The sequence below is a fragment of the Atopobiaceae bacterium genome (assembly GCA_022483015.1).
Taxonomy (GTDB): Bacteria; Actinomycetota; Coriobacteriia; order Coriobacteriales; family Atopobiaceae; genus JALCUE01.
On sequence record JAKVOB010000001.1, the window covers coordinates 1955687 to 2071029 of the forward strand.

A 115343-nucleotide genomic window follows, 5' to 3' on the forward strand; every position below is an offset into this window, starting at 1 on the left:
TGACGGGACAGGCGACCCGCCGTCCCGCATTCCCTTCTCGTCGCACGACAAGGCCCTGTCAGCCGCATGCGCCACCGCCGAGCGGGCCATGGTCGGACGGCGTGCCTACCCCCTCCTGCGGCGCAGGACGAGGGCACCCCCGAGAAGGGCTGCAGCGGAGAGGGCAATCGGGGCCGCAGGCAGCGTCTCGTCGGCCGTCTTGGGCACGACCTGCGAATCCGTCCCCTGGACGTCGTCCGCCTCGGTGGTCGACGCCTCGGGGGTCGTGGCATCAGGCGTGTCGGGGCTCGTGGGCGTCGTGGGCGTCGTGGGCGTGGTGGGCTCCGCATCGATCTGCGTCGCCCGAAGGATGAGGACGTCGTCGTCATAGGCGGAGCTCCCCATGACGTAGAGCCATCCACCCGACGAGGCGGCACACGAGTAGAAGATCGGCTCGTAGGCCGCCCGCTTGCCGAAGTCGACGAAGCTTGTGGCGCCATCGGACAGGACGTAGGTGTCCGCGTCCGCGAACGTCGTGTCCGTGGAGTCCGCATAGGCAAGGACACCGCTGATGATGACGCCGGCCGATGTGGAGGCAATCCCATACGTGCCATGGATTATCTTGGTCGCGGACAAGGCATCCGCCATCACGCTCGGTAACGACGACGCCAGGTCGGTCGTGGTCCAAGAGCCGCCATCGTTCGTCACGCGCGCCATGCCGCTGGTGGTCCCGATGCCCACGCTCGAGAACGACTTCCCCTGACACACGTAGATGCTCGACCCATCAACCGCGATCTTGGGCATCAGGTCCTCTGTCGCCAGGCTGGCGACGGGCTCGACCTGCCCGGACGCGAGGTCGAGCGTGGCGACATCATCCTTCTGGAGCGGCACCACGGAGGTCCCGAAGGCCGCCATACCGGAATCTTCGAACCCAGAGGCCCCTCCCACAAGGACCAACTGCCCCGAGACGTCCGCGATCGATGCCATAGGGGGAACGTTGGTGGCATCGAGCGCCTGCCAGGTGTCAGAGGCGAGGTCATACGAATAGAGGTGCGAGACGAGCGTCTTGGCCGTCCAGTCCAGCACGGCGCCGCATGCGATGACCTGTCCGTCGTGCATGGTGACCGAGAGCGAGTTGAGGGTGTCGGGCAGGTCCGCACACTGCTTCCAGGTGCCAGCCGAGGCGTCATAGCGCCAGACGTGCCGATAGCTGCCTATCTCGTTCGACGTCCCCTGGTCAGACTGGTAGTACGCCTTGAACTGGTCCTGGGTGAAGACGAGGAGCCCCCCGTCGACACCGAGCATCTGGTTGTCCATGCTCGAGTCCGAGAGTTCCGAGGGCATCGCTATGTCGCGCTCGAAGAGCGGCTTGTCGCTCGCGGACGAGAGGTCCATGAGGAACGCCTTGGTGCAGGTACCGGCAGACGTCGTCACGCTGACAGGCAGTACCCCGGACGTGAGGCCGTCGGGGGCCTTCACCACGATCTCGCCGTCGGACCACGAGACCACCTCCGCAGCCTTCGAGGCGATCGTCACGGAGCCGGAGGATGTGAAGTCCGAGCCCTCGATCTTGACCTCGGTGGGATCAGACCCGTCCACGACCGCGGCCGTCGATATGACCGGCAAGGTCTTCTGTGCCGTCACCGAGAGGTCGATCTGACCGCCCGACGTGCACATCCCCAGGAACCTACCGTCGTATTGGTTCACATGGGACTCGACCCAGGCCACACGGTCACGCGCGAGCTGGGCGCGCAGCTCGACGGGAGCTGCGTTATCGAGTCCCTGGTCCTTCGCCGCCACGGCGGCCGCACCGCACACCATCGGGGCGGCCATCGATGTTCCGGACAGATAGAGGTATGGCGTCATGCTCGTACCGAGCGAGCATCGGTCGAGATAGATCGAAGGCTCCGCGGCCGTCCCATCATCCATCACCAGGACCTCTACCGTCATCGCCCCATCGGCGTCGCGGGCGATCGTCTGACCATCCGTCAGCAAGGTGCTGGTGTCAGCGTACAGGTTCAACCACTCCGATCCGCCAGCGAAGGAGGCCGCACCTTTGTACGTGCTCCAGTCAACGGTCCCATCAGCCGCCTTCACGGCGACTCGGACCAGGATCAAGCGCGCGGTCGTATCTCCCGCTGCGCGCTGAAGGACGTCGCATCCAAACACCACGGAGTCCTCATATCCGCCCATGGGGACCTTGAGATAGGTCGCTCGGCACGAAAGGCTCCCGTAGCCGGAACTGACGTCATCGGTGGTCTGGTCGTCGTAGGCAACGCACAGGGACTGCGCTCCCTCGGCATAGAGGTCCGTGCTCCTCTGGCCCACCTGATCTGTGGCCGCAAGGGTGGTGAGATCGAAGCTCTTATAGGCCTTGATCTGGTCAGTCGTGCCCTGCTCATAGGTGTCGCTCACGAGCGGGTTCCCATCGAGCGCGGAGACGTACGTGGCCGCGCCCCTCCCCGTGGCATCCTGGGAGGCAGTCGAGAGGATACCGACACCAGGTGCCATCACGTTGGTCGTCGACTGGCCGAAGTTGTACGCGTTCAGGCCGTTCTTGTTGGTGGCATCCACCACGATTGCGTAGGGATTGTCCTTCAGAGCGGAGCTCGGCCTGGGGTTATAGCTCGAGTCGGAGCCTTCGTTGCCCGAGGAGAACACGCTCACGACGCCCTTCTCGCCCAGCTGGGTGACGAGGAGGTCGAGCGTCTTGGTGATCTCCCGGTCTCCCCAGGAGTTGTTGACGGCGACCAGGTTGAGCCCGTTGTCGACGCACTCGGAGAGATACGCATACCCACGTGCCAGCGCGGCGAGGGTCAGCGCACCGTCAGAGTTATAGACCTTCACGCCGCAGAGCTTGACGCCGTTCGCGACACCGCTCGTCCCATAGCCGTTCCACGCGGCAGCAATGGTGCCCGCGCAATGGGTGCCATGCCCGCCTTCGTCGGTGATGTCCTTGGGGTCACCAAAGCCGGACACGTCGATGCCGTGGGGACCGCCGTCGGAGTTGTAGGTCTCCATGTCATCGAGGACCACGTCCTCGAGGTCCGGGTTCGCGCAGTCGATCCCCGAGTCCATGACCGCCACCACGCCTGCGGCATTCTCCTCGCCGGTGGCGCCCCAACCAGGCGAGTTGATGTCGAAGCCCACGTAGGACCTGCCGTCATACATGGTCGACCCGTCGTTGTCCATGGCCCACTGGCACGACGTGCCGTCCGCCAACGAGGAGGCACTCGAGAACGGGAGCCCCGTGGAGGAGCTCGTCGCCAGCTCGCCCTGGAGGGAGAGCGTCGTGGAGCTAGCGGAGCTCGTGGCCGTCGTCGCGTCACCCGTAGCGGACGTGGAAGCCTGGACCACATAGTTGGGCTCGACCATGAGGATGCGCGGGTCATCCCAGAGGGCATCGAGCATCTGCTCGCAGGTCATGTCGGGGTTCGAGATGAGGATGACCGTCACGGTCTCGTCCTCCGCGGAGGCCGCCACCGACTCGTCGGTCGCGACGGCGTAGGTCGAGGCAGTGGTGTCGAGCAGGGACTCGGAGGAAGCATCGGAGGAGGATGCGAACCAGTCGTCGACCGAGGCATACCTGCCGTACACGGTCGCCACGACCTCGCCCTGCGTGTAGTCGCCCTCGGCCAGGAGGTCGGCGATCTGCGTGTCCTTGTCGGATGTGGTCGATGTGCTAGCCGTGGTCGAGTCGGACTGCGTCTGCGCGACCGAGGTCGAGGCATCCGTCTGCGAGGAGGTCGCGTCGGCGTGGGCGCTGACCGGGACCCCGGACAGCACCAGCACCACGGAGAGCGACGAGACGAGCGACGCGCGGAGCGAGGCGGGACGCACGAGATGACGAGTAGGCATGATGTCCCCGTTCGTTCAGGTTAAAAGCATCCTTAGCAGCATATCAGTCGATCAGGGAAATACCCCCCGTTATCAGCGCCGCCAAAGACAGACGGCGCGAGAGCCCTCGCGAAAGGGCCCCAAAAGAGGATGGTGCCCGTGCCGCTAGTTGGAAGTCGAAGCCACCAGTCGCCCAGACTTGGTGCGGAATCGAGGCAGACATGCTCTACTCCAGCTTTTGCATACGTGGGACCAAGCCTCCCTTCCGGGGCATCCTCAAGTACAAGGACGAGGACGGTGTCTGGAAGCAGACCTCCGTGACCCTCGAGGCGAGGGGCAAGGCCGCGGCGAGGCGCGAGCTGCTCGAGGCCCGCGACGAGCTCGAGGAGCGGACAACGAGGGAGCTCGGCCGCGCCAGGAGGCGTAACCAGAGCGTGGGCTCGTTCATGGACGAGTACGTGGACTCGCTGGAGGGGTCGCAAGCCATCGAGCGCTCCACCGTGACGGCCTACCGCTCCATCACCGAGCACATCCGGGAGGGCATGGGCGACATCATGCTCCTCGACCTCAGGCACGACGACATCCAGCGGTGGGAGAACGGCCTCAACGCGCGCGGGCTCAAGCCGGCCACCGTAAGGAAGGCGCACGTGCTCCTCAAGAGCGCGCTCAAGCAGGCGGTGATGCTCGAGCGGCTGGACAGGAACCCGGCCGAGGCCGTGCGGCCGCCCAAGCTCCCCGCCTACTCCCCCAACGCGCTCGACGACGCACAGCGGCGCAGACTCATGGCGTTCCTCGACCAGGGCGCACCCACCACCACGAACCTGGCCGTGAGGATGGCCCTCATGACCGGCCTGCGGGAGGGCGAGATCTGCGGCCTCAGGTGGTGCGACGTCGACCTCGAGGCACGCACACTCTGGGCGCGGCAGGCGATAGCCCGGGACCACGGACGCTTCTACGTGAAACCGCCCAAGACCGCGGGGAGCATGCGCGACATCCCTATGCCCGCGGACCTTGTCGGCCTCCTCGACATCAGGCGCAGGACGATGCTGGAGGGCTGCGTCGAGGCGGGTGTGCAGCTCGACGGCGGCCTGGGCCAGCTCTACGTCCTCGGGGGCGTGGACGGGTCGTTCCTGCACCCGCACGAGGTCTGGCGCCAGTGGAAGGCGATAGCGTCGTGCCTCGAGCTCATGGGCACACAGGGGCGCGTCCCCACCTTCCACGACCTCAGGCACACCTTCGCCACCGCCGCCATCGCGGAGGGCGTCGACGTGAAGACCGTGAGCTCGATCCTGGGCCACACCAACGCCGCCATGACGCTCAACGTCTACGCGAGCGCGGACCCCACCGCCAAGCGTGCCGCCGCCGAGACCATCGGCGAGGTCATGGGCAGGAGGCCCGAGCCGACCGGCGAGGTCGTGCGGTTCAGGGTGGCAAGGTGACGGATAAGACTCCTAACAATCGCATGACAGCAGGACGTGCCAATCGCACCGAGCGAGTCATGAGTTGCTATGTCAAAGCTAACATGTTTCCGTTATACTATTGGCATGACGAAACTCGATGACATATACGAGGCGACAGCGGACACCAGGGGCATGATTACCTCCCAGGAGGCACGCGAACTGGGCATCTCCAACAATGAGCTCGTGCAGTTCGCCCACCGAGGCAAGCTGACACGACTCGGGCAGGGCCTCTACCGCGTCGAGTGGTACTCCCCCACCGAGGAGGACCCTTATGCCGAAGCTGTCGCGCTCGCCGGGCCGGACGCGTTCCTCTGGGGCGAGTCCGTCCTGGGGCTCCTCAAGCTGGCCCCCACCAACCCCGCCTACATCCAGGTCGCCACCACGAGGCGCGTGCGGCGCACCCTCCCGCCCCACATCCGCCTCACGCACGTGGAGGAGGGTGCCCCCGTGACGAGCTACGTCGGGATCCCCTCCCAACCCGCGGCGGATGCCATCCGCTCCTGCATGGGCCACATGATGCCCGAACGCCTCGCCGAAGCGGTCGACGAGGCCAAGCGGCTTGGACACATCACACCGGCAGAGGCCGACGACCTCCTGAGCGACCTAGGTGCTGCATGCCAAGACATTGTTTTCATATGACATAGGCCACCTCGGGGCGCCTGCCAAGGGTAACGGGCTTGACCGAGGGGCATCGCAGAGGCGGCTCAACACTACTTTTGTCTGCGGACGCGTTGAGGCTTAGTCCTTGAGCAACTCCGTGAGTTCTCTCACAAGAATGTCAACTGTGGTACATGGGTCACAGGTTGATGGCTTGGACAATCTCCCTACTGTCCGGTACGCTTCGCGTTCCCTACAGGCATTTGCTATAGCGAACTCGAGGTTCCCGTACTCGCCGACCAGCGAGTAGAGCCCTTCCTGGGCCTTCTTATATCCTTCGGCGCAGATGCCACGACCCTTGAATATGGCATCCAACTTGTCGCACCAGCCATTCCTCGAAAGGGCTGAATCGCAGTAATCAAAATATAGATAGAGCCAGTGCTCGAAGGATTGGTTGCTCCAAGCCACTTGATACCCATCGGCTTCGGCTAGGCTGATTGCCTCGTCAAAATTGTCAAAGTCATCTTTGTCGAAAACCACCCAAATATGCTGGTAGTCCTTACCGGGTTCACTGGCGATTCTCTCGGCTTCATGGACGAGGGCAATCGTACCCCGACCCTTTCCTTCAACTTGGACATCGAGGGTTCCTCCAAGACCTTCCTTTACCGTATTGGCTAGCTCCTCGAAGTATATGGGCTCTGTCTTTGTCCCCTCGGTAACGATGAGGTAGGACTCGGGGCTAACAGACTGAGTCCCCGCTTTGCGCCGGGGAACTTTTTTAGACCGCCGCTTCTTGAAGAGGTCATCGCTTCCCATATCATTCCTCCACTCCAGCGGCTCTGGTCAATAGAGGAATCCCAGAGAACACACCACTCAGGTACGAGGAGCCGAATGAGGCATCGTTTCTTACCTTGTATTCTGAGAGCGAGTGCATGCTTGAGACGCCGCTCCCATCTTTGTCGACGAGCCAGATCTGGTCGCGACGCAGATATTTCCGATCGAGGAGAGTCACATCATGGGCAGTGAAGATGAGCTGACCCACCGCATTATCCCCTTGAAACATCTTGAGGATATAGTGGAGCAGCAGCGGATGCAGCTCCGCATCAAGCTCATCGATGAGGAGTGCGACATCATGCTCAAGGACAATCTTGAGATACCTGTAAAGGGCGATAAGTTTGAGTGTGCCGTCCGATTCGATACTAAGCCGCGCCGTATAATCAATCCCGTCAGGACCTTTATGGTGTGTGAGCACCTGGACATGGTCCTTGTGCCTGTCAACCGTGAACCCCGTGATGGCGACATCCACACCGTTAAGGAATTTCACAAGGCCCGCGCCTTGATCACTCTCGAAGGAACGTGTGAAGTAGTCCATCGACAACTCATGCACCCATTCCTCGCACATGACTCCACCCACCGGAAGAACGCTGAGAACGCAGTCCGAGGCATGGGAGAATAGTTTGTTCGTGAGCGTGAGGCTGTCGAAGAAGGACAGAGCGAGAACATCGTCTGGAATCTCGCCAATGTACTTCCTACATTCTGACCGTACAGAATAGCCGAGGTTGATGGTGTTCATGTCCTTGGTGGAACGCTCGAGTACCGTCGACTGCCTTCCGGTTTCCTCGTTGGTAAAGTAAAGCCACTCGGAGGTGATTCTCTCGGCCGTGTAGGTGAAACCATAGCGATATTCACCATCAGGGCCAGAATAGGTGCCCTCGAACTCAGTCTCCTCATCCTGACCGTCGGAGGAGAACAGAAAGGGATGGTAGTTCTTCCTGAGGACATTGCCTCGTTCAGACAGGGGAAGATCCGGCTTGCCATCCCCCTCGGAGTTCTCCTGGTTTCTGAAGGACTCATCAACGATTCGGAAGAAACAACCGTAGGCCTTCACGAGTTGTGACTTGCCGGATGCGTTCGCGCCGAAGATGGCAGCCGTCTTGAGGACTTGCTCGTTCCCTACAGTCCTGAGGTTTTGCTCATGCTCCTTATAGGAACGGACAGCACGCATGTCAAAAATGGTCTCGTCACGATAGGGGCCAAAGTTCTTGAACGAGAACGTTAACAGCATAATATACCTCCACCCGCGCTCTCATGCTACTTTTTGTGAGCTTATCACAGATTACAAGGTGTAGTCGATACCTTCTGAATCAAAGGACTGATTGTATGGAGAAAAACTGGCTTAAGTGTCATTCACTATTCTGTTCCGGCACAAGCAGCAGTACGTAAGGGCATCATCGATGTCCACGGTGCTACGTGCTGGGACGTTGTTCACGCGTGACATTAGGGAAAGGTTCCAGCAAGTGCTGTACAACCTATCATGATTGAAGTAATCCACGAATGCCGGGAGACCCACGGGCCTCTCGGCATTCGTCACATATGGGCGACGTAGCCCTGCTCGCGGGAGAGCACCTGGCCCTTCCTCTTGACCTTGTCGCTTTGCGGGAGTTGTAGGACCTGGTGAACACGCTCCGCTCGTGCCAAGTGCATCGATGAAGGTCGAGGCCTCAAAGCTTGCTTCGATGTCGATCATAACTTCATGAGTGACAATGCCCCAGGTGATGCGAATGCTGTACAGATTGCCACAAGTGCCTCGTGCTCGCGGCACACCATGTGCCAGGCCGCGAGATTTCATGCCTCCACCCAGCAGAAGGCACAACAGCCCATCGGAGTGAGCCGTGCGTTGGGATGTTGGGACATGGAAGGGCTCCCTCCGACTGCAAATCTAGACAATCCACAGCTTCGGGAAGCCCTCCAGTTTGTCACTCTCCATTCTGTAAACAATGTCCTGGCGTACGACAGCTAGCCGACTGAAGAAGCAACTCTACGATGACAGTTTGGGCATCCGGACCCAGCGCTGCGCGAATCCACTCGAGCCGCCCACTCATGGCCGCAGATTGGGCATGTCCACCATACTTTCCGGTTTGAATGACCAGAAACATCGGACGGAGTCAGCGATCCATTCCTTTTGCTATTCCACTCCATTGCAAGAATGGGAAAAACATCGGAAAGTGATGTGACCCGCCGATCTTGGACATGTTCCTAGGCCAGCCGCTGGTCGGCCAACCTGTATTCTACAGGGGCGAGACCTCCGAGTGGCCCCCTGATCCTGTCGGTGTTGTACCAGACTATCCAGGCATCGAGGTCCCTGGCGAACCTTTTGGGCTGTGTGTAGTCGGAGCCGTCGGAGAACTCCGTCTTGAGCCTGCCGAAGAAGCTCTCGGCCGGCGCGTTGTCGAGGCAGGTCGCCTTCCTCGACATCGACTGCGTGCGGCCCAGCGACGCCAGCCTGTCGCGCCATCGGGGTGTCTGGTACTGGAACCCCTGGTCGGTGTGTATCACGGCCCCGCTTTCCTGGAGCCTACCGGCGGCATCGGCGAGCATGCCGAGCGCGGACTCGACGTCGGGGCCGGGACCGATCCTCCAGGAGACGACCTCCCCGTTGTAGAGGTCGATGAGAGGCGAGAGGTAGACCCGCCTGTCACCGACGTTGAACTGGGTGATGTCGCTCACCAGCCTGCACATGGGCACCTCCTCCGTGAAGTGCCTCTCGAGGAGGTTCGGGGCCACCCTACCCACGGTGCCCCTGTACGAGTTGTACCTGCTCTTCCGCCTGCCCCTCGCCCGGAGTCCCTCTGCACGCATGATCTTCGCCACGGTCTTGCGGTCGATCCGCAAGCCGTAGTCCCTCTCCTGCGCCAGCGTCACCCTCCGATAGCCATAGGCCCCGCGCGATTCCCCGAACACCGAGCGGACCAGCGGTCGGACGGCGGCATGGCGGTCGACCGCCGAGTGCGAGGCACGATAGTAGAAGGTCGACCTGGGAAGCCCTACGTAGGCAAGGAGCGCCCCGAGCGGGAAGTCACGCCTCAAGGCCCGGACAACCGCTACCTTCTCCGCGGTTGGTGCCGCTCCGACCTCAAGGCCTCTAGTTTTTTTAGTATGGCATTCTCCATGCGGAGGTACTCGAGCTCCTCCTCGGGGAACATGCCCTCCTGCTCGTCCCGGGCACTGACCTTGCGGTTGGTCCTGGGTGCCTTGCGCTCGTCCTCCATCGCGACACTGCCCCTGTACCTGTCGTCGTGCGACCACGCGTAGATGCTCTGCATTCTCAGGATACCGAACCTCTCGGCGACGGAGTTGGCGTCCTCGCCCGAGAGACAGGCCCTGACGGCGGAGGACTTGGTTGCCTCCGGGTAGCGCGAATAGGTCCTCTTCCTGGACTTGAGCATCGCCTTGCCACGGATGAGGTACTGCCTGTTCCAGTCCTTCACCGTGGACTCGGACACCCCACAGCGCAACGCCGTCTCCCGGATCGTGCAGCCCTCCTCCTCGTAGGTGAAGGCCTGCATGATCTCCTCGGGCGTATGGTGATGGTAGTGGTAGTGGTAGTGGTAGTGGTAGTGGATGACCCTCTCGTTGGTGGACATCGCGACTCCTTCCAAGTCGTCTTGGTGTCCAAGGTTCGTGGGTCACATCATCCACCAGTGATTCTTCGCCGATTCTTCGCAGGGCTCGATGTGAGTACCATCGGCTTGGCCTCTCCGATCTCGCCCCACGCTTCGCATGCCGCCTGCAGGCATCGCTCGGCATTGCTCTATGCATGTCCGACTACCATACTGCTGACACCAGACAGAGCGGTACCGAAAGGGCCGCTCGTCGACTGGAAAAGTGTACCGAATTGCCTGAAGGTTATGCTGCTATTGCCAAGCAAGCTATTTGCAGCCTTCTTCAGGGTGAGACGATCTTTCTTGCAACGATAAGAAATCACCCATTTAGCCCGTGGACATCGTTTATCTATTTGTTCGAAATACTCTCCGTCAACCGACCCAAGCGAATGCCCAAGGACATAAATTGTGCTCACATCACCAGGTATTACATTTATGAAGTCCACGAGTTTATTGACATCGATTGTCTTAACCATTGCATTGCCAATAGCCGATAGCGTTGATACCGCCACATCACTCGCATCCGATACTGTTGTACTTCCTTGAGCAATACTGTCTTGCTGCGCGGCATATCCAGAATAAGATGCGAATCCATCATTAGAGCCATAGGGCACTCTGCCATCAATTATGCTGTCATAGTTAGGTGCTACATCGATAACATTGCCTTCGATGACATGTTTGTCGTTGCCCCAAATGAGAGGCTCATTTAACTTGCCGTGTATATGAAGGATCTTCGATTCATCAATCTGATACACGTCTTCGAGCGTATTGGTGTAATTGAAAGTTATGAAGTAGCTCTCAGGGTTAATCGTTCCAATCGGTTTCGTCGATGAAAGCTTATCGTTGGCTGCTTCTACCATTTCCTCCATACACACATTGAGCATGGCATGGATGTCGGATGGGCTATCCTCAAAGGGAATAAACTGAAACATGCTTTCTCGTGAAGGCACCGCACAATCTATCTCATCGTCCTTGTCGAATAGCTGCATGTCGATGTCTCTATCTTGAGTTGTATCTATACCATCATCACTTGCAACTTCTCTGAGCTCATCAAGCTTCCCATCTGCCGTATCACGAAGTCTCTTCTCTTCCTCATCTGATATGAAGCCAACTCTTGACTCAAATTCCGACCAAAGTTTAGGCTGTGGCTTCCCACCGCAGCTAAAATACAGCTCGTTCAACTTGTCCCACAGTTCACTGCTACAAGTGTTTTTGACAATGATATTATAATCATTTTCGTAACTTGTTGGTAGATGGTGGGCTAAGTCGAATCCATTGCCAAGAATGTATAAATTCATTCTCTTTCAGATCCAAAGAAGAGTATGGACATTTTTATATATTATATCTGTAACAAGAAGAGATACGTGAAGCTCTTTGTTCCAGCCATTCAGCTCGATGCGGTTCTCATTGTTCCTACCCAGCAATGGTACCGAGCCTTACCGTTCGATAGGACACGATTCATGAAGGGGTCCGACACAGGTCGCGATGAGAGGGCGATGACCCACGTGGGAGTCATCACTCCTGCGACGGCGCTTTCCTCGGCGAGAAGCCGACACTGTCGCACTCGTGGGTGAAGTCCGTCACGGGGACCTCGTCTCCCCTGCTCCCCCAGCACGCACCATGGGATGCGTCATCAGGATCGCTGGTCCACATCCGGCAGTTCCGGCAGGTGTGTCACGTTGGGAACACAGTAGTATTATGCCTGGTAAACGGCTTGTTGTAAGGCGTTCTAAGGACCGATAATCTTCGATATAACCATTGCGGCATGGACTCAACCACCAAAAGGCCATGATTGTTGGTAGAGATTCAAGATCCACCTAATCATTTCCTTCAAACACATCTGTTGGTCATTCCGTGATTGTCAATTACATTGGTAATGGACTTGCAGGTTGAAAGGCATTACATTTATCTAGCGACACAAGGATTTTCTTCTTGCCCACTATTCCTAATGTACGGATAGTCTAAACATGATGAGTGAATGACTTGGCTACTCTTTTGATTTCATCATATGAGTGCTTTTATCTGCTTTTTCTGCTTTGTCCCAGGGTCTCGAGAGGATAAAGGAGAGGGCGCTCATAACAGTCATGAGAATTGTAAGGGAAAGTGTTCTGTCATTGCACAAAAGCGCATAGATAATTTCAGAAACGAGTACACCAAAAGAGACGGCCAATAGAACCGATAGCATAGCATCGCTCAACTTTTTGTTTGAACGAAGACTGTTGAGTGAACTGCCCAGACTAAAGAACGTAAGTCCTGAAGTAATCATAAACATAATATCAGGCAGCGTTGGCGGTTCTAATCGGAATGAGGGACCGCCAGGAAGAACGGCGAGAGCAATTGTTCCAATCAGTACTAGCAAGAACAGATACACGTCTTTCTTACTCATCTTCGCAGAAGCTTCGTCGTTTCGTATTGTTGGGTTATTCACATGGACTCCCTAAACTGCTTTAGGCTATAAAGGCTATTCATTAATGCTAATAGTCCTGTTTTGTAATGGATTATCGGCAACTCTGTCGGAATTCCCGCTATGCTAGCTGGCAAGACAAGCAATTCTTCGCCGATTCTACGCAGGTGATGTGACCCGCCGATCTTGGACATGTTCCTAGGCCAGCCGCTGGTCGGCCAACCTGTATTCTACAGGGGCGAGACCTCCGAGTGGCCCCCTGATCCTGTCGGTGTTGTACCAGACTATCCAGGCATCGAGGTCCCTGGCGAACCTTTTGGGCTGTGTGTAGTCGGAGCCGTCGGAGAACTCCGTCTTGAGCCTGCCGAAGAAGCTCTCGGCCGGCGCGTTGTCGAGGCAGGTCGCCTTCCTCGACATCGACTGCGTGCGGCCCAGCGACGCCAGCCTGTCGCGCCATCGGGGTGTCTGGTACTGGAACCCCTGGTCGGTGTGTATCACGGTCCCGCTGCCCTGGAGCCTGTCCGCGGCATCGGCGAGCATGCCGAGCGCGGACTCGACGTCGGGGCTGGGACCGACCCTCCAGGAGATGACCTCCCCATTGTAGAGGTCGATGAGAGGCGAGAGGTAGACCCGCCTGTCACCGACGTTGAACTGGGTGATGTCGCTCACCAGCCTGCGCATGGGCACCTCCTCCGTGAAGTGCCTCTCGAGGAGGTTCGGGGCCACCCTACCCACGGTGCCCCTGTACGAGTTGTACCTGCTCTTCCGCCTGCCCCTCGCCCGGAGTCCCTCTGCACGCATGATCTTCGCCACGGTCTTGCGGTCGATCCGCAAGCCGTAGTCCCTCTCCTGCGCCAGCGTCACCCTCCGATAGCCATAGGCCCCGCGCGATTCCCCGAACACCGAGCGGACCAGCGGTCGGACGGCGGCATGGCGGTCGGATGTCGGGTGCGAGACGCGATAGTAGAAGGTCGACCTGGGAAGCCCTACGTAGGCAAGGAGCGCCCCGAGCGGGAAGTCACGCCTCAAGGCCCGGACAACCGCTACCTTCTCCGCGGTTGGCGCCGCTCCGACCTCAAGGCCTCTAGTTTTTATAGTATGGCATTCTCCATGCGGAGGTACTCGAGCTCCTCCTCGGGGAACATGCCCTCCTGCTCGTCCCGGGCACTGACCTTGCGGTTGGTCCTGGGTGCCTTGCGCTCGTCCTCCATCGCGACACTGCCCCTGTACCTGTCGTCGTGCGACCACGCGTAGATGCTCTGCATTCTCAGGATACCGAACCTCTCGGCGACGGAGTTGGCGTCCTCGCCCGAGAGACAGGCCCTGACGGCGGAGGACTTGGTTGCCTCCGGGTAGCGCGAATAGGTCCTCTTCCTGGACTTGAGCATCGCCTTGCCACGGATGAGGTACTGCCTGTTCCAGTCCTTCACCGTGGACTCGGACACCCCACAGCGCAACGCCGTCTCCCGGATCGTGCAGCCCTCCTCCTCGTAGGTGAAGGCCTGCATGATCTCCTCGGGCGTATGGCGATGGTGATGGTAGTGGTAGTGGTAGTGGATGACCCTCTCGTTGGTGGACATCGCGACTCCTTCCAAGTCGTCTTGGTGTCCAAGGTTCGTGGGTCACATCACTTGGGAACCGATAGTTGGCGAGATACGAAAAGAGGCCAGCGGGCAAGCCGCTGACCTCGTCATTTTGGTGGGCGTTGCAAGATTTGAACTTGCGACCTCTTCCGTGTCAGCGGGAACCAGACCATGACAAGCTTGCCATGCCCGCCACTCGCGCCAACAACGCCAGCGTATACGGCCAGCGGTGTTAATGTCCGCCATGTCAGGACAGGTCGGACGGCCAGGTTTGGTGCACGTGCACCACGGGGCCTTGGTGCATAAAAGTCTGGAGCGAGCATGAAATACACGAACGCGTTCGTCAGGGGCACCACTCCCCCGTTCCGAGGGATCTTCAAGTACAAGGACGACAAGGGCAGCTGGAAGCAGGTGACCCGGCAGCTGGATGCCAAGTGCCTCCGGGAGGCCAAGAGGGAGCTCGCGACGGTGCGTGCCGAGCTCGAGGAGCGAGCGAGGGTCCTCGAGGAGGAGAAGGGGCTCGAGCTCGCAGGGCTCACCGTGGCCGAGTACATGGACCGCTACTTCGAGTCCCTGAGCGAGTCGCAGTCCGTGGAGAGGTCGACCCTCACGACGTACCGCGCCATCGTCGACCACATCAAGCGAGACCTCGGGAGGATCAAGCTGGCCGAGCTCAGGGCCGACCAGATACAGAAGCTCGAGAACAAGCTCCTCAAGGGCGGGCTCGCACCGGCGTCGGTGCGCAAGATCCACGTGCTCCTCAAGTCCGCGCTGGGCAACGCCTACCGCATGGGCCTCATCGACCGCAACCCCGCGGACGTCGTGAGGCCGCCCAAGCTCCCCGCCGCCTCGCCCAACGCCCTGACCTCCACGCAGAGGGCACGCCTCATGCAGTTCCTCGACGAGGGTGCGGACACCGCCTTCAACCTCGCCGTCGTCGTGGCAATCTACACCGGGATGCGCGAGGGCGAGATCTGCGGCCTCAGATGGGGCGACGTCGACCTCGAGGACAGGGTGCTGTGGGTCAGGAGGTCCATCGCCAGGGACGGCACCAGGTCCTACGTGAAGGAGCCCAAGACGCACGGGAGCAGGCGGGACGTCCCCATAGCCAGCTTCCTGGCAGGCAGGCTCGCCTGCCGTCACGAGGCCATGGCACGGGAGAGGGAGGTCGCAGGGGTCCCCGCGGACGAGGACGCGATGGCCCAGCTCTACGTCCTCGGCGGGATCGACGGGTCGTTCCTGCCGCCGCACGAGGTCTGGAGGCAGTGGAGGGCACTCGCACGCTCGATGGGCCTCGTGGGCACGCAGGGCCGCGTCCCCACCTTCCACGACCTCAGGCACACGTTCGCGACCTATGCCATAGCAGAGGGGGTGGACGTGAAGACCGTGAGCTCGATCCTCGGGCACTCCAACGCCGCGATGACGCTCAACATCTACGCTAGCGCCGACCCGGAGTCCAAGCGCGCGGCGGCCGAGACCATCGACGAGGTGATGGGCAAGCGGCCGGAGCCCAGGCCGCGCACGCCGCTGGACCCGGACGACGACAAGGTCATAGCGTTTTCGGGAAAAGGGCTCATACGTAATACCGGAAGAGCATAGTCACCAACTAGGTCAGCAGATAGCCGCGACCGGGCTCACGAGGATCCTCCCTCGCCATCCGACGAGTCGACCATCCTCCATTCGCGCGAACAATCGTCCCAGTTATATGTTCTGCCGTCATTCTCGCCACGTCCCCCACGCACACACTCAATGTCGGAAACGGACGTCTCGCCGGTCTCATCAGAGGCCTCGATGGTGAAGCTCAGCCAGGCATCCTCTGCGGAGGTGGGTATGTCGACCTCGATCCTCCAAGCGCTCCCGCCAATCATTGCCACTTGCTGGATACGGTAGCTCTCACCATGCCAGTCACCTGAATCGGGAATGGCTCTTCGCACGAACCAGTCGACCGTCTCGACAACGACATCTTGGTAGACCCACTCCATGGCAGTCGCCTCCACTGTTATCGGGCTATCGCCTCACATCGTACCTAAGGAATAACCATAAAACGAGGCGTTATGCCAGGGGATACGTGTGGACCGCCCGGCGTAAGCGAGACGATGGGCCCCAAGGGCGAGCTCGCTTCGCTCGCGACGTCTCGCCCCCTCGATTAAGACGCTAGCACGGGGAGCAAGCACCTCTTCCCGCTCCCCGACGGCATGACCTCCCCATGTGCGCCGCGCCACGCCCGCAAGGACGCGCTCATGGGGAGGCCATGCCTTGCTTGCTCTCTTAACCGAGGGGGCAAAGGGCCCCCACGTCCTAGGGAGTCAACATGACCAGCAACGAGAGCACAAAGCAGCAGACAGCAGTTAACCAGGAAGAGCAGGAAGCCACGCCCGTGGACGAAATGACGCCAGCCGAGGTCGAGTCCGAGGGAGAGAAGCTCACCAGGCTCTACCTCAAGAGGCGCGGCTACATTGTCGACGACAACGGCTTCACGTGTGAGGAGGGCAGCGTGCCCGTCGTGGCGTCTGACGACAGCGAGGGGGAGGTCGTCCTCGTTGACGTCAGGACGCACGTGCGCCTGGGCGAGGAGTCCTACATGCCGGAGCTCGCCGTCGACGCCGAGGGGCAGGAGTCATACCGCAGGCTCGCCATGCGGTACCTGTTCGCGCACCCAGAGTGCAAGAGGGCGCGCGTCGACGTCATATCCATCGCCATCGTAGGCGAGCGCTGCGCCCGCCTACGTCACCTCATCGGTGCCTACTCGTGGGAGGAATAAACCCTAGGACAAAGAACCAACCGCCCACGGTGGCAAAGGTGCCGTCCACGGAGAACGTGGGCGGCACCCCCTTTTCCGCCGCCACGGCCGCAGCCAAGCCCTCCCGCGGCCGCTCCCCTCGCGCGCAGGAACACCTGACGCGCGCGAGGGGAGCAGACCCCCTGGCACCAATTAGTCTTCCTGTGCATGCTCTGCCACCGCCAAGATAAAACCTGCCAGAGTCTCCGCAGAGTTGACCACGAGGAGTGCATGATAGTCCTTGATGAGAATCCGTCGACTTCCTAAACCATGGGAATCGCTGCATATGTTTCTCATTGACCCAACAGCCGACACGATCTTCTCGAGCCCCGAGATGAGCTCATTGGTTCTCTTATCCATTTTCTTGTCCGCGTGCATGTCGTACAGGTCTTTGACCTGCTTATAGAGCGTTCCGATATCGCCCTTGTCTGAGGGGGTCCTCCCTTTGAGCTCTATCACGTGGCAGAATGTCTCTTCCAGAAGGGTGCGTGACTTTGTAACGGCGCTATCAAACCGGCCAGCTGCAACATCGGCCTGTGCTCGAGAAGAGAGTTCACGGATATAGTCGCTATTTACCTTGCTTAGCATCGGGGTAGCGACCGGTGAGGGGTTGTTCCGGTCCACCACGCAAAAACCGTTGCCAACGTTGCGAAGCTCATGACCGCCATAGATGAGACGGCGATTTATCTCATCCACAGCTCTCTTGACAATGCACGCATGGGCAGGCTCGAGGTCCTCGGAAGGGACATGCGATAACTGATCTGCAAAGCCCTGTCCGTTGAAGAAGCAGCGCAGGAGGTTGGAGAATCTTCCAACCTTGATGGCATACCTCATGAGCTCGTCCACGTATTCCCAACGGCTTGAGCCCCCGTATTCCATGGGAAGTCCGAACTTATTGGATAGGCTCACGATATCCAGACCAGATAGATACGGCATCTTCAGGTCGTGGCCTCCTTCCTCGCCAAGAGATGTGTCTCCGTCAAGAATCGCGTAGACGTCCTTGCTAAGTAGGAGACGGTTAGGATCAGAGGGACCTCCTCTTGTATCCGATTTACCTCCAGCCATCGACGACTCCTCCGTGGTAACGGCCTTCCTATCCCTCGAGCTTGTTCCCGAACGTCTCATCGACGAACTCCGCCAGCTTGCCCTCCGTAGCCAGCTTCGTCGAATCGGCCATGACGAAGTTCGTCTTGCAGCCCTTACCGATTTCGTTGTCGAAGCCGAGGATGAAGTGTGTGGCTATCTGATAGATGATCTCTGTCGGGGCGATACCATATACCTGCTTCTCAAGGATGTGCCTCAGTCGCTCGGCGTCATCGGGATACAGTTCCTGCATCTTCTGACTGTTGTAGAGCCGCGTTATCACCTCGGTGATGTAAAGGCCCGACTTCATATACAAATCTGCAAAGGTATGGGATGGGTCGTCGAAGCAGCCGGGATTCTCCTCCTCGAACAAATCGACCATCTGCTTCACCACGTGCTTGGGCGTGTAAATCTGATTCGTCTTCTGTGGTGGAACGTAATCGAAGATGTCTTCCTTCTTCGAGTCATCGAAGTAGTTCGCGAGCTCGGTACGCAGGCGGATGAACTCCTTTACCGAGTCGTCAAACACCACGGGATCGAACAGATGACCGTCAAAGTGCTCGACCTCCCCGGTCTCCTCGCTCGTGAAGTCGCCGCCATCGCGGAGGAAACGGAACTGGTCAACCGAAATGCTAGTTACCTCCTGGAACACGTCCGCCGGAATGACAGTGTCGAACGATGCGAGCGAGGTGTCCTGATTCCCATAGGCCATGAGGAACGAGGGGATGGTACGAGAGAAGCCGCGTAGGTGGTCTCGCACGCCCGTTTCAATGTCCTGCTTCTTCCTCTCCTTCTTTCCCGTCTCGACCTCGCGCACGATGTCCTCGCCAGCGCTCCTGACAAGCTCGTCGCGCGAGCTCTGGAGGGTGGTGACCAAATCCTGGTATGCCTTGACCTTGCGCTCGTCATGATCCTTGTTGATCGATTCCGATTCTTCGTCGGTTGCGGCCTGTGCAAGCGCCTCGCTACGCGACTGCTCGATCAGCCTCTTCTGAATCTTGTAGTCACCGACCTGCCTGTTCAGGGTCATCCCTGCGTCAGCCTTAACCTTTCGCTCAATCCTGTTCTTCTGGGCAGGCCTGAGTTCCTCGCCGTAATCCGACTTCGCGGCTTCGACGAGCGGTACGGAGACGTTGCTGACAAAGGCCTCCTCGAGCCTGTCGAGAAGTTCGGCGTCGTCGTCCGTGTCGACGTGGTCCTTGATGATTTCCTCGATATCCTGCTCCAGGTCCTCGGACACGTCGCCATAGACCTTATCGCCAAAGAGGTCCGCTGCCTTCCCGATGACCTGCTCCTCCGGTATCTCCACCTCACCGTCGTCATTGATGCTCAGATCAGTGGCAGTGCCCCCGTTGATCCCCAGGTCCTTATCTGGCTCCTTGATGGGATGGAGCTGCCCGATGATGGCCAGCACCTCGGAGGGTGCGTGGAATACGTTGCTTATGTTCTGGAAGAGGAAGTCGCTCATGAAGCCACGCCTCACCACCTCACGCGAGCGGATCCTACGTGGTATGGAGAGCACCTTCTCCGCATCGAGCTCGACCATCTCACCTTGATCGTCCTCCCCTATGACCGGGAAGAAGTTCAGCAGGGTGCGGATGTGCTCCTTGCGGGAGTCCATGTCGCCCTTGCCCGCACCGGTGTCCGAGCAAAGGTCATTGGCAAACTCCTCGAATATCGTGAGCGTACGCGCCGGATCGAAGTCGAAGACGTAGGCGTTCTCCTTGCGGAGGTACTTGCCATCCCTGCGGAACAGGCATGGGTTTTGTGCACGGAATGCCGCCTGCATGTACAGGGAGGGGCTCTTCATGTTGGACAGCATGAGCACGGCAGTCCACTCGGGAACGGTCACGCCCGTGGTCAGTTGTCCGACTGAGAGGGTAATCGTCTTGTCGTTGTCGGCGATGGCCTTGCGCACCTTGTCGAACGACTGCTCCATGGCATCCTGGTCATCAATGCGGCCATCGCCAGCCGCAAGGACGATCTCGTACTCGCCGAAGACCGGATGATTCTTGAGCTTCCTCGCCAGCGCCTTGGCGGAGTCCACGCGATTGAGCATCCAGAGCGTGTGCTTGAGCTCGCCCCTGAGCTCGGGCGTGGAGAAGGGGTACTTCCTCTGCGTCGTGAGCGCGTCAAGGAACCTGTCGACGTCCTCGTTGTGCTCGAAGTGGCCATTGGCGCTCGTGGCGAAGAACTCGTTGAGGTCGAAGGCGTACTCCACCGTCTCCCCGTCGATCTCCTTGCCCCGTGCCACCTCGTCCGTGACGATGTCGGACATCTGGTAGGTGAAGAGGTTGAGCTGTGGCAGGTCGGCATAGGGGTTCGGCAGCTCGGGGTCGTCCCAGTCGCGCTTGGCCTTCTGCTCGTCGGCATACGACCAGTTGAAGATGGCGTCCTCGTCGAACTTCTCGTTCGCGATCGCCTTGAAGGGCGTACCTGAGAGGTGCAGGGTGAACTTCCTCTTGATGTGATCGAACGCGACGTCGGTCTTGTAGGTGTCCACGCCCTCGTGCGCCTCGTCGACGACCAGCACGTCCCATTCGAGCTCGGCCACCTCGTCGAGCTTGTCGTAGGTGCCTCCAAAGCGGATGGAGCCCTTGAGGTCCTGGAGGCTCACGAACTCGATGATCCTCTTAGAGGCGCCAGGTCTGTTGATATGTTCCAGGTACTCCTCGCGGGTCATGACAAAGGGTTTGTCCACAAGGGCACTGACGCTGCTGACGAAGGAGTACCCCGACTCGGTCCCGATGAACTCGACATAGTCGTCGTACCAGGAGTTCGCGATGGCGGGCCTGTTGGTGACTATGAGCACCTTGACGGCGTCGAGCCTCTTGCAGAGGTCATACGCCGCGAGGGTCTTCCCAAAGCGGGGCTTGGCATTCCAGAGATACTCTCCCTCCTCATGGAGGCGGGCGTAGTCGGCGGTCTCCTCGACGGCCCTCCCCTGCTCGGAGCGAAGCGTGTACTCGCTCGCCTCCGGGGTCTCGAGCACGCCTCGGTTCCCCCGATACTCGTAGAAGCGCGAATGGGAGTCGTCCGGCGTGATCTCGAACCACTCCGTGCCGGGCTTGTCCTCGTAATCGAGCTTGCGCAAGTAGCTGTGGAAGTCGGTGTCACGGAACGTGTCCCCGCTGCCGTCGTCGTAGACGGCGTTGCCACGCCACTCGAGCTCGTACACGACATCCGCCGTATGGGTCTGTTGAGCGATGCGGGTACCCACGTCCTGCTCGGTGTACCCGATCTTCGTCCAACCGTCATGACGTGCGATCTCCGGAGTCGTATAGGCATATATCTCGGGAACGACACGACTCGAACTCTTGACCAGACCGGTGATGTCCTGTGCGCCCATCAGGCCATCTCCTTCACGTGGGACTCGATGAAGGCGATTTCGTCATCATCCAGCCCATACTTCCTGTAGAGCTGCTGATCGATGTCAGAGATGGACTTTGACCAATCGATGTCGGATGAGGAGGTGAAGTCCTGGAGAGGTATCGTTCTCCACACTTGAGCAGGACTATGCTGGGTCACTTTCCTGACGCCAAGCAAACACCGAAAGAACCTAGTCTTGTAGTATTTCCTAAGACTGTCAGCCTCTATTTCCGCTTTAAAAGGTCCAGCATTTAGAAAGGTGTCCGCCGAGCCCTCGCCGGGATTGCCGACTATCGGCTCTGCTAGAGATTCACCATACACTCCAGAGTTGTTTGCCTCGGGAATGAACAGCTTATAGGCATCAAGGTACTCGTTGTCTTTAAGATATCGCCGCTCGATGTAGCGGTATTGCCTTCTACCGCCAAAGCGGCCGAGAAACTTGACAACATCAACTAGCGAATTCCTGTCCTTGGTGAATACGTTGGGCATCTTTTCCATAAAACTAGATGTTATTTTGGTTCTTGTCCCACTTTCGAGAATTGCCTGTACATTGAGATCATCTCTATACTCCGCAAAGAATGACTCCGAAAACTTATAGAGACGTTGAGATCCAAAGATACTATCAAGCTTCCGCTCATGACCAACCCGCTTGTTCACCTTGCTAATAATTGAGTTTAACTCGGGATAAGCTGTAAACACTTCAATTGGACCGTAGCTTTCATTCGAGTTCCGAATCGTTACTGCTAGACCGCCCTTAATGTCGGTACCGGGAAACACTGCTGAAGAACTGGACTCATACATGAGTACCTTAAGGTGCTCGTCGCCAAGCATTCGTTCATTCCAAGACGTCAGAGTTTGTCCGGCATTAAAGAGAAACCTTCCTGGAGTGATGAGCTCAACAATGTCGCCAATTTGATACGCAGCGTCCATGAAGTCGTTGTATATAGGAGGTTTGCGACCGTTGCTATCATTCTCGCCTTGATATGGCGGATTTCCGATAACCGCATAGAACTTCTTCATGGCTAGAACCCCTTACTCTTCAGCGACGCATAGGCCTGCGATTGGTTCTCCGTCCAGTCGTAAATCTGGCAGAGAGGAGCCCGCTCCTCAGGCTCCTCGTCAAGGTCAAAGAAGGACATCTGCTCGTAGTCTGCATCGTCCTGCATGGTCTCTGGTAGCTTGTCCGAGGGGACAGTTCCGGTCAACCCGTCCATCTGCCAGACGTTCCATGAGATGACCTCGGCAACGGCCATGGACTCGGCATCATCGAGACGTTTGCCCCATTTTGTTTCCATGTACTCGGCGAGTGTTTCAAGGACATTGATCCGAGCAAGAAGCAGATTGTCTCCTTGGTACTCATAGCCATAGCTACTCTGCACCGCCCGCATCGCCCATGTCAGCCAGTCCTCATAGGTGTCAGTATTCTCGGCGACCACTCGCAGCTTCCGATCCAGAAAGCCGATGCGTCGCTTCACAGGCAACATATCACCAGTCACCGTGTCATAGCGTGAGCAGATGAACGGCGCCTCGCCGCAGGCGATCTCGAGCTTCGGACAATCCACGTAATCACGCCAGGTGCGCCCCTCTATCTTGCGGAACCGAATCTTTCCGCCAACCGGCTTCCATGAGGTGCCGTCTTGTGAGTTGAACACGTCAGGCCTGCCGAACCAGGCCTCGTCGATGTCGTTGTTCATCTGGTTGCACAGCCACGAGGGCGTGAACACCTCGGCACGGCTCCTCGTGCGTCTCGACTGCCTCTCCTGCTCCTTGGCGATGCGTGGTTTGATGACACCAGAGTTGAGGCCAGAGATGGCATCCGTGGTTATCTCGTCCTGGGCCATGTAGCCTTCGCCGAGAGCCTCATATTCTGAGTCGGCCCAGATGATGTTGTGGCCCGTCGTTCTATCCATCAATAGGGCCTCGAGCGCCATCAGCGGATAGGCCTGCTCGACGGCCTCAACAAACCCAACGTTATGTGCAGAAGGTTCGGCCATGTGCCAGCTCTCGTCTTCCCCTTCAAAATGAATAATCAGTCCTAAACCTCTTCAGGATACCGCCTATGCCGGACAAATATGCCCCATGGCATAATCTGCTCTTCACCGTGCAGCGAGTAGCCTATCCGGTACACACAAGTGTGCCGGATAGGTATGCGCTCGCCAGGCTCGCCAACGTCGCCTCGCTGCCCGCGGCATCCCCTCAGACTGTCGTCCGAGAGGGATCGCCTGCAGGCAACGGCGAGTTGCCCTCGCTGGAAAGCGATGCGGGGGAGGCCCCGCGCCCCTGGGGTGATGCGAACGGTCGGGAACGAGACAAGGCCGAGACGCCTCTGGCTGCGTCTCTCGGTAGAAGAGGACGAGGCCCTGAAGACGGCCGCGAAGGCATACGGCGTCAACAAGACCGACCTCATACGGCTCTTCACCCACTACGTGCAGACGCCGTCCGCACACCTCCTGAGCGGAGCGCCGGTGGTCTTCGACTACGCGACGTCGCACCAGATCTCGTATGACCTCAACGCCATCGGGATCCTCTACAACCAGTCCCTCCGCGCCCTCAACACCGTCGCCAAGGCCATGCGCGAAGGGGAGGATGACCCATCCGAGGCGGTACGGGTGCTCGCCGCCGTCAACGACGACATGGGCTATGTGAGGGATTCCATCGCGTGCCTGAGGGAGGACGTCTCGAACCTCTCCGACCGCCCTGAGTTCTTCATCTGGTGAGTGCCATGCCATACGTCAAGGCGATATCGGGACATACAGGACTTGGTGGTGCAAGACGCTACCTCGAGCATGACGGTCGTGCCCTTGCCAAGGACTTCATCGAGCTCGCGGCACCCGTGATCGACGACACCGAGACGGGACTCCCCTGCTACGGGGACTATCCCTGGGACGTCGTCATGGACAGAAGGCGTGCAGCCGAGGGGAACGACACCGCCTGGCGAGGCAGGAGGGCTCGTACCTACAAGCACTACATCGTCTCCCCCGACCCCAAGGACAGGATCCCGCTCGACGCGCTGAGGAGGCTCACGACCCGCTGGGCGCGGGAGAGCTTCCCGGACTTCCAGGTCGCCATCGTCTACCACGACGACAACGAGAGGCACATCGCGCACGCACACGTGATTGTCAACAATACCAACATCCGGACGGGGAGACGCCTGCAGGACCCCGACCCCGGTGCGTTGAACGGACGCCTCCAGGCCATCTCGAGGGAGATGGGGCTCGCCCACTTCGAGGGCAGGGTCGATGGCGGGCACCCGGACACCAGGCAAAGCAGCTCCAGGACCAACTACCAGAGGGCGAACGTCGGCCACATGGAGAGGGACCTCGTCGCCAAGGGCGCGTACTCCTGGGTGGCCGACATCCGGGCCCGAGTCGACATCGCGAGGGGCATCGCACGGGATGCGGAGGACCTCAGGGACGTCCTCTCCACGATGGGCGTCACGGTCGAGGACACCAGGAACGGCGACTGGAAGTTCGCGATCTCCGACCAGCCGTCCCGATGCGTCACTGGCACGCGACTCGGCACCGACTACCAGAGGTCGAACGTGACCCGCGAGCTTTCGAGCCCACGCAGGACGAAACTCCCCGAGGACTCCCGGGGGCGCATCGAGGAGATCGCCCGCGACGCCATGGAGGTACGGGACCTGGCCGAGCTCCGTCGCCTCGCCGAGGCCGTGGGCACGGCCCGGGAGAACCATGCGACATCCCTAGACCAGCTAGACGGCGGAGCGGCAAGGGCCAGGTCGAGGAACGACGAGGAGACCGTACGCAGGATCGCGCGGGTGCGCGGCTACGCGAGCAGGAACGGCATCCTCCCCGAGCATGACGACGGCTTTGGCAAGGCCCGAGGCGGAATCACCGATGGCACGAACGGCATCGCCCGCAGGCCAGGAGCGACGAGTGAGAAGGGCAACGCACCCGCACGGCAGCCACGGCGCGAGGAGAGGGGCCAGGAACGATGAGGATCGACGTCTCCTACGATGACGGCAGGCTCGAGTCCCTCGACACCGACAGGTTCACGAGGCCCGAGCCCTTCGCCGCGAAGAGCATGCTCGCCGACTTCACCCTCGCGTTCCGCGAGGACGGCTCCATGGTCCTCTGCGCCGACTGCTATGACGTCCGGGACATGGAGACCGGTGCCACGGCAAGGAGGCGCAGGGGCTGGTCGTTCCTGCTCATCTCGCGCGAGGAGGCCCCGCTGGTGCTCTCCGTGGCCGTCGACGGGGTCACGAGGTGGCTCCGCATCGGCCCCGACCTCGCCGACGTGGAGCGCCTGCGAGAGCTTGGGGCGACATGGCACCCAGGCGGGGGCTCGCTCGCACAGCTCGCGACCTGGCTCCACGACCTCGCCTGCCAGGCGCACCCGGAGCTCCTGGGCACACGGGACGGCGAGACGGAGCTCTGCTCCATGCTCGGCATGACGCGGGCGAGCTACGAATACCTGTCCGACCTCGTCGCTATCATCTGAGCCGTCCTGGGGCCGGAGACGGAGGAGACGATGCGAAGGGTGTTGGGAGCTCTGGGAAGAGTGCTTCTCGGGGTGATCCTGGTCATGATGAGGCTCATGCGTTGGCTGTTCCGGATGGTGTTCCGCTTCGTGATGTGAGCGAGCCCGAAACCGTGGGCACCTGGCCCAGCGAGAGTGCAACCGGCCTTCAGAGGGGCTCCTGTTGGCTAGTCTACCTGCAAGTTCTGGAAACGCCGCATCGACGTGGCAGGGATGCCGCGCGGTCGATGTCAAGGCTCAAGCGGCCCTGGCTCCCCCATGGCGCGGCACGGTCCCGCATGGACGGGCCCGCCCGCAGCCCGCGCGGTCCCGGCGCGCTCGGAGAGCGACCTCACATCGGTTGGCACGGCCTGCCTGGCATCCAGGGCGATGGCCCTCGTGCGCTCCTCGAGCAGACCCTCCCTCCTATCCCCGACGTAGCTCGCGGCCTTGCTCGCGGCCGTCGCCGCCCTCGCGAGCGCCTCTGGGTCGTCCTTTATCGCACCGAGCCAGCTCCTGAGGTAGGCGGCATGGTTCTCGAGGAACGTCTGCCCCATGTCGGCGTTGGCGAAGGCCCCCATGTCGAGCCCGGCGTCCGCTGCGGCGAACACGCTCCCCAGCTCGGCCACGAGCTCCTCGCGCGCATATCCCTCCCGCCCCCGCTCGACCTCACGGTCCACCTCACGTGCCGTCGAGTGGCACATCTCGTGGAGCGCCGTCCTCGCGAAGCCGTCCATGGTCGTGAACTGCGCACGCCTCGGCAGGTAGATCCTGTCCTCGGAGGGGCGGTAGAAGGCCCTGTCCCCCGCGACCTCTGCCACGGGACACCGTGATGACGCTATGAACTCGTCGGCTATACGCTCGACCTCGGAAGACGCAGATGCATGGGCGCTCACGTCGAAGGGCCCTATCCCCACGATCTGCGATCCGTTGAACACGTGGTGTAGCCTGCCACTCAGGAACGCGCCGCCGAGGGCCTCCTCTGGGAGCCTGCCGTCCCGCACGAGCTGCTCGGCCCTCTGGAGCGTCACGACACGCGTCCCGCCGAAGCGCTTGGTCGGCACGTACCAGCTCCAGAACTCCACTGAGCCCGTGGCCTTGGCGCCACGCTCCACGTGCCACCTGGCGCCCCGTATCTGGTTGAACGTGCACCAGCGCGGATCCTCGAAGCCTCCGTGGTGCATCGCCGCAGCGAGGGAGACCCTGTTGAGGCCGCGATAGGCCCTCCCGGTCGTGGGGTTCGTCGGCGACCAGCATCCCTTCCACTCGGCCGCCCACGCGAGCCCGTCCCTCTCCATGGCCTCCGCTATCTGCGAGACGACCTCCGCGCGGCCCCCCGCGATCGCGTCGTCCGCCCCTCCCCTGCCCTTCGCCATGCCATCCTCCCTCGGTCGACCGCCCGATGAGCGGAGGGGGCGGGCGATTGTGCCCGCCCCCTCCTGTCGTCACTCCCTGCCAGGGCCGTCCGCGATCGCGGCCGCCCTGCAGCATGCGTACGTGAAGAGCCATACGCAGGCCACGAACTGCCCGCCGAAGAACCAGGCGAGCGTGGCGTAGGGGTTACTCATCCCCCTCACCTCCCCTGTCGCGGGCCACGTGGCGTCGGAGGGCCCACGAGCCCGCGACGGCACCGGCCGCGCAGAGCGCCAGCACGGCGATCGGGACGAGTGGGAGCCCCTCGTCGCCGGTCTTGGGGAGGCCCTCCGTGGGTACGGCCGGCACGTCGACGATGCTCACGGTCTGTCCCTCGTCGGACAGGTCCGCATGCGTGGCCACCACGCGGCCCTCGTGCGTGACGGTCTCGAAGGCGACCACGTCGTGGCCGGCCAGGGACGTGCCGTCGAAGGTGAAGGTGACGTCCACGGTGCCCTCGGTGGCCTCCGGCGTGAACGTCGCCGATGAGGTGACCTTCCCGCCGTCGGCGCCCGTCACGGCATCGCCCGTCCCCTTGTCCACGAGCGTCCCCGTGACCTCGTACTCGCGCCCGGGGACGAGCCCCGAGTACTCGACCGTGTCGACGATGGTGACCTCGGCGGAGGCCTCGGCCTCGTGGTCGCCGTCGGCCGCGTCGGTGGCCGTCGTGCCGATGGCTGGCACGCCCACGGTCTGCCCCTCGTCAGAGAGGTCCGCGTGCGTGGCCACGACCTTGCCGCCGCGGCTCAGCTCCTCGGTGCAGACGAGGGAGCGACCCTCCATGCCGGTCGCGTCCACCTCGAACCTGACCTCGCAGGTGCCCGACTCCCCGTCGGGAACGAGCTCCGTGATGCCGGTGGAGAGGACGTCGCCTGTCTCGGAGTCGACCAGGGTGCCGGACACGACGTAGGCCTCGCCGGGCGTGACGCCCTCGTAGGAGACCACGTCGACGACCTCGCCACCCTCGGTGGCGTCGACGAGCTTGTCGCCGTCGGAGGCGTCTGTCGCGGTGGTCGACACCTTGGGGAACGTCACGCTCTGCCCCTCGTCTTCGATGTCGGCGTGGACCGCGTACGTGCGGCCCTCGTGCGTGAGCTCCTCGAAGGCGACCACCGTTCGGCCGGCCATGAGGCTCGGGTCGAACCTGAAGGTCACGGTCTCGCTGCCGGACGACGCCTCAGGCGTGAACGTGGTGGTCGAGGTGACGGGCTCGCCGTCGGGACCCGTGACCTCCTCGCCGGTCCCCTTGTCCATGAGGGTGCCGGTGATCTGGTACTCCTTGCCTGGGACGAGGTTCTCGTAGGCCACGACGTCCTCGAGGGTGACGTCCCCGTCGGCGCAGGCGTCGTGGGCGCCGTCCTCGGCGTCCGTGGCCGTGGTTCCGACCTTCGGGATGTCCACGGTCTGCCAGTCGTCGTCGATGTCGGCGTGGGTGGCCACGACCTTCTCGTCGAGGGTCAGGCTCTCGAACGCGACGACCGAGCGGCCGGCGAGTGCCGACGTGTCGAGCTCGAAGGTGACGGTCGTCGTGCCCGTGGAGAGCCGCGGGGTGAACGTGGTGGTCGCCGTGACGGCGTCGCCGTCCGCGTCGGTCACGGCCTTGCCCGTGGAGCGGTCCATGAGGGTTCCCATGAGCTCGTACTCCCTGCCGGCCGTGAGGTTCTCGTACTCGACCGTGTCGGTGAGCGTGGCCGTGGCGTCGGCCTGGGCCATGTGCTCGCCGCCCTCCCCCGTGAGGGTGGTGGCGATGGCCGGGCCCTCCTGGTCGTCGACGGTGCCGCCGTTGACGCACGTGGCGTCGCGGGTGACCGTGACGTCGAAGCTCACGAGGTCGAGCCCCTCGTTCGCCTCGCAGCGGAGCTCGGTCACGGAGTAGGTGTCGTAGGGCAGCGCCCCCTTGGAGTCGTCCGCCGCGGTGGCCTGCGAGGTGCTCCCCGAGAACCACACCCCCGCCGTGGCGGAGGTGGCGGCACCTGTGGTCGCGTCGTCGTTCGAGTTGGTGCCCGAGGTGTGGGCGTTCCAGGACGACGAGGTGTTGGCCTCGCCGTTGGCGTCGGTCACGACCACGTGGGCCTCGCCGGTGCTCTTGGACGTGATGAGGAACGGCACGCCGGCAAGGCGGGCCATGCTGCCCTCGCGGACCTTGACGAGCGACAGGTCGCCGCGCCTGACCTGCTCCGGGACCTTCGGCGCGACGTAGGCCGAGACGAGCTCGGCGGTGCCGGACGAGGTCACGTGCGCGACTTGCGTCCCGCCGGCGGCGAGGTAGCCCTCGGGTGCCGCCGTCTCGCGGACGGTGACGGTGCCCACGGGGACGCAGGCCCTGCCGGCCGTGTCGTGGTAGAGCGCGTCGCCCTTGGCGGACGAGAGGTCGGCCGTGCCGTCCGCCTCGGTGGTCACGGTCCAGGTGCGCGTCGCCTTGGCCGGGAGGCTCTCTGCGTCGTACTGGCCGTCGTAGTAGCTGACCTCGAAGGTGGCGCCGCCCAGCGTGCCGGCACCGAGCGCGGAGGCCTTGCCGGTCTCGGCGTCGAGCTTGGCGAGGACGGTCCCGAGGTCGTTCACCTGGGGCGCGTCCTCGGCGGCGACCTGGGTGACCTGGCCGCCGCTCACCTGGAACGATATGACGTCGCCCGAGAGCGCGTAGTTGCTCGCTGGCGTGGTCTCCTTCGCCCAGTAGCTCCCCTGGACGAGCCCGGAGGCCGATCCCCTCCCGGCCGCGTCGGTCGTGATGGTCGCGACCGCCTTGGTGCATGCCGCGTCCGAGTAGACGGTGTAGACCGCACCAGCCAGCGAGTAGCTCCCGTTGGCGTCCGTCACCTCGTGGTTGGCCGAGGACTTGGTGAGCTCCACGCCGCCCTTGGCCTCGGAGGTGAGGAGCATGCGCTGGCTCGAGTCGTTGGCGTACCAGACCGTGCCGCACCCGAGGTTGGCCCCGCCGGAGGCCTCGTAGGCCTCGGCCTCCTGGCAGAACCGTATCCCCAGCTGCGCGAGGTCGAGCCTCTCCCCGGAGAGCCCCTGGGCCGTGAGGTCGTAGCCGCGGTGGTACCAGATCGCGATCTGCGTCACGGACCTCGCCTCGCCGGCGCTGAGCGTGCGGCCGCAGATCGTCGTCCCGTTGGGGTAGCCGTAGGCGACGAGGTAGCTGAGCACGGTGTCCGAGCCGCCCTCGCTCGTGTATGTGACCTCGGCGTTTGGCCCGTGCTTCTCGCCGTCCATGCAGTAGGCCACCCCGGAGTCGGACCCGTCGTCCGTCCTCTGGTAGCAGCCGAAGCTCGATGCCTCGTACGGCCCCACGTCTCCCCCGTGGTCGTTGTAGTAGGACGCCTGCTCCCCCTGCGCGAGCGCGGGCGTGGCCCCCGAGACGCCCAGGGTCTGCCCCACCAGGCATGCGACGGCCGCCATGACGACGGCCACCCGTGCCGCGGTGCCGCCGCGCAACGCCCCTCTCACGTGCCTGCGGACGGCCTCGGCCGCCCCTCTTCCCTTTGATGACATGCTCCCTACCTCTCCTGTGTCCCGGCGGGCACCTGCGTGCCCGCCATCACGTCGGATGCCGACCGTGCCTCCTGGGCCCTCTCGCCCAGCGTCCTGTCCGTCGCGTGCTCCCTGGCCCATGCGGCCCGCTCCTCCGCCATCGCCTGCCTGATGGCGGACGGCATGACCTTGACGGTCTCCCGCTCGTTCCTGCCGTTGCCGTCGGGCATGGGGTTGCCGTCTGCGTCGAGGACGTCGCGGCGGAGCCACACCTCCCGGTCAGCGAGCAGGGGCACGTCCCGGAAGTCCTCGCCCTTGTAGCGCGAGGGGTTCACGAACAGGGGGCTGAACTCCCAGCCGCCCATGTCCCTCCCGTCGATGACGGTGCCCGGTGGGACCGTCACCACGTTGAACGTGCGCTCCTCGCCCGTGAGGGCGTCCGTGTAGCCGATGTGCTCCCTCACGAAGCTCCTGTGGAAGGTCAGGTAGACCTTCTCCCTCTCCCCTTCTGCCACCTGTCTTGCTCCCTTCTTCTCCGGGGCCCCGGCGGGGCCCTTGTCGGCAGGTATGTCTAGCCGCCGAGCACGTCCCTGGCCCATGCCCCGCTCTTGACGAGCGAGAGGATGAGCAGGATGCACATGGCGAGGTACTGCAGCGCGTAGCTGAGGCCGCCCACGACCGAGTCCACGGCCGTCCCGGTGCCGGCGCTCGCGGCGTTGAGGCCGCCGAGCACCACGGGGAACGAGATGAGCAGGACGACCACGATCAGGCCCGCGAGGCACACGGCGGCGAAGTGCTTGAGGTAGCCCACGCCCATCTGCCGGGTCTCCTCGAGCGAGATGAGCGAGAGCGGGATCGGGCTCAGGGCCGCCATGAGGTAGAGCTGGATCGCCCGCGCCCACGTGACCACGAGCGCGACCACGTAGGCGACGAGCACCACGAGCCAGCTCACCAGCGCGACCACGATCATCGCGAGGAGGGCCGCGACGTCGTCCTCGGTGGTGACGATGCTCACCGCGTCGAGGTCCATGGCGCCACCCGCCCCGAACAGCGACGTCGTCCTGGTGATCGCGAGCCGCACGACCTCGTAGAGCGCGCCCATGAGGTCGAAGGAGTGCTGCACCAGGAAGAGGAACACTGCGAAGAACACGAGCAGGAACACGACCTCGCGCACCCCCGGCATGCTCGCGTTGCCGTCCATGCGCTGGGACACGTGGATGAGCTGTATGGTGAAGACCAGTGACAGGACACCGCAGCCGATCGGCAGGACCGCCGTCTCCCACACGCCGCGGGCCATGTCGTAGAGCGTGGTGCCGCCGGCCGTGCCGAGCATCTGGTCGAAGGGCTTCGAGAGCACCCCGTCCACCCCGATCGACCCCAGCACGTCGGCCTGGGCCCCGAATATCCAGTTGCAGGTGTCGCGCAGGACCCCGCACATCCACGAGTTGATGTCGTCCGCGATCGACGCCCAGGCGGGGGTCGGCGCGAGGAGGCACACGAGGACGGCGAACGTGAGCGTCGCGGTGAGCGCGACCCTCAGGCGGGCCGCACGTGCGGTCATGGCCCCCATGGCTAGCCTGCCACCGAGAACGTGCCGTCGGACCAGGTGACCGACAGGATGGTCCTGCCCGGGTCGTCGCACGTGAGCGTCGCCGTCACGTCGCCTGCCTTCGTGTCGAGGTAGACCTCCCCGTCGAACGTGGCTTCGGTGGCCGCTAGCGCGTGGGCCGAGCACCAGGAGGCCACGGCGGCCTCGAGCCCGGGCCCGTCTCCCCCGACCAGGTCGAGGTACGCCTGGTCGACTCCCGTGACCGTCACCGTGCCGTCCCCCTCGGGGGCGGGGACCCAGGACCGGGACACCTGGAAGGCGTCCGAGAACGCGCGCATGCCGTCGCCCGACCCCGTGACGGTGACGTCTGCGGTGACCCTGCTCCCGTCGGCCCTGAGCACGTCGAGCTCGCATCCGCCCGTGCCGTCCGAGACGACCTCGTAGGAGCACGTGTAGGTGTTGGTCCCGTCCGTCTCCACCAGCCTGCCGTCCGAGAGCGTCATGCGCCTGCCGGTGTCGTCCGGCGACATCCACTCGCGGGACGCCAGCCTCTCGGTCGCCGTGGGCGTCCCGGCGGTGGTGGCTGCGGCCGTTGTCTGGGCGGCCTCGCCCGTGGCCGCCTCGGTGGATGCCACCGCGTCCGCCCGCCCCGTGGCCGAGCACCTCGCGACGCTCGCGAGCACGAGGACCGCGACGGCACCTGCCGCCGCGGCGGCCATGACCTTGTTCTTCCGTTCCATGTGGTCTCCTTCGTCTAGAACCTGACGGCGCAGGTGAAGTAGCTGATCCCCTCGGCCACGCGCACGTGGTCGCCGGGCTTCGGCGCATGTATGTACGAGTTGCCCCCGAGGTAGATGGCGACGTGGCCGGGCTTCCAGAGGATGTCGCCGGCGCGTGCCTCCGAGAGCGGGACCGACGTCCCCGCGGCATGCTGGTCCTCGCTGTTCCTCGGTATCGAGATGCCGGCCTGCGCGTAGCACCACTGCGTGAGCCCCGAGCAGTCGAGCCCGACGTAGGGCGTCGTCCCTCCCCAGACGTACGGCGTGCCGAGCTGGGTCATGGCCGCCGCGACCACCGTGCCCCCGTCCGCGGACGTGGAGGAGGCGAGGTCGGCCACGGCCATCGCGTCGAAGCGCCTGAGCCCATAGGTGTCCATGACCGACTTGAGCGAGTCGACGTAGGAGGAGGACGTCGCGTAGCCGGCGTCCTTGAGCCCCTCCGCCATGAGGTCGGAGCTGTGCTCGGAGATCGCCTGCCGGATGAGCGCGTTGTCGGCGTACCGGCTGTTCTGCAGGAGCACCCGCGAGCGGAACCTGATGCAGTCCTCGTACGACGCGAAGCACGTGAAGGCGTCGGTGATGGTCACCGACTGCCCGTCGTACTCCTCGCCCGTCTGCCAGGACTCCTTGCCGGTGACCTCCGGGCACGAGGCGAAGCTCGAGGCCCACTTGATGCCGAAGAGGTTGTTGTCCCGCGTGGCGAGCCCCGAGAGGTGGTCGCCCACCCCGGACTCGAGGATGATCTGGGCGATGGTGCAGCCCGCCGGGTGCCCGTACTCCTCCTGGCAGCGCAGGGCCTCCTCCACCATCGAGTAGGTGATGTAGGGAGGCAGTCCCGCGACCGACCGCTTGGACTCCTCGTTCTCCCAGAACCCGAAGACCGATCCCAGGAGCTGGGAGACGACCACCGAGGCGAGCACGAACGCGAGGATGCCGGCGAGCACGCCGGCGACCGGGACGGCCGCTGCCGGTGCCGCCGCTGCGACCGCGGTGCCGCCCGCCTTGGCCGCCGCGCCGGTGGCCGCTGCCTGCGCCTGTGAGGCGGCCGCGGCGCTCGCCGCCCTCCGCGACGCGATGGCGCGCGACGCCCCCCGCGCGGTCGCCCCGTGCCTGCCGTGCCGCGCGCGGGTCGCGCGCAGGACGGAGGTGCGCGACCTCCCTCCCGCTCCCCTGGCGGCGCCGGCCCGCGTCTCGCCGGCGCGCGCCGCGGTGTCCCCGGTCCTGGGGACGTCGGCGCCCCCGGGACCGCCGGCACCCGTCCCCGCCTGCCCCTCGGCGCCCTTGCCGGCCGTGGCCTGCTCCCGCCCGTCCCTCCTCAGGGATGCGTCATGCCGGGCCCGCGCGGCCCTCGACGCCGTCCGCCCCGTCCCCTCGATGGCGTCCTCGGAGGCCTCGCGGCCGTCGTCGGAGTCGGGGTCGACGGCGGTCGCCCCGCCTGCGAGGTCGCGTGCGGTGCCGAGCGCCCTGGCGCCCCTGGCCGCAGCGGCGCCACGCCCGCCATGGGCATGTCGGGACATGGCGCCCGCGCGCTCGTCGGCGTCGCGGACGATGCCGGACGTGACCGCGTTTGTGCTCCCCTCGAACGCGACCTCCGATGACTTGGGCCGCGTGCGCGGTCCGTCCTCTGCCGCCCCGCTCACCTCGCGCGCCTCCCCGCGGACGAGGCGGCGGCACGCTTGGCCTCGGCGACCTCGTCCGGCTTGGTGTTGAACAGGTCGTAGAGCGCGCCCTTGGGGAAGTCGTCCTTTATTGGGACGCGTGCCCCGCCGGCGACGAGCAGGCCCTCGCCCGGCTTAACGGACTCGTCGATGTAGCGCGACTCCTGCTCCGAGAGCCCGAGCAGGTCGACCCATGCCTTGCGGTCGAGGGGGCTCTGCTTGTGGAGCAGCACGAAGTCGGAGTTGAGGACCATGTTCCTGGCCTCCTCGTGCTCGAGCATGTAGACGGAGTTCTGGGTGATCCCGGTGCAGATGAGGTTGAACTTGCGGCCCTCCGCCCAGAACTTCGAGAAGTAGCTCACGATCGACGGGTGCTCGAAGAGCGACTGGACCTCGTCGATGTAGAGCCAGGTGGTGATGCCGCGCTCGAAGTTCGAGTACATGCGGTTGCGGACGCTCTCGAGGGCGGTGAGCATCCCGAAGACGCGCATGTTCTGCGAGAGGTCGCGGAAGTCCACGTTCGTGACCCTGTCCTCGAACCCCACGTTGCTCTCGTGGTTGAAGAACGAGGTCGCGCCCCTCACGTAGCGCTCGTAGCGGAGGGCTATGTCGCGCGCCTCCCGCTCCGGCTGGGCGAGGAGCGTGTCGTAGAGGTCCTGGAGCGTCGGCGTGGCGGCGCGGGCGTCGCACGCCTCGTAGGCCTCCTCCACGCAGCGGCTGATGATCGACTTGTCGGCCTCGGGGAGGCCCTGGCTGCCCTCGGCCATGGTCGCGCCCGACAGCGCCAGGAACGCGTCGATCTTGAACGCGCGCTGGGCGCTCGGGCTCTGCTCCGCGACGTCGGCGAGGTCGAAGGGGTTGAGGTGGGCGCCGGAGTCGGGGCCGAGCCTGATGCTGGTTCCCCCGTTCGGCACCACGACGGGCGAGTACTCGCCCGCCGGGTCGAATATGATCACCTGGTCCTCGGGGTAGGCGAGGATCGTGTTCTCTATCTCCCGCTTCACCGAGAAGCTCTTGCCGCTGCCGGGCTTGCCGGCGACGTAGCCCATGGGGCTCGCGAGCCTCTTCCGGTTGCAGATGACGAGGTTCGAGGACTCCTTGTTCTGGCCGTAGTAGCCGCCGCCCGCCTGGTTGACCTCCTGCGTGGCGAACGGCATCTGGATGGCGACCTGGGCCGTCGTCATCATGCGGCTCACCTCGACGTGGTTGTTCCCCAGCGGGAGGACCGAGTTGAGGCCCTCGCGCTGCCGGTAGTCGAGCGTGTCGAGGTCGATGGAGTTGGATCGCGCGGCGCGCATGATCTGCATGACCTGGTCGTCGAGCTCGGCCGGGGTGTCCGCGTAGGTGTGGACGAGCCCCGTGTACGAGAAGAGGCGCTGGTTCCTGTTCTGGAGGTGGTCGAGGAGGTCCTCGGCCTCGGCCTTCGAGTACTTGAGCTCGGACGGCAGGATCTCGAAGTCGTAGCCGCGCTTCACGGCGCTCATCTGCTCGTCGATGATCTCCTTGTCCATCCACGCGAGGCGCTGCTTCACGTAGGAGATCGCCCTCGCCTTGTCCATGCCCTGCACGTGCAGGACCACGGCGAGCGGGATGGGGAGGTCGATGAGCTCGGCGAGGCAGCGGTCCGAGAGCTCGCTGCCGAAGGAGCGGACCACGAGCGTCTGGCACCACTTGCCGTCCACCCTGAGGCAGGTGGGCGACCCGCCGGGCTTGGTCTCGATGCAGGCCGGGCATATGAGGTCCTTGGTCCTCAGGCCCGTCTCGGCGCCCACCATGCCCCAGTCGAAGTCGAGCCTCCGCCCGGGTCGGAGCAGGTCGTTCACGACGCGCAGCCGCGCCTCCCCGTCGAGGAGCCCGACGTCGCATCGGATGCGCTGGAGCGCCTGCGTGACGTCGCCGCGGACGCGCGCGAGCCTCGGCACGGCCGAGGCGGCGTCGGCCGCGCCCACCGAGAACGTGAGGTAGCGGTCACGCACGAGGTTGGAGACGCCCTCGCGCATCTTGTCGTTGAGGATCCGGTTGTACTCGGCGGCGAACCGCCCCGTGGTGGGGTCCGACCCGTCGAAGAAGATCCTGTTCCCGATCTCGTCGGCAGGTATCGGCGTGTTCACGACGGAGAGCTGGACCGAGCTGTCGGCCCCGAAGGAGTCGAACAGCTGGCACCACGCCGAGAAGACCGCCTCCTGGGCGTCCTTCCTGGCGGACTGGTAGCTGATGTCGGAGAACGACACCGTCTGCGAGAAGAGCCCCTCCTCGACCTCGCAGATGCCGTCCCTGTACATCGCCTCGAACCCTATCGCGTTGTAGACGTCCCTGGCCGCGCGGCGGTGGCGGCGCCGCTCAGCGACGGAGGTGCTTAGCTCGCGCTCCTGCTCCCGCATCCTCCTGCCCATGGGCTTGCCTCCCGGCCGCGGCGTGCGCCCCTGGCCGTCCCCCTCGTCCGTCGTCCTGCCCCTCTTGGCTCGGCTCATGGAGCTCCGCCCCCTTCCTCCTCGACTTCCTCCGGTATCCCCTCGACTCCCTGGCGGCGAGCCCCTGCGGCGGCGCGGCCATCGAGCAGCTGCTCCTGTAGAGGAGCAGGCCGTCGCCGGTCGCGTGCTCCCACAGGAGCGGCACGAACCTCTCGGCCCTCATCCCGTGGGGGCGCCAGAACCCCATGAGCCAGAACGGCATCGAGGCCGCCATGACGGGCAGGCTCGCGTCGGCCGGCTCGACGCCGAGCAGCACGTGGCACGCGGCCGCCGTCCCCACCGAGGTGGCGAGGCCGCCCGCGACGCAGCCGAGCGTCCTGAGGCTCAGCTTGCCTACGACCTTCTCCGTGTACTCGCCTATGTCCTTGTGGACCGCGACGGAAAGCGACATCGCCGCCCCCTAGGCCGGGAGCCACGAGGTGTCGAGCATCCCGAAGTAGACCGAGGCGGCGATGATGATCGCCCCGCCCGCGATGGTCGAGATGGCGCTCGCTATCTGCGCGCCGCCCTGCTGCTCGCGTATGGCGAGGCCGAGCGACACGGCGCCCCAGACGACGAGGAAGCCCCCGAGGAAGGAGACGCACCCCGAAACGAGGCTGATGATCTGTGAGAGCATGTGGTGCCTCCATGACGTCGGCGCGGCGGTGCCGCGACCGTTCCCGTGCGCCGCGACGCCCGTCCGGGGGAGGCGCGGCGCTTCGCCTCCCCCGCGGGCTCCCCTATTTCATGGGGGCCACCCCCTCGCGGAGGCGCGGGTGCCTGGCCGGGTCGTACTTCCCGTCGACGACGGGGTCGGCCCCGGCGATGAGGACGATGGCGCGGCGGCGGTCGAGCTTCGCGACCTCGGCCGACTGGATGAGGTCCCGCTCGGCGACGTTCCTGCTCTGGGTCGAGTTGGGGTTGGCCCCACGGCTCTCGCTCGTCCCGAGGAACGAGACGGTCTCCTTGCCGACCTGCTCCGAGACGCCACTGTTGGTCTCGGACGACTTGCCGCCGAGGAACAGCGTCGTGTCGCAGCAGTCGACGATCGTCTGGGCGTCGTCCCCGTAGCGGCTCTTTAGCTGGGCCGTTGACTGGAGGATCACCGAGACGCCGATGTTGCGCGAGCGCACGACCGCGACCGTCCGCTCGAAGTCGGGGAGCCGCCCGATGTTGGCGAACTCGTCGAGGACGAGGTGCACCGGCACGGGAAGGCTCCCGCCGTGCTCGCGGAGGGCCCGCTCGCAGAGCAGGTTGGTCGCCTGCCACACGAGGAGCGCCAGGACGAACGAGTAGGTGCCGTTGGTGTCGGACGACGTCGCGAAGATCGCGGTGCGTCGCCCCGCCTCGCCCATGCGGTCGAGCCCCATGTCGTCCCGCGAGAGGAGCTCCCTGAGCTCCGCGCTGTCAAGGGCGCTGAGCCGGGCGTTGCAGCTGATGATGATCGACTTCAGGGTCTTGCCGGCGGCCGCCTTGAAGGCGCGGTAGCGGGAGAGGGCGAAGTCCTGGTCGGGTGTGAGCGGCTCGGCCACCCGCACCCACCTGACCCTCGCGGCGCCGCCGCAGAAGGCCCGGCCGCCCGCCTCCTCGCCCCCCTCGTCGACGACGCATCTGCAGCCCGTCTCGACCTCGCGGAACAGGAGGTCGAGCGGGCTCTCGAACCCCTCGTCGGCCTCGCTCGCCTCGGCGAGCGACAGCAGCGTCATGAGGCCCGGGAGGTTCGCGTCCTCCCGCTGGCAGTGGTCCACGAGGTAGGTCACGAGCGCCGTGTAGAGCAGGCGCTCAGAGTTCTCCCAGAAGGGGTCGGCCGAGTCGTTCCTCGTACGCTTCGTGTTGGCGATGAGGCAGTCGACGAGCTCCAGCACGTCCTGCTGCGTCCTCACGTACGCGATGGGGTTGTAGTGGTCCGACCTCCGGAAGTCGACGGTGTCGACGCGACGGACCTCGTAGCCGAGGGGAACGAGCACCGGTCCCACATCGTCGGCCAGGGTGCCCTTGGGGTCGGTGACGAGGTAGGAGGCGTTGGCCTGCAGCAGGTTCGGCAGGACGTAGCTCCTCGTCTTGCCGGAGCCCGAGCCACCGACGACGAGCACGTTGCGGTTGCGCTCATAGCGGGGGTCGTGGTCGGCACGCGCGAGCGCGAGCGACACGTGGCTGGTGAGGATGATGTTGGCGTACGGGTCCGTGGGGTCGGCAAAGCGCGACGCCTCGTGCGGCGTGGCCCACCTGGCCGACCCGTGCTCCTCGCCCTGGCGGTAGTTCCCGGCCCGGACGAGCTGGTACGACCAAGCGACCCACACCCCGCAGCACGCGAGCGTCCCGACCGCCAGCGGCACGGGGTCCAGCGAGGGGACGGGGCCATTGGCGGCGAGGTATGACGGGACCTGCGAGACGGCCGCCTCGAGGTTCGAGGCGGCCTGCCCCGGCATGGCCGAGAGCGTGGCGGCGTAGAGGTCTCCCGCGAGGAACGCCGCCGCGGAGGCGAGCGCGACCACGGGCGCGGGGAGGGCTCGGGTCCTGCTCACTTCGCCCTCGTCTCCTGCTTGTGGTGCCGCGGCTCGGGAGCGTGCTCAGGTGCCTTGGTCTCCTCCTGCGCCTTGGACGCTGCCCTGACGCGCGTGGCACGCTCTGACAGCGGCTCCTCGTCCCGACCAGCCTCCCGGTCGCATCGTGCCCGCGACCGTATCTCGGCGGCGGCGCGCTCGCCGGCCTTCCTGGCATCGCCCGCCAGCGTATCGAAGCTCGCGGAGACGCCAGGCGCGTCGGCCGTGCGGAAGACGAGCCAGCTCCTGCCCTGCTCGTCGTCGTTGAAGTAGTGGAGGAGCCCGTCCGAGGACAGGCGCGCGTCGATCGCGGAGCGGACGGTCGGAAAGTCGTCGAGATCCTTGAACTCATGGAGGTCGAGCTTGGCGTACTCGGGAAGCGAGGCCTCGTGGCCCGCCGCCTCTGGCGTCATGTCCCGCGCGTGCTCGAGCGCGGCCGTCAGCCTGTCGACGGCCCTCTGCACCTGCTCCTGGGACGAGCCTGCCCCTGGGCGCCTGTTCGCGTAGAGGCCGATGCGCATGGTCCACTCGTAGAGCTGCTGCCCGGCATCGTCGCCGAAGTCCTCCGCCATGCCGTCACCTCCCTGATGACGGCGGGCCACCTCGACGTTGACGGGCCACCTTGCGGCCACTGTTTACCGAGTCGATGTTGGATGCCGAGCGTGGCCCGCCGCGACTGATTACACAGGAGACGGCTGGCGAGGTGGGCGGCGTTGTCCGTGCTGGCGAGGACGGGCGATAACCCTCCAAGAGCATGGGTAGGATGCTAGTAGGCATGCTTCACTACCATCTCGGTTGTCTAGGCCATAAGCACTGGAGGGAAGCTACGTTCGCGTCGGTCGGCAACGATGGCCGCGCGAATCATCACGAGGTCGTTCGAGGACGAGTGCGGGGCACCCGCAGAAGGGCGGCAGACGATGGCTTTATCGCTGGTCGACGGGGGCCTTCCCTCGCGTATGACCTTCGCCCAGTGGCTCGGGGCCGAACCAGGGAGGGCAGGGTACTGCCCCAACTGTGGCGGTCTGCGCTCGGTCCGGGAGCCTCCCGTAGAGTATGACCCGACGTACTACGCCCATGTATGGTGCCCAGTCTGCGGCGGGACCTGGGCAGGCGGCTTCATGCTCCCCCGCGAGACCTACGACCTCGAGACGGGCGAGGAGATCGACTGGAAGGCAAGAGGGGTGTACTAGGGGCGACGCGAGATACGCTTCTTTCCTCAGAAGCCCTCGAGTCCCGACAGCACTTGCCCGGAGTCGTCCTTGTCGACCTTAGGAGGCCTCATCGGAAGACTGGTCTCCGCCCTCCTCCTGTCCCCGCCCAGAAGGGTCACGTCCATGCACGTCTCCGAGAGCCTCGATACGATGGCCTCCGCCGTCTCGCGCTCGCCCTTCTGGGAGAGCCGCTGCCTGAGTCCCTCCATCGTGTACTGCGACGTCTGATGACGCGGCACCACGCCGCCGGCCTCGTCCCTTATGACACGACCATCCTGAGGCACGAGCGGGGCCATCCTCGACCATTCTTGCGCTCCTTGGGAGCGAAGGGCAACGGCGACACCTGGCAATGGCCCCGGTCGCCAACGATGCCCATCAGCGACAATCGTCCTGCTTCCTAACGAGAATCGACGCCCTGTCGAGGTCGAGCATCCTCATGGTCGCCATGAGGACCAGCTCCTCGAGTGCCGACAGCGTGGCTGCCATGCAGGAGACCACGACCGGGACGTCCTGCCCAAGCCAGGGGATGAGCGCGATGGACACGAACAGGACCACGCCGCACGCCTTGTTCGCATAGGTATGGAGGAGGGAGGCCGTCCCGAAGCGCAGGCGGCAGGTGACGATGCTGAAAAGCCTGACGACCGCGATCGCGATGACCCAGACGACCATCCAGACATGCCACTCCAACAGAGGCACGAGGACGATGAGCAGCACCAACGTGAACACCGCGTCCGACAGGCTGTCGAGACGAGCGCCCATGCGGGATCCGTGGCGCCAGCGGCGGGCAAGCGCCCCGTCGAGCACGTCGCTCGCGCCGCACCAGAGGAAGGCCGCGAACCAGGGGGTGCCAAACGGGGCGAGCAGGAGGAGTGCCGGTGCCACGGCGATGCGGCTGATGGTGATGGCGTCGGGGAGGATGGCCCTCACCCTCGCAAGACAAGAAAGAGGGTCGGCCGTCTCTCTCGGCTGCGTCTTCAGCCGGTCGGTCCTGCGCATCCTACCGCCTCCGAGGTCGTGGGAGCTCGGGTAGCATGGCCTCAATGAGCGCGGAGAGGAGCTCGGGATCGTCGGGGTCGACCGCAAGCATGGGTCTGGCGCCCTCATAGGGCAACTGCTCGGCCGCGTCGCCCATCAGCCTTCTGGCCACAGGCGTAGGCTTGGCCAGGAGTCGGTCGTCATAGATGCCGCCGAACACCTTTCCGGAGGCATAGAGCACGTACTCCCCCATCATCCTGCGGAAGGAGACGTCAGGCACGCCGTCCAGCTGCCCCAGGACGTAGCGCAGGTACCCCTCCGAGCTCGCCATGAGCGCTCCTCGCGGTTCGCAACCATCCCATGGCGGACAGTATACGTGCTGCGACCTCTCGCTGAAGCCTCAGAAGCCCTCGAGTCCTGACAGCACTTGCCCGGAGTCCTCCTTGTCGACCTTCGGAGGCCTCATCGGAAGACTGGTCTCCACCCTCCTCCTGTCCCCGCCCAGAAGGGTCACGTCCATGCACGTCTCCGAGAGCCTCGATACGATGGCCTCCGCCGTCTCGCGCTCGCCCTTCTGGGAGAGCCGCTGCCTGAGTCCCTCCATCGTGTACTGCGACGTGATCACGGTCGGCAGCATCCGCTCATAGCGGGCGTTCACGAGCGTGAAGAGCATCGTGAGGGCCCACCGCGTGTTCGACTCCTTGCCCAGGTCGTCGAGGACCAGAATCCCGCAGGACAGGTAACGCTCCATCTCGCGCTTGCTCGAGGACCCGCTGTCGTAGGTCTCCTGTATGTTCGTGAAGATGTCCAGCGCGGACGAGAAGATCGCGTCGCACTTCTTCGCAATGAGGGCCTTGACGATACCGGCGGCGTTGTACGTCTTGCCGGTGCCCACCGGGCCGTGCACGTAGAGCCCCGTCGAAGTCTCGTCCTTCACGAACGAGTCGACGTACGCCCTGCAGTAGCCGTCCGTGAGCGTGGCGTCGGCGAACTTCGCCGGGACGCCGGCCCTTGCGAGGAGGCGCGCCTTCTCGCCCTGCTCGGCCGTCTCCGCCGCGTCGGCGACCTCCTGGTCCTCGCGGCGCTCGCCCTGGCACCCGCACCTCGCGTGCGACACCCAGTAGACCTTGCCGGCGAAGACCGCCCCGAGCTGGTCGAGCGGTTTGCCGCAATGCGGGCAGGGAACCTTGTCAGGCTCCTGGTCGACGAGCCCCGCCGCCATTGCCTCCGACGGCGAGATCAGGCGCCCCTTGCCCCTCTCTTCTCCATCCACTCTATTCTCCTCTCTAATCTTGGGTGACATGGCGTCAGGGGTGGGGGTGACACGGTGTCACCCCTTTCGGCCATAGGGGGTGACACGGTGTCAGGGGGGTGACACGGTGTCATGACATCCTGTCACCCCCACTGGCCTCCATGGAGAATCGCCGAGATCACTTCCCTGTTCACGCGATACTCCCTGGTGCTGCAGCCTGTCTGATGTCGCCTCATCCCAATGTCGTCGATGAGTCCGGACGTACATAGCCTTGCGAACGACCTTGCAACCTGCCGACTGCTGATTCCGAGGAAGTCGGCACATCTCCCCCTGCTCTCGTAGTAGCTGCCGTCGGGGTCGGTGCAGAAGCTCAGCACCCTTGCGTAGACGAGGAGATCCACTCCCCAGAGGCCAAGCTCGTGCGTCATGAAGCGGTAGATGGTCACGTACTCGTCGGGCCTCTCGCTAGCAGCCATCCCCGGCCCCCGGCCTCATGGCCCTCTGGTCCCTCCAGAGCACCGTGTGCCTGTCGAGCCATGCCACCAGGTCCTCGCGGTAGATGAATCCGTTCCTCCTCTGACCCTCGAAGCAGCGGAACGGCATCGGGTCGTCGGCCTGGTCTGCGAGCTCCCTTATTCGCGTGACGTGGACGTGGAGCAGGCGCGACACCTCCTCGATGGTGTAGTACTCCTTGATGTTCACGCCCCAGGAACCGAGCGTCGTGCATCCGTCCGCGCGCGTTTCAGCCATGACCGATCATCTCCAATCGGAGGGGTGGACGGCCGGCACGTAGGCGCAGCTAATCCCATGGGCCAGTGGATAGGGTGTCTCAGCCTCGTTTGCCAGCCATGGGTCCCTTGACGTTAACGCATGGCAAGGGCACTTATCCATGCCTCGCAGGGCACCGCGCCCTGGAGCGACCTCCTCATAACTCCCCATCGTCGCGGACCTCCTCGAGGCCGGCATAACGCATGAGGGCGGCACGGTTGACACGCCACTGATAGCCGACCTTCACGCTCCTGATCTTGTTGAGGGCACAGAGCCTCGTTACCGTCCTGGAGGAGACGTTGAGGATGTCCGCCGCCTCCCGTACGTCAATGAGGTCAGGCCTACGCCCATAGAACGTCCCTCTGTCATGGTGTTGCCCCATATGGTTCGCTGTCATGTCCGGTCCCACCTCATGTCGCTGTCGGTTCGATGCGAGAGGCAGATTAGGACGATGCGGAGGGTGCGAACGGGAAGACATGGGAGGGGACGTCTCTTAGGGTCTCATAGGGACGCGAGTCACGAAACGACCATGACCGCAGCCGTGACGCAGATGGCATGCAATGTCCTGCATGGTTCCTACCGTCCCGAATGCCAAGGACGGCATAATCTGCGGGCAGAGACAGCCTCGTGCATAAGTTACAGCCGATTACCGTTCGCCGATTGGCCGTTTTCGGCTCATTTGGTGCAAGCCGTGGTGCAGGCCTTGGTGCAGAAAAAAAGCAGGTCAGAGCTGTTAGGCATCTGACCTGCTGTTTCATGTGGTGGGCGTTGCAAGATTTGAACTTGCGACCTCTTCCGTGTCAGGGAAGCGCTCTCCCCCTGAGCTAAACGCCCGAATATGTGGTGCCGCTCGCGCAGCGGAGTTGATTGTACGCGAACACGGGGCCTTGGCGCAAGGGTCGTGGCCGCCTTTTCGTGGTCTGCTCGCAATTGCTCGCACAAATGCCAGGCAGACCGCGAGGCCGATCAAAATTAGCCCCTACAGCCTCTCGCCTATCACGAGGTTCTGGAAGCGGTCCTCGATGAACTGGTCCGAGAAGTGGTCGTCCACATAGACGTCGAAGGCGTTGGCCGGGGGGATCCCGGCGTCGCGTGCGCCCTTCCGCGCGAAGCACACCAGCGTGGCGATGACGTCCACCGAGAGGAACACCGTGATGAGGATCACCACGACCATCTGCCCGCGGCGCGTGGGCTTGCCGATGATGAAGAGCAGCTCCGGCATGACGAGCTTGTACCAGACGAGGCCGATGACGCCCCACATGAGCAGGTAGCGCCAGGCCACCCACTCCGTGATGGAGTCGGGCAGGTACGCATACGTCCAAGACTCGGCATGGGCGAAGTAGCTCATCCCCATGCCGGCCACCTGTTCCAGGGCCCCTCCTACGCAGGCCGAGATGAGGAACACCTGGATGGGCTTGGACTTCCTGAAGTACCAGAGTATGAACGTGAGGGTGAGCCCGCCGAACCCGTAGAGCGGCGAGAAGGGCCCCCACACCAGTCCCACGCGCAGGTCGGTGCGGCCGTAGGTCACGTACATGAAGAACATCTCCACGAACAGCCCCACCACCGAGCAGACCACGAAGATGATGAGGAACTGGTAGAAGCCCGGATGCAAGTGCTCGAGGTAGTCCTCGCGCTCCTCGGCCCTGATATGGAGGACGGCACGACGCTGCTCGGCCGAGAGGCTCGGACGAGCCTTGGTGCGCATGCCGCCATGGGCGGCCGTCATGCGGGAGCGGCCCATCTCGCGAGCCGTCTGCCGCACGTCCTCAGGCATGTGCTCGTTTCCCACGAGGCGGTCGAGGGTCCGCCTGCGGCCGAAGCGCAGTCCCAGCCTACGGACGAGTGCCGCGATGCCCACCAGGGCCAGCACGAGGGCGAACACGATGACAAGGACGGGAAGCACCTACGACACTCCTGACCTCGGCAACACGGGGGTGTGCCGACTGATACACGCCTGACATGTCCATACTAGCGAAAATCGACACTTGCATGAGGCGAGCGGGTCGCGTATAGTAACTCCTCGCACGCGGGCTTGGCGCAGTTGGTAGCGCGCCACCTTGCCAAGGTGGAGGTCGCGGGTTCGAATCCCGTAGCCCGCTCCACGTGTTCTTTAAAGGGGTCGAGCGTGCTCGGCCCCTTAAGCTATGGCGACGTGGCCAAGTGGTAAGGCATGGGCCTGCAAAGCCCCCACCCCCAGTTCGAATCTGGGCGTCGCCTCCATGCTCAGGACGCAGGGCGGTCATCCTCGGATGGCCGCCCTGCTCGTTTTGGAGCCTATCCCCTCCCACTCACACAGAGGGTGCCATGGGGTCGAGCAGCTTGACGAGACGGACCACGGTGCCCTCCCCCGTCGACTTGGTGCCTATCGTGACGGAGTCCGCGAGCATCCTCATGAGCTTGATCCCACGCCCGCGCTCGAGGCTCTGCTCGGGCTCCTCGTCCTGCGCGAGCTCGAAGCCCTCGCCGCAATCCGAGACCTCCACGACCACGCGGTCGGGATAAGCCAGGACCACCAGAAGGACGCCTTCGGCACAGGTGTGGTCGATGGCGTTGCCGAGCGCCTCGCCGCCGGCAAGCGTCATGTCGAAGACGGCATCCTTGCCGAGGGGCAGCCGCGAGAGGAGCTCGGAGAGTCGGTCGCGCGCCCGGCCGAGCTGCATGGGATTCACGGGAATGACCCGGCGCCAGAGCGGCCTCACGGACGGGTCGAGCACCGGCACGGAACGCACATGCCCCCTGCGCAGGACGGGAACGAAGTCCACGAGGCAGGTGACCACGAGGGTGTGATAGACGTCGTCACCCACGCCGCTCAGGCTCAGGAGCCCTCCCTGGGCACGCATGTCGCGGGCGAGCGTGAAGACCAGCGCCACCCCCATGGAGTCGATGTAGGATACGTCAGCCATGTTGAGGATGACGCGGCGGCAGCCGACCTCCACGGCCGCCTCGAGCCGCTCCTTGAGGCGCGGGACCGTCGTGACGTCGAGGTCGCCCTCCACGGGGACCAGCAGTATGTCAGACATAGGTTGCATGCCCTAGTTTTTCCCAAAGATGCGAAGGGCTAACGCCGCGGTCGGGCCAGATGCCCATGAGAGGCACGGACCTCACGCCCGCCGATGTCCGCCCTCGTGGCGTCACGGCCTTGTGAGCCGCGTGGCGCCGATGGGCGAGCCCACGGCAGAACCAGGCCCCCGAGGCCGGGAGAGCGGCTCTCAGTCGCTCACAGGACCAAGCTCGTCGAAGCGGAGCGACATCATCGCCACGTCATCGTCCAGGTGACGGTCGGTGAAGGTGTCGAGCGTCTGGAGTAGGCGGTCGAGAAGCCCATCCGTCCCTCTCTGCGTCTCGCGCATGAGCGCCTCAGAGAGGCCGTCCTCACCGAAGAAGTCACCCTTGGGCCCCCTGGCCTCGGTGACGCCGTCGGTATAGAGCAGGAGCAGGTCGCCGCGCTCCAGCGAGATGACGCCGTCGCGATAGGTCATCTCGCGGAAGGCGCCCACCACGCCCGACTGGACGTCGAGCGTCTGCAGCTCGTGGGTCGAGGCGCGGAGCAACATGGCGGGGGGATGCCCTGCCGAGCAGTACGTGAGCGTCGCGGCCTCGAGGTCCACGAGGCCCACGAAGAGCGTCGCGAACGTCTCGAGTCGGGAGAAGCCGAGCAGGAAGTCGTTGAGGGAGCGCACCATGTGGGCCGGCGGCAGGCCCTCCCAGGCATAGGCGCCCAGCGCCGTCTTCACGGCCGCAGAGACGCTCGCCGCCTCCACACCCTTGCCCGACACGTCGCCGAGGATGACGCAGGCCCTCCGGTCGGGAAGGCGGATGAGGTCGTAGAAGTCACCACCCACAAACGCGGCCGCCGTCGCCGACGAGTAGAGGGCGCGCGCCATGACGCCGTCGACCTTCTGGAGCTCGTTGCGCATGCCGGACTGCAGCGCCTGCGAGATGCGCGTGTCCTGGGTGCGGGCCTCGGCACCGGCCACGGCCTGGCGGATGTCATCGGCGACGCGGTGGAGGAAGTCGAGGTCCACGTCCTCGAACGGCTCCGAGCCCGACTCCCTGAGCAGCAGCACGCACCGGCGCGTGCCCGAGATGCGCCCCATGTCGAGGAGGGCGCCCAGGCACGGGGCATCCTGGCGCGCGAGCCAGCATGACAGGTCGGAGCCCGCCGATATGGCAAGGACCGCCACCCCGTCCTCAGAGAAGCCCTCCTCCAGGGCATCGAGGTCGAACGGGAGCTCGACGCTGTCCCTGCCAGGGAGGTCGACCATGGCCGTCCGTTGCGCCTCGTTGACGCGGACCACCGCGAGCACGGCCGAGAGCTCCTCGCAGAGCCGGTCGAAGGCGTCCGTGATGGCCCCTTCGTCCAGGCCGGCACTGCCCACGAACGTCTCTCGGAGCTCCCCGGCCAGGGTGTCGAGCCGCGCGGCACGGCGGGACCGGAGTTGCGAGAAGGCCGCCATGAGCTCGACGGAGAGATACTGCGCGACGGCATCGAGGAGACGCCCGTCCTCCTTGTGCATGGCGCGCCCGTCGGACCAGCCCACCTCGATGATGGCGATCACATGCCCGCCGAACCACACCGGCACGCAGAGGAAGCCCCTGAAGGGTGGGAGGAGGTTGGCCGAGATGCGGTGGACCTCGTGCGTCTCGTCGTCGATGACCTCGCGACGCGTGACGTGCCCGCCCCGGAGCTCCTTGGTGGTGGGGGGCGCCAGGCGGAGCCTGAGCGTATGGCCCACGCGGGTGGCGAGGGTCTCGACCGTCTCGCCATAGGCCATGAACTGGGGCACACGCTTGTCCGCCAGCGAGTCGGTGATGCCGCGGAGGCGGAACCCGTCCTGCTCGGCGAGGTAGATGATGGCCCCCTCCGCCTCCATGGTGTCGCGGAGCTCCTCGAGGACGCGCCCGAAGAGGTGGCCGACGTCGCGCGAGTCGAGCGTGCCGAGGACGATCCGCAGGGTGCCGGCGAGGCGGTGGTTCGCCTGCGAGAGCTCGTCGACCAGGCGGGTGTTCTCGCGCTCGACGCGATTCTCGGGATCGAGCTCGTCCATGACCAGGAGGTAGGTCTCGCCAGGGCCCGACACGCGGTCGCACCGGACCATGACGGGGCAGCCTCGGCCGCCCGGCCGCTTGAGGCGGCAGCGGCTCGCGAGCCCGTCGCGCGAGAAGGGCCAGCCGGAGGCGTCGTCCTGGCCGGTACCGGACTCGAGGAGGTCTGACACCACCGAACCCTCGATGTCCTTGCAGGGGCTCCCCACGAGACGGGCGGCCTCGCCGTTGGCGAGCAGGATCAGCCCGTCGCCGTCGAGGAACAGGATGCAGTCGCAGGTGAGGTCGAGAAGCGCCGCGAGCGCCCCAGAGACGGTGCGCTCGCCGATGCGACCGACGCGCTTGGAGCCAGCAGCTGCCACGACGCCCCCTCCGCGAGGGCCGGCGGCAGGAGATGACACACGGCCCCTAGATACGAAAACGGCCCCGAAGGGCCGTTGCGCTTGCATGGTGTCGGAGGCGGGACTTGAACCCGCACGACCTTTTAGTCAGTCACTAGCACCTCAAGCTAGCGCGTCTGCCAATTCCGCCACTCCGACATGCGTTTGAAGCAAGGAGAATCGTACCACAACGTGTGCGCCTGCCAAGTGGCGAGGGGATTTTTCTTGGCAGCCCCGCGGAAAGGGCCACGGGCAGCCCGCCACCAGCAGGCATAGCCCCAGCGTACGAGGCTGCTATCCCAGGATCGTCCCCGCCACGAGGTACACCACGAAGGCCACGACCCAGGCCACCACGATCTGGAACACCACCGAGAAGGCCGTCCAGCGCCCGGAGCCGCTCTCGCGGCGGATGGTGGCGATGGTGGCGATGCAGGGGACGTAGAGCAGGCAGAAGACCATGAGCGACAGCGCGTTGGCCGCACCGAAGCCGATGCCTGCGAGCTGGGTGGCAAGCGCGGCCGAGCCCGCGCCCCCCGTGGCCCCGAAGAGGACGAACATGCTCGAGACCACGACCTCCTTGGCGGAGATGCCGGCGATGAGCGCCAGCGCGATGCGCCAGTCCCCCAAGCCGAGCGGTGCCAGCAGCGGCGAGACCCAATGGCCCAGGAAGGCACCGAAGCTCAGGGCGACGTCGTCGCCCACGGCCCCCTGCGGCCCGAAGTTGAGCAGCGCCCACATCACGACCGAGGCCACGAAGATCACGGTGCCGGCGCGCGACAGGTAGTCCTTGACCTTCTCCCAGACGTAGATCCAGACCGTATGGGCGTCAGGCATCTTGTACTCGGGGAGCTCGATGAGGAGCATGTCATCGGCCTCGGTCTCGTGGTCATGGGCATGGAGCACCAGAAGCACCAGCAAGGCCACGACGATACCCACCACGTACATGGAGTAGGCCGCGACGCTCGCCCATATTCCCGAGAAGAACATGCCCGCGAAGAGGATGTAGATGGGGAGGCGGGCGGAGCAGCTCATGAACGGCGTCACGAGCATGACGCGCTTGCGGTCGCGGGGGTTCTCGAGCGCACGCGACGCCATGATGGCAGGAACCGAGCAGCCGAAGCCCACGATCATCGGGATGAACGCACGACCGGAGAGGCCGAGGCGCCCCATGATGCCGTCCATGACGTAGGCCACGCGACTCATGTAACCCGAGTCCTCAAGGAAGGCCAGCGCCAGGAAGAGGATGAAGATGTTCGGAAGGAAGGTGAGGACCGTGCCGACGCCGTTGATGACGCCGTCCACGACGAGGCTCTGGATGGCATCGCTCGCTCCGGCAGCGGCGAGGCCCGTCCCCACCAGACCCTCGAACCACACGAGGCCGTCCTCGAGGAGCCCCTTCACGGCATCGCCCACCACGAACGTCAGCGCGAAGACGAGAGCCATGATGAGCAGGAAGATCGGGATGGATGCGAAGCGGTTGGTGAGCACGCGGTCGACGGCGTCGGTCGAGGCAGCACGTACGTCTCGGTTGAAGACGACCTCGTCCACCACCTCCGAGATGAAGTCATACCTCTCGCGGATGAACTCGTTCTCGTAGCTCCGGTCGATCACCTGCGGGAGGTCGACCGGGTAACGCTTCGTCATGGCCTCGTCGGCCTCGAGGAGCTTGATGGCATGGTAGCGGGGGTTCACGACGTCCGGATAGGCCGAGGCGAAGGCGTCCTCCACATCATCGATGCGGTGCTCGAGCTCATCGGAGTAGACCATCGCGTAGTGCTCGTGCTTGGAGGAGAGGTCGTGGGGCACGGAGTGCGTGTGGATGATGGGGTCCGGCTGCGTCATGCCCTTGTGGTGCACCGCCGCGTGCATGAGCGGGCCCAGGCCCTCCCGCTTGCGGGCACAGATCGGCACCACGGGCATGCCGAGCATCTCGGGGAGGCGGTGGGTGTCGATCTCCATGCCGCGCTTGCGCACCACGTCCATCATGTTGAGCGCGATGACGACAGGCTTGCCCAGCTCGAGGAGCTGGATGGTGAGGTAGAGGTTGTGCTCGAGCGCCGAGGCGTCGACCACGTCGATGATGACGTCCACGTCATCGGAGAGGACGTAGTCCCGTGCGACCTGCTCCTCCATGGTGTAGCTCGTGAGCGAGTAGGTGCCGGGAAGGTCTACCAGCGTGATCTCGTGACCCTGGAAGGTGGTGTGTCCCTCCTTGCGCTCGACCGTCACGCCCGGCCAGTTGGCCACCTTGAGGTTGGCACCGGTGAAGGCATTGAAGAGGGTGGTCTTGCCGCAGTTGGGGTTGCCCACGAAGGCGACCGTGAGGTCACGGGCAGGGACCGGCTCGGCGACGGGAGGATTGAGGTCATGCCCCCCCATGGAGTCGTGGTGCGGTCGGAGCTCGGGGGCGCCGCCGTCGGAGAGGACCTTACTCATGGGCGCCTCCCACCGAGCAGGTGCGCTCCACGTGGATGCCCGACGAGACCCCGCGCCCGAGGGCGAAGCGCGTCTCTCGGAGACGGATGATGATGGTTCCCCTGCTCTTGTTGTTGAGGACCTCCACGGTGGTCCCCGGCGTCATGCCGAGAGCCTCGAGCCTGTGCTCTGTCGCTGTTGGAAGGTCGAGGTAGGACACCTCATAACTCGTACCGATGACACCCTCGTCAAGGGTGGTCGAGACCTCGTTGGACTTGATGATCGCTCATCCCCTGTGGTCGCTCCGGGCAGATAAAGTTTACTTAGGTAAACTCTCTGGGAGAAACTATACCACAAGACCATGGGAGGGGCGCAGGCATGGGCATGGGCACATGCCCTTCCGCCGCCAGAGGCGCCTTGGCATGCGTCAACCCCGTGTTCCTTTGCGAACATCCCGCAGCGCCGTACTTTGGCGCGAGGACGTGAGCGAGGGAACACGGGGTTGACGAAAGACGCACCTACAGCTCTATTGAGCTCTGCTTGATCGGGAACGGGGCCGAGAAGTGGCAGGCGCAGTAATGGCCTGGCTCGACCTCCTTGAGCTCGGGGCGCTCCTTGGAGCAGATCTCCTTGGCGATTGGGCACCTCGTGTGGAAGCGGCAGCCGGTCGGTGGCTCTATGGGTGAGGGCGGGTCGCCATGGAGGATGATCCGCTTGCGCGAACGCTGCAGGTCAGGGTCAGGCACGGGCACGGCCGAGAGGAGCGACTGCGTATAGGGATGCTGAGGCGCCGCATACAGCGTCTTCCAGTCGGAGACCTCCATGAGGTTTCCGAGGTACATGACGGCCACGCGGTCCGAGATGTGCTGGACCACGGAGAGGTCGTGGGCGATGAAGAGATAGGCCGTGCCGTACTGCTCCTGGAGCCCGGAGAGCAGGTTCAGGACCTGCGCCTGGATGGAGACGTCGAGTGCCGAGACAGGCTCGTCGCAGATGATGAGCTTGGGCTTCAGGGCGAAGGCGCGCGCGATACCGACGCGCTGACGCTGGCCACCACTGAACTCGTGGGGATAGCGGTTGATGTGCTCGGGGTTCAGGCCCACCTCGTCGAGAAGGGCGCGGACGGTGTCCATGCGCTCCTCGTTGGAACCTCCCTCGCCGTGGATGACCAGGGGCTCCGAGACGATCTCACCGATGGTCATGCGCGGGTTGAGGCTCGCGTACGGGTCCTGGAAGATGTACTGCATGTCGTGCCGCATGTGCTTGAGTTCCTTCTTCTTCATGTCGGCGACGTTCTCGCCGTTGAAGAAGACCTTGCCTCCCGAGGGATTGGTGAGGCGCATGATGCAGCGGCCGGTGGTCGACTTGCCACAGCCGGACTCGCCCACGAGGCCGAAGGTCTCGCCGGGGAAGATGTCGAACGAGATGTCATCGACGGCCGAGACCTTCTTGGAGATGCGGCTCGCGAACACGCCGGAGTCCACAGGGAACGCCTTGGAGAGGTGCTGCACGGAGAGCAGCGGCTTCTTCTCGTCTGCCATCAGCGCTCACCCCCATTCTTGGTCGCGTCGTCAGTCGCCGAGGAAGCAGGTGCCTCGGACGAGCTCTGTGCCTTCGTCTTGGTACGGGAGTTGGCCGGTGCGTTCTTGGCCACGAAGTCGGCATCCATCGAGTAGTGGCACCTGGAATAGTGGCCCTGTCTCGGTGGTATAGGTCTCAGGACGCTCCGAGCGGCACTTGTCCGTGGCATACGGGCACCTCGGGCTGAAGGAGCAACCGGCGGGAACGTTCACGAGCGAAGGCGGGTTGCCCTTGATGGGTGTCAGGGGGACCTTCTCGTTCGCGAGAGGCTTGGGGATCGAGCGGACCAGGCCCCAGGTATAGGGATGCATCGGGTTGTAGAAGATGTCATCGGCCGAGCCGAACTCCACGGGGCGGCCCGCATACATGACCATGATCTTGTCGGCGACGTCGGCCACCACGCCGAGGTCGTGCGTGATCATGACGATGGCGTTGCCGTTCTTCTCCTGCATCTCCTGCATGAGCTCGATGATCTGGGCCTGGATGGTGACGTCCAGGGCCGTGGTCGGCTCGTCGGCGATGAGGATGTCCGGGTCACAGGCAAGGGCCATGGCGATCATGACGCGCTGACGCATTCCGCCAGAGAACTGGTGAGGGTAATCCTTCACGCGTTGCTCCGGGTTGGGGATGCCGACCATGTCGAGCAGCTCGACGGCGCGGGCCAAGGCCTCCTTCTTGGAGTACCCACGATGCAGGCGCAGACCCTCGCCAAGCTGACGCCCGATGGTATAGACGGGGTTCAGCGAGGTCATGGGGTCCTGGAAGACCATGGCAATGTCGTTGCCACGGATGTCCTGCATCTGCTTGTCGGTCATCTCGAGCAACGAGTGGCCACGATAGCGGATGTCGCCGCCCTCGACCCTTCCCGGCGGCATGTCGATGAGGCCCATGATGGTCATGGCCGTGACCGACTTGCCGCTTCCGGACTCCCCCACCACACCGAGGGTCTCGCCGCGGTCGAGGGTGTACGAGACGCCATCGACGGCCTTGACGACGCCGTCCTGGGTGTGGAAGTACATCTTGAGGTCATCAAGCTCGAGCAGATGGCATCCCTCGGGGACCGGCTGGTCCTTGAGATCGACGTGCTGCTCGTTGCTGTTGTTCTTCTTCGTCATGATCACGCGTCCTTCATCTTGACGTCGAGGGCATCGCGCAGACCGTCACCCAGCAGGGTGAACGCAAGCACCGTGGAGATGATGGCAAGGCCGGGCATGAGCATCAGCCAAGGCTGCGTCTGCAGGTATTGCTGGCCATCCTGAATCATGATGCCCCAGGAGGGCGTAGGCGGCGTGACGCCCATGCCCAGGTAGGACAGCGCCGACTCGGTGAGGATGGCGCCGCCGACGTTCATCGTGGCATAGACCACGATGGAGGCGACGGAGTTGGGGAAGATGTGGCGCACGATGATGCGCGCGTCGGAGGCACCCATGGAGCGGGCGGCGTCCACGTAGTCGTTCTCCTTGACCGAGAGGATCGCGCTCCTGAAGACTCGCGCGATGCTCGGCCAGCCCAGGACGCCGATGGCTATGAAGACGTTCTGTATGCCCGACCCTATCACGGCGAGCATGACGATGACGAACAGCGTGTACGGGAACGCCAGGAAGATGTCGGCAAGGCGCATGATGATGGTGTCCCAGATGCCGCCGTAGTAGGCAGCGAGGGCACCCATGACGAGGCCGATCACCGTGGAGATCGCCGTGGCGAGGAGGCCGACGGCAAGTGAGATGCGCGACCCATAGATGACGCGGCAGAGCACGTCGCGGCCCATGGCGTCGGTGCCGAACGGATGCTCGAGCGACGGCGGCAGCTTGGAGAGCTCAGCCATCTGCGAGGAGTCGATCTGCGTGGGCGAGCCCAGCCACTGGGGGACCCAGAGGTCGGCCGTGATGGCGATGAGCGTGATGATGATGATCCAGACGAGGCCGACCATGGCGAGCTTGTTGCGCTTGAGGCGGCTGAAGGCGTCGCTCCAGAGCGTACGTGTGGGCTTGGTCTCCTCCTCATGGGCCTGCATGGTGTCCTCGACATGAGCTACGTACTGGTCCTCAGTCTTCTTTTCCTTCTTTACCATGTCACGCCCCCCTATGCCTTGTCCTTGGGCGCGCCATACCTGATGCGAGGATCAAGGAAGGCATAGCTCACGTCCACTATGAGGTTGATGATGAGCACGACGATGACCACCAGGGTCACGCCGCCCATGACGATGGGCCAGTCACGTTGGGTGATGGCTCGGTAGATCTCATAGCCCACACCGGGCCAGTTGAAGACCGTCTCGGTCAGGATGGCACCCGAGAGCATCGAGCCGAAGTCGATGCCGATGTAGGTCACGACGGGGATGAGGGCGTTCTTGAGCGCGTGGTGCACGATGATGTTGCGCCGCGAGAGGCCCTTGGCCTTGGCCGTCCGGATGTAGTCCTGGTTCATGACCTCGAGGAGCTGCGAGCGCATGATGCGGGCGGCATAGGCGGTGGACACGGCCGCGAGCGTGCAGGCCGGCAGGATGTAGTAGACCCAGTCCTGGAACTCTGACCCTGGGCTTCCAGCGCCCGAGATGGGCAGGTAGAATCCCCCGCCCGTCCAATCCTTCATCCAGATGCCGAAGAACAGCTGTAAGAGCATGCCTAGCCAGAAGGCAGGCATGGCCACCAGGAGCGAGGTGATGAGCGTCACGAGGACATCCCAGAAGGAGTATCTCTTGATGGCCGATATCATACCGGCACCTATGCCCACCACCGTCTCTATGATGATGGCGACGATAGCGAGCTTGATGGTGTATGGATACTTCTGCGCGAAGATGTCCGTCACCGCCTCACCGCGCGTGTAGGAGGTACCCAGGTCACCGTGGAGCAGGCCGTTCATGTAGCTGAGGTACTGCTTCCACAGGGGGGTCTTTATGGTGTTGCCGTCCTCGTCATACACGATGCTGCCATCGCTGTTGGTCTCGATGAGGCCATTCGAGGCACGCAGCTGCAGCTCGACCGCAGGAGTGAGCGCCTTGTCGCCGGCGATCAACTTGATGGGGTCTCCGGGGACGACGTTCTTGACCACGAAGAGGATGATCGTGACGCCGATGAACACCGGAATGAACTGCAGGATGCGCTTGATGATGTACTTGACCATACGCAGGTCTCCTGACGTTCGGTGGACAGATGCCGGCCCGTTGATGCGCGAAACTGAAAGCGTATCTGCTCTTACGGGACGGAGTATGCAATCGAGGGTGAAGTATACCCGTACGAGAGCCGCTCCGCCCCGTGGGAACGGATATGTAACAAGTCCGTTAACAAACGAGAAGCGCGGCAAGCACGCGGCGGGGCACCCCGAAGGATGCCCCGCCGCAGGTCAAACACGGGCCATGCAGACTACGAGGAAAGCTCGCACTGCGACATGTCGGCCTTCTTCTGCGGGTCGACATAGAGGCTCTGGATCTTGCTCGAGCCGCAGACCTGGTGCTTGTAGAACATGAGCGGGATGACCGGCATGTCCTCGGCGATCGTCTTGTTGACCGCCTGGAGCTTGGAGATGCGCTGGTCGTCGTCGGTCGTGGTACGGGCCTCGGTGATGGCCGCATCGACGTCGGCGTTGGAGTACTGCGAACGGTTGTCGCCGTTGCCGGTGTAGAACAGCGGATACAGGAAGTTGTCCATGATCGGGTAGTCGGCGATCCAGCCGAGACGCCCCATCTGGAAGTCGCCCGCGTCATAGTCGTCGAGGATGGCCGCCCACTCCTTGGTGGTCGAGGCCACGTCGATGCCCACGGCGTTGAGGTCGGAGATGACCGACTCCATGATCTGCTTGTGCGAGCCGTCGAGGTTGTAGGACAGCGTGAGCGAGAGGTTGCGCTTGCCGTCGGAGCCTGCGGGGTAGTACTGGTCGAGCAGCGCCACGGCAGCGTCCTTGTCGTACTTGGAGTACGCCCAGGCACCCTCCTCGTAGCCCTTGATTCCGGGCGGGACGATGTTGTCGGCGGGGTTGCGCGTGCCGGAGAACAGCGTGTCGCAGATCGCCTGACGGTTGATGGCGAGCGAGATGGCACGACGGAGGTTGACGTCGGCCATGACGGGGTCCTTCACGTTGACGGCGATGTAGTACGTGGAGAGCTCGTCGCCCAGGAGGATCTGCTTGCCCGGGGTGATGGTGAAGCCGTCGTCGGACTGGCCGTAGGTCTTGAGGGCATCGTCGATCATGGACGTCGGGACCTCGGCGACATCGATGTTGCCGGCCTGGAACTCCTTGTAGGCGGTCTCGGCATCCTTCTGGATGTTGAAGTGCACGCCGTCGATGGTGGCCTTGGAGTCGCCGTAGTAGTCATCGTTCTTGACGATGTCGATGTACTGGCCGTCCTCCCACTTGCCGCTCATCTTGAAGGGGCCGTTGCCGATGGGGGCATAGTAGAAGGTCTTGTGGTCGTCGATCGCGGCCTGGGGCACCGGCACGAGCGCGGGGTGCGAGCAGACGTAGGGGAAGTCGGCGTAGGGAGCCGTGAGCTGGACGACGAAGGTGTTGTCGTCGGGGCAGGTGAGACCGGGCATCTCGGTGGCGTTGCCGGCCTGGAGCTCGTCATAGCCCTGGACCATGGCGAGGTGGTACGAGATGACCGAGGGACTCGCGGACGCGGTGTCGTCACCGGTGGTGAGCGTGTTGGGGTTCACGATGCGCTCCCAGCCACGCTTGAAGGCCTTGGCGTCGACGGCATCGCCGTTCGAGAACTTCGCACCCTCGGCAAGGTGGAAGGTGAACTTGGTGGCGTCGTCGGACGCCTCCCAGGACGTGGCGGCAAGGGGAACCAGCTGGCTCTTGGAGAAGTCATAGCTCACGAGGGAATCGAACAGCTGGTAGCAGACCTGCGTGCCCTGGTCCTCCTGGCAGTTGAACGGATCGATGCACTCGGGGTTGTTGAGGTAGTAGTTGAGCGTACCTCCCGAGGTCGACGTGGTGGACGCCGTCGTGGTGTCCCCACCCTTCTTGCCACAGCCGGCAAGCGCCACGAGCGCACTCGCGGCGATACCTCCCTTGACGAAGGTACGGCGGCCCATCACGGGCTGCTTGAAATCTGCCATGCAATTCCTCCTTCGCTTACGACAAGGGGCAGGTCAACCTGTATGGCCATGGGTCCCCTTGCCAAACCGTCGGGCTGCCGTGCATCCCCCGCCCGACCACAATCACCCGTTTACTCTCCCCTATCTGAAGGTCGATTGCAAGCAATTGACGGCGAAGGACCTGCCTTTGACGGGGAAACGACATATGCAGGGAACGAACCTGACACAGAGGGCGAGGGGTCGCCCCCACACATGTGGGACGACCCCTCGAGAGGTACCTTCCTGGTGTCGACGCCCTATTCCTCAGGCGTCATCCCGCGCGACTCGGGTCCGGAGTGGGCCGTACGCCCGAAGGTCTGGCTTGCCGACGTGCGCGAGAGGTCATGGGCCTTCGCCACGACGTCGTCGGGCGTGACGCCGTCATAGCGATGGCAGGCGCACCAATGGCCGGGGAGCTCCTCGTAGAGGTCGGGCATGGCCACGTCGCACGCGCCGATCTTGGCGAAGCAGCGGCTCGCGAAGCGGCAGCCTGCCGGCGGGTCGATCGGGCTGGGGACGTCGCCCTCGAGGATGATGCGCTTGCGGCGGAGCTTCGGGTCGACCGACGGGATGGCCGAGAGGAGCGCCTGCGTGTAGGGGCACAGGGGCTCATGGTAGAGCTCGCCCTTCTCGGCGACCTCCATGAGCTTGCCGAGGTACATGACGCCCACACGGTCAGAGATGTGCTTCACGACCGAGAGGCCGTGGGCGATGAAGAGGTAGGTGAGGCCGAACTCGTCCTGGAGGTCCCCCAGGAGGTTCAGCACCTGGGCCTGCACGGACACGTCGAGGGCCGAGACCGGCTCGTCGCAGACGATGAGCTTCGGGTTCACGGCCAGGGCACGGGCGATGCCCACACGCTGACGCTGGCCGCCCGAGAACTCATGCGGGTAGCGGTTGCGCATGTATGAGGCCAGGCCCACGCACTCGAGCAGCTCGTCCACGCGGTCGTCGACCTTGTCGGCGGGAAGCACGTTGTTGGTGCGGATGGGCTCGGCGATGATGTTGCCTACCGTCATGCGGGGGTTGAGGCTCGCATAGGGGTCCTGGAAGATGAGCTGGATGTCGCAGCAATGGCTCCTGCGCTCGCGATCGCTCATCGCCGTGAGGTCCTGGCCGTCGAAGGTGATGGTGCCCGACGTGGGCTTGAGCAGCCCCACGAGCATCTTGCCGATGGTCGACTTGCCGCAGCCCGACTCGCCCACGAGGCCGAAGCACTCGCCACGATGGATCTGGAAGGACACGTCATCCACGGCCTGAACGAACGAGGTCGGCTTGCCGAAGAAGTTCGAGTCGGCCACGAAGCTCTTGGTGAGGTGCTGCACGTCGAGAAGGACGTCGTCATCCTTAGCCATTGTTCCTCCCCTCCTCGTACAGGAAGCAGCGGACCGACCGACCGGGGTGCCCCGGCGCAGCCTTGAGCTCGGGGCGCCTCTCACGGCAGACGTCCATGCAACGGTCGCAGCGGTCCGAGAAGGGACATCCGGGCGGCATGTGCAGGGGGTTGGGTACCTGACCCCTGATCTGGTAGAGGCGCTCGTCCTCGTCATCCTCGATGCGCGGTATGGACTCGAGCAGCCCCAGCGTGTACGGGTGGAGCGGCTCCTCGAAGAGTTCCGTCACGGGCGACTGCTCCACGACCTGGCCGCAGTACATCACGACCACGCGGTCGGCCACCTCGGAGACGACACCGAGGTCATGCGTGATGAGCAGGACCCCCATGTTGTACTCCTCGCGTAGGTTGTAGATGAGGTCCAGGATCTGCGCCTGGATGGTCACGTCGAGGGCCGTGGTGGGCTCGTCGGCGATGAGGATGCGGGGGTTGCACGAGAGCGCCATGGCGATCATGACGCGCTGGCGCATGCCGCCGCTCATCTGGTGCGGGTAGTCGCGTGCGCGGTCCTCGGGGCTGGGGATGCCCACGACGCGGAGCATCTCGACGGCGCGCTCCCAGGCCGCGTCCTTCTTCAGGTCGGAGTGCACCTGGATGGCCTCGACGATCTGGTCGCCCACCCGGTAGACCGGGTTGAGGCTCGTCATGGGCTCCTGGAAGATCATGGAGATCTTGCCGCCGCGCACGGACTCCATCTCATGCTCGGACAGGGCCAGCAGGTCCTGCCCGTCATACGTGATGGAACCCGAGGCGACGTGCCCCGGCTCCTGGAGCAGGCGCATGATCGAGAGGCTGGTCACGGACTTTCCGCTGCCGGACTCCCCCACCACGGCCAAGGTCTCGCCGGCGTCGACGCCAAAGGTCACGCCGTCGACGGCGCGGACGATGCCCCTGCGCGTTGGGAACTCAGTCACCAGGTCTTTTACCTCGAGCAGCATGGGCGTCACTTCCTTCTCGACTTGGGATCGATGGCATCGCGGATGCCGTCACCGAGCAGGTTGAACGCGAGCACGGTGAGGGTGATGGCGAGGCCGGGATAGATCATGGTGTACGGGGCCGAGAAGATGTAGTTGCGGCCACGTCCGAGCATGTCGCCCCACTCTGCCGCAGGCGGCTGCACGCCGAGGCCCAGGAAGCCCAGCGCCGCGCAGTCGAGGATGGCGCCCGAGATGCCGAGCGTCGCGCGCACGATGATGGAGGGCATGACGTTGGGAAGGATGTGCCTGAAGATGATGGCGCTGTCCTTGTCGCCGATGACGCGGGCGGCGGCCACGTAGTCGTCCTGCTTGACCGACAGGATCTGGCTGCGCACGATGCGCGCGTACTCGGGGATGGAGACCAGGCCGATGGCCACGACCGCCTTGTCGATGCCGGTCCCCAGCGCGGCCATGAAGGCGATGGCCAACAGGATCGACGGGATGGCGAGCATGACGTCCATGATGCGCATGATGACGGTGTCGACGATGCCGCCCTTGTAGCCGGCGATGGCCCCCAGGGTCACACCGATGCTGAGCGAGATCGCGACGGCGAGGAGACCGACCGTGAGCGAGATCTGGGTACCCACGAGGATGCGGCTGAAGATGTCGCGGCCCTGCTGGTCGGTGCCGCACCAGTGCGCGGCCGAAGGTGCCGCGAAGGACTGCGAGAGGTCCTGCTCGTAGGGGTCGTATGGGAGTATCGACGGGAACAGCGCCGTGGTGACGGCGATGACCACGAGCAGCGCGATGAAGACCAGGCTGATCATGGCCGCCTTGTTGCCGCAGAGCGAGTACCAGACGTCCTTCCAGAGCGACTCGGGCTTCTCCTTGGCCTCCGCCTCGGGCGGGGTGTCGTTGGGGACCATGCCGGGCTTCTCGTCCAGCGTGGCCGAAGCGGTATCTGCCATTGCGCTCACCCCTCTTCCTTCGAGTACTTGATGCGGGGATCGAGGTAGGCATAGATGATGTCGACCACGAGGTTGATGATCACGAAGATGCATCCGATGAGAAGGACCACGCCCTGTACCACGGGGAAGTCGCTCTTCAGGATGCATTCGACGGTGTACTTGCCGATGCCCGGCCAGGCGAAGACCGTCTCGGTGAGGACGGCGCCGCCGAGGAGGCTCCCCAGCTGGAGGCCGATGACGGTGGTGATCGGGAGCATGGCGTTGCGCAGCGCATGGTGTCGAGTCACGACGCCCTTGCGCAGGCCCTTGGCGCGCGCGGTGCGGACGTAGTCCTCGTTCAGGGTGTCGAGCATGCTCGAGCGGGTCATGCGCGTGATGATGGCCATGGAGTACATCGAGAGCGCGAGCGCCGGCAGGATGATGTGCTGGAGGGCGTTGCCAAGCGCCTCGAAGTCACCCGAGAGCAGGGTGTCGATGAGGTAGAACCCAGTGCCTCCCACGGGCTGCAGCAGCGGGTCGATGCGGCCGCCCGAAGGCAGCAGGTGGAGCTGGCCGGCGAACAGGATGATGAGCAGGATGCCGAGCCAGAAGATGGGCATCGAGACGCCGACGAGCGCGATCACCATGGAGATGCCGTCGATGGCCGTCCCCTTGTGGACGGCGGAGACCACACCGAGCACGAGGCCCAGGATCGTGGCGATCACGATGGCGACGAGCGCGAGCTCGATGGTGGCCGGGAAGCGGCTCATGATCTCGGTCGTGACCGAGGTGTGCGTGTAGTACGACGTCCCGAGGTCACCATGGAGCGCTCCCCCGATGAAGTTGAGATACTGCACGACGATCGGGTCGTTGAGGCCGTTCGCATCCCTCCACGCCTGCATGGCGTCGGCAGTCGCATGCTCGCCGAGCACGACGGGCGCCGGGTCGGCAGAGAAGACGCGCATGATGAGGAACACGACGATGGACACGCCGAAGAGCACGAGGATCGACTGGAGGATTCTTCTGATGATGTACTTCGCCACTGGGCAGACCCCCTTTCCGTTATAGGGCCCTTTCAGGCTTCTTCACGTGACACGACAGGCCGAGCGCAAGGCCCGGCCTGTCGCATGACACCTCTGGCGCGGCATCGAGCCGCGGACAGGGGTTCCTACTTGGTCTTCGTGGCGCCCCACATCCAGACGTCGCCCGTCGGGTGGATGACGAAGTCCTTGACCTTGGGGTTGTAGCCGGCGAGGTTCTTGGAGTGCGAGATGAGCAGCCACGGCTGCTTCTCGGCAGCCATCTGCTCGCACTGGAGGTAGACGTCGTTGCGGTCGTCACCGTCAGGCGTGGCCACGCCCTTGGCGATGAGGGCCTTGTAGTCGGCATCGTCGAAGCGGGCGACGTTCATGGATACGTTGCTGTCAGCCAGCAGGTTCATGAAGTTGTCGGGGTCGCCATTGTCGCCGACCCAGCCATAGAAGCAGATGTCGTAGGCCTCGGTCTGGACCTTGGTCTTGTACGTGGTCCAGTCATAGGTGTCGATGGTGACCTCGACGCCCACCTTCTTGAGGTAGCCCTGGATGGCCTCGGCGAGGACCTGGCCGCCCTTGGTGTTGTAGGGACGCGAGTTGGAGTAGGTGATGCACTTCACGCTCGTGACGCCTGCGGCGGCGAGCTCGGTCTTCGCGGCATCGGCGTCATAGGCGGTCTGCGAGACGGCAGAGTCGTACGGTGCCATCCAGAGCGGCATGATCGAGGTGGCGACGGAGGCGTAGTCGCCGTAGAGCGAGCTCACCATCTCCTCGACGTTGACGGCCTTGGCGAAGGCCTTGCGGGCCTCGGCGGTCTTGAAGGTGTCGGAGGTGGTGTTGAACGCCATGTAGTTGATGTTCATGCCGTCCTCGTCATAGAGCGAGTTGCCGGCATCCGTGATGGTCTGGACCACGGAGTCGTCGATGCCGTCGATGATGTCGGCCTCGCCGTTGTTGAGGGCGGTCACACGGCTCGCGTTCTCCGAGATGAACTTGAAGATGATGTTGGGTGTCTTGGGGGCGTTGTCGGTGTCCCAATAGGAATCGTTGGCCTTGAGGACGACGTTCTGGCTCTTGGTCCACGAGACGAACGTGTAGGGGCCTGTGCCGCAGGGGGCCTCGTTGATGTTGCCGCCTGCCTTCTCGACGGCCGTGGGGCTCACGATGGGGGCAGCGAGTGCCATGGCGAGGTTCTTGAGGAACGGCGTGGAGGCGGCGACCAGGGTGATGACGAGCGTGGTGTCGTCGGGAGCCTCGACCTTCGAGACGCCGTTGCCCTCAGAGGCGGTGCCGAAGACGAAGGACGCGTAAGGCATGTCGTCGTTGCGGCTGCCCTCGAGCTGGCGCTCGATGGAGGACTTGCAGGCGGCGGCGTTGCAGTCGGTTCCGTCATGGAACTTCACGCCCGAGTGGAGGGTGAGCGTGTAGGTGAGGCCGTCATCGGAGACCTTGTACTCGCTGGCAAGGCCGGGCAGGATGTCGCAGTTGGTCTTGTCATAGCGGAGCAGGGTGTCATAGATGTTGCACATGATCTTGGCGGACTCGCCGTCGTCGACGTATGCAGGGTCAAGGCCACGAGGGTCGGAGCCCTGGGCGAAGGTGATGGTGTCGGCGAGGTCGCTCGACGTGCTCGAGGTCGTGGTATCGCTCGCACGCGTGCTGCCGCAGCCAGACGTGAACAGTGCCGCGCTTCCGGTGGCGCATACCGCCCCGAACAGCTCAACGAACTTCCGCCTGGACATGGTGGTCTGGTCCATGGGTTCCTCCTTGATGGGGTTTCGACCTTTCCTCGGTCTTGGTTATGTTAGGCGTAACCCATCGACCCCACGAGATATGGAACCATTTCATACGCAATTGTTAACCGTGACGAAACGCTTGTAACCGATTCGCAACGAAAGGGCCACCCGCCGCGCGATGCGGCAGGTGGCCCTTGGTTCGATGCAGGAATCCCGCGAGGCTACCCGATGGTGCCCACGGGGAACGTGAGCATCATGACCACGATCGTGACCGCGAAGACACAGGCAGCGATGACCGTGAGGCGATCGAGGTTGCGCTCCCAGACGCCAGAGCCCGCGTTGGAGTTATACATCGAGCTTGCGATCATGTCTGACACGCCCGTTCCCTTGCCCGAATGCATGAGGACGAGGACGATGACGGCCACGGCCGAGATGGCCCAGAGCACGACGCAGATGATATTGAGCACGCTCACGTTTGAACCTTTCACCCAAAGACCGGCGCCGTATACCGGCGCCGGTCTCGAATACGTCTGACCTGGTGGAGCTTACCACAGGTACGGCACCGAGCGCTAGCCCTGCACCAGAACCCTACCGGTCATCTCCTGAGGACGATCGACGTCCATCATCGCGAGGATGGTGGGGGCGATGTCCGAGAGGCGGCCGTCCTCGATGCCGGCGAGCTGAGGCTTCTGGTCATCAGCGACGATGAGCGGCACGCGATTGGTGGTGTGTGCCGTGAAGGGGTGCTTCTGACCCTCGGCATCGACGTCGTACATGTGGTCGGCGTTGCCGTGGTCGGCGGTGATGAGGGCGAAGCCGCCCTTCGCGAGGATGGCCGGGATGACCTTGGAGAGGCCGTCGTCGACGGCCTCGCAGGCCTTGACGGCCGCCTCGACCACGCCGGTGTGCCCCACCATGTCGCAGTTGGCATAGTTGACCACATAGAAGTCAGCGGCATCATCGTTGATGGCAGCGACGAGCTTGGCGGTAACCTCAGGCTCGCTCATCTCAGGCTGCAGATCGTAGGTCGCGACCTTGGGGCTGGGGACGAGCACGCGCGTCTCGCCGTCCTTGGGTGCCTCGACGCCGCCGTTCAGGAAGAACGTCACGTGGGCGTACTTCTCGGTCTCGGCGGTATGGAGCTGCTTCAGGCCGTGCTCGGAGAGCACGTCGGCAAGCACCTCGGGGGGTACCGTCTTGGGGAAGGCGACGTGGACGCCGAAGGAGGTGAACTCGGGGTCGTACTCCGTCATGGAGACGAAGTCGGCGAGCGCGGGGACCTTCTTACGGTCGAAACCGGTGAAGTCCTTCTGCATCATGGCGCGCGTCATCTCGCGGGCGCGGTCAGGACGGAAGTTGAAGAAGATCACGGCGTCGCCGTCGTTGAGCCCGCAGGGGTCGATGACCAGCGGGTCGACGAACTCGTCGCCACGAGGGTCCTTGGCATAGAAGGCCTTGAGGCCCTCGGCCGCGGACGGCGCGGAGACGCCCTCGCCACAGACGATGGCGTTGTAGGCCTTCTCGACGCGCTCCCAGCGGTTGTCTCGGTCCATGCCCCAGTAGCGGCCGGAGAACGTGGCGAACGCCGCGTCCGTGCCGGTCTGCTCTGAGACGTTGGCCAGGAACGCCGAGAGGTCCTCCACGAAGCCGACGCCCGACTGGGGGTCGACGTCGCGGCCGTCGCCGAAGCCGTCGATGCGGATCTTCTTGAGGCCACGCTCTGCGGCCATCGAGACGAGCGCCTCGGCATGGGCCATCGAGGAATGGACGCCACCGGTCGAGATGAGCCCCATGATGTGCAGGCACCCACCTGAGGCCTTGACGGATTCCATGGCGTTGACCAGGGCCTCGTTCTCCTTGATGGAGCCGTCCTTCACTGCGTTGTTGATGCGCGAGAGCTCCTGGAAGACGATCCGGCCGGCACCGATGTTGAGGTGACCCACCTCGGAGTTGCCCATCTGGCCGTCAGGAAGGCCCACGTCCTCGCCGGAGGCGCCCAGCGTGGTGTGGGGATAGGTCGCGTAGAGCGACTGGAGGTAAGGCATCTTGGCCAGCGACACGGCGTTCTCCGGACCGGCAGGAGCCAGTCCGCAGCCGTCCATGATCACGAGGAGGGCCGGGGTGCGCACGCTCTTGTCAGCCATTACTCCGCCGCCTTCTTGATCATCTCGGTGAAGTCGGGGGCCTTCAGCGAGCAGCCGCCGACGAGTGCGCCGTCGACGTCGGTCTTCTCGAGGAAGCCGGCGATGTTGCCGGGCTTGGCGGAGCCACCGTAGAGCACGCGGATGCCCTGGGCGATGGCCTCTCCGTAGATCTGGGCGAGCGTGGCACGGATGGCCCCGCAGACCTCCTGGGCGTTGTCGGCCGTGGCGGTCTTGCCCGTGCCGATGGCCCAGATGGGCTCATAGGCGACGACGAGCTTGGAGGCGTCAGGGACCTCTACGCCGTCGAGGGCGGCCTTGATCTGTGCCACGACGAAGTCGACATGCGTGCCGGCCTCGCGGACCTCGAGGGACTCACCGCAGCAGAGGATGGGGACGATGTCATGCGCAAGCAGGGCCTTGGCCTTCTTGTTGATGTCCTCGTCGGTCTCATGGAAGTAGCCGCGACGCTCGGAGTGACCGATGATGCAGTACGTGGCGTTGACGTCCTTGAGCATGTCGGGGGCCGTCTCGCCCGTGTAGGCGCCAGACTCCTCCCAATAGCAGTTCTGCGCACCGAGCGCGAACGGGGCGTGATCGAACTCGATGACGCCGGAGACGCCCTTGAGGTCGACCGTGGGCGGGCAGACGACGACGTCGACACCCGAGACCTTGGCCTCCTTGAGCTCGTCGGACAGGTTCTGCGCGAGCTCGACGCCCTCGCTGTAGGTCTTGTTCATCTTCCAGTTGCCCGCGATCATACGGGTACGGCTGTTGTTAGGCATCGAGCAGCGCCTCCACTCCGGGAAGGGCCTTGCCCTCGACGAGCTCCATGGAGGCTCCGCCACCGGTGGAGATCCAGCTCATCTTGTCTGCAAGACCGAACTTGTTGATGGCCGCGACGGAGTCGCCACCACCGATGATTGACGTGCAGGACTCGTTCTCGGCGATGTCCTCTGCCACGGCCTGCGTGCCGTGCGCGAACTGGTCCATCTCGAAGACACCCATGGGGCCGTTCCAGAAGATGGTGGCAGCACCCTTGATGGCCTCTGCATAGAGGGCCTCGGTCTTGGGGCCGATGTCCATGCCCATGCGGTCGTCGGGGATCTTGTTGGAGTCGACGACGGTGCCCGTGGCGTCCTCGCCGAAGTGGTCGGCGACGATGTTGTCAACGGGAAGCAGGAGCTTCACGCCCTTGTCCTCGGCCTTCTTCATCATCTCACCAGCGCGCTCGACCCAGTCGGGCTCCTGGAGCGACGTGCCCACGGTGTAGCCCTTGGCCATGAAGAACGTGTAGGCCATGCCGCCACCGATGATGAGGGTGTCAGCGGAGTCGATGAGGTGGTCGAGGACGCCGATCTTGGACGAGACCTTCGAGCCACCGACGATGGCGACGAACGGACGCTTGGGGTCGGCGAAGATGCCCGTGAGGGTGTCGACCTCCTTCTCGAGCAGGAAGCCCGCGACGGCCGGGATGTAGGCGGCGGGGCCCACGACAGAGCCCTGTGCGCGGTGCGCGGTGCCGAAGGCATCGAGCACGAAGATGTCGCCGTAGCTCGCAAGGCGCTTGGCGATCTCGGGGTCGTTCTTCTTCTCGCGCTTGTCGAAGCGGACGTTCTCGAGCACGAGCACCTGACCGGGCTTCACCGCGTCGACGGCAGCCTTGGCCTTGTCGCCGTAGGTGTCGTCGCAGAAGATGACGTCGAAGCCGGTGAGCTCGCGGAGCTTGTCAGCAGCGGGCTTGAGCGAGAGCTCGGGCTCGGGGCCGTCGCCCTTGGGGCGACCGAGGTGGCTCATGAGGATGACGCGGGCGTTGTGCTCCACGAGGTACTTGATCGTGGGGATGGCAGCCTTGACGCGGGTGTCGTCGGTGACGACGCCGTCCTTCAGGGGCACGTTGAAGTCGACGCGCTCGAGCACGCGCTTGCCGTCGACGTCGATGTCGCGGACGGTCTTCTTGGTGAATGCCATGCTTTCCTCCTTCAAGGAAAAGGGCGCGGCCGCGCAACGTGTGCTGCGACCGCGCCCTACTTCGTCTACTTCGGGCTTTGCCACGGAGCAGATATGCTTAGGCGACGAACTTCTCGAAGTACTTGATGGTACGGACCATCTGCGAGGTGTAGGAGTTCTCGTTGTCGTACCAGGAGACGACCTGGACGAGGTACTCGCCGTTGTCGAGCGGCTGGACCATGGTCTGCGTGGCGTCGAAGAGCGAGCCATAGGTCATGCCGATGATGTCGGAGGAGACGATCTCGTCGGTGTTGTAGCCGAAGGTCTCGGGGTCGGAGGCGGCCTTCATGGCAGCGTTGACGGAGTCGACGGTGACCTCGGAGTCGGACTTCACGACGGCATAGAGGAGCGTGGTCGAGCCGTCAGCCACGGGGACGCGCTGGGCGGAGCCGATGAGCTTGCCGTTGAGGTCGGGGAGCACGAGGCCGATGGCCTTGGCGGCACCCGAGGAGGCGGGGGTGATGTTCATGGCGCCGGCACGGGCACGACGCAGGTTGCCCTTGCGCTGGGGGCCGTCGAGGATCATCTGGTCGCCGGTGTAGGCGTGGATGGTGCTCATGATGCCGCTCTGGATGGGGGCATAGTCGTTGAGCGCCTTGGCCATGGGGGCGAGGCAGTTGGTGGTGCAGGAGGCGGCGGAGATGATGTCGTCGTCAGCCGTCAGGATGTCATGGTTGACGTTGTAGACGATCGTGGGCAGGTCGTTGCCTGCGGGAGCGGAGATGACGACCTTCTTGGCGCCGGCATCGATGTGAGCCTGGCTCTTGGCCTTGGAGGTGTAGAAGCCGGTGCACTCGAGGACGACGTCGACACCGAGCTTGCCCCAGGGGAGGTCCTTGGCGTCCTTCTCCTTGTAGATGGTGATCTGCTTGCCATCGACCGTGATGGAGGAGTCATCGAAGGTGACCTCGTGCTCACGGGCATAGTTGCCATGCATCGTGTCGTACTTCAGAAGGTGGGCGAGCATCTCAGGGGAGGTGAGGTCGTTGATGGCGACGATCTCGGAGCCCTCATGGCCAAACATCTGCCTGAAGGCGAGACGGCCGATACGACCAAAACCGTTGATAGCAACCTTGACTGCCATTCTTTCTCCTTTCGGGGGCCCTTCCGAGACGCTCTTTGCGCCGTTCCGGACCACAACTGAACCACGGTGATGATACTACCGCTTTATCGGGCGCTCAAATCACTCATCAGGCAATCGACTGAAAAACTCACCCAAAACCGCAGCGCAACGCAATAGTTGACCACGTCTGGGTGGTCAAGATGGCCGGCTCGTCCCCGGAGGTGCGGCCTGCCGCGCGAGTCAGCCGCGCGCCTCGGCGAGAAGGGCCTCGAGCCTCAGGACACGGTGATACAGGGCGGACTTCGAGAGGATGGGGTCGCTCATCTGCCCCAGGTCCCTGAGCGACAGCTCGGGGTACTCCCGACGCAGGTCGCAGAAGGCGCGCAACGCCGGCGGCAGGGCGTCGAGACCCACCTCCTGCTCGACCTGGTCGATCAGGTCGAGCTGGTCGGCCGCCGCACCGCACGAGCGGGCCTGGTTGGCCATCTCTGCGTTGACGCGACGGTTGACGTCGTTCTTCACCGACTTGAACCTGCGTGCCTGCCCGACGGCCAGGGCCGTACGCGTCGCCCCCAGCGCCATGAGCAGACGCACGACGTCATCGAAGCTCTTGAGGTAGATGGCAAACGCCCCACGCCGGCGGTTGAGCCGCGCCTTGACGCCAAGGCGCGAGCAGAGCGAGACGAGGTCGAGGGCGAGGTCCTCCCCCGTCACGGCCATCTCGAGGTGGAAGTCGCCCCGGGGGTCGGCGACGAAGCCGCCAGCCATGAACGCACCCCGCACGAAGGAGGCACAGCAGCAGTCGCGCTCGACGAGCCGACGGGGGATGCCCTGGGCGAGGCCGCGCCCCGGGACGAGGACCCCCATGCGCACCAGGGCCTTCTCGAGGTCCGCCTGGTCAGGGCACCTCGATGAGGTAGTTCCGGGTCTTGTGCAGCACCGACCTGCGCACCGTCAGCTGCGTGTCGAGGTCGAAGCACTTGTGGACCAGCTTGATGACCATCCGCGCGACGGCCCCCGTCTCGGTGGCCACCTTGAGCGAGTAGTTCCCCGAGCCCCTGAACGAGAGGGTGCCGCACACACGCACGAGGGCGGCGAGCTCGGCGATGTCGCATTCCGGGCAGGTACCCTCCACGCGCGAGAGCTCGTCCTTGACCTCTGCCGTGAACGACACGTCAGGCCCTCTCGGCACGAGGGAGGTCACGATGGGTGACCTCGACCTGGTAGCCCTGGGCCGCGAGGTAGCCGGCCGTGGAGTTGGCGAGCGTGACCGAGCGATGCTGCCCGCCGGTGCATCCGATGCCTATGGAGAGCTGTGACTTCCCCTCGGAGACATAGCCGGGCATGACCGCGTCGAGCAGGTCGTACCAGGCCTTGAGGAAGCGCTTGGTCTCGGGGCGCTCGAGGACGAACGTCGAGACCTTCTCGTCCATGCCCGTGAGGTGCCGCATCTCGGGGTCATAGAAGGGGTTGGGCAGGAAGCGGACGTCGATGACGAGGTCGGCCTCGTCGGGCATGCCGTACTTGAAGCCGAACGAGAAGACGTGCACCTCGAGGAGCTGCTGGTCCGAGAGCTCCGAATAGAGCGACTGGATCTTCCGCCTGAGCTGGAGCGGCTTGAGCGAGGAGGTGTCGATGACATAGTCGGCACGCGCGCGGACGTCCGCGAGCTGGACGCGCTCGCGCTTGATCGCCGAGAGCGTCGACTCGCCCTCGGACGCGATGGGATGCCTGCGTCGCACGGAGCTGAACCGGCGACGCAGGACCTCGTCCGTGGCGTCGAGGAAGAGGATGCTGTAGCTCATCTCATGGTCGTAGAGCTCGTCGAGCGCCCCAAGGAGCTCGTCGAACAGGCCCTGGCTCCTGAGGTCGCACACGATGGCGAGATGCCGCCCCACCCCCGTGTTGATGCCCACGACCCGCGCGAGCGTGAGGATGAGCGAGGGAGGGAGGTTGTCGATGACGTAGTAGCCGAGGTCCTCGAAGGTATGCATGGCCTCGGTGCGACCGGCCCCGCTCATGCCGGTGATGATCACGACGTCGGAGGCCATGCCGTCGCCCTGGCGGCGGACGTCGTCAGGGACCTGCGCCACCTCCCGGGGACCCATGCCCCTCTCGGAATCCTCTGCCATGACCTCTCCCTCTGAAGACCCGCCACGAGTGCGCGGTCGCCTGCCCCATCGAGCCGTTGGTCTGAGTATACCCGCTCGCCCCCCGGCCAGATGCCCGGTCACCATGCGCCCACGCCCGATGGCGGCCACGTGAATAGATGCCGCCCCCGTCGGCAATATATTGCCGTAAGGCGTGCTCCGAGGCGCCCAGGCGGACAAGGAGACACCATGGAACTCAAGGACTGCCGCATCGACGGATCGACCCACTTCAAGATCGACGAGCACCCCACCTGCATGCACATGGACAAGGCCCTGAAGGCAGACTACGTGGCACGGACCGAGGCCAACAACCAGCGCATGAGCGAGCTGCAGGACAAGCTCTATGCCGAGGGTCGCGAGGGCGTGGTGATCCTGCTCCAGGCCATGGACGCAGCTGGCAAGGACTCGACGATCAAGCATGTCATGAGCGGCGTGAACCCCCAGGGGGTCGACGTCTTCAGCTTCAAGCAGCCCTCGACCGAGGAGCTGGCACACGGCTACCTCTGGCGCGCGTCGCGCGAGCTTCCCCGCCGAGGCAAGATCGCCCTCTACAACCGTTCGTACTACGAGGACGTGCTCGTGGTGCGCGTGCATGACCTGAGGAAGGGCTATTCCATGCCCGACCGGTGCCTCGACCTCCCCGAGAAGGAGTTCTTCGACCACCGGTTCGACCAGATCAGGTCGTTCGAGGAGTATCTCTATGACAACGGGTACCGCGTGCTCAAGATCTTCCTGAACGTCGGCCTCGAGGAGCAGAAGCGGCGCTTCCTCGCGCGCATCGACGACGAGAGCAAGAACTGGAAGTTCTCGAGCTCCGACCTCAAGGAGCGCGCCCGTTGGCCCCAGTACATGCAGGCCTACGAGGATGCCATCAACGGCACGTCCACCAAGCACAGCCCCTGGTTCTGCATCCCAGCCGACCAGAAGTGGTTTGCCCGTTGGCTCGTCTCGGAGGCCGTGGTCGACGTCCTCGAGGAGTGCGACCCGCACTATCCCAAGCTCCCCAAGGAGCAGCGCGAGCAGCTGGCAAGCTACAAGAGCGAGCTCATGGGCACGGCCGAGGAGGACGGGCCGACCGAGGGAACCGAGTAGGGTCAGCCCCTCCCGTCGTCATCCCCTGCCGCCTTGCGGCCCTTCGCGAGCTCGGCGTCCCATCCACGCAGGGTCTCGAAGACGTTCCGGGCCACCGCATCGGGGATGCCGTCCACGGCCGAGATTTGCTCCAGGGTCGCCCCGCGTAGCCTCCGCATCCCGCCGAATGCCTTGAGCAAGGCCTTCTTCCTCTTGGGACCGAGGCCCTCCACCTCGTCGAGGACGGACTTGGTCATGGCCTTGTCGCGAAGCTCGCGATGGAAGGTGATGGCGAACCGGTGGGCCTCGTCGCGCACGCGCTTCACGAGGTAGAGCGAGGCGGACCCGCTGGGAAGGACCACGGGCGTGTCGTCCCACGGCACGAACAGCTCCTCGTCCGACTTGGCGAGACCTGCCACGGGGATATCGAGGCCAAGCGCCGCAAGCTGTTCCATGGCTGCGGTGAGCTGGGGCTTCCCGCCATCGAGAATGAGCAGGTCGGGCTTCGACCCGAAGCGCTCGTCAGCCATGCGCTCAGGCGAGTAGCGCCTTGCCAGGACCTCGCCCATCGAGACGAAGTCATTGGCCTCGTCGAGCTCCGTGCGCACCTTGAAGCGCCGGTACTGGCCCTTGTCGGGGTGCCCTCCCGTGAAGACGACCATCGACGCCACCGTGAAGTTGCCATGGATGGTCGACACGTCGAAGCATTCGATGCGCATGGGTGCCTCGTCCAGGGCGAGCGCGCTCTCGAGCTCGGTGAGCGCGAGGTTGGAGCGCCGGTCCTCATAGCCCGTACGCAGCTCGTAGCGCATGAGGGCATGGTGCGCGTTGGCATCGGCCATCTGTCGGAGGTGGGCCTTCTCGCCCCGCTTGGGGACATGGAGGCAGACCTTGCGCCCGCGCAGGTCGGAGAGCCATGCCTCGAGCGCCTCGGCATCGTCGAGGGCCACGGACACGTCGACCTCGAGGGGGAGGTCGCCGGTATGGCCGTAGTAGCGCTTGACGAAGCCCGAGACCAGCTCCTGCTCACCCACGTCGAGACCTTTGTCGAGGATGAACTCGCAGGTGCGGACCACCCTGCCCTCGCGGACCACGAAGACGCAGGCGCCCGCGATCGTCTCCTCGCGCCAGAAGCCGAGCACGTCGGCATCGAGGGCGGTCGGGAACACCACCTGCTGCTTGTCGTCGAGGCCCTCGATGACCTCGAGCCGGCGCTTGATGCGCGAGGCCCTCTCGAAGTCGAGGCCGTCCGCCGCCTCCTGCATCTCGGACGTGAGCTCCGAGACGAACCCGCCCCGATGACCCGAGAGGAACCGCTCCACCTGGGCGACGTTGTCCGCATACTCCTCGGGCGAGATGGCCCCGCAGCAGACCCCGGGGCCGCGCCCCACGTGGTAGTCGAAGCATGGCCTTCCATCCTCGGAGCACGACATGGTGAGGAGGCTGGCGTCGTCGGGGTGCGCGTCCGCCATGCGCTTGACGCGACGCCACTCGGCACAGCCTGCCGAGCACAGGGGCACGACCCGCCGCACGATGTCCACCGTCTCGCGTGCGGCACGGGCATCGGTATAGGGACCGAAGTACCTGGTCCCCGCCTTGTGACGCTCGCGCGTGTACTTGATGGCCGGGAACACGTCGCCCTTGGTGAGCGCGATGAACGGGTAGCTCTTGTCATCCTTGAGGTCGACGTTGTAGGGAGGGCGGTACTGCTGGATGAGGTTGATCTCGAGCACGAGGGCCTCGTGCTCCGAGGTGACCACGACGTAGTCGAAGCTCGCGACCTCGGCCATGAGGAGCGGTATCATCGCCCGGTCGTCGGTCTGCTGCACGTACTGGCGCATGCGTGCACGGAGGTTCTTGGCCTTCCCCACGTAGAGGACGTTGCCGGACGCGTCCTTCCAGAGGTAGCAGCCAGGGTCCGTGGGCACGGACTCCACCTGCCTCGCCAAAGATGGTGCCTCGGACACGCGGGCCTCCCCTCCCCTGGCCCCTCGTGCCGCGAACCGCCCGGGGGACGTCATCTGACAGAGTGTAGCCGAGTCGAGGTGGGCGTCCGGTGCATGGGCGACGTCGCGGGAAGAAACCCGTAGAATGTGTGGGGCAAGGGCCGTTCAGGCCGGAGGCGCGAGCGTAGGAGACAAGGGATGTCGAAGACGGGACCGATGGCAGGGCAAGGAACCTCTGGGAAGTCCCAGGGGCCGCGACATGACCTGGTCCCCGTCGTCATCGGAGGTGACATCGGGGTCTATGCCATAGGCCGCGAGTTCCATGAGGCCTTTGGGACCAAGGTCGCCTGCGTCTCGGACGGCTGCATCGGGGCCATCCGCCACTCCTCCATCTTCGAGCAGCATGAGGTCCCCGACCTCGAGCCCGACACCATCGCCCGCGCGCTGTCACAGATCGGCGAGGCTGCGCCCGACGCGCACGTCGTCGTGATGCACAACACGGACCATCTCGTCGACGTCCTCGGCCAGGTCGCTGACGACCTCCCGTCCAACGTCACCTGCGCGATTCCCGGCAAGGAACCCTGCAGGCTCCTCTCGGACAAGGTCACGTTCGCCCAGTGCTGCCGCCAGCACGGCCTGGACGTCCCCGAGACCGAGGTCGCCCACCTTGCCGGCAGCTCGCCGATCGAGCCGACGTGCATACCCTTCCCGCTCGTGGCCAAGCCCGCCGTCTCGGCAGCCTATGCGCACCTCCTGCGCCAGGGGTTCAAGAAGGTCTACTTCATCCATGCCCAGCATGAGCTCGACGAGCTCTGGGGGCAGCTGCGCGACGTCGGGTTCGAGGGGGACTTCCTCGTCCAGGAGCTCATCGAGGGCGACGACACCTACATGGACTCGCTCACCATCTATATGGGGGCCAACGGCAAGGCGACCATGCTCGGCAGCGCGCAGGTCCTTCTCGAGGACCACGCCCCCACCATGCTCGGCAATCCCGTGGTCATGGTCACGCGCCCGATGCCCGAGCTCTGGGAGAAGGTCGAGGCGATGCTGGCCGACGTCGGCTATCACGGCTTCGCGAACTTCGACATCAAGCGCAACAGGAGGGATGGCCGCTCGGTCTTCCTCGAGATGAACCCCCGCATCGGGAGGAACTCGTTCTATAACCTCGCCGCCGGAGTGAACCCGATGCGCGTGCTCGTCGACGATGTGGTCGACGGCATCGACGCGGGCTGCCTCAAGGCGGAGGAGAAGATCCTCTACACGCTCGTGCCCACGAGCCTCATCCCGACCTACCTGCGCGACCCCGACCTGCTTGCCGAGGTGCGCGCCCTCATCGCCGAGAAGCGGGTGTTCGACCCCCAGCGCTACCAGGCCGACTCAGGTCCGAGGCGCATGCTCGACGTCGAGCTCACGGAGCGCAACCAGGTCAGGAAGTTCGCCCGGTACTACCCCGAGCCCACGGACACCTCGTTCTAGGCCTCCCCTGCTATGCCTTCGCGGCCTCTGCGAACCAGGCCGTGATGGATGTGGGATGCGTGATGGCCGTACCGGCCACCACGGCCCAGGCCCCCGCCTCGAGCGCGGCCGTGACGTCGGCCGGGGTGTGGACCCTCCCCTCGCAGACCACCGGGCGGCCAGGAAACTCCTGCGCCGCCTGATGGAGCAGGACGAGGTCAGGACCGTCGTCCCGGGTGCAGTCGACGGCAGCGACGCCATGCGAGAGGGTCGTCGAGCACAGGTCGCAGCCGGCGGCAAAGCCACGCCGTATGTCCTCGATGGAGGCGCAGTCCGCCATGAGAATGGCGCCCTCGTCCTTGAGGGCCCCGACCGTCTGCTCGAAGGTGAGGCCGTCCGGTCGAGGGCGCGCGGTCGCGTCGAGGGCCACGACGTCGGCGCCGGCCATGATGCAGGCACGGGCATGTCGGAGCGTGGGCGTGATGTAGACGCCCTCATGCCCCTCCTTCCACAGGCCGATCACCGGTATGTCGACGCAGCCCTTGATGGCGGCGATGTCAGAGAGGCCCTGACACCTGATGGCGGCGGCACCGCCGAGCTCGCAGGCACATGAGATCTGTGCCATGGTCTCGGGATGTCGCATCGGCTCACCTGGGTAGGCCTGGACGCTCACGATGAGCTGATGCCTGAGCGAGTCGATGATCTCTGTGGAACGCATCGGGTTCTCCAATCGCATCAACGAAGTCGGAACTTATCCGCGCAGCTCTGCATAGGCAGGCACACGGAGGTTCTCCGCGGCGCCCACGAGCGGTGCGTCGCCCCCAAGAGCCCCCTCGAGTATGGGCGTTGCCGCCACGGGGTCCATCGCCTGTGAGGCGAACCCTTCCGCGAGGGCCTCGTGCCAGACGCGCCCGGACTGCGCGACGGACCCCGAGAGGATGATCCCTGCCGGGTCGAGCGTGTTGCAGAGCGATCCGAGCACGCCGCCCAACGCACGGCCGGCGCGCTCCTCGGCCGAGACGGCAGACGGGTCGCCGGCATCGGCAAGACGGCTCACCTCGGCCCCGCCTATCGGCATGCCGTCAGGGCGACAGGACGTGCCCGACGCAGCCACGTAGGCAGCGACGATGCCAGGGCCGGACGCGATGGGCTCGAGGTGGCCGCTCCTGCCGCACGAGCAGGGGATGCCCTTGGCCTCGAGGCAGGAGACGTGGCCCACGTGGCCCGCCACGTCATGGGCGCCGAGCATGATGGTACCCCTTTCGACGAAGGCCCCGCCGATGCCCGTGCCCACAGCCACCACGAGGCAGCTCCCCAGGTCACGGCCGGCCCCCCAGCGTGCCTCGCCGAAGGCATGGGCGTGGACGTCGCCCATCACCCGGACGGGGACGCCGCAGGCACCGGACAGCTCCGCCGCCAGGTGCGTGCCGCCCCAGCCGGGCATGAGGTCGTTGGCAAAGGTGACGTCGCCCGACCGGGGGTCGATGACGCCCGCGCTCGACACACCGATGCCCGCGACGTCACCGCCTGCCGTCGAGAGGACGGCCTTCGCGAGGTCGATGACCCGGGAGAGCACGGCCGCACCACCACGCAGGGCATCGGTCGGGACCTTCTCGACGGACCCCACGAGGGGCACGTCCCCTCCGAGGTCCACGATGCCGCACGCTATCTTGGTGCCACCGATGTCGAGGGCGACGACCTTCGTCTTGTCTGGCATGTCCTCTCCTCCCGGACGCCTGCCCGGATCCTCCCGAGCAGACGGGACGATGGTTAGTTGATGAGCCCTGCCTTGCGCAGGACGACACGTATGGCCTTGACGTTCTCTCCCTCGAGGGCCTCGACCGGCAGCGACATCTGGTTGGTCGGGAAGATCCCCATCTCGCGCAGCGCCGTCTTGAAGGCGCCCACGCCGGCACCGAAGCCGCCGACGCCCTTGGTCACGGACGTGATGGACATGAGCTTGGCGAGGCGGTCCTGCTCGGCCGCGACCTGCTTCCAGTCACCGGCCTGGTAGGCCTTCCACTGGCGGACGTAGCCGTAGGGGTCGATGTTGGCCAGACCCGGCACCGAGCCGTCAGCACCCGACAGGTAGGCCCCGTCGACCACGATCTCATGGCCGGTGAGGACGGAGAGGGGGTGTCCTGCCTCCCGGTTGTAGATGCAGAGGTAGCGGAAGGCGATGTCGTCCGCCGAGGAGTCCTTCACGCCGGCGAGCACGCCGTCGCGGCCCAGGCGTACGAGCATGTCCGTGTCGAGCTTCTGGTGCACGCAGACCGGGATGTCATAGGCGAACATCGGGGTGTCGACGTGCTCGTGGATCGCACGGAAGTGGTTCTCGACGTCATGGGGCCCGGGAAGCGCGTAGAAGGGCGCCGTCACGACGATGGCATCCACGCCGAGCTCGGTCATGGCATCGGCGTGCCGGATGACGCGCTGGGTCTCCGTGTCGATGCATCCCGCGAGCACAGGCACGCGATGGTCGACGATCCTCAAGGCCTCCTTGATGACCTGGGCGCGACGCTCGTCATCGGAGAAGGCCACCTCGCCCGAGGAGCCGAGGAAGAACAGTCCGTTGACACCAGCCGAGATCAGCCGTTCTATGTGGCGCTCGAATGCCTCGACGTCGAGCTCCCGGTCCTGCGTGAGCGGCATGACGACGGGAGGGACGACACCTGAGATCTTGAAGCTTTGAGCCATGAGACCCAGTCCTTTCGGTATGGAATGAGATGGGTTCGGGATAGATGACGGTCAGGACGAACGCGGCTCTGGGGGCGACGTCACGCCTCGTCCTTGCCGAGGTTCGGGTGGAGCAGGGACGGCGCAGCGCCGAGCAGGAGTCGGGTGTAGTCATCCTGGGGGTGCTCGAACACCTGCTTGGATGGCCCCTGCTCGGCGATGAGCCCATCATGCATGACGATGATGTCGTCCGAGATGTAGCGGACGGTCTGGATGTCATGGCTGATGAACACGAGGGCAAGGCCGAGGTCACGCTTGAGGTCGGTGAGCAGGTTCAGGATCTGTGCGCGCACCGACACGTCGAGGGCGCTCGTGGGCTCGTCGGCGATGATGGCATCGGGGCCGACGGCAAGTGCACGGGCGATGGCCACACGCTGACGCTGCCCACCCGAGAGCTGGCCGGGAAGGGCCTCCAGCGAGCTTGCGGGCAGGCCGACCATCGAGATGAGGTCGCGCACGCGGTGCTCCCGCTCGGCGGGGGTGTCGATCTTGTGCACGAGCATGGGATCCATGAGCTGGTCGTGGACGGACATGCGCGCGTTCAGGGCCGTGGCGGGGTCCTGGAACACGACCGAGATGACGCGGCCGATCTTGAGACGCTCGGCTGCCGTGCGCTTGGTGACGTCAGTGCCTTTGAAGAACACCTTGCCCTCGGTGGGAGGCTGCAGGCCACACATGACGTTGGCCGTGGTGGACTTGCCGCAGCCCGACTCGCCGACGATGCCCAGGGTGCGCCCGGGCATGAGCCGGAGCGTCACCCCTTGGACCGCATGGATCAGGTTGGGATGGATGAGGCTTCCCGTACGCGTCTTGAACGTGACATGTACGTCATCGAGGAAGATAATCGGGGTGACACCGTCGATGGTACCGTCGTTCAGCGTGACCGGCAGGTTCGCCTCGGTGGTCGTTCCGCTCATGCCGCACCTCCCTCTGAGTAGGGCTCGAGTCCGGCGGCCTCAAGGTCGGCATCGGGGAGCTCGGCGTAATAGTGGTGTGAACCAGGGATGACCTTGAGCTGCGGGCGTACGTCGAGACCCACGTCGGGGTGGCTCGAGCGCGGGGCGAAGCGGTCGCCCTTGGCGAAGTCGGACGGGCTCGGGACGGTTCCTGGCACCTGATGGAGCCTGCCGGCGCCGCCCTCGATCGAGATGACCGAGCCGAGAAGCCCACGCGTGTACTCGTGGATCGGGTTGCAGAGGAGCTCCCTGGTGGGGGCCTGCTCCACGACCTGTCCGGCGTACATGACGGTGATGCTGTTGGCGACCTCGGCCACCAGGGCCAGGTCGTGGCTCACGAAGAGCATGGCGAAGCCGAGCTTGGCCTGGAGGTCGTTCAGGAGCTTGATGACCTGCTTCTGGACGGTCACGTCGAGGGCCGTGGTAGGCTCGTCGCAGATGACGAGCTTGGGGTCACGCGTGAGCGCCATGGCGATGAGGACGCGCTGGCGCTGGCCGCCCGAGAGCTCATGGGGATAGCTCTCGAGGGTGCGCTTCGGGTCGAGCCCCACGAGCGTGAGGAGCTCCTCGGCGGAGCGCGTGCCGCCGCGGTCGGTGAGCTGCTTCATCTGGTTCTTGATGAGCATCGAGGGGTTGAGCGACGAGAGCGCGTCCTGGTAGACCATGGCCATCTCATGGCCGCGCAGGTCGTTGCGCTGCTTGTCGGTCATCTCGAGCAGGTTCTTGCCACCATAGAGCACCTCTCCCGATATCTCGGCCTTCGAGTCGATGAGGCCCATGATCGTGAGCGCCGTGATCGACTTGCCACAGCCGGACTCGCCGACGAGGCCCATGGTCTGGCCTGGGCGCACGTCGAAGCTCACGTGGTCGACCACGTTGACGTCGCCATGCCTCGGGAACTTGATGCAGAGGTCCTTGACCTCGAGGAGCGGCGGCACTGAGTCGTCGGCCACATGTCGGTCATGGCGGGACTCCTCGACGTCATGGAGCGCCGTGAGGGACTTCTTGAGCGAGGCCGCCTGCGCCTTGTAGGCTGCCACGGGGTTCGCGATGAGACGGTCGGCCTCACGCGTGGCCTCGGGGTCGGCATCCTCGACCGGGGCGTTGGGGGCCGCGACCATGGCATCGGTCACGCCCTCCGAGACGATGTTGAGGCACAGGACCGTCACCATGATGGCGAGGCCGGGGAACATCGCCTGCCACCAGCGACCGGCAAGCACGCCGGCGCGGGCGTCGGAGAGGATGTTGCCCCAGGTGGGCGTGGGCTCCTGGATGCCTGCCGAGATGAACGACAGGGAGGCCTCGAACACGATGGCGTCGGCCACGAGGACGATGACGTAGACCATGATGGGGGCGATGCAGTTGCGCATGACGTGCTTGAAGAGGATCCAGGGCGCACGTGCGCCCGAGACGATGACGGCACGCACATAGTCCTCGCCATACTCGGAGACCACGTTGGCCCGCACGACACGCGTGATCTGCGGGATGTAGAGGAAGCCGATGGCGAACGTGATGGAAGGCAGCGAGTTTCCGAAGACCGACACGAACACGGCGGCCAGGGCGATGCCCGGGAAGCTCATGATGACGTCCATGACACGCATGATGACCTCGGAGATGCCCTTGCGCGTGACCGCCGCGAGGCAGCCGAAGAAGACGCCGAACACGAAGGCCATCGCCGTGGCACCGATGCCGATGACGAGCGAGTAGCGGGCACCGTACATCATGCGTGACAGGACGTCACGTCCCTTGTCGTCGGTGCCGAAGAGGAAGTCGGACGAGGGCGCCTGCCGGGCGACGAAGATCTCGAGCGGGTTGTGAGGTGCGAGGTAGTTCGCGAAGACGGCTATGAGCACGACGGCGATGAGCACGACGAGCGCGATGCGGGAGCCGATGCTCATGGCACGCCACCTGCGGAAGCGCACGTGGCCGGCGTTCTCGACCATCTTGTCAGAGAGGCCCTTTCTCCAGGTAGTCATGGCTACACCGACCTTATCCGCGGGTTGACCAGGATGTAGAGCATGTCAACCACGATGTTGATGACAATGAACGCCAGGGCGACCACGAGGGTCACGCCCTGCACGAGCGTCGGGTAGTTCTCCTGGACGCCCTGCAGGATCGCCATGCCCATGCCGGGGAGGTTGAAGATGACCTCGATGACGACGGCGCCTCCCATGAGGTAGCCGATCCTGAGGCCGAGCACGGTGATGGGCGTGATGAGGGCGTTCCTGAGCACGTTGCGGGACACGACGACGCCCTTGGGCACGCCTGCACCGATGGCGGTGCGGACGTAGTCCTTGTCGAGCTCCTCGACCATCGAGGTCCTGATCACACGCGTGAGCTGGCCGGCGACAGGCACGCCCAGCGCGAAGGCGGGCATGAGCATGCGTCGGAACCACCCGCCTGGGTCAGCCGCGAAGTCCGGGAGCGCGCCAGATGCCGGCAGCAGGTGCAGCGTCGACGAGAGGAGCAGTATGAGCAGCACCGCCAACCAGAACGAGGGTGTGGCTATGCAGGCTATCGAGACCACTCGTATGATCTGGTCGGGCCATCGGTCGCGGTAGAGTGCCGCGAGGGTGCCCAGCACGAACGCGAAGACGACCGCGATGAGCAGCCCCATGAAGGTCAGCTGCATCGTGATCGGGAAGGCGCCTGCGACCTTGTCGGCGACGGAGCTCTCGTTGGCACCGTAGGTGCCGAGGTTGCCCTGGCACATGTTGCCCAGGAAGCTCCCGTAGCGGACGAGCCAGGGGTCATTGAGGCCATGCGTGTCACGATAGGAGGCGAGCGCCTCCTGCGACGCCCCCTCGCCGAGGGCGGAGTACGCAGGGTCAATCTTTGAGAAGGACATCAGGAAGAAGACCAGGAAGGTCACGCCGAGGACCATGATGGGCAGGGCGATGAGCCTTCTCCCGATGAGTCTCAAAAGGTTGTTCACGGCGATCCACTCCTTTCATGTGGTGGTTCCTACAGAGTGCGGGCCCCGTCGCACAGGAATTGCCCGACGGGGCCCGCTTGAGCTACGCCTCGAGGCGCGCGGGCTACGCTACTTGGTGATGCTCCCCACGAGGTCGACACCAGTGGTGCCGATGCCGGAGAAGTTCGAGATCTTGTCCGCGTAGTAGCCGGTCGCGACGGTGCGGTGGAAGAGCGGGTACAGGGGCACCTGCTCGGCCAGGAGGTCGAAGCACTTGTTCCAGGCATCCTGCTGCGCGGTGCCCGTGCCCTCGACGGCCGTCTGCATGTAGCCGTGGAGCTCGGTGTACTTGTCGGAGCCGTTCCACTGCGTGCGCTTCTTGGTCCAGGTGTTGTCGCCGTACCACCAGTTCATGAGGAGGTCGGGGTCGTTGCCGAAGACCGAGGGGTCACCAGGGGCGAGCGCCACGTCGAACGTCGGGCTGTCGACGTCGGTGTAGTTGGCATAGAGCGCGCTCGACGCCATGGAGTTGATGGTGACGGTGAGGCCTGCGGCCTCGAGGTCGTTCTTGATCTGCGGTGCGAGGGCCGTGATCCAGCTGTGGTCGGTGGTGATGAGCTCGACCGCGGCACCTGCGGCGCCACCGGCGGTGAGGAGCTCCTTGGCCTTCGCGGTGTCATAGGTGTAGACCGTGGCGGCCTTGTGGTAGTTGGGGTGGTTCTCGGGCAGGAAGCAGCTCGCGGCCGTGGCCTTGCCGCTCATGGCGTTGGAGATGAGCTTGTCCATGTCGATGGCATAGAAGAACGCCTGGCGGACCTGATAGTTGTCGAACGGGGCCTTCTTGGTGTTGAACATCAGGAACGGGAGGTTGAAGCCCTGGACCTCGTCGACGGTGGCACCGGAGGACTTGACCTGGTCGGCCACGTCTGCGGGAACCGACTCCATGACCATGACCGTGCCCTCGTTCATGGCCGTGGTGCGGGCCGTGTCGTCCTTGATGATGGACCAGTCCATCTCGTTGTCCTTGACCGACACCGAGCCGTTGTAGTTGGTGTTGGGCTTGAAGACGATGGTCTTCTCGTCGATGGAGTCATACATCCAGGGGCCGGAGCCGACGGGCTTGGCCGTGAGGGTCTCGTCGGTGGCGGAGGTGGGGACGACCTTGATGATCGTGAGGCGCTTCTTGATCAGCGTGGGGTCGAAGGCGTAGTTGAGGGTGATGTCGAGCGTCGTGTCGTCGGTCGCCGCGATCTCCTTGATGAAGGAGAGCATCGAGGTGTACAGGCTGCCCTCGGCGGTCGAGCGCTGCCAGGAGCTCACGACGTCGGCAGCGGTGACGCTCGTGCCGTCGGAGTACTTGGCACCGTCGCGAAGGGTGACGGTGTACTCGGTGTCGCTCTTCTTGGTGGGGTCCCCGGAGGCCAGGGCCGCGTACGGCTCCATGGTGTGCATGTCGAACTCATAGAGGCCTTCGACGACGTGCCAGTTGGCACCGAGCGCGAGCGCGGAGGACGTGGTCGAGGGATGGTAGTTCTTGGTCTCGTAGGCGACCGCTGCGGTGAGCGTGCCGCCGCCCTTCGCCTCCGTGGAAGCCGCGGTCGTGTCTGCGGTCGAGCTGGAGCTGGAGCTTCCGCAACCCACGAGGCCGAGTCCTGCAAAGGCTGCCGTGGCACCCGCGAGGCTGAGGAACGTCCTACGAGTCATGCCCTGCTTGTTCTGCATGTCTATCTCCTGTCTGTGTGGCCCCGACAGACGCGGTGCGCCTGCCATATGACAAAACTCGGAACACGTGCATCCTATGATGCGCAGACTGATATGCAGCTATGAAGGGTTTTCTCTCGGCGAGCGGTTCTTCTTTAAGGGCGTACGGTCAAAAGTAGTCTTTTACCAGGTAGTATTAACATTCCTTAGCGGTAAAAGGATATGTCTTTACGTGTATCAATCGCCAATAGAACACGCTCGCAGGCGCACAATCTTCCTTATGCCATACTCAGGGAGGCCCTCGGCGCCCCTGCCGCGGCCATGATCCGCACGAGGTACCCCTGGAGGTCCCATGGCACCCATCGTCGACTGTCACACCCACACGCGCTACTCCGACGGGACCGGTGAGGTCGCCGACATCGTGGGCGCGGCCGCAGCGGCGGGATGCGCGGTCCTGGCCCTCACCGACCACCTCACCCTCCCCCGCACGATGGACCCCACCTGCGAGTGCAGCGTCCCCGAGGCCGACCTCGCCTCGCGCGCCCGTGACATCGACGCGGCCATCGCGACATGCGGCGATGGCACCCCCGAGGTGGTCCATGGCTATGAGTGTGACTGGTACGAGGGGTGCGAGAGGAACATCGCGTCGTGGAGCCGCGGGGCGACCTTCAGGCTCGGGTCCGTCCACTGGGTCGCCGGCGGGTGGATCGACGACCCGTGCGACCGCCACGTCTGGGACGAGCTCGGCTGCGACGAGGTCTGGCGACGCTACGTCGACGCCTGGTGTGCCGCCTGCGAGAGCCCCGCGCGCTTCGACTCGATGGCACACCCCGACCTCGCGCGCCGCTGGGAGCGCGAGGGATATGCCACCACGCTCGACCTCGCCCCCCTCTGGGAGCGCATGGCCACCTGTGCCCATGACACCGGCGTCCACGTCGAGGTGTCGACCGCGGGCCTGCGCAAGTCCGTGGGAGGGTACTACCCCGCCCCCGGCCTGCTCCTGGCATTCCGCCACGCGGAGGTGCCGATCACCGTGGGGTCTGACGCCCACCGTCCCCAGGACGTGTGCTGGGGCATCCGCGACGCCTACGCCTATGCGGCGGCCGCGGGCTACGCCAGCATCGACGCCCCACGGACGCACGGCGGCTGGCAGACGTTCGAGCTGTAGGACCAGCGGCCCCTATCGCATGCGGGCGTTGAGCTCCCCCGCGAGGTCGGCCGTGGTGACGCCATAGCGCTCGAGGGTCACGAGCAGGTGGTAGACCAGGTCGGCGGCCTCGTAGCGGATGTGGTCATGGTCGTCATCCTTGCAGGCCATGATGACCTCGCTCGCCTCCTCGGCAAGCTTCTTCAGCAGCTCGTCCTCCTCGCCGGAAAGGAGCCGGGCCGTGTAGCTCGTCTCGGGGCTCGCCTCCCTGCGACCATGGATCGTCGCGGCAAGGCTGTCGAGCGTCTCGCCGATATCCCCGGGCTCCACGTTGGCGGTTCTCACTCCCATGGGTACTCCCTCCCTAGATGGTGTGGTCGGCAGGAGCGCCGGCCAACGGCAGTTCGCGATAGAAGCAGCTCCTGTGCCCCGTATGGCACGCAGGACCCGGCGAGTCCACGACCACGACGAGCGTGTCGGCGTCACAGTCGACGAGCACGCGGCGCACCTGCTGGAGGTTGCCGCTCGTCGCGCCCTTGTTCCAGAGCTCCTGGCGGGAACGCGACCAGAACCAGGTGGTTCCCGTCGAGAGCGTCCGCGCGAGCGACTCGGCGTTCATCCAGGCGACCATGAGGACCTCGCCCGAGCCCTCCTGCTGCACGACGGCAGGCACGAGCCCCGCCGCGTCATAGGTCACCGGCGTCGAGTCGAGCGTCGCGAGCCCCACGGGCTCGCCCGCATAGGCGCCTCCTGGCGTTCCGTCAACCATGCCTGCCTCCTAGAAGTCGAGCCGCACGGGAATGCCCTGCGATGCCATGTATTCCTTGACCTGGCGGATCGAGTACGTGCCGAAGTGGAAGACGCTCGCCGCGAGCACGGCGTCGGCCTCCCCCTCGATGATGCCCTCCGCGAAGTGCTCAAGGGTCCCCACGCCGCCGCTCGCGATCACCGGGATGGGGACGGCACGGGCCACCGCGCGCGTGAGCGCCAGGTCGAAGCCCTCCTTGGTCCCGTCGCGGTCCATGCTCGTGAGCAGGATCTCGCCGGCGCCGCGACGCGCCGCCTCCTCGGCCCAGGTGACGACATCGATGCCGGTAGGCGTGCGGCCGCCGGCCACATAGACCTCCCAGCGGTCGCCCGGCGCGACATGACGGGCGTCGATGGCCACGATGACGGCCTGGCTCCCGAAGGCGTTCGAGGCCGCCGTGATGAGGCCGGGGTCGGCCACCGCCGCAGAGTTGAGCGAGATCTTGTCGGCGCCTGCCGCCACCATGCGCCGCATGCCGGCAAGGTCATGGAAGCCGCCGCCCACGGTGTAGGGGATCCGCAGGCTCTCGGAGGCACGGCTCGCAAGCTGCACCGTGGTCGCACGGTCGTCCGAGGTGGCGGTGATGTCGAGGAACACGACCTCGTCGGCGCCCTCATGGTCATAGAGGGCGGCGAGCTCGACCGGGTCGCCCGCGTCACGCAGGCCCACGAAGTTGACGCCCTTGACGACACGACCGTCCTTGACGTCCAGGCACGGTATGACCCTCTTAGTGAGCACTGTTGCCTCCCTCGTCCGTGGGAACGTCGCCCTTGGCCTGGCCCCAGGCCGCGGCAAGGGCCTCCTCCAAGGTGAACGCCCCCTCGTAGAGCGCCCTGCCCGTGATGGCTCCCTCGATGACGCCGGGGCCGACGGACGCGAGCGCCGCGATGTCGTCAAGCGAGGCGATGCCGCCCGAGGCCACCACGGGAAACCCCGCGGTGGCAGCCACCGCGCGGTAGGCATCGACGTCGATGCCCGTCTGCATGCCGTCCCGGGCGATGTCGGTGTAGACGAGATGGTTGAAGCCGACCTGCGCGAGCGAGGCCACGAGCTCGTCAACGGTGAGGCCGGCCCCCTCGCGCCAGCCGTTCACGCGGACGCGGCCGTTGCGCCCGGCGACGTCGGCCACGAGCAGCTCGCCGAACCGCTCCTGGGCCTTCTGGGCGAACACCGGGTCACGCACGAGCACCGTGCCCAAGGCGATGCGGAAGGCACCCGCTCGCTCGAGCTCGTCGATGCGTTCGAGCGAGCGCACGCCGCCGCCGACGTCGACTCGGATGCCCTTGACCGCGCAGATGTCACGGATGGCCGCGGCGTTGGCCGCACGCGCGTCCTCGTCCTCCTCGAAGGCGCTCGAGAGGTCCACCACATGCACCCAGGTGGCGCCTCGATGGACGAAGTCCTCGCAGACGGACACGGGGTTGTCGGAGTAGACGTCCATGTGGGAACGGTCGCCGCGCTCGAGGCGGACGACCTTGCCGGCGATGAGGTCGATGGCTGGGAACAGGATCATGCCTGCGCCACCACCCTTGCGAACCCGGCCAGGATGGCCGCCCCCGCACCGGAGCTCTTCTCGGGATGGAACTGGCAGCCGAAGACGTTGCCACGCCACACCACGGAGGGGAAGCTCCTCACATAGTGCGTGCGCGCGACGACCACGTCAGGGTCGCAGTCGGCGTCGACGGCATAGGAGTGCGTGAAGTACATGTTGGTCCCATCCGCGAAGTCCCGGAGCAGTGGGCAGGCACGACCGGCCTGTGTGACGTGGACCTGGTCCCACCCCACATGAGGCACCTTGAGCCGGTCAGAGACGAGCCGTGTGACGGACCCCTCGAGCACGCCGAGGCCCGGGACCCAGCGGTCCGTGGCGGCACCCTGCCCGCTCGTGCGCTCGTCGCCACGCTCGAAGAGGAGCTGGAGTCCCAGGCAGATGCCCAGGAAGGGAACCCCACGCCCGAGCGACGCACGGACGGCGTCCGCCTGGCCGCTCCCGTTCATGAAGTCCATCGCGTCCTCGAACGCGCCGACGCCGGGCAGCACGATGCCGTCGGCCTCGGCGATGTCGGTCGGCGAGTCGGTGACCACGACCTGGGCACCCACCGCCTCGAGGCCACGTTGGACCGAGAGGAGGTTGCCCTTGTGGTAGTCGATGAGCGCGATGGCCATTACAGGGATCCCTTGGTCGAGGGAATGCCCTGGACGCGGGCATCGTCCTCGCACGCGAAGCGCAGGGCGCGGCCGCAGGCCTTGAAGCAGGCCTCGAGGATGTGGTGGGCGTTCTCGCCCGTCACCTCGCGGACGTGGAGCGTGACACCGGCGTCGCGCGCCAGGCCGCAGAAGAACTCATGACCGAGCTGGGTGTCGAACGTGCCTACGAAGTCGGGACCGATGGGGACGTCCCAGAAGAGCTCTCCCCTGCCTGACAGGTCGACGGCGGCCATGACGAGCGCCTCGTCCATGGGGATGGCCACGTCCGAGAAGCGCGTGAGGCCGGCCTTGTCACCCAAGGCCTCGCGGAACGCCTGTCCCATCACGATGCCCACGTCCTCGACGGTGTGATGGGCGTCGACCTCGAGGTCGCCCGTCGCCCTCACCGTGAGGTCAAACAGGCCGTGTCGTCCGAAGGCCGAGAGCATGTGGTCGAAGAAGCCGATGCCTGTCGAGACATCGACCTTGCCCGTGCCGTCGAGGTCGAGCGTGACGGTGATGTCCGTCTCGCCCGTCGTACGGGTCAGAGTGGCGGTCCTGGTCATGACTCCTCCTTTAAGAGGGTTGCGAGCGCATCGAGCAGTGCATCGTCCTCGGCAGGCGTGCCGACGCTGACCCTGAGGCAGTCAGCGAGACCAGGCGTCGCGGAGAAGTCGCGCACGAGAATAGAGTACTCGTCACGCAGCCGCGCGCGTACCTCGGATGCGTGCGGGAGGCGAACGAGCAGGAAGTTTGCAGAGCTGGGCCATACCCGGACCGCGTCGCCGCCTGCGAGGGCGGCCAGACGGGCCGAGAGCCGCTCGCGCTCGGCCACGATGCCCGAGATGGTGGGCGCGAAGGCGTCACGCCTGGCCACGACCGTGGCGGCCACGGCCTGCGTGAGGACGTTCACCGAGTAGGGCTGGCGCACCGCCGCGAGCGCGTCGACCACGTCGGCCGGTGCGAGCAGGTAGCCGCAGCGGATCCCCGCACACGAGAAGGCCTTCGAGAGCGTGTGCAGCACGATGACGTTGTCATAGGTCCCCATGAGCGATGCCGCCGAGGTCCCTTCAGGCGCGAACTCGCCATAGGCCTCGTCCACGAGCACGAGGCCGGGGCAGGCCCGCGCGAGCCGCTCCACGCCGTCAAGCCCGAAGAGGTCCCCCGTGGGGTTGTTGGGCGAGGTCACGACCACGATGTCCGCCGAGGCAGCACCCTCCACGAGGGCATCGACGTCGGGTGCGAGGGTCTCGGCATCACGCGGCACCGAGGCATAGGTGGTACCGACCATCGTGGAGTAGAGCTCATAGACCGAGAAGGACGGCGGGCAGTCGAGCAGCGTCCTGCCAGGGCCACCGAAGGCGAGGAACAGGTCGAACAGCGCCTCGTCCCCGCCGTTCGAGACGAACACGTTCTCCCGGGAGACCCCATGCCAGGCAGCGAGCTCGTCGCGCAGGGCGTTCGACATCGGGTCGGGATAACGGTTGGTGGGCGTCGACGCGAGCGAGGCATCCATGGCCCCGCGCATGCCCTGCGGCAGCGGCCAGGTGTTCTCGTTTGCCGAGAGGTTGATGCGGCAGGGCTTGAAGCCCGGGTCGTATGGCTCGAAGTCGGCGAGCTGGGGCTGCACCAGCGCCCGCACGCGCGGGGAGAGGCCGGCCACCCTACTGCCCTGCCTTGGGCGTCCCGCCCGCGAGGTTGGGGATGCCCGGCTCATCGAGCGTGCGCGGCCAGGCGGTGGAACCGGCATCAGCCACGGCCGCCGCAGGGTCGGCGAACGTGTCGGCCCCCTGCTCCACGAGCTTGCGCCTGAGGCCGACCGACAGGGCATGCGCCCAGAGGCCCTCGGCCTGCGCCAGGGCCTGCACGGCAGGGGCGTCGTTCATGAGGCCCTCGCGGGTGTAGGCGATGACACTCGAGCGCGTGACGAAGTCATAGACCCCGAGGGGGTTCGAGAAGGCCGCGGTGCCACCGGTGGGCAGCGTGTGGTTGGGACCGGCCACGTAGTCGCCGAGCGGCTCGGAGCTCCAGGGGCCCACGAAGATGGCCCCGGCGTTCTGGATGCGGCCGAGGAGCGACATGGCGTCGTCACAGTGCAGCTCGAGGTGCTCGGGCGCGATGACGTTCACGGCATCGACGGCGCAGTCGAGCCCGTCGCAGACGACGCAGGTGCCGTTGTCGGCGAACGACGAGGCCACGATGCTGGCGCGCGGGCTCTGCGCGTTGAGGTCACGGGCGGCCGAGGCCACACGGTCCGGCAGGGTCGCGTCCGTGGTCACGAGGTAGCAGGCCGCCATGGGGTCATGCTCGGCCTGGGCCATGAGGTCGGCAGCAACCACGACGGCATCGGCCGTGGCATCGGCCAGGACGCAGACCTCAGAGGGGCCGGCGACCATGTCGATGCCCACGTCACCCGAGACATGGCGCTTGGCAGCGGCCACATAGGCGTTTCCGGGACCGGTGATCTTGGCGACCGAGGGGATGGACTCCGTGCCGTAGGCGAGCGCGGCGATGGCTTGGGCCCCGCCCACCGCATAGACCTCGTCGACCCCGGCCACGGCAGCAGCGGCGAGCGTATAGGCCGAGAGCGACCCGTCCTTCTGGGGCGGCGTCACCATGACGATGCGCCCCACGCCGGCCACCTTGGCGGGGATGGCATTCATGAGCACGGTCGACGGGTACTGGGCACGACCGCCCGGCACATAGATGCCCACGGAGGCGAGGGGCGTGACCTTCACGCCGAGGATGGTGCCGTCCGGTCGCGTGGTGAACCATGACTGCGAGGCCTCTCGCAGGTGGAAGTCACGGATCTGCTCGTGGGCCTTCTCGAGGGCGGAGAGGAACTCGTCGTCGACCATGGCGAGCGAGCCCTGGACGACCTCGTCCGGCACGCGGAACGCGTCTGGGCAGGCGCCGTCGAACTTGAGGCAGTACGAACGGACGGCCGCGTCGCCGTGGGCACGCACGTCGTCGACGATGGCCGCCGCCGACGTCATGACGTCGGCAGGCAGGGCTCCCGTGCGGGACAGGTCCTGGGACGTGAGCCTCTGGTCCCCAGAAAGGGTGATGGTCCTCATTGCTCCGTGCTCCCTCCTGCGACCTCGGCCAGACGGGAGGCAAGGTCGCGAATGCGTGTGTCACAGCGATAGGCGGCAGGGCCCGCGAAGAAGCGGGCGGTGCACTCCATGACGTCATCGACGATGACGAGGTCGTTCTCTGCGAGCGTGGTCCCCGTGGCCGTGATGTCGACGATGCGGTCGGCCATGCCCACGATGGGTCCCAGCTCGATGTTGCCGTGGAGCGCCAGGATGTCGACCTGCTGGCCGATGCGGTCGTAGTACATCTGCGTGATGCGCGGGTACTTGGTGGCCACGCGCATGGTGCCACGCCAGGCGTAGGCGCGCTCGGCCTGGCCCGCCGCGGAGGCAGGCTCGGCCACGATGAAGCGGCAGCCACCGTAGCGGAGGTCGACGAGCTGGAGCAGGTCGAAGTCCGCCTCTATGAGCGAGTCCGACCCGCAGATGCCGCAGTCCGCGCCGCCGAAGGCGACGAAGGCGGGGGCGTCGGTGGCTCGCACGATCACATACTCGACGTCGCCGGCCGGGATGATGAGCTTGCGACCGGGGTCCTTGAGCCCCTCGACCGGCAGGCCCGCCGCCTCGAGCGTGGCGATGGTGTCCGCGTTGAGCGAGCCCTTGGGGACGGCGATGCGCAGGGGACGTCCTGCCATGCGCACCCCCGGCGTCGGGACGCCGGATCCGCCCTGCTTGCCCAGGACCTCCTCGAGGCGCTCGAGCGAGAGTGCGAAGCCGCAGGCGCAGGTGTCAGGGACGCCCAGGTTGGCGAGAACCGCGTCATAGCGCCCGCCCGAGGCGAGGCTCGCGGCCATGCCCTCGGCATAGGCCTTGAAGACGATGCCCGTGTAGTAGTCGAAGGAGTTGATGATCGAGAAGTCGAAGGACACCTTGTCGGCCGCCGGCGTGGCTGCCAGGCCACAGACGAGATCCTTGAGCTCGCGCGTCCCCCGTGCCGACTCGGCCACGCCCGCACGTGCGAGAAGGGCGTCCAGCTGGTCTATGACGTCCGGCCCCCCATGGAGGCGCGGGATGGCATGGAGCGCCGAGGCGACGTCCGGGGCGAGCCCGGCCTTCTCGATGGTCTCGTCCAAGGCGACGAGGTCGGAGGCGTGCACCAGCGAGAGGACCTGGTCACGGAGGGCCTCGTCGACACCCGAGGCGTCAAGCAGGGCCATGAGCGGACGCACGGACCCCATCACGATGCGCCATCCGGCGACGTCGAGCGCGTCCAGGGTCGTGGCGAGCAGGGAGACGACCTCGCACTCGGCCGAGACGTCCTCGCCGCCGATGAGCTCGACGCCCATCTGGGTGAACTGTCGGGGCTGGCCCTTGAGCGACTCCTGCTCGCGCACGACCGGGGCCTGGTAGCGCAGGCGCTGCGGCTCGTGCGTGATGGCCAGGCGGGTGGCGGCCAGGCGCGCGATGGGCAGCGTGAGGTCGGGGCGGAGCATGAGGAGGCGATCGTCCGAGTCGAAGAGCTGGAAGGGCGAGCCCTTGAGGCGCCCCGCACGAACGAGGACGTCGCGGTCCTCGAGGAGCGGCGTCTCGACGGGGAGGTACCCCTGGGCCGAGAAGGTCGCGCTCACATGGGAGGAGATCTCCTCGCGGGCGAGGGCCTCCTCGGGAAGGATGTCACGGAAACCTCTGGGAGTGCCGTTGATCACGTCTGCCCCTCTCCACTCATGGCACGCATGCCAGCTCAGGTGAGGTCACTTTAGCACACTAAAGTGCTCCTGTTCAACCCGGAGGCGACACAGGCCGACGGCCCGCACGCCCTTACTGCAACGATAGCGCAAAGGGTGGCGTTTCAGGGGATTGCGCAGGAGCGCCGTCACATGCGTGTATGCTTTCAGGGCACGCACCACACCCGTCGAGGAGACCACATGATCAGCGTTGCCAGGATTTCCTTCGAGCAGCTCGAAGACACCGCGGCCCAGCATGACGTCACCCTTCCCATCGAGCAGACCGGCCTCTGGGCCGACTACCAGAAGACCATCCCCGGACGCACCCCCTGGGGATGCGTCTCGCTGACGAGGGACGACGACGTCCTCGCGGTCGCGTCGTTCCACGACTACGAGACCCACGGCTACCACTTCCTCAGGAGCTGCCATGGCCCCGTCTGGCTGGCGGCACCGTCCGAGGCCGATGAGGCCGAGGCGGTCGAGGCGCTGCGCGCGTTCGTGCACGAGGCCGACCATGACCAGGCGTTCATCAGGATGTCGGTCGCGCATGACGTCCCGCAGTGCCGGCCGACCCTCTCCACGGTCCCCTACGACCACACCCTCGTCATCGACCTCGCCGGCGGCGAGGAGGACGTCCTCTCGCGCATGAAGCCGCGAGGCCGACGCGACGTCCGCAAGGCCCTCCGCGAGAGCCCAGCGACCTGCGCCGACGAGACCGACCAGGCAGCGGCCTCGTTCGAGGAGTACTACGACGTCATGCGCGAGACGGGCGAGCGCGACGGCTTCGCCCCCTCCCCCATCTCGGACTACGAGGACATGCTCCGCATACTCGGCCCCGACCACTGCCGCGTCTTCGCCGGGCGCATCGACGGCAAGGTGGTCACCTGGTCGATCGTCACCATCTCGGGCACGCGCGCCGTCCGCTACTACGGGGCCTCGCGCACCGACACCATGCGCTCGCACGTCACCGACAAGCTCGTGCTCTTCGAGTGCGTCTCGCTCGGCGAGCGGGGCTGTGCCGACTATGACATGATGGGCATCGGGAGCGACTTCGCCCCCAGCCTCATGGGACTCAACGAGTTCAAGACCAAGTTCGCGAAGGAGGGCACCATCGAGGTCGCCCCCGATCGCGACATCCCCGTGAGGGACGGCTTCTACACGGCGCTCACCAAGGCGAAGGCGCTCAAGGACAAGCTCGCGCGCTAGCCTGCCACGCACGGCACGCCCAGGCACCGCACATGACACGGGCCCGCCGGCTTCACGCCGGCGGGCCCGTCATTCGCTCTTGCCTGATCCAAGCCCGCTTGCGGCCTCACCCGCCGAGATAGGCCTTCCGCACACGGTCGTCGGCGGCGAGCTCGGCTGCCGAGCCCTCCATCGACACGGCACCCGTCTCGAGCACGTAGGCACGGTCGGCGATGGAGAGGGCCATCTGGGCGTTCTGCTCGACCAGCAGGACGGTTGTGCCCGTGTCGTGCAGCGTCTCGATGATGTCGAAGATCTCCTGCACGAGGATGGGCGCAAGCCCCATGGAGGGCTCGTCGAGCATGAGCAGGCGCGGCTTGCTCATGAGGGCGCGCCCCATGGCCAGCATCTGCTGCTCGCCGCCCGAGAGGGTGCCGGCGCTCTGGTTCTCGCGCTCCTTCAGGCGGGGGAACTTGTCGAAGACCACCTCGAGGGTCTCCTTGGCCTCCGCGTCATCGCGGGTGAAGGCGCCCATGTCGAGGTTCTCGCGGACGCTCATCTGCAGGAAGACGCGCCTGCCCTCGGGGCACAGGGCGATGCCCTTGCTCACGATCTTGTGGGCGGGGATGCCGGTGAGGCTCTCGCCCTCGAACTCGATCGTGCCGCGCTTGGGACGCAGGAGGCCGGCGACCGTGTTGAGCGTCGTCGACTTGCCGGCCCCGTTGGCACCGATGAGGGTGACGATCTCGCCCTCGTTCACCTCGAAGGAGATTCCCTTCACGGCGTGGATGCTGCCGTAGTAGACGTTGATGTCATCGACCTTGAGCATGCTCACAGGCCTCATGCCTCCTTCTGCTTGCCGAGATAGGCCTCGATGACCTGTGGGTTTCCCTGGATGTCGGCAGGGGTGCCCTTGGCGATGATCTTGCCGTAGTTGAGCACGGCGATGCCCTCGCAGATGCCCATCACGAGGTCCATGTCGTGCTCGATGAGCATGACCGCGATGCCGAACTGGTCGCGGATCTTGCGGATGTTGGTCATGAGGTCGGCCGTCTCGGACGGGTTCATGCCGGCAGCCGGCTCGTCGAGGAGGAGCAGCTTCGGGTTGGTCGCGAGCGCGCGGACGATCTCGAGCCTGCGCTGGGCCCCATAGGGAAGCGACCCCGCGACGTGGCCCGCATAGACGGCCATGTCGAAGACGTCGAGCAGCTCGAGGGACCTCTCGTGGAACTGCCGCTCGCTCTTCCAGTAGCGAGGCGTACGCAGGATGCCGCTCCACATGCCGCAGGAGACCTGGTTATGGAGGCCGATCTCGACGTTCTCCTCCACCGTGAGCGACGAGAAGAGCCTGATGTTCTGGAAGGTGCGGGCGATGCCTGCCGAGCTGGCCTTGGCCACGCTCATGCCGGCCGTGTCGGTGCCGTCGAGCAGGATGGTGCCGCGCGTGGGCTGGTAGACCTTCGTGAGCAGGTTGAAGACCGTGGTCTTGCCGGCACCGTTGGGGCCGATGAGGCCCGCGATCTCGGTCTTGCCCACGGTGAGGTTGAAGTCCTCGACGGCATGGAGGCCACCGAAGTCGATGCCGAGGTGTCGGCACTCGAGCACGGGCGTCTCGTCCACGTCGCGCTCAGGGACGATGTAGTCGCTGGGCAGCGGCACCATGCGGGTCTGCTCCCCGGCCTTCTCGGCGCGCTCCACCTCGTGGATGGGCTCACTCATCGACCTCGCCCCCTTCCGTAGACAGGCCCTTCGAACGTCTGAACGAGCCAAGCAATCGGTTCTTGAGACCATGGAAGAACAGCCTCAGCGTGGGGTTGTTGGTCACGATCATGACCAGGATCAGCACGATGGCATAGATGAGCATGCGGTAGTCGGAGATGACGCGGAGCATCTCGGGCAGGAGCGTGAGGACCGTCGCCGAGACGATGGAGCCACGGATGTTGCCCATGCCGCCGAGCACCACGAAGACCAGGATGAGGATCGAGGTGTTCATGTCGAACTTCTTGGGCACGATCGTGGAGTAGTTCATGGCGTAGAGGGCCCCGGCCATGCCCGCGAGCACCGCCGACACCACGAAGGCCATGAGGCGGTACTTGGTGACGTTGATGCCGACCGACTCCGCCGCGATGCGGTTGTCCCGCACGGCCATGATGGCACGGCCCGACCTCGAGTGGATGAGGTTCAGCACCACGAAGAGGCAGAAGAGGATGAGCACGAAGCCGGCGACGAAGGTCGACAGCTTGTCGATGCCGACCGCCCCCTGGGGGCCGTTGATGAGGATCGTGCCCCCGTGCATGCCGAGCGAGTTGGCATCATGCATCGAGAAGTGCAGGCCGGCGTCATCAAGGCCCACATAGAAGTTGTTGAGCAGGTTCTTGATGATCTCGCCGAACGCCAGCGTCACGATCGCGAGGTAGTCGCCGCGCAGGCGCATGACAGGAATGCCGATGACGAAGCCGGCCACGCCCGCGAGGATGCCGCCGATGACGAGCCCGCAGACGAGGAGGAGCGCGCTGTTCGCGATGCTCCCCTTGAGGCAGGCCACGGCCACGACGCCCGAGAAGGCGCCGATGCTCATGAAGCCGGCATGGCCCAGGGAGAGCTCCCCCGAGATGCCGACCACCAGGTTGAGCGAGATGGCCATGCAGATGTAGGCGCAGATGGGAACCAGCAGGCCCGTGAGCGAGTTGGTGAGCGAGCCCGTCGACACGAGCGTCTGCACGATGATGAAGGCGACGGTGACCATGAGGTAGGTCACGAGGTTCGAACGACTCGTCTTGCTTATCCCCTTGAGGGCTCCCATCGTCTACACCTTCTCCCTGATCTGCTTGCCGAGAAGGCCTGCAGGCTTGATGAGCAGCACGACGATGAGGACGCCGAAGACGATGGCATCCGAGAGCTGCGTGCCGATGTATGCCTTGGCGAAGATCTCGATGATACCGAGAAGGACGCCACCGAGGACGGCGCCGGGGATCGACCCGATGCCACCCAGGACGGCGGCCGTGAAGGCCTTGATGCCCGGCATGGAGCCCGTGGTGGGCATGAGCGTCGGGTAGGCGCTGCAGAGGAGGACGCCTGCGATGGCGGCAAGGCCGCTGCCGATGGCGAACGTGAGCGAGATGGTGGAGTTGACGTTGATGCCCATGAGACGGGCCGCGCCCTGGTCCTCGGAGCAGGCGCGCATCGCCTTGCCCATGCGGGTCTTGGTCGTGAACAGGGTGAGCCCGACCATGATGACGGCACACGAGAGGACCGTCACGACCGCGACCGCGGTGATGGTGAGCTGCCCGTCGAAGAGGACGAGCGAGGGGAGGTCCACCACCGAGGTGAACGACTTCGGGTCAGACCCCCAGATGAGCAGGGCCGCGTTCTGCAGGAAGTACGACACGCCGATGGCCGTGATGAGGACGTCGAGCGAGGGGGCGTTACGCAGGGGCTTGTAGGCCAGCCGCTCGATCACGATGCCGGCCACGGTGCATCCCGCGACGGAGAGCAGGACCGCCAGGAACGGGTTCAGGTTGAGGTAGCTCATCGCGCAGAAGCAGATGTAGCCACCCACCATGATGACGTCGCCATGGGCGAAGTTGAGCATCTTGGCGATGCCATAGACCATCGTGTATCCCAGGGCGATGATGGCATACACGCTCCCGAGTGAGAGTCCGTTGATCAGGTTCGAGAGAAAGTCCATCCATCCCTCCTCACTTGAGGTTTCGAGATCCTACGTTCGATCGTGCGACCCGTCCCACCATAGCCGAGAGGGACCTGCGCCATTGCGACATATGGCATATGTTGTCCATCCCGAAACAGGGCTGGCGGAGGTCGGTTGCGACCCCCGCCAGGCGTGAGACCATAATTATTGCAGGTGCTCGGCCCTACATGGCCGCGTAGGCACCGTTCTTGATGACCATGCCCTTCGGGGCCTTCGAGACCTCGCCGGTGTCCGACCAGGTCATGCCCGTGCCGGTGAGCCCGTCATAGGTGAAGTCGGAGGAGGTGATGGCCTCGACCAGCTTGTCGCAGAGGTCCGAGATCGACAGGTCGGCCGTGGCCGACGACTTCTCGATGGCCTGCTTGATGACGTAGACGCAGTCGTAGGCATCGGCCGCGAACTGGTTGGGCGTGTCGTCGTAGTTCTTCTTGTAGGTGGACACGAACGTCTGGGTCTTGTCGTCGGTGGCATCAGCCGTGAACGGCGTGAGGAGCATGACGCCCTCGGCGAGCGTCGTGTCGAATCCCTCGAGCGTGAGGAGTCCGTCGAGGCCGTCGGTGCCGAAGAACTTGGGTGCGTAGCCGAGCGTGGAGGCCTGCTTCAGGATGAGCGATGCGGGCGTGTAGTAGATCGGGAAGAAGATCAGGTCCGCGCCGTTGTTCTTGGCATCGTTGATCTGCACGGAGAAGTCGGTCGCCGTGTCGTCGGTGAACGTGGTGGTCGAGACGATGCTGAGGCCCACCGTGGCCGCCTCCGAGGCGAACTTCTTGTAGATGCCCGTGGAATAGGTGTCGGAGTTGTTGTAGATGACGGCGATCTTGGTGCCCAGCGACTGCTTGGAGATGTAGTCAGCCGATGCCGTGCCTTGGTTGGGGTCGGTGAAGCACATCTGGAAGACGTTGCTCTTGCGCGGCGTCGAGACGTTGCCGTTGTCGTCAGGCTGGCCGCCGATGACGTCGGTCGAGCTGGCCGAGGGCGTGAGCTCGAACATGTTGTCGGAGTTGGTCTCGGCCGAGACGGCCACGCAGGGCGCCGTCGTGGTGGTGCCCACGAGCACCTGCATGCCCCAGTCCTTGAGGTTGTTGTAGGCGTTGACGGACTTCTCGGGGTCGTGCTCGTCATCCTGGAAGTTGTAGTCGAACTGCACGGACCCCGCGGCGGCGTTGATCTCGTCGATGGCCACCTGCGCACCGTTCTTGCAGGCGCCACCGTAGATGGCGGCAGCACCCGTGACGGGGCCGATGCCGCCGACCTTGAACTTCGCGGTGCTTCCCGACTCCGAGCTCGACGAGCTGGACGAGCTGCCGCAGCCTGCAGTGGTGAGGGCTGCGGCGCCGACGACGCCTGTGGCCCCGACGAGCTCGACGAACTTCCTACGAGAGATCGACTTTGCTGATGCCATGTGCTCCTCCTTGCCCCTGACGCCACGTCCTCCCGAGTGCTCCCCCTGGGACGCGGTGCCTGACCGTCCGCTTAAGATGCGGTGCCACGCATGGTAGCGCATCCATGGCAGGGGGACGCCCACATCGAGGTGCCGTTAACACGCTCGAATCCCAGGCCTCAGCGATGCAGGACCCTGGCGACCATCGTGCGGATGGAACGGGCCTCGGGCATGTGCAGCGCGGTGGCGAGGCCGAACGTCACGAGGACGGCAGGTATGCCACCCCCGATGATCGAGGAGAGGGCCGCCACGAGGTTCGGGACGTCATCAGGCAGGAACCCTGCGATGAGGGCCGAGACGAGCATCCCGACGATGCCACCGACGATGCCGAGGCCGAGGGCCTTGAGACCCGTGCCGATGATGCCCCTCATGCCGATGTGGCCGAGCTCCTTCCTCAGGCTCACGAGCGTCACCGCGTCGACCGCCAGGAAGAAGGCGGCAGACGAGTAGGCGACGATGTTGAGGCCGAACACCGGGGCGGCCGCGAGGCAGACCACGATCTGGATGACGCCGGCCACGACGCTCGCCGCGGCATAGATGCCCATGCGACGCAGCGACGAGCAGACCTTCTGCAGGTAGGTGCACACGCCATAGAGCGGCAGGGAGAGCGCGAGGGCACCCAGGTAGGAGGCCGTGGTCCCGATCTCTGCCGTGTCGAACTTGCCGAACGCGAGCAGCGAGATGAGGCTGTCCGAGAAGACCGCCAGGAAGATCGAGAACGGGATGAGGAAGAAGAGGATCTGGGAGATGCCCGACGAGATCCCCGAGACGAATCCCCGGTGGTCGTGCTTGCTCACCATGGTCGAGAGCTCGGTGAACATGGCCGTCGTGATGGGGACGGCGATGATGGCATAGGGCAGCGTGTACCAGAGCCGGGCATAGTAGGCGATCGATGCCCCCTGGTCGGTCACCGCCAGCGCCGCCGTCGACTGGACGGAGCAGGTAGCGAACGAGACGACAGTGGCTATGAGGGTCGGGGCGCCGATGATCAGGGTCTCCTTGAGGAGGTGGTCGTGCCAGTCGATGTGGAGCGTGAGGTGGACCCCGTGGCGGCGCATCGCAGGGAGCTGGACCACCACCTGCATGGCGACGCCTGCCGGGTTGCCGATGGCGAGGATGAGCATGGCCAGGCCCGGGTTGGAGGACGAGAGCGCCGCATAGGCGAAGAACGACGCGGTGCACACGACGTTGTTGATGATGGGCGCCGCGTTGCTCCAGAAGTAGTCGCGCTCGGCGTTGAGGATGCCCGAGACGACCGCCGAGAGGCCATAGAGCACGATCTCTATCGCGAAGAAGCGGAAGAAGTAGACGGCACGGTCGGCGTCGAAGGTGGACGACGCGGTGAACGACTGGGTCCAGATGAACTGCACGGCGAAGACGATGCCCAGCACCGAGAGGGCGCCCATGAGCAGCAGGACGATGGAGAGGAGGTTGGATGCGTACGCGTTGGCCGACTTCCTCCCCGAGCGCTCCTTGCACGAGAGGTAGACCGGGAGGAAGGACGTCGCCAGGAGGCCACCCATCACGAGCTCGTAGAGCTGGTTGGGCAGGTTCGAGGCCACGGTGTAGCAGCTCGAGAGGAGGGTCGTCCCCAGCGCGAAGGCCTGGCCCCAGGTCCTCAGGAACCCCGTGAGGCGGCTCACGATGACGAGGGCGCCCATCATCGCCGCCGAACGCCCGACCTCGTCTCCAGCGGCGCCTTCGGAAGGTCGGTCGGCCTGGACCTCGTCTCCCTCCGGGCTTGCCAAGGAGGTGTCGGGGTCCTCGGGCACGGGGTCCTGGCAGGCGGGGGCCACGTCGGTCGGCCGCTGCCCCTTCTGATGCTTCGGTTGGTGGATCATGTCAGACCCCCTGGGTCAGGTCGGCGAGCTTCGCGTGGGTGAACGCCACGAGCGCGGCAGGAGCGACCTCGAGCTGGATGCCCCGCGCGCCACCCGAGACGCAGATCGTGTCGAAGAGCTGGGCCGTCTCGTCGATGAGCGTGGGGAAGGCCTTGCGCATCCCCACGGGCGAGCAGGCCCCCCGCTGATAGCCGCAGACCGGCTCGAGGTCGGCCACGTGCATCATCGAGAGGGACTTCTCCCCTGCCGCTGCCGCGGCCCGCTTGAGGTCGAGCTCGAGGTCCACGGGGATGCAACAGACCACATGGTCGCCCGCGGGGCTCACGCAGACGAGCGTCTTGAAGTCTCGGTCCGGGTCCTGCCCGAGGCTCCGCGCGATCTCGACGCCCAGGCCGTGGCCCGGGGTCTCGGCCGCCTCGTAGGTATGGAGCACATAGGGAACGCCACCGCGCTCGAGCTCGCGCATGGCATTGGTCTTGGGTGCCCTCTGCCTGCGGGACATGCTCACTCGCCCGCCTTGGCGTCGAGGGCGTCCTGGGCGGCGCGCGTGTGCTCCAGCACGGGCGCGAGGAAGCGGCCCGTGTAGCTCTGGGGACATGCCGCGACCTGCTCCGGCGTGCCAGCACAGACCACGGTGCCACCGGCGTCTCCCCCCTCGGGCCCGAGGTCGATGAGACGGTCGGCGACCTTGATGACGTCGAGGTTGTGCTCGATCACGAGCACGGTGTTGCCCGCGTCGACCAGGCGCTCGAGCACGTCGAGGAGCTGGCGCACGTCCTCGAAGTGGAGCCCGGTGGTGGGCTCGTCGAGGATGTAGAAGGTCTTGCCGGTCTGCCGACGGTGCAGCTCCTTGGCGAGCTTCACGCGCTGGGCCTCGCCGCCCGAGAGCGTGGTGGCGGGCTGGCCCAGCCTGATGTAGCCCAGGCCCACGTCGTAGAGGGTCTGGAGCTTGGCCTTGATCTGCGGGATGTTCTGGAAGAAGGCGAGGGCCTCGGTGACCGACATGTCGAGCACCTGCGCGATGTTCTTGCCGTGGTAGGTGACCTCCAGGGTCTCGCGGTTGTAGCGGGCACCGTGGCAGACCTCGCAGGGCACGTAGACGTCGGGCAGGAAGTTCATCTCGATCTTGATCTGGCCGTCGCCCTTGCAGGCCTCGCAGCGCCCTCCCGAGACGTTGAACGAGAAGCGCCCCGGCGAGTAGCCACGAGCGCGGCTCTCGGGGGTGGAGGCGAACAGCGCCCGGAGGTCGTCCCAGAGGCCGATGTAGGTGGCCGGGTTGGAGCGCGGGGTGCGCCCGATGGGGCTCTGGTCGACGTCGATGACCTTGTCGATGAGCTCCACGCCGGTGAGCTTCTTGTAGGGGCCGACCGGACGGGTGCTCCTCTGCACGAGGTTGGTGAGGGCGGGTGCCAGGGTGTCGGTCACGAGCGAGCTCTTGCCGCTGCCCGACACGCCCGTCACCACGGTGAGCGTGCCTATCTCGACCTCGGCCGTGACGCCCTTGAGGTTGTTGCAGGTGGCGCCCGTGATCCTGAGCTTGCCGCGACGGGGCTTCCTGCGCTTGTCGGGGAGGCGTATGAGACGGTCGCCCCTGAGGTAGGCACCGGTGAGCGACTCAGGCGAGGCCATGATCTGCGCAGGGGTACCCGCGGCCACGACCTTGCCGCCGCGCTCGCCGGCGCCCGGGCCCATGTCGATCACGTAGTCGGCCGCCCGGATGGTGTCCTCGTCGTGCTCGACCACGATGACCGTGTTGCCCATGTCGCGGAGGCGCTCGAGGGTCTTGATGAGACGGTCGTTGTCGCGCTGGTGCAGGCCGATGGACGGCTCGTCGAGGACGTAGAGCACGCCCATGAGGCCGGCGCCGATCTGGGTGGCCAGGCGGATGCGCTGGGCCTCGCCGCCCGAGAGGCTCCTCGAGGCGCGCGCCAGCGTGAGGTAGTCGAGGCCCACGTCGACCATGAAGGCGAGCCGGGCGCGGATCTCCTTCACGATGGGACCACCTATGACGAGCTGGCGCTCCGAGAGCTCGAGGTTCTCGAAGAAGTCGAGGCTCTCGCGGCAGCTCATGCGGCACACCTCGTCGATGTTCCTGTCGCCCACCGTGACGGCCAGCATCTCGGGCTTGAGACGGGCCCCGTGGCAGGTGTCGCAGGGCTCCTCGCGGATGTAGCGCTCGAGACGGGCACGCATCTGGTCGTTGGTGGTCTCGGTGTACTTCTCGAAGAGGATGGAGCGCACGCCCGAGTACTTGGTGAACCAGTGGGTGTCTCGACCGTCCACGGTGCGGTAGTCCACGCGGACCTTGGTGGCACCCATGCCGTCGAGGAGGGCCACCCGGACCTTCTTGGGCAGCTTGTTCCAGGGGGTCTCGTCCGAGACCCGCAGGTGCTTGCAGACGGCCGAGAAGATCTGGGGATAGTAGTTGGACTTGCCGAAGAACGAGCCGAAGACCCCCTCGGCCACGGACTTGGTCGGGTCCTCGATGAGCGACTCGGCGTCCACGACGCGACGGACGCCCAGCCCGTCGCAGTCGGGGCAGGCGCCGTAGGGTGCGTTGAACGAGAAGTCGCGGGGCTGGAGGTCGTCGATCGAGTGGCCGTGCACGGGGCATGCCAGCGCCAGTGAGTACTGCAGCAGCTCGCCCGGCATCCCCTCGGGGTCGTCCTTGTCGGGCAGGAGCCAGACTCCCACCTTGCCCCCCGCGAGCCGGGTGGCCGTCTCGACGGCCTCGGCGATGCGGCCCAGCGAGGTCTCGCGGATGACGATGCGGTCGACCACGACCTCGAGGGTGTGCTTGAGCTTCTTGTCGAGCGTGACGTCCTCGTCGAGGTCGCGCACCTCGCCATCGATGCGCACGCGCGAGAAGCCCTCGCGCCGCAGGTCCTCGAGGAGCTTCGTGTACTCGCCCTTGCGACCGAGCACCACGGGCGCGAGCACGTAGGCGCGCCTTCCCGTGCCGGCGGCCAGGACCTTGTCGGCCACCTGGTCGGTGGTCTGGCGCTCGATGACGCGGCCGCACTCGGGACAGTGCGGGATGCCGACGCGCGCATAGAGCAGGCGCAGGTAGTCATAGATCTCGGTCACCGTGCCCACCGTGGAGCGCGGGTTCTTGGAGGTCGTCTTCTGGTCGATCGACACGGCCGGCGAGAGGCCGTCGATGGAGTCGAGGTCAGGCTTGTCCATCTGGCCCAGGAACTGCCGGGCATAGCTCGAGAGGGACTCCACGTAGCGACGCTGGCCCTCGGCATAGATCGTGTCGAAGGCGAGGCTCGACTTGCCCGAGCCCGAGAGCCCCGTGATCACCACGAGCTTGTCACGCGGGATGGTGACGTCGATGTCTGCGAGGTTGTGCTCGCGTGCGCCGCGGATGACGATTGCGTCCTGTGCCATGTGCCTAGCTACCTCGCTGTCCTTCGTCTCTCCGTGACTGGTGCGTCAGGGGCCTCCTCCGAAGAGGCCAAGCCTTTAGTTTAGCCACTGGGGCAGGACCGACGTCGCGACATGGCGCGCTCCATGGTATCCGCGTGCGAGAGGGGCGAGGTTTACGGAGCCGCCCGTTGGGGAATGCTGTTATTGTACTTCCCGTAGTAACATATACGTCCCGACAGAGAGGAACCGCACATGCTACTCGAAGGAAAGGTCGCCGTCGTCACCGGAGGAACGCGCGGCATCGGCTACTCGATCGTGACCACATACCTGCGAGAGGGCGCGAAGGTCGCCCTGTTCGGCAGCCGTCAGGAGACCGTCGAGGCGGCGCTGGCGAACGTCCGCGCGGAGCTCCCGGACGCAGAGGTCATGGGGCTTGCCCCGGACCTCAGGTCCGCAGCTGCGGTCACGGACGCCCTCGACCAGGTCAAGGCGGCCTTCGGCTCGCTCGACATCCAGGTCAACAACGCCGGCATCTCGCAGTCGACGCCGCTGCTCGACTACACGCAGGACGACTTCGACAAGGTCCTCGGGATCAACGTCGAGTCCGTCCTCGTCTGCAGCCAGGCAGCCGCACGGGTCATGGTCGAGGAGGGCGGCGGCGTCATCCTCAACACCAGCTCGATGGTCGGCACCTACGGCCAGGCCTCTGGCGTTGGCTACCCCGCGTCCAAGTTCGCCGTGAACGGCATCACGCGCTCGCTCGCCCGCGAGCTCGGCCCCAAGCACATCAGGGTCAACGCCGTGGCCCCCGGCGTCACCGCCACCGACATGGTGACGGCGCTGCCCCAGGAGTGGCAGGACAAGCTCGCGGCCTCGGTGCCGCTGGGACGCATCGGCACACCGCAGGACGTGGCGAACGCCTTCCTCTTCCTGGCGAGCGACATGGCGAGCTACGTCACGGGTGCGGTGCTCCCCGTTGACGGCGCCACGCAGGTCTAGGGTCCCTAGTCCACTGCCACCTTGACGACGACCTTGCGCTCGGCCACGGGGCCGGCCACGCAGCAGGCGGGCTTGTGTGCCTCCTCCGGGCTCACGGCCACGAGGTCGCCAGGGGCAAGGATGACGGTCGTGGCCACGTCCGGCCCCGCATAGAGCGCGAAGTCGCCTTCCTCGTCATAGGGCTTGGTCTCGGCAAGGCCGCAGACGGGCGTGACAAGGAAGGCCTCCGTGCCCGACACCACGTACTGGACGTCGAAGTAGCGCCTGTGGGCCTCGTAGTCCTTGGACTCGGCAGGCACCGTCGTGACGTCCATCACCTTGGCGAAGACCCTCTCGCCGTCGATGTCGTAGCGACCGGGGTCGAGGGTCGCGAGGTCGTCACGCCCCAGGAACGCATAGGCCGCGCGGAAGCGGTCCGAGAGGTAGTCGTACTTCGTTGCGAGCATCGGTTCTCCTTATGGGTCGGTCATGGCCCCAGCCACAGACGGCCGGGTTCTGCCGTCCCCGATGCTACCCGCTCCGCCGCGCGTCTCAGGCCATGGTGCGGCGAGCGGTATGACAAGGGGCCCCGACGAATCGGGGCCCCTTGGTTCACGCGAAGCATGGACGGGTAGCGGACGCTACTTGTTCATGGCCTCCTCGACCGCGACGGCGCAGGCCACGGTGGCACCGACCATGGGGTTGTTGCCCATGCCGATGAGACCCATCATGTCCACGTGCGCAGGCACGGAGGAAGAGCCGGCGAACTGGGCGTCGGAGTGCATACGGCCCATCGTGTCGGTCATGCCGTAGGAGGCAGGGCCGGCACCCATGTTGTCGGGGTGCAGCGTACGGCCGGTGCCGCCGCCGGAGGCCACGGAGAAGTACTTGAGGCCCTTCTCGACGACGCGCTCCTTCTTGTACGTGCCCGCGACGGGATGCTGGAAGCGGGTGGGGTTGGTGGAGTTGCCGGTGATGGAGATGTCGACGTCCTCATGCCACATGATGGCAACGCCCTCGCGGACGTCGTCGGCACCGTAGCAGTTGATGGCCGCACGCGGGCCATCGGAGTACGAGATGGTCTCCACGACCTTGAGCTCGCTCGTGTAGTAGTCGAACTGCGTCTTCACATAGGTGAAGCCGTTGATGCGGCTGATGATCTGCGCCGCATCCTTGCCCAGGCCATTGAGGCAGACGCGGAGCGGGGTCTTGCGGGCCTTGTTGGCGTTCATCGCGATGCCGATGGCGCCCTCGGCGGCCGCGAAGGACTCGTGGCCCGCGAGGAAGCAGAAGCACTTGGTGTCGTTGCCCAGGAGCATGGCACCGAGGTTGCCGTGGCCGAGGCCGACCTTGCGGTCGTCGGCGACGGAGCCCGGCACGCAGAAGGCCTGCAGGCCCTCGCCGATGCACTTGGCCGCCTCAGGGGCGGTCTTGACGCCGCGCTTGATGGCCAGGGCGCAGCCGCAGGTGTAGGCCCAGACGGCGTTCTCGAACGCGATGGACTGGACGCCCAGCACGAGGGCGCGGGGGTCGATGCCCTTGTCCTTGCAGATCTTCTCGCACTCCTCGAGAGAGGAGATGCCGTTCTCGGCGAGAGCCTTGTTGATCGTGTCGATACGGCGCTCGTAGCCTTCGAAAGTAACTGCCATTTGTATGTCCCTCCCTCTCTACTCGGTGACCGGGAACGTGCTGGCGACGGAGTGGGTCTCCTTGTCGGTACGCGGGTCGATGTACTTGGCGGCGTTGTCCCACTGGCCATAGTGGCCCATGGCACCCTGGATGGCGTCGGCGGGGGCGTCACCCTTCTTGAGGGCGTCGGTGAACTTGCCGAGGTTCAGGAACTCGAAGGCGATGATCTCGTCCTTGTCGTTCAGCGCGATGCGCGTGACGTAGCCCTGGGCGAGCTCGAGGTAACGGGCGCCCTTGGCCGCGGTGCCGTACATGGTGCCGACCTGCGAGCGCAGGCCCTTGCCGAGGTCGTCGAGGCCGGCGCCGATGGGAAGGCCGCCCTCGGAGAAGGCGGTCTGCGTGCGGCCGTAGACGATCTGCAGGAACAGCTGACGCATGGCGACGTTGATGGCATCGCAGACGAGGTCGGTGTTGAGCGCCTCGAGGATGGTCTTCTTGGGGAGGATCTCAGCCGCCATGGCGGCGGAGTGGGTCATGCCGGAGCAGCCGATCGTCTCGATCAGGCACTCCTCGATGACACCCTCCTTGACGTTCAGCGTGAGCTTGCAGGCGCCCTGCTGGGGTGCGCACCAGCCGATGCCATGCGTCAGACCGGAGATGTCCTTGATCTCCTTGGCCTGGACCCACTTGCCCTCCTCAGGGATTGGGGCAGGACCGTGGTATGCGCCCTTGGCAACCGGGCACATGTTCTCCACTTCAGTCGAATACTGCATGCCTCTCCTCTCATCTTTCCCACAAGCGACCGCAGGAGAGGACTCCCGCGCCGCATCGGACAAACCTCTCAGATGATAACGCGAATCCGAGGTCGCCGACACGGCGACGAGGCATATCCACCGAGCGAACGGGCGGATGTCGCCCGACGTGACGTACCTGTACAGCCCTGGCTGTACAACCTTGGCAGCGCTCTTCCGATGGCGTGCCGCGCAGGCATGCCCCACGGGTAGAATGACTCTCGACGAACAGGTTGCCGGCCTCTTGGGACCGGCTTGGAAGAAGGGCGAGAGATGGCAGCACAGGACCAAGGAGCCGAGAGGGACGAGCAGGGTGTCCCGACCTTTGACGCGAACGCGCTCTCGAGCGTGCACCATGTGATCGGCGTCGTCTCGGGCAAGGGTGGCGTGGGCAAGTCGCTCGTCGCGGGCACGCTCGCCGTCGAGCTGGCACGGGCCGGCAAGCGCGTCGGCGTCCTCGACGCCGACATCACCGGCCCCTCGATCCCCCGCATGTTCGGGATGGGAGGGGCACATGCCACGGCGCTCGGGAACCTGTTCCTGCCCGAGGCCACCGAGGGCGGCATCAAGGTCATGAGCGCCAACCTCCTGCTCGAGCACGAGGACGACCCGGTGATCTGGCGCGGGCCCATCCTCGCCGGGGCCATCAAGCAGTTCTGGAGCCAGACCGACTGGGGCACCATCGACTACCTGCTCTGCGACATGCCCCCCGGAACGGGCGACGTGGCGCTCACGGTGTTCCAGAGCCTGCCGGTGGACGGCATCGTCATCGTCACGAGCCCCCAGGACCTCGTGAGCATGATCGTGGGCAAGGCCGTGAACATGGCCGAGAAGATGGGCGTCCCCGTGCTGGGCCTCGTCGAGAACATGAGCTACGTCACCTGCCCCGACTGCGGCGCGAGGATCGAGGTCTTCGGCGAGTCCCACCTGGCCGAGACGGCCGAGGGCTACGGCCTCGACGTCCTGGGCCGCATGCCCATCGACCCCGCCTTCGCGCAGATGTGCGACGCCGGTACCATCGAGGCCGACCTGCCCGCCGACCTTCTCCCCGACGCCGTGGCCACCATCCTCGACCTCCCCGAGCATGAGGTGGCGCACCCCAACGAGGAGGTCGACGCCGACGCCGGCACCACCGTGGGCGGCTGCCCCAGCGAGAGCAGCAGGTAGCATGCCGAGGGTGCACGCTCAGACGAGGGCGAAGGCCCACCAGGAGGCGATGCGCAAGGCTGCCGGGACGGCGGTCCCCGACGCCTGCGACGTCTGCGTGGTAGGCGGCGGTGCCGCGGGGATCGTGGCGGCCATCGCCTCGGCCGAGGCCGGCGCCACGACGGTCGTGCTCGAGGCGGCACCCGAGGCAGGGCGGACCATCCTCGCCACCGGCAACGGCCGCTGCAACTTCTGTAACGCGGACCTCGACCCCGCCCGCTACAACGACCCCGCCTTCGTGGGTGCCGTCATGGGGGCCGACCCGCTCCATGACGTCCTGGGCCTGTTCGCCGACTCCGGCCTCATCTGGACCGTCGAGGACGGCCGCTACTACCCCCGGAGCCTCTGCGCGACGTCGGTGCGTGACGTCCTCCTCGCCCGTGCCGAGGCCGCAGGCGTCGTGATGGCCTGCGCCCGACCGGTCGGGCGCGTGAGCCACGACGCAGGAGGCATGTGCGTCGGATACGAGGGGTCCTTCTCGCCAGGCACGTCGCATGTCCTGCATGCCGCGACCGTCATCGTCGCCACCGGGGGCACCTCCGTGCCCCAGGGCCTCGAAGGGTCCGTGGTACCCCGCTCGCCCGTGCTGTGCTCGCTCTCCTGCACCACGCCCATGGTCGACCTGGCACGGCTCGACGGCAGGCGCGTCCGCGGCGAGGCACGGCTCCTGCGCGCCGGCACGCCCATCTACCACGAGTCCGGCGAGGTCCTCCTGCGCACCTATGGCATCTCGGGCATCGTCACCTTCGACCTCTCGAGAAGGGCGTCGGCCGGCGACGTCATCGAGCTCGACCTCGTGCCCGAGCTCGATGACACGTCGCTCGCGGCACACGTCCGCGCCCATGGCTCGCTCGACGGTGCCCTCGACCCGATGGTCGCCTCCGAGCTCGCACGCCATACGCACGACCCGGCGGAGCTCGCCCATGCCGCCAAGCACCTCACGCTCCTCGTGGACGGCCCGGCCGACGCCGAGCACGCCCAGGTCACGCGAGGCGGTCTTGCCACGAGGTGCTTCTCGGCATCGACGCTCGCGTCCCATGAGGAGCCGACGCTGTTCGCCTGCGGCGAGGCCCTCGACGTGGATGCCGACTGCGGCGGGTTCAACCTTGCCTGGGCCTGGACGAGCGGCATGGTCGCCGGGCGTTCCGCGGCGGCCACCGCCCTCTCCCCATCCCACACACCCGCACCCACGGAAGGTCCATCCCTATGATCGAGGTCTCTGGCATCCGCATCCCCGCCTACAAGCTCGACGGCTCCGCCGACAAGGAGCACCGTCTGGTGATGCGGGCCGTGCTCAACAAGGTCCACGAGGCCCCCGACGCCATCACCTCCATCGAGCTGCGACGCCGCTCCGTCGACGCCCGCAAGAAGGCCAACGTCCACCTCACCTACACCGTCCGCATGACCTTGAGGGGCGGGGCCAACGCCGAGCGCGACCTCCTCGCACGCCTCGAGGCGCACCATAACGCCGGAGGCGTGAGGCAGGTCACGGACGAGACGCCCCACCTCCCCCTGCGCTCCACGTGGTCCCTCGAGGGGCGCCCCGTGGTGGTGGGCGCGGGGTGTGCCGGCCTCTTCTGCGCCCTGGCGCTCGCATCGGCGGGCCTCGAGCCGTTGCTTGTCGAGCGCGGCGATGACGCCGAGCGAAGGGGCTCGACCGTGCATGGCTTCAACGCCACGGGGACGCTCGACCCCGAGAGCAACATCCAGTTCGGCCTCGGCGGCGCCGGGACCTTCTCGGACGGCAAGCTCTCCACGGGCACCAAGGGCCCGCGCAACCGCCTCGTCCTCGAGACGTTCGTGGAGGCAGGGGCCCAGCGCGAGATAGCCTGGGACGCAAAGCCCCACATCGGCTCAGACGTCCTCCCCGGCGTGGTCACCAACCTCGTGCGACGGATCACCGAGCTGGGCGGCGAGGTCCGCTGCCGCTGCCGGCTCACCGGGCTCGACCTGGCGGACGGGACCGTGCGCGGAGTCCGCCTGGAGCGGCGCGAGGAGGGAGGCCTCGTGGTGGAGGAGCGCGTCCCCACCTCACAGGTGGTCCTCGCCTGCGGCCACTCCGCACGTGACATGTTCGAGCTCCTCCGTGACTCCGGCGTCGCGCTCGAACGCAAGACCTTCGCCATGGGCGTGCGCATCGAGCACCTCCAGGCAGACATAGACCGTGCCCAGTACGGCGACGCGGCCGGCAACCCCGCCTTGGGAGCTGCCCCCTACAAGCTCGTGGCGCACCTCGGCGAGGGCAGGAGCGCCTACTCGTTCTGCATGTGCCCCGGCGGCTTCGTGGTGGCGGCCGCGTCCGAGCCGGGCGGCGTCGTGACCAACGGCATGAGCTATGCCGCGCGCGACGGCCTGAACGCCAACGCGGGCCTCCTCGCCAACGTGCGCCCGCAGGACCTCGACGGGGACGACCCCCTGGCGGGCGTCCGGCTGCAACGCCGCTGCGAGCAGGCGGCCTTCGCCGAGGGAGGCGGCGCGTTCGTGGCACCGGCGCAGCTCGTCGGCGACTTCCTCAAGGGACAGCGCTCGAGCGCGGCGGGGCGCGTATGCCCCACCTACCCGCGCGGCGTCTCGTGGGGATCGGTCGAGGGGTGCCTGCCCGACCGGATCGTCGAGACCCTCAGGGCCGGCATCCCCGCCATGGCCCGCCACCTCAGCGGCTTCGACGCCCCTGACGCCGTGCTCACCGGGGTCGAGACCCGCTCGAGCTCACCGGTGCGCGTGCCCCGCGGGACCGACGGCCAGTCCGTGAGCTGCCGAGGCCTCTTCCCTGCAGGCGAGGGTGCGGGATACGCCGGTGGCATCATGAGCGCCGCGGTGGACGGCCTCGCGGCTGCCGATGCGGTCATCGCAGCAGCGAAGGACGCGGCCTCAGGCCTGTCCTAGGGACGGCCCCGCGACAGCGTAGGCACCTCAGTGGTGCCGGCCCCTCCCCTTGAGCGCCCGCTTGAGGTCCACGCTCGCGCTCTGCCGCCGCGCCGAGTGCCTGCGCAGACGTGACGCGGCGCTCCCCGACCGGCTCGCCAGTCGGTGCCAGCGGTAGTTGAGGCTCTCGTTGGCATCGGACCTGAGACCAAGGAGCGGGGTGGCCGCCAGCACGGGCAGGAAGTACTCGACCATACGCCAGACCACGAAGCCGGCCGCGCCCTCCCCCGCGAACAAGGGACCGAACAGGAGCGCGAACCCGCCCTCGGCACCGAAGGTGCCACCTGGGAGCGGGATCGCCGACGTCAGCAGCTCGAGCATGGACCCCGATGCCAGACAGGTGAGCAGGTCGGCGGGCTTGCCGAAGGCATTCAGGACGAACCAGGGAAGCGCATACAGGCAGCCGAGCTGGAACAGGGTGAGCAGCAACGTGGCAACCATGTTGCCGACGTTGCTCGCAGCAGCCTTGAAGCCGTCGGAGAACTCGAGCACCTGCGTGTTCACGACCTCGTTCCAATGGTCGAAGTCCTTGAGCCAGCCCCGCTTCGAGAGGAAGCGCAGGACCCAGTTGCCGAGCTTGACGATGAAGTTGGGGAAGAGGCAGACCACGAGAAGGGCTGCGACCTCGAGGATCTTGAACACGAACAGGAGCGCCCCGATGATGACGAAGCCCCCGAAGTTCTCGAGGAAGTAGTCAAGGCGGAAGATCAGCATGAGGGCCGCGAAGATGCCCTCGCCGGCCTCGTACATGATGAAGCGCGTGTACTGGACGGCACCGGCGCTGCCCATCGAGAGGCCCGCGCGCGTGAGCCGATAGATCTGGGCAGGGGCACCCCCCGTGCCGTTGGGCGTCAGGTTCGAGAAGAAGATGCCCGAGGCCTCGACGCTCATGAGGTCACGGATGCCCAAGGGACAATGGGGGTCCGAGATGATGGCCATGACATAGGCCATGACGCCCACGGCGTAGTAGACCACGTAGGCGAGCATGGCGGCCACGACCCAGGCCTTGTCCACGGTTGCGATGGAGGAGAGGAACTCCCCCATCTGACCGGAGAATACGAGGTAGCAGACATAGGCCACGGCGACGGCGGCCAGGAACAGGATGCTCTTGCGAACGGTGGAGTAGTTATCGGCCTCGGCCTCGGCCTGCGCGGTCGGGACGGCATGGTTCGAGGAGACCTTGGTGGTCACCTTGGACTGCGTCTTCTGCTTGTATGACCGGGCCATCGCACCTCATCTCGGGGCAGGAACGCGCTAGGCATCCATACTACAAGAGTCCCTGAACCCGCGAGTCGCGAAAGGTGGCAGGCGGGGTTAGTCCATGCCGTGCCCTCGCCCTTTGCAGGCAGCGACACCTCAGAGACCATGAGACGGCACGCATGTCGGTATCCGAATCATCCCGCGCCCTGAGCGGCGAGGACGTGAGCCGGGAACACCTGACACCGCCTCACCCCGTGACCTACGAGATCGCCTTGATCAGCTTCTCCAGCTCCTCGTCCTGGCCCATGCCGGTGAGGAAGCACACCCCGTCGAGGACGGGGATGTTGAAGGTGTCGTCGGTCTTCACCACTGAGATGTAGGCATCCGCCGTCTTGAGGTAGTGGCGCAGCGACTTGATGTCAACGGCCTCGACGTCCGCCTCGATCCCACGGTCCTTGAGGAGCCTGGTGACCTTGCTTGCGACCGTCTGCGAGGTGGCCACGCCCGATCCGCAGGCAACGATTATCTTTGGAACCATCTGATCCTCCTGTCAGCGAGCGGGGCGCACGTCATCGTCCACGAGGTAATCCGTGAAGGCACGGACCATGCCCTCGCCTGTCGTCTGTGCCATGATACCAGCCACGACCGACGCGTCCATGAAGAGGTTCATGAGGCCTTGGAGCATCTCGACCTGTGCGCCGTCGCTCGTGATGCCGAGGTTGATGATGAGCCGGGCGGACACGTCGCCTCCCATGCCTGCCATGGCCTCGAACTCGATGGGATTGGTCGGCCGCACGATGGCCACATAGGGCCTGAGCACGAAGGACGGGTCCGTATGCGGGATGGCGATCTGGGCCCCCTTGGTCACGAGCCCCGTGGGATAGCTCACCTCGCGGGCGATGACGGCCTCGAGCCAGCCTTCGCCCACATAGCCGCCATCCCTGAGCTGTGGCTCGATCCTCCTGAAGACCGTCTCCCGGTCCTGCGAAACGTCATCGAAGAAGACGAGCTCGGGCTTGAACAAGGAAGAATCTATCGGGGTCATGCGTTGCATCCCTTCGGGGTATGGCACTCAGATGACCGTGCCATCGTACCATCTGCCAGCGCGGAAGGGGACCGAGCCCTCACTTCTTATGCGGATGGTAACGTCTGCGCGTGGCGTGGGCGCTCCCCTTGCGGGCCCCGGCCTTGAGGCGGGCCATGACCTCCTCCTCCGAGGTCCCCTCGGCCGCGCTCTTGAGGCTCACGAGCTGGTCGCGCAGGGCGGCTGCCTCCTCGTAGTCCATGTCGGCGCTCGCGGCGGCCATGTCCTCCTCGAGGGTCTGGATGAGACGCGCCATCTCCTCCTTGGGAAGGTCTTTGAGCTCCGAGGCCACCGAAGCCGCAGCCTCCGCCGCAGGGGTCGTGA

At 65.2% G+C, this 115343-nt stretch carries 100 protein-coding genes, 4 tRNA genes and 2 pseudogenes (1 of these 106 cut by a window edge); 18 read left to right on the forward strand and 88 right to left on the reverse strand.

Going from position 1 to position 115343, the window contains the following annotated elements; all coding sequences use genetic code 11:
• Positions 1–105: 105 nt before the first annotated feature.
• Positions 106–3837, reverse strand: a complete 3732-nt coding sequence (locus LKE50_08425; protein ID MCH3968616.1) for a S8 family serine peptidase — start codon at positions 3835–3837, stop codon at positions 106–108.
• 200 nt (positions 3838–4037) lie between these two features.
• Here LKE50_08425 and LKE50_08430 point away from each other — a divergent pair, with 200 nt between their 5' ends.
• Positions 4038–5255 carry a site-specific integrase gene (locus LKE50_08430; protein MCH3968617.1) on the forward strand — a complete coding sequence of 406 codons (1218 nt, stop codon included), beginning with the start codon at positions 4038–4040 and terminating at the stop codon, positions 5253–5255.
• A 153-nt stretch (positions 5256–5408) separates the two neighbouring features.
• Positions 5409–5915, forward strand: coding sequence for a hypothetical protein (locus LKE50_08435; GenBank protein MCH3968618.1), 507 nt, complete (start codon positions 5409–5411; stop codon positions 5913–5915).
• 99 nt (positions 5916–6014) lie between these two features.
• Here the strand turns inward: LKE50_08435 and LKE50_08440 are convergent, their stop codons facing one another.
• The 8 genes from LKE50_08440 to LKE50_08475 all read right to left on the reverse strand — a co-directional run bounded on the left by LKE50_08440 (position 6015) and on the right by LKE50_08475 (position 14299).
• Positions 6015–6689 (reverse strand): RloB family protein, encoded by a 675-nt coding sequence (locus LKE50_08440; protein MCH3968619.1) that lies wholly within the window; start codon positions 6687–6689, stop codon positions 6015–6017.
• A 1-nt stretch (position 6690) separates the two neighbouring features.
• Positions 6691–7938, reverse strand: a complete 1248-nt coding sequence (locus LKE50_08445) for an ATP-binding protein (GenBank protein MCH3968620.1) — start codon at positions 7936–7938, stop codon at positions 6691–6693.
• 971 nt (positions 7939–8909) lie between these two features.
• Positions 8910–9740 carry an IS3 family transposase gene (locus LKE50_08450; protein MCH3968621.1) on the reverse strand — a complete coding sequence of 277 codons (831 nt, stop codon included), beginning with the start codon at positions 9738–9740 and terminating at the stop codon, positions 8910–8912.
• Positions 9741–9754: 14 nt separating this feature from the next.
• On the reverse strand, positions 9755–10297 hold the full coding sequence (locus tag LKE50_08455; protein ID MCH3968622.1) for a hypothetical protein: 543 nt from the start codon (positions 10295–10297) through the stop codon (positions 9755–9757).
• Positions 10298–10464: 167 nt separating this feature from the next.
• The gene (locus LKE50_08460) at positions 10465–11613 is read right to left on the reverse strand and encodes a bacteriophage abortive infection AbiH family protein (protein MCH3968623.1); all 1149 of its coding nucleotides are present in this window, start codon (positions 11611–11613) and stop codon (positions 10465–10467) included.
• A gap of 689 nt (positions 11614–12302) precedes the next feature.
• A complete protein-coding gene (locus LKE50_08465) occupies positions 12303–12743 on the reverse strand; it encodes a hypothetical protein (protein MCH3968624.1) in 441 nt (146 codons plus the stop codon).
• Positions 12744–12917: 174 nt separating this feature from the next.
• On the reverse strand, positions 12918–13748 hold the full coding sequence (locus tag LKE50_08470; GenBank protein MCH3968625.1) for an IS3 family transposase: 831 nt from the start codon (positions 13746–13748) through the stop codon (positions 12918–12920).
• A 62-nt stretch (positions 13749–13810) separates the two neighbouring features.
• Positions 13811–14299: a hypothetical protein gene (locus LKE50_08475; GenBank protein ID MCH3968626.1), complete on the reverse strand. Its 489-nt coding sequence runs from the start codon at positions 14297–14299 to the stop codon at positions 13811–13813.
• 324 nt (positions 14300–14623) lie between these two features.
• On the opposite strand from LKE50_08475, the gene LKE50_08480 reads away from it, so the two are divergent.
• A complete protein-coding gene (locus LKE50_08480) occupies positions 14624–15901 on the forward strand; it encodes a site-specific integrase (protein MCH3968627.1) in 1278 nt (425 codons plus the stop codon).
• A 35-nt stretch (positions 15902–15936) separates the two neighbouring features.
• On the opposite strand, the gene LKE50_08485 is transcribed toward LKE50_08480, so the two are convergent.
• Positions 15937–16284: a hypothetical protein gene (locus LKE50_08485; protein ID MCH3968628.1), complete on the reverse strand. Its 348-nt coding sequence runs from the start codon at positions 16282–16284 to the stop codon at positions 15937–15939.
• Positions 16285–16613: 329 nt separating this feature from the next.
• Here LKE50_08485 and LKE50_08490 point away from each other — a divergent pair, with 329 nt between their 5' ends.
• Positions 16614–17063, forward strand: coding sequence for a YraN family protein (locus LKE50_08490; GenBank protein MCH3968629.1), 450 nt, complete (start codon positions 16614–16616; stop codon positions 17061–17063).
• Between the two features lie 171 nt (positions 17064–17234).
• Here LKE50_08490 and LKE50_08495 read toward each other — a convergent pair whose 3' ends face one another.
• Genes LKE50_08495 through LKE50_08510 form a run of 4 tightly spaced genes read right to left on the reverse strand, consistent with a single transcriptional unit; the run spans position 17235 to position 23527 of the window.
• On the reverse strand, positions 17235–18146 hold the full coding sequence (locus LKE50_08495; protein MCH3968630.1) for an abortive infection family protein: 912 nt from the start codon (positions 18144–18146) through the stop codon (positions 17235–17237).
• 28 nt (positions 18147–18174) lie between these two features.
• Entirely contained in the window at positions 18175–21513 is a 3339-nt protein-coding gene (locus LKE50_08500) for a DEAD/DEAH box helicase family protein (GenBank protein MCH3968631.1), read from the reverse strand.
• Positions 21513–22553: an Eco57I restriction-modification methylase domain-containing protein gene (locus LKE50_08505; GenBank protein ID MCH3968632.1), complete on the reverse strand. Its 1041-nt coding sequence runs from the start codon at positions 22551–22553 to the stop codon at positions 21513–21515. The genes LKE50_08500 and LKE50_08505 overlap by 1 nt, the downstream gene beginning before the upstream one ends.
• Positions 22554–22555: 2 nt before the next feature.
• Positions 22556–23527, reverse strand: coding sequence for a hypothetical protein (locus LKE50_08510; protein ID MCH3968633.1), 972 nt, complete (start codon positions 23525–23527; stop codon positions 22556–22558).
• A gap of 294 nt (positions 23528–23821) precedes the next feature.
• On the opposite strand from LKE50_08510, the gene LKE50_08515 reads away from it, so the two are divergent.
• The 3 genes from LKE50_08515 to LKE50_08525 are packed head-to-tail and all read left to right on the forward strand — an operon-like array spanning position 23822 to position 25997.
• Entirely contained in the window at positions 23822–24250 is a 429-nt protein-coding gene (locus LKE50_08515) for a hypothetical protein (GenBank protein ID MCH3968634.1), read from the forward strand.
• Positions 24251–24255: 5 nt separating this feature from the next.
• Positions 24256–25491, forward strand: a complete 1236-nt coding sequence (locus tag LKE50_08520; GenBank protein ID MCH3968635.1) for a relaxase/mobilization nuclease domain-containing protein — start codon at positions 24256–24258, stop codon at positions 25489–25491.
• Positions 25488–25997 (forward strand): hypothetical protein, encoded by a 510-nt coding sequence (locus LKE50_08525; protein ID MCH3968636.1) that lies wholly within the window; start codon positions 25488–25490, stop codon positions 25995–25997. The genes LKE50_08520 and LKE50_08525 overlap by 4 nt, the downstream gene beginning before the upstream one ends.
• Before the next feature lie 269 nt (positions 25998–26266).
• Here the strand turns inward: LKE50_08525 and LKE50_08530 are convergent, their stop codons facing one another.
• The 11 genes from LKE50_08530 to LKE50_08580 form a co-directional block, all read right to left on the reverse strand.
• The gene (locus LKE50_08530; protein MCH3968637.1) at positions 26267–27391 is read right to left on the reverse strand and encodes a zincin-like metallopeptidase domain-containing protein; all 1125 of its coding nucleotides are present in this window, start codon (positions 27389–27391) and stop codon (positions 26267–26269) included.
• A gap of 184 nt (positions 27392–27575) precedes the next feature.
• Entirely contained in the window at positions 27576–30923 is a 3348-nt protein-coding gene (locus LKE50_08535) for a VaFE repeat-containing surface-anchored protein (GenBank protein ID MCH3968638.1), read from the reverse strand.
• A gap of 5 nt (positions 30924–30928) precedes the next feature.
• The gene (locus LKE50_08540) at positions 30929–31417 is read right to left on the reverse strand and encodes a DNA gyrase (protein MCH3968639.1); all 489 of its coding nucleotides are present in this window, start codon (positions 31415–31417) and stop codon (positions 30929–30931) included.
• A 56-nt stretch (positions 31418–31473) separates the two neighbouring features.
• Positions 31474–32463, reverse strand: a complete 990-nt coding sequence (locus LKE50_08545) for a conjugal transfer protein TrbL (GenBank protein MCH3968640.1) — start codon at positions 32461–32463, stop codon at positions 31474–31476.
• 11 nt (positions 32464–32474) lie between these two features.
• The gene (locus tag LKE50_08550; protein MCH3968641.1) at positions 32475–33191 is read right to left on the reverse strand and encodes a hypothetical protein; all 717 of its coding nucleotides are present in this window, start codon (positions 33189–33191) and stop codon (positions 32475–32477) included.
• A gap of 14 nt (positions 33192–33205) precedes the next feature.
• Entirely contained in the window at positions 33206–34870 is a 1665-nt protein-coding gene (locus tag LKE50_08555) for an NlpC/P60 family protein (GenBank protein MCH3968642.1), read from the reverse strand.
• Positions 34867–37281: a conjugal transfer protein TraC gene (locus tag LKE50_08560; protein ID MCH3968643.1), complete on the reverse strand. Its 2415-nt coding sequence runs from the start codon at positions 37279–37281 to the stop codon at positions 34867–34869. Before LKE50_08560 ends, LKE50_08555 begins: the two co-directional genes overlap by 4 nt.
• Entirely contained in the window at positions 37229–37750 is a 522-nt protein-coding gene (locus tag LKE50_08565; GenBank protein ID MCH3968644.1) for a PrgI family protein, read from the reverse strand. The genes LKE50_08560 and LKE50_08565 overlap by 53 nt, the downstream gene beginning before the upstream one ends.
• Before the next feature lie 9 nt (positions 37751–37759).
• Positions 37760–37975, reverse strand: a complete 216-nt coding sequence (locus LKE50_08570; GenBank protein MCH3968645.1) for a hypothetical protein — start codon at positions 37973–37975, stop codon at positions 37760–37762.
• A gap of 103 nt (positions 37976–38078) precedes the next feature.
• Positions 38079–39863, reverse strand: coding sequence for a type IV secretory system conjugative DNA transfer family protein (locus LKE50_08575; protein MCH3968646.1), 1785 nt, complete (start codon positions 39861–39863; stop codon positions 38079–38081).
• Positions 39860–40453, reverse strand: coding sequence for a hypothetical protein (locus LKE50_08580; GenBank protein ID MCH3968647.1), 594 nt, complete (start codon positions 40451–40453; stop codon positions 39860–39862). Before LKE50_08580 ends, LKE50_08575 begins: the two co-directional genes overlap by 4 nt.
• Positions 40454–40798: 345 nt before the next feature.
• Between LKE50_08580 and LKE50_08585 the strand changes: the two genes are divergently transcribed.
• Positions 40799–41071 carry a hypothetical protein gene (locus LKE50_08585; protein ID MCH3968648.1) on the forward strand — a complete coding sequence of 91 codons (273 nt, stop codon included), beginning with the start codon at positions 40799–40801 and terminating at the stop codon, positions 41069–41071.
• 26 nt (positions 41072–41097) lie between these two features.
• Here LKE50_08585 and LKE50_08590 read toward each other — a convergent pair whose 3' ends face one another.
• The 9 genes from LKE50_08590 to LKE50_08630 all read right to left on the reverse strand — a co-directional run bounded on the left by LKE50_08590 (position 41098) and on the right by LKE50_08630 (position 45993).
• Positions 41098–41376, reverse strand: a complete 279-nt coding sequence (locus tag LKE50_08590; GenBank protein MCH3968649.1) for a hypothetical protein — start codon at positions 41374–41376, stop codon at positions 41098–41100.
• Positions 41377–41467: 91 nt separating this feature from the next.
• A complete protein-coding gene (locus LKE50_08595) occupies positions 41468–42088 on the reverse strand; it encodes a CDP-alcohol phosphatidyltransferase family protein (protein ID MCH3968650.1) in 621 nt (206 codons plus the stop codon).
• Position 42089: 1 nt separating this feature from the next.
• Positions 42090–42398, reverse strand: coding sequence for a TfoX/Sxy family protein (locus LKE50_08600; protein MCH3968651.1), 309 nt, complete (start codon positions 42396–42398; stop codon positions 42090–42092).
• Between the two features lie 69 nt (positions 42399–42467).
• On the reverse strand, positions 42468–43340 hold the full coding sequence (locus tag LKE50_08605) for an ATP-binding protein (GenBank protein MCH3968652.1): 873 nt from the start codon (positions 43338–43340) through the stop codon (positions 42468–42470).
• Between the two features lie 122 nt (positions 43341–43462).
• Positions 43463–43795: a hypothetical protein gene (locus tag LKE50_08610; protein MCH3968653.1), complete on the reverse strand. Its 333-nt coding sequence runs from the start codon at positions 43793–43795 to the stop codon at positions 43463–43465.
• Positions 43785–44069 (reverse strand): helix-turn-helix domain-containing protein, encoded by a 285-nt coding sequence (locus LKE50_08615; GenBank protein MCH3968654.1) that lies wholly within the window; start codon positions 44067–44069, stop codon positions 43785–43787. The genes LKE50_08610 and LKE50_08615 overlap by 11 nt, the downstream gene beginning before the upstream one ends.
• Before the next feature lie 175 nt (positions 44070–44244).
• Complete coding sequence (locus LKE50_08620) at positions 44245–44484, reverse strand: helix-turn-helix domain-containing protein (GenBank protein ID MCH3968655.1); 240 nt, start codon at positions 44482–44484, stop codon at positions 44245–44247.
• Between the two features lie 362 nt (positions 44485–44846).
• A tRNA-Val gene (locus LKE50_08625) sits at positions 44847–44921 on the reverse strand.
• A gap of 145 nt (positions 44922–45066) precedes the next feature.
• On the reverse strand, positions 45067–45993 hold the full coding sequence (locus LKE50_08630) for a putative ABC transporter permease (GenBank protein ID MCH3968656.1): 927 nt from the start codon (positions 45991–45993) through the stop codon (positions 45067–45069).
• Between the two features lie 123 nt (positions 45994–46116).
• Between LKE50_08630 and LKE50_08635 the strand changes: the two genes are divergently transcribed.
• Together LKE50_08635 and LKE50_08640 are read left to right on the forward strand one after the other, a co-directional pair.
• Positions 46117–46192, forward strand: a tRNA-Gly gene (locus LKE50_08635).
• Between the two features lie 44 nt (positions 46193–46236).
• A tRNA-Cys gene (locus LKE50_08640) sits at positions 46237–46310 on the forward strand.
• A gap of 68 nt (positions 46311–46378) precedes the next feature.
• Here the strand turns inward: LKE50_08640 and LKE50_08645 are convergent.
• The 22 genes and pseudogenes from LKE50_08645 to rapZ all read right to left on the reverse strand — a co-directional run bounded on the left by LKE50_08645 (position 46379) and on the right by rapZ (position 71879).
• Positions 46379–47110: an anti-sigma factor antagonist gene (locus LKE50_08645; protein ID MCH3968657.1), complete on the reverse strand. Its 732-nt coding sequence runs from the start codon at positions 47108–47110 to the stop codon at positions 46379–46381.
• A 189-nt stretch (positions 47111–47299) separates the two neighbouring features.
• Positions 47300–49498: a SpoIIE family protein phosphatase gene (locus LKE50_08650; GenBank protein MCH3968658.1), complete on the reverse strand. Its 2199-nt coding sequence runs from the start codon at positions 49496–49498 to the stop codon at positions 47300–47302.
• Between the two features lie 86 nt (positions 49499–49584).
• A tRNA-Leu gene (locus LKE50_08655) sits at positions 49585–49675 on the reverse strand.
• Positions 49676–49810: 135 nt separating this feature from the next.
• Positions 49811–51952: a ferrous iron transport protein B gene (feoB, locus tag LKE50_08660; GenBank protein ID MCH3968659.1), complete on the reverse strand. Its 2142-nt coding sequence runs from the start codon at positions 51950–51952 to the stop codon at positions 49811–49813.
• Positions 51945–52151, reverse strand: a complete 207-nt coding sequence (locus LKE50_08665; protein MCH3968660.1) for a ferrous iron transport protein A — start codon at positions 52149–52151, stop codon at positions 51945–51947. The genes feoB and LKE50_08665 overlap by 8 nt, the downstream gene beginning before the upstream one ends.
• A gap of 298 nt (positions 52152–52449) precedes the next feature.
• Entirely contained in the window at positions 52450–53475 is a 1026-nt protein-coding gene (locus tag LKE50_08670) for a dipeptide ABC transporter ATP-binding protein (GenBank protein MCH3968661.1), read from the reverse strand.
• Positions 53476–53637: 162 nt separating this feature from the next.
• A pseudogene (locus LKE50_08675) lies at positions 53638–54531 on the reverse strand (ABC transporter ATP-binding protein).
• Between the two features lie 98 nt (positions 54532–54629).
• Positions 54630–55526: an ABC transporter permease gene (locus LKE50_08680; protein ID MCH3968662.1), complete on the reverse strand. Its 897-nt coding sequence runs from the start codon at positions 55524–55526 to the stop codon at positions 54630–54632.
• Between the two features lie 68 nt (positions 55527–55594).
• On the reverse strand, positions 55595–56632 hold the full coding sequence (locus LKE50_08685; protein MCH3968663.1) for an ABC transporter permease: 1038 nt from the start codon (positions 56630–56632) through the stop codon (positions 55595–55597).
• A gap of 239 nt (positions 56633–56871) precedes the next feature.
• Entirely contained in the window at positions 56872–58569 is a 1698-nt protein-coding gene (locus tag LKE50_08690) for an ABC transporter substrate-binding protein (GenBank protein ID MCH3968664.1), read from the reverse strand.
• Between the two features lie 275 nt (positions 58570–58844).
• Entirely contained in the window at positions 58845–59942 is a 1098-nt protein-coding gene (locus LKE50_08695) for an ATP-binding cassette domain-containing protein (GenBank protein MCH3968665.1), read from the reverse strand.
• The gene (locus LKE50_08700; GenBank protein MCH3968666.1) at positions 59935–60918 is read right to left on the reverse strand and encodes an ABC transporter ATP-binding protein; all 984 of its coding nucleotides are present in this window, start codon (positions 60916–60918) and stop codon (positions 59935–59937) included. The genes LKE50_08695 and LKE50_08700 overlap by 8 nt, the downstream gene beginning before the upstream one ends.
• Before the next feature lie 5 nt (positions 60919–60923).
• A complete protein-coding gene (locus LKE50_08705; GenBank protein ID MCH3968667.1) occupies positions 60924–61865 on the reverse strand; it encodes an ABC transporter permease in 942 nt (313 codons plus the stop codon).
• Positions 61866–61870: 5 nt separating this feature from the next.
• A complete protein-coding gene (locus LKE50_08710; GenBank protein ID MCH3968668.1) occupies positions 61871–62887 on the reverse strand; it encodes an ABC transporter permease in 1017 nt (338 codons plus the stop codon).
• A gap of 125 nt (positions 62888–63012) precedes the next feature.
• Entirely contained in the window at positions 63013–64635 is a 1623-nt protein-coding gene (locus LKE50_08715) for an ABC transporter substrate-binding protein (protein MCH3968669.1), read from the reverse strand.
• Between the two features lie 200 nt (positions 64636–64835).
• A complete protein-coding gene (gene secG / locus LKE50_08720; protein ID MCH3968670.1) occupies positions 64836–65087 on the reverse strand; it encodes a preprotein translocase subunit SecG in 252 nt (83 codons plus the stop codon).
• A gap of 96 nt (positions 65088–65183) precedes the next feature.
• Positions 65184–66758: a 2,3-bisphosphoglycerate-independent phosphoglycerate mutase gene (gpmI, locus tag LKE50_08725; protein ID MCH3968671.1), complete on the reverse strand. Its 1575-nt coding sequence runs from the start codon at positions 66756–66758 to the stop codon at positions 65184–65186.
• Positions 66758–67540, reverse strand: coding sequence for a triose-phosphate isomerase (tpiA, locus tag LKE50_08730; GenBank protein ID MCH3968672.1), 783 nt, complete (start codon positions 67538–67540; stop codon positions 66758–66760). Before tpiA ends, gpmI begins: the two co-directional genes overlap by 1 nt.
• On the reverse strand, positions 67533–68726 hold the full coding sequence (locus LKE50_08735; GenBank protein ID MCH3968673.1) for a phosphoglycerate kinase: 1194 nt from the start codon (positions 68724–68726) through the stop codon (positions 67533–67535). The genes tpiA and LKE50_08735 overlap by 8 nt, the downstream gene beginning before the upstream one ends.
• Positions 68727–68823: 97 nt before the next feature.
• Positions 68824–69849, reverse strand: coding sequence for a type I glyceraldehyde-3-phosphate dehydrogenase (gap, locus tag LKE50_08740; GenBank protein MCH3968674.1), 1026 nt, complete (start codon positions 69847–69849; stop codon positions 68824–68826).
• A gap of 219 nt (positions 69850–70068) precedes the next feature.
• A pseudogene (gene whiA, locus LKE50_08745) lies at positions 70069–71002 on the reverse strand (DNA-binding protein WhiA).
• A gap of 1 nt (position 71003) precedes the next feature.
• Positions 71004–71879, reverse strand: a complete 876-nt coding sequence (rapZ, locus tag LKE50_08750; GenBank protein ID MCH3968675.1) for an RNase adapter RapZ — start codon at positions 71877–71879, stop codon at positions 71004–71006.
• 288 nt (positions 71880–72167) lie between these two features.
• On the opposite strand from rapZ, the gene LKE50_08755 reads away from it, so the two are divergent.
• On the forward strand, positions 72168–73070 hold the full coding sequence (locus LKE50_08755) for a polyphosphate kinase 2 family protein (GenBank protein MCH3968676.1): 903 nt from the start codon (positions 72168–72170) through the stop codon (positions 73068–73070).
• A gap of 2 nt (positions 73071–73072) precedes the next feature.
• Here LKE50_08755 and uvrC read toward each other — a convergent pair whose 3' ends face one another.
• Complete coding sequence (uvrC, locus tag LKE50_08760) at positions 73073–75070, reverse strand: excinuclease ABC subunit UvrC (GenBank protein MCH3968677.1); 1998 nt, start codon at positions 75068–75070, stop codon at positions 73073–73075.
• A 123-nt stretch (positions 75071–75193) separates the two neighbouring features.
• Between uvrC and LKE50_08765 the strand changes: the two genes are divergently transcribed.
• Complete coding sequence (locus LKE50_08765) at positions 75194–76471, forward strand: ATP-grasp domain-containing protein (GenBank protein MCH3968678.1); 1278 nt, start codon at positions 75194–75196, stop codon at positions 76469–76471.
• 10 nt (positions 76472–76481) lie between these two features.
• On the opposite strand, the gene LKE50_08770 is transcribed toward LKE50_08765, so the two are convergent.
• The 7 genes from LKE50_08770 to LKE50_08800 all read right to left on the reverse strand — a co-directional run bounded on the left by LKE50_08770 (position 76482) and on the right by LKE50_08800 (position 84778).
• Entirely contained in the window at positions 76482–77168 is a 687-nt protein-coding gene (locus tag LKE50_08770) for an N-acetylmannosamine-6-phosphate 2-epimerase (protein MCH3968679.1), read from the reverse strand.
• Positions 77169–77201: 33 nt separating this feature from the next.
• On the reverse strand, positions 77202–78167 hold the full coding sequence (locus tag LKE50_08775; GenBank protein ID MCH3968680.1) for an ROK family protein: 966 nt from the start codon (positions 78165–78167) through the stop codon (positions 77202–77204).
• Positions 78168–78220: 53 nt separating this feature from the next.
• Positions 78221–79147: a dihydrodipicolinate synthase family protein gene (locus tag LKE50_08780; GenBank protein MCH3968681.1), complete on the reverse strand. Its 927-nt coding sequence runs from the start codon at positions 79145–79147 to the stop codon at positions 78221–78223.
• Positions 79148–79227: 80 nt separating this feature from the next.
• The gene (locus tag LKE50_08785; GenBank protein MCH3968682.1) at positions 79228–80103 is read right to left on the reverse strand and encodes an ATP-binding cassette domain-containing protein; all 876 of its coding nucleotides are present in this window, start codon (positions 80101–80103) and stop codon (positions 79228–79230) included.
• Positions 80100–82118 (reverse strand): dipeptide/oligopeptide/nickel ABC transporter permease/ATP-binding protein, encoded by a 2019-nt coding sequence (locus LKE50_08790; protein MCH3968683.1) that lies wholly within the window; start codon positions 82116–82118, stop codon positions 80100–80102. The genes LKE50_08785 and LKE50_08790 overlap by 4 nt, the downstream gene beginning before the upstream one ends.
• A 2-nt stretch (positions 82119–82120) precedes the next feature.
• Entirely contained in the window at positions 82121–83077 is a 957-nt protein-coding gene (locus LKE50_08795; protein MCH3968684.1) for an ABC transporter permease, read from the reverse strand.
• Positions 83078–83185: 108 nt separating this feature from the next.
• A complete protein-coding gene (locus LKE50_08800; protein ID MCH3968685.1) occupies positions 83186–84778 on the reverse strand; it encodes an ABC transporter substrate-binding protein in 1593 nt (530 codons plus the stop codon).
• A 331-nt stretch (positions 84779–85109) separates the two neighbouring features.
• On the opposite strand from LKE50_08800, the gene LKE50_08805 reads away from it, so the two are divergent.
• The gene (locus tag LKE50_08805) at positions 85110–85925 is read left to right on the forward strand and encodes a PHP domain-containing protein (protein MCH3968686.1); all 816 of its coding nucleotides are present in this window, start codon (positions 85110–85112) and stop codon (positions 85923–85925) included.
• Positions 85926–85937: 12 nt separating this feature from the next.
• On the opposite strand, the gene hisE is transcribed toward LKE50_08805, so the two are convergent.
• Genes hisE through hisG form a run of 9 tightly spaced genes read right to left on the reverse strand, consistent with a single transcriptional unit; the run spans position 85938 to position 93640 of the window.
• A complete protein-coding gene (gene hisE, locus LKE50_08810; protein MCH3968687.1) occupies positions 85938–86255 on the reverse strand; it encodes a phosphoribosyl-ATP diphosphatase in 318 nt (105 codons plus the stop codon).
• A gap of 13 nt (positions 86256–86268) precedes the next feature.
• Positions 86269–86673, reverse strand: coding sequence for a phosphoribosyl-AMP cyclohydrolase (hisI, locus tag LKE50_08815; GenBank protein MCH3968688.1), 405 nt, complete (start codon positions 86671–86673; stop codon positions 86269–86271).
• A 9-nt stretch (positions 86674–86682) separates the two neighbouring features.
• Positions 86683–87450, reverse strand: a complete 768-nt coding sequence (gene hisF / locus LKE50_08820) for an imidazole glycerol phosphate synthase subunit HisF (protein ID MCH3968689.1) — start codon at positions 87448–87450, stop codon at positions 86683–86685.
• Entirely contained in the window at positions 87440–88225 is a 786-nt protein-coding gene (locus LKE50_08825) for a 1-(5-phosphoribosyl)-5-[(5-phosphoribosylamino)methylideneamino] imidazole-4-carboxamide isomerase (GenBank protein MCH3968690.1), read from the reverse strand. The genes hisF and LKE50_08825 overlap by 11 nt, the downstream gene beginning before the upstream one ends.
• On the reverse strand, positions 88222–88878 hold the full coding sequence (hisH, locus tag LKE50_08830; protein MCH3968691.1) for an imidazole glycerol phosphate synthase subunit HisH: 657 nt from the start codon (positions 88876–88878) through the stop codon (positions 88222–88224). The genes LKE50_08825 and hisH overlap by 4 nt, the downstream gene beginning before the upstream one ends.
• Positions 88878–89465 carry an imidazoleglycerol-phosphate dehydratase HisB gene (gene hisB / locus LKE50_08835; protein ID MCH3968692.1) on the reverse strand — a complete coding sequence of 196 codons (588 nt, stop codon included), beginning with the start codon at positions 89463–89465 and terminating at the stop codon, positions 88878–88880. Before hisB ends, hisH begins: the two co-directional genes overlap by 1 nt.
• On the reverse strand, positions 89462–90562 hold the full coding sequence (hisC, locus tag LKE50_08840; protein MCH3968693.1) for a histidinol-phosphate transaminase: 1101 nt from the start codon (positions 90560–90562) through the stop codon (positions 89462–89464). The genes hisB and hisC overlap by 4 nt, the downstream gene beginning before the upstream one ends.
• A 1-nt stretch (position 90563) precedes the next feature.
• Positions 90564–91976: a histidinol dehydrogenase gene (hisD, locus tag LKE50_08845; protein MCH3968694.1), complete on the reverse strand. Its 1413-nt coding sequence runs from the start codon at positions 91974–91976 to the stop codon at positions 90564–90566.
• Positions 91973–93640: an ATP phosphoribosyltransferase gene (gene hisG, locus LKE50_08850; GenBank protein ID MCH3968695.1), complete on the reverse strand. Its 1668-nt coding sequence runs from the start codon at positions 93638–93640 to the stop codon at positions 91973–91975. The genes hisD and hisG overlap by 4 nt, the downstream gene beginning before the upstream one ends.
• A 219-nt stretch (positions 93641–93859) precedes the next feature.
• On the opposite strand from hisG, the gene LKE50_08855 reads away from it, so the two are divergent.
• A complete protein-coding gene (locus tag LKE50_08855; protein MCH3968696.1) occupies positions 93860–94864 on the forward strand; it encodes a GNAT family N-acetyltransferase in 1005 nt (334 codons plus the stop codon).
• Positions 94865–94970: 106 nt separating this feature from the next.
• Here LKE50_08855 and LKE50_08860 read toward each other — a convergent pair whose 3' ends face one another.
• The 8 genes from LKE50_08860 to uvrA all read right to left on the reverse strand — a co-directional run bounded on the left by LKE50_08860 (position 94971) and on the right by uvrA (position 105227).
• A complete protein-coding gene (locus LKE50_08860) occupies positions 94971–95687 on the reverse strand; it encodes an ABC transporter ATP-binding protein (GenBank protein ID MCH3968697.1) in 717 nt (238 codons plus the stop codon).
• A complete protein-coding gene (locus LKE50_08865; GenBank protein ID MCH3968698.1) occupies positions 95684–96562 on the reverse strand; it encodes an ABC transporter ATP-binding protein in 879 nt (292 codons plus the stop codon). Before LKE50_08865 ends, LKE50_08860 begins: the two co-directional genes overlap by 4 nt.
• Positions 96555–97646, reverse strand: coding sequence for a branched-chain amino acid ABC transporter permease (locus LKE50_08870; GenBank protein MCH3968699.1), 1092 nt, complete (start codon positions 97644–97646; stop codon positions 96555–96557). Before LKE50_08870 ends, LKE50_08865 begins: the two co-directional genes overlap by 8 nt.
• Before the next feature lie 3 nt (positions 97647–97649).
• A complete protein-coding gene (locus LKE50_08875; protein ID MCH3968700.1) occupies positions 97650–98531 on the reverse strand; it encodes a branched-chain amino acid ABC transporter permease in 882 nt (293 codons plus the stop codon).
• A gap of 184 nt (positions 98532–98715) precedes the next feature.
• A complete protein-coding gene (locus LKE50_08880) occupies positions 98716–99954 on the reverse strand; it encodes an ABC transporter substrate-binding protein (protein MCH3968701.1) in 1239 nt (412 codons plus the stop codon).
• Positions 99955–100112: 158 nt separating this feature from the next.
• A complete protein-coding gene (locus LKE50_08885; protein MCH3968702.1) occupies positions 100113–101834 on the reverse strand; it encodes a murein biosynthesis integral membrane protein MurJ in 1722 nt (573 codons plus the stop codon).
• Position 101835: 1 nt separating this feature from the next.
• Complete coding sequence (gene ybaK / locus LKE50_08890; protein MCH3968703.1) at positions 101836–102336, reverse strand: Cys-tRNA(Pro) deacylase; 501 nt, start codon at positions 102334–102336, stop codon at positions 101836–101838.
• A 2-nt stretch (positions 102337–102338) separates the two neighbouring features.
• Positions 102339–105227, reverse strand: a complete 2889-nt coding sequence (gene uvrA, locus LKE50_08895) for an excinuclease ABC subunit UvrA (protein MCH3968704.1) — start codon at positions 105225–105227, stop codon at positions 102339–102341.
• Between the two features lie 231 nt (positions 105228–105458).
• Between uvrA and LKE50_08900 the strand changes: the two genes are divergently transcribed.
• Positions 105459–106205 (forward strand): 3-oxoacyl-ACP reductase FabG, encoded by a 747-nt coding sequence (locus LKE50_08900; GenBank protein ID MCH3968705.1) that lies wholly within the window; start codon positions 105459–105461, stop codon positions 106203–106205.
• Between the two features lie 5 nt (positions 106206–106210).
• Here the strand turns inward: LKE50_08900 and LKE50_08905 are convergent, their stop codons facing one another.
• From LKE50_08905 to LKE50_08915, 3 genes are all read right to left on the reverse strand, one after another.
• Positions 106211–106651 (reverse strand): YhcH/YjgK/YiaL family protein, encoded by a 441-nt coding sequence (locus LKE50_08905; GenBank protein MCH3968706.1) that lies wholly within the window; start codon positions 106649–106651, stop codon positions 106211–106213.
• 174 nt (positions 106652–106825) lie between these two features.
• Positions 106826–107833, reverse strand: a complete 1008-nt coding sequence (locus LKE50_08910; protein MCH3968707.1) for a GGGtGRT protein — start codon at positions 107831–107833, stop codon at positions 106826–106828.
• A gap of 18 nt (positions 107834–107851) precedes the next feature.
• Positions 107852–108586 (reverse strand): hypothetical protein, encoded by a 735-nt coding sequence (locus LKE50_08915; GenBank protein ID MCH3968708.1) that lies wholly within the window; start codon positions 108584–108586, stop codon positions 107852–107854.
• Between the two features lie 291 nt (positions 108587–108877).
• Between LKE50_08915 and LKE50_08920 the strand changes: the two genes are divergently transcribed.
• The 3 genes from LKE50_08920 to LKE50_08930 are packed head-to-tail and all read left to right on the forward strand — an operon-like array spanning position 108878 to position 112696.
• Positions 108878–109771 carry an Mrp/NBP35 family ATP-binding protein gene (locus LKE50_08920; GenBank protein ID MCH3968709.1) on the forward strand — a complete coding sequence of 298 codons (894 nt, stop codon included), beginning with the start codon at positions 108878–108880 and terminating at the stop codon, positions 109769–109771.
• A 1-nt stretch (position 109772) separates the two neighbouring features.
• The gene (locus tag LKE50_08925; protein MCH3968710.1) at positions 109773–111020 is read left to right on the forward strand and encodes an NAD(P)/FAD-dependent oxidoreductase; all 1248 of its coding nucleotides are present in this window, start codon (positions 109773–109775) and stop codon (positions 111018–111020) included.
• Entirely contained in the window at positions 111017–112696 is a 1680-nt protein-coding gene (locus tag LKE50_08930; GenBank protein MCH3968711.1) for an FAD-binding protein, read from the forward strand. Before LKE50_08925 ends, LKE50_08930 begins: the two co-directional genes overlap by 4 nt.
• Positions 112697–112723: 27 nt before the next feature.
• On the opposite strand, the gene LKE50_08935 is transcribed toward LKE50_08930, so the two are convergent.
• The 4 genes from LKE50_08935 to uvrB all read right to left on the reverse strand — a co-directional run.
• The gene (locus LKE50_08935) at positions 112724–113962 is read right to left on the reverse strand and encodes a flippase-like domain-containing protein (GenBank protein ID MCH3968712.1); all 1239 of its coding nucleotides are present in this window, start codon (positions 113960–113962) and stop codon (positions 112724–112726) included.
• 232 nt (positions 113963–114194) lie between these two features.
• The gene (locus tag LKE50_08940) at positions 114195–114473 is read right to left on the reverse strand and encodes a PTS sugar transporter subunit IIB (protein ID MCH3968713.1); all 279 of its coding nucleotides are present in this window, start codon (positions 114471–114473) and stop codon (positions 114195–114197) included.
• 12 nt (positions 114474–114485) lie between these two features.
• On the reverse strand, positions 114486–114980 hold the full coding sequence (locus tag LKE50_08945) for a PTS sugar transporter subunit IIA (protein MCH3968714.1): 495 nt from the start codon (positions 114978–114980) through the stop codon (positions 114486–114488).
• 79 nt (positions 114981–115059) lie between these two features.
• Positions 115060–115343 carry the end of an excinuclease ABC subunit UvrB gene (uvrB, locus tag LKE50_08950; GenBank protein ID MCH3968715.1) on the reverse strand. Its footprint extends 1852 nt past the window's final position, so only the last 284 of its 2136 coding nucleotides appear in the window; its start codon lies beyond the right edge, outside the window; the stop codon is at positions 115060–115062.

Coding starts and splice junctions, on each gene's coding strand:
- LKE50_08425 (MCH3968616.1), bottom strand. CDS start 3,837: ATGCCTACTCGTCATCTCGTGCGTCCCGCCTCGCTCCGCGCGTCGCTC.
- LKE50_08430 (MCH3968617.1), top strand. CDS start 4,038: ATGCTCTACTCCAGCTTTTGCATACGTGGGACCAAGCCTCCCTTCCGG.
- LKE50_08435 (MCH3968618.1), top strand. CDS start 5,409: ATGATTACCTCCCAGGAGGCACGCGAACTGGGCATCTCCAACAATGAG.
- LKE50_08440 (MCH3968619.1), bottom strand. CDS start 6,689: ATGGGAAGCGATGACCTCTTCAAGAAGCGGCGGTCTAAAAAAGTTCCC.
- LKE50_08445 (MCH3968620.1), bottom strand. CDS start 7,938: ATGCTGTTAACGTTCTCGTTCAAGAACTTTGGCCCCTATCGTGACGAG.
- LKE50_08455 (MCH3968622.1), bottom strand. CDS start 10,297: ATGTCCACCAACGAGAGGGTCATCCACTACCACTACCACTACCACTAC.
- LKE50_08460 (MCH3968623.1), bottom strand. CDS start 11,613: ATGAATTTATACATTCTTGGCAATGGATTCGACTTAGCCCACCATCTA.
- LKE50_08475 (MCH3968626.1), bottom strand. CDS start 14,299: ATGTCCACCAACGAGAGGGTCATCCACTACCACTACCACTACCATCAC.
- LKE50_08480 (MCH3968627.1), top strand. CDS start 14,624: ATGAAATACACGAACGCGTTCGTCAGGGGCACCACTCCCCCGTTCCGA.
- LKE50_08485 (MCH3968628.1), bottom strand. CDS start 16,284: ATGGAGTGGGTCTACCAAGATGTCGTTGTCGAGACGGTCGACTGGTTC.
- LKE50_08490 (MCH3968629.1), top strand. CDS start 16,614: ATGACCAGCAACGAGAGCACAAAGCAGCAGACAGCAGTTAACCAGGAA.
- LKE50_08495 (MCH3968630.1), bottom strand. CDS start 18,146: ATGGCTGGAGGTAAATCGGATACAAGAGGAGGTCCCTCTGATCCTAAC.
- LKE50_08500 (MCH3968631.1), bottom strand. CDS start 21,513: ATGGGCGCACAGGACATCACCGGTCTGGTCAAGAGTTCGAGTCGTGTC.
- LKE50_08505 (MCH3968632.1), bottom strand. CDS start 22,553: ATGAAGAAGTTCTATGCGGTTATCGGAAATCCGCCATATCAAGGCGAG.
- LKE50_08510 (MCH3968633.1), bottom strand. CDS start 23,527: ATGGCCGAACCTTCTGCACATAACGTTGGGTTTGTTGAGGCCGTCGAG.
- LKE50_08515 (MCH3968634.1), top strand. CDS start 23,822: ATGCGAACGGTCGGGAACGAGACAAGGCCGAGACGCCTCTGGCTGCGT.
- LKE50_08520 (MCH3968635.1), top strand. CDS start 24,256: ATGCCATACGTCAAGGCGATATCGGGACATACAGGACTTGGTGGTGCA.
- LKE50_08525 (MCH3968636.1), top strand. CDS start 25,488: ATGAGGATCGACGTCTCCTACGATGACGGCAGGCTCGAGTCCCTCGAC.
- LKE50_08530 (MCH3968637.1), bottom strand. CDS start 27,391: ATGGCGAAGGGCAGGGGAGGGGCGGACGACGCGATCGCGGGGGGCCGC.
- LKE50_08535 (MCH3968638.1), bottom strand. CDS start 30,923: ATGTCATCAAAGGGAAGAGGGGCGGCCGAGGCCGTCCGCAGGCACGTG.
- LKE50_08545 (MCH3968640.1), bottom strand. CDS start 32,463: ATGACCGCACGTGCGGCCCGCCTGAGGGTCGCGCTCACCGCGACGCTC.
- LKE50_08550 (MCH3968641.1), bottom strand. CDS start 33,191: ATGGAACGGAAGAACAAGGTCATGGCCGCCGCGGCGGCAGGTGCCGTC.
- LKE50_08560 (MCH3968643.1), bottom strand. CDS start 37,281: ATGGGCAGGAGGATGCGGGAGCAGGAGCGCGAGCTAAGCACCTCCGTC.
- LKE50_08565 (MCH3968644.1), bottom strand. CDS start 37,750: ATGTCGCTTTCCGTCGCGGTCCACAAGGACATAGGCGAGTACACGGAG.
- LKE50_08570 (MCH3968645.1), bottom strand. CDS start 37,975: ATGCTCTCACAGATCATCAGCCTCGTTTCGGGGTGCGTCTCCTTCCTC.
- LKE50_08580 (MCH3968647.1), bottom strand. CDS start 40,453: ATGGCGGAGGACTTCGGCGACGATGCCGGGCAGCAGCTCTACGAGTGG.
- LKE50_08585 (MCH3968648.1), top strand. CDS start 40,799: ATGGCTTTATCGCTGGTCGACGGGGGCCTTCCCTCGCGTATGACCTTC.
- LKE50_08595 (MCH3968650.1), bottom strand. CDS start 42,088: ATGCGCAGGACCGACCGGCTGAAGACGCAGCCGAGAGAGACGGCCGAC.
- LKE50_08600 (MCH3968651.1), bottom strand. CDS start 42,398: ATGGCGAGCTCGGAGGGGTACCTGCGCTACGTCCTGGGGCAGCTGGAC.
- LKE50_08610 (MCH3968653.1), bottom strand. CDS start 43,795: ATGGCTGCTAGCGAGAGGCCCGACGAGTACGTGACCATCTACCGCTTC.
- LKE50_08615 (MCH3968654.1), bottom strand. CDS start 44,069: ATGGCTGAAACGCGCGCGGACGGATGCACGACGCTCGGTTCCTGGGGC.
- LKE50_08620 (MCH3968655.1), bottom strand. CDS start 44,484: ATGACAGCGAACCATATGGGGCAACACCATGACAGAGGGACGTTCTAT.
- LKE50_08645 (MCH3968657.1), bottom strand. CDS start 47,110: ATGTCTGACATACTGCTGGTCCCCGTGGAGGGCGACCTCGACGTCACG.
- feoB (MCH3968659.1), bottom strand. CDS start 51,952: ATGAGTAAGGTCCTCTCCGACGGCGGCGCCCCCGAGCTCCGACCGCAC.
- LKE50_08680 (MCH3968662.1), bottom strand. CDS start 55,526: ATGCAGGCCCATGAGGAGGAGACCAAGCCCACACGTACGCTCTGGAGC.
- LKE50_08685 (MCH3968663.1), bottom strand. CDS start 56,632: ATGGTCAAGTACATCATCAAGCGCATCCTGCAGTTCATTCCGGTGTTC.
- LKE50_08690 (MCH3968664.1), bottom strand. CDS start 58,569: ATGGCAGATTTCAAGCAGCCCGTGATGGGCCGCCGTACCTTCGTCAAG.
- LKE50_08695 (MCH3968665.1), bottom strand. CDS start 59,942: ATGGCTAAGGATGACGACGTCCTTCTCGACGTGCAGCACCTCACCAAG.
- LKE50_08700 (MCH3968666.1), bottom strand. CDS start 60,918: ATGCTGCTCGAGGTAAAAGACCTGGTGACTGAGTTCCCAACGCGCAGG.
- LKE50_08705 (MCH3968667.1), bottom strand. CDS start 61,865: ATGGCAGATACCGCTTCGGCCACGCTGGACGAGAAGCCCGGCATGGTC.
- LKE50_08715 (MCH3968669.1), bottom strand. CDS start 64,635: ATGGACCAGACCACCATGTCCAGGCGGAAGTTCGTTGAGCTGTTCGGG.
- gpmI (MCH3968671.1), bottom strand. CDS start 66,758: ATGGCTGACAAGAGCGTGCGCACCCCGGCCCTCCTCGTGATCATGGAC.
- tpiA (MCH3968672.1), bottom strand. CDS start 67,540: ATGCCTAACAACAGCCGTACCCGTATGATCGCGGGCAACTGGAAGATG.
- LKE50_08735 (MCH3968673.1), bottom strand. CDS start 68,726: ATGGCATTCACCAAGAAGACCGTCCGCGACATCGACGTCGACGGCAAG.
- gap (MCH3968674.1), bottom strand. CDS start 69,849: ATGGCAGTCAAGGTTGCTATCAACGGTTTTGGTCGTATCGGCCGTCTC.
- rapZ (MCH3968675.1), bottom strand. CDS start 71,879: ATGGCCTCCGACGTCGTGATCATCACCGGCATGAGCGGGGCCGGTCGC.
- LKE50_08755 (MCH3968676.1), top strand. CDS start 72,168: ATGGAACTCAAGGACTGCCGCATCGACGGATCGACCCACTTCAAGATC.
- uvrC (MCH3968677.1), bottom strand. CDS start 75,070: ATGACGTCCCCCGGGCGGTTCGCGGCACGAGGGGCCAGGGGAGGGGAG.
- LKE50_08765 (MCH3968678.1), top strand. CDS start 75,194: ATGTCGAAGACGGGACCGATGGCAGGGCAAGGAACCTCTGGGAAGTCC.
- LKE50_08770 (MCH3968679.1), bottom strand. CDS start 77,168: ATGCGTTCCACAGAGATCATCGACTCGCTCAGGCATCAGCTCATCGTG.
- LKE50_08775 (MCH3968680.1), bottom strand. CDS start 78,167: ATGCCAGACAAGACGAAGGTCGTCGCCCTCGACATCGGTGGCACCAAG.
- LKE50_08780 (MCH3968681.1), bottom strand. CDS start 79,147: ATGGCTCAAAGCTTCAAGATCTCAGGTGTCGTCCCTCCCGTCGTCATG.
- LKE50_08785 (MCH3968682.1), bottom strand. CDS start 80,103: ATGAGCGGAACGACCACCGAGGCGAACCTGCCGGTCACGCTGAACGAC.
- LKE50_08790 (MCH3968683.1), bottom strand. CDS start 82,118: ATGACTACCTGGAGAAAGGGCCTCTCTGACAAGATGGTCGAGAACGCC.
- LKE50_08800 (MCH3968685.1), bottom strand. CDS start 84,778: ATGCAGAACAAGCAGGGCATGACTCGTAGGACGTTCCTCAGCCTCGCG.
- LKE50_08805 (MCH3968686.1), top strand. CDS start 85,110: ATGGCACCCATCGTCGACTGTCACACCCACACGCGCTACTCCGACGGG.
- hisE (MCH3968687.1), bottom strand. CDS start 86,255: ATGGGAGTGAGAACCGCCAACGTGGAGCCCGGGGATATCGGCGAGACG.
- hisI (MCH3968688.1), bottom strand. CDS start 86,673: ATGGTTGACGGAACGCCAGGAGGCGCCTATGCGGGCGAGCCCGTGGGG.
- LKE50_08825 (MCH3968690.1), bottom strand. CDS start 88,225: ATGATCCTGTTCCCAGCCATCGACCTCATCGCCGGCAAGGTCGTCCGC.
- hisH (MCH3968691.1), bottom strand. CDS start 88,878: ATGGCCATCGCGCTCATCGACTACCACAAGGGCAACCTCCTCTCGGTC.
- hisB (MCH3968692.1), bottom strand. CDS start 89,465: ATGACCAGGACCGCCACTCTGACCCGTACGACGGGCGAGACGGACATC.
- hisD (MCH3968694.1), bottom strand. CDS start 91,976: ATGAGGACCATCACCCTTTCTGGGGACCAGAGGCTCACGTCCCAGGAC.
- LKE50_08855 (MCH3968696.1), top strand. CDS start 93,860: ATGATCAGCGTTGCCAGGATTTCCTTCGAGCAGCTCGAAGACACCGCG.
- LKE50_08860 (MCH3968697.1), bottom strand. CDS start 95,687: ATGAGGCCTGTGAGCATGCTCAAGGTCGATGACATCAACGTCTACTAC.
- LKE50_08865 (MCH3968698.1), bottom strand. CDS start 96,562: ATGAGTGAGCCCATCCACGAGGTGGAGCGCGCCGAGAAGGCCGGGGAG.
- LKE50_08870 (MCH3968699.1), bottom strand. CDS start 97,646: ATGGGAGCCCTCAAGGGGATAAGCAAGACGAGTCGTTCGAACCTCGTG.
- LKE50_08875 (MCH3968700.1), bottom strand. CDS start 98,531: ATGGACTTTCTCTCGAACCTGATCAACGGACTCTCACTCGGGAGCGTG.
- LKE50_08880 (MCH3968701.1), bottom strand. CDS start 99,954: ATGGCATCAGCAAAGTCGATCTCTCGTAGGAAGTTCGTCGAGCTCGTC.
- LKE50_08885 (MCH3968702.1), bottom strand. CDS start 101,834: ATGATCCACCAACCGAAGCATCAGAAGGGGCAGCGGCCGACCGACGTG.
- ybaK (MCH3968703.1), bottom strand. CDS start 102,336: ATGTCCCGCAGGCAGAGGGCACCCAAGACCAATGCCATGCGCGAGCTC.
- uvrA (MCH3968704.1), bottom strand. CDS start 105,227: ATGGCACAGGACGCAATCGTCATCCGCGGCGCACGCGAGCACAACCTC.
- LKE50_08900 (MCH3968705.1), top strand. CDS start 105,459: ATGCTACTCGAAGGAAAGGTCGCCGTCGTCACCGGAGGAACGCGCGGC.
- LKE50_08905 (MCH3968706.1), bottom strand. CDS start 106,651: ATGCTCGCAACGAAGTACGACTACCTCTCGGACCGCTTCCGCGCGGCC.
- LKE50_08910 (MCH3968707.1), bottom strand. CDS start 107,833: ATGGCAGTTACTTTCGAAGGCTACGAGCGCCGTATCGACACGATCAAC.
- LKE50_08915 (MCH3968708.1), bottom strand. CDS start 108,586: ATGCAGTATTCGACTGAAGTGGAGAACATGTGCCCGGTTGCCAAGGGC.
- LKE50_08920 (MCH3968709.1), top strand. CDS start 108,878: ATGGCAGCACAGGACCAAGGAGCCGAGAGGGACGAGCAGGGTGTCCCG.
- LKE50_08925 (MCH3968710.1), top strand. CDS start 109,773: ATGCCGAGGGTGCACGCTCAGACGAGGGCGAAGGCCCACCAGGAGGCG.
- LKE50_08930 (MCH3968711.1), top strand. CDS start 111,017: ATGATCGAGGTCTCTGGCATCCGCATCCCCGCCTACAAGCTCGACGGC.
- LKE50_08935 (MCH3968712.1), bottom strand. CDS start 113,962: ATGGCCCGGTCATACAAGCAGAAGACGCAGTCCAAGGTGACCACCAAG.
- LKE50_08940 (MCH3968713.1), bottom strand. CDS start 114,473: ATGGTTCCAAAGATAATCGTTGCCTGCGGATCGGGCGTGGCCACCTCG.
- LKE50_08945 (MCH3968714.1), bottom strand. CDS start 114,980: ATGACCCCGATAGATTCTTCCTTGTTCAAGCCCGAGCTCGTCTTCTTC.